A 115343-nucleotide genomic window follows, 5' to 3' on the forward strand; every position below is an offset into this window, starting at 1 on the left:
AATCATGTTTTCTTTCTCCACAATGTTTTTCGTTAGCATAACTTTACACATTGCCGGAACATAAGTAAGGGATAAAATCAACGATCCTAATAATGCATAACCTAAAGTAAAGGCGAGGGGAGAGAACATTTTTCCTTCTACTTTAGTAAAAGAGAAAATTGGCATCAACGCAACAATCAAAATGATTAAGGCAAAGAAAATATAAGTAGCAACACTACCTACACTTTTCTTGATCAATCCCATTTTGCTCATACTGTTAAAGCGTTCCATACCCACCTGATGGGCTTTCTTTTCGAGCGAGACGAATACTTGCTCAACAATAACGAGTGTTCCTTCTAGTAAAAGTCCAAAATCTAATGCTCCCATCGAAATTAAATTCGCGGGCAATCCCTGGATTCGCAACATTATAATGGCGAACAAGAACGAAAGCGGAATTACTGAGGCTACAATTAAGGAAGTTCTCCAGTTGTAAAGGAAAATAAATACAATTAAGGATACTAATAATATACCTTCGGTAAGGTTTTTTGTAACTGTTTTTACAGTTGTATTCACCAATTCAGTACGATCAATAAAAGGAACTATTTTTACATTTTTAGGTAAAACTCTTTCGTTAAGTTCGTCCAGACGTACTTTTAATTTCTTAATTACTTCACCCGGATTTTCTCCGCGCAGCATGACTACGATTCCTTCAACAACATCATCGTTACCATCTAAACCTACTTGTCCTAATCTTGGTTTTGCTGATATGGAAACTTCGGCTACATTTTTTACTAATATTGGGGCAGAACCTTTGGTTTCAATCAAAATATTGCCAATATCTTCTACTTTATTGATCAATCCAACACCACGAACGACATAAGCCTGATCGCCACGTTTGATCACATCTCCGCCAACATTAATGTTACTTTTTGAAACCGCTTCGTAAACATCTAATGCCGACAGATTGTAATTTTCTAATTGTGTTGGATTGATTTTGATTTCGAACATTTTTTCTTCCCCACCAAAACTTACCACATCGGCAACACCGGGAACAGAGATTAATTCTCTCTCAATTACCCAATCCTGAATGGCTTTGATTTCTTTAATTGGTAAATCACTTTTGATTACATATCGGAATATTTCTCCGGTTGCTCCGGATGGCGGATCGATTTCGACATCGGCTCCTTCCGGTAAATCTAATCCGTTAAGACGATTTGAGGCATATTGCTGTGCGTAGAAATCTTCGACTCCGTCATCAAATAATACGGTTACTACTGATAATCCAAAAAGCGAAATAGAACGTACTTCTGACTTTTTAGGAATGGTATTCATTTGTTTTGAAATTGGCAATGTGACAAATTTCTCTACTTCTTCGGCACTTCTTCCCGGCCATTGTGTAATAATTCTTGCCCTTGTATTGGTTACATCGGGAAATGCTTCAATTGGTGTATGAATGTAACTTACTATTCCTGCGGCTAGTAATATGGCAGTCAGGAAAAAAACGATGAGAGAGTTTTTTAGCGAGAAAGCCACCAGACCTTGTACAAATTTTTTCATGTCTTGTATGGTATTTATCCGTTTTTAGGAATACTTAGTTTTTTAATCTTTCGTGAATTAAGAGCTGATTTTTAGTAATCACCATTTCACCTTCTTTAACACCTTTATCAAAATAAAGCCAGGTGTTGTTTTTTATAACCGGATTAATTTCTCTGGTTTCGATCGTGCAGTCGTTTTTGTAGATTAAGATGTAATCACGGTTATTGTCAAAAATGGCGGCTTTTGCAGGAACAGCAGCTAATGTTTCGCCACCCAGACTTTTATCAATTACAATGTCTGCAGTCATTCCTGGTTTTAATCTTAAGTCTTTGTTGTCCATTACAATTCTGGCTTTCAAAACATGTTCATCTTCATCAAAAACTTTAGCCATCATTTTTATTTTACCTTTAAAAACTTCTCCCGGATAAGCCGGAGTTGTAACATCTACAGGCATGTTCTCGGTTACATTTTTTAAATTACTGGTATATACATTTACCAAAACCCAGATTTCTTTTAGGTCAGAAATGGTAAAAAGCGGATCACTGCTGTCTGTTATCTGCATTCCGGGACTAATACTTTTGGCTACGATATACCCTTCGGTTGGTGCTTTGATCTGAAAAACTGATCTTTCGCTGCTGGCACTATACAGGGCAAGATTTGCTTTTACATTTTCCAGAGATGATTTTAAAACGTCTAATTCGCTTTGTGCCTGCATTAGATCTTTTTGCGACGAGATTTGGTCATCATACATAGATTTAACCGATTGTAAATTGCGTTGTGCTACTGCTATCTGAGATTGCAGTGATTTACTCTCAGATTGCATACTGTTAAGATCTGTACTTTTTATCTCGGCTAAAACTTGTCCTTTTTTGACATAATCGCCCAACGAAAAAGTAGTTTTGGTTATAATTCCTTGTACAAGGCTGTTAAACTGAACAATATGATCGCTGTTATAAGTAATATTTCCGGTAAGGTTTATCGATTCGCTCACTGCACGTTTTTGTACCGGTTCGATGGTGATTTTTTCTTTTAAGTCTTTGTCAATACAAAACTTTTCATCTTTATTTTCTTTAACTTCTTCCTTTTTGCCGCATCCGTAAACGAGCATTAACCCAAGTATCGGGAGTAAAATATATTTCTTCATTATGTTTGTTATTATTTTTTAATCATTAGATTTTAATTGATTTCCTCACCTGCGATGTAACGCAATTCTTCAAGGTTGTTGTTCAGGTCTTTTTTGGAGTTGAGCAAAATGGTTTTGTTGTCCAGATACGCATCAACAAAATCAAGGTATTCGAGCATACTGGTATTTTTTTGCATAAAATTTTTGCGATAAGCGTCCAAAAGTTTATCCAGATCACCTTCATAAGTTGCATCGACAGTATCATAAAGTTTTTTGGTCACGATTAAATCCTGATACGCCTGTAAAACTTCTGACTGTACAGTTAGTGTTTTCTCTTCTGTAGCTAGTTTTCCTTGTTCAACAGCTAGTTTTGCTGCTTTTATATTTCCTTTATTTCGGTTAAAAAAGGGCAGGTCGAGTGAGAAACCTAGACCAACAAAATCGTTCATTAAACTGGCTCCACGATCATAGCTAATACCAAGTGTAACATCAGGAGTTCGCACGGCTCTTTCGTATTTGTATTTAATGTCGTTATAATCATTTCCGAGTTTAAGGACTTTCATGTCCGGACGGTTTTCTACTGCTGATGCCATTAGATTGCCCAGGTTGATGTCTTCGATATTTTTATTTTCGGGAACAAAACCTTCATCGGTAAGTTTGATATAACTTGTTGGAGGAAGATTCATTAAAACTTTAAGCTCTTTTTGTAATGAATTGTTTTCTTTTTTTAAATCGCTGATTTCTTTTAAAAACTGTAGCTCAGATGCTTTTAACCTAATGTATTCGCCTTTGCCAACATTTCCTTGCGAAACCTGATTGCTATAGGCTTTTAGTAAGGTTTGCATAGACGAAAGTTGTTTTTTATACATTGCTTCCTGAGCTTGTGTGTATTGTAATTCGGTCAGATTGCCTCTAAACTCGATTTTAAGATTGCGCAAAAAGGTCTTGAAATATTCTTTGGCAATATCAACACCCACTTTTTCCATAGCAATCATCTTTTTTCGCTTTCCGGCAGTTTGCACTAATTGCTCCAGTTCTGCATTGACTTGCTGTGTTTTACCAAAATTGCCCCATAATGCAGGTAATTGCTGTGCAGTAGCATTGTCCCAAAGATTGATTTCGCTTACTGTAAGTGTAGGATTCGGCCATAATTTTGCCTGAATCACCTGTGCATCGGCAATATCAATGTTTAGTTTTTCAGAAATGATAGAGATATTTTTTTCCAGGAACAAAGCCTCGGCCTGTTTTCTGGAAAACACAATTGTATCGTTTAGAGCAGCAGTCTGCGCAACACTTTTGCAGGATACAATGATAAATAGGGTTAAAAGTATACGTTTCAAATTGAGTTGATTTTAATATGCCACAAAGCTATCTGTAGCACATTAAACCCTAATTTGAGACCTGTTAGAAAGGAGTTAGAGTTGGATTAGAAAACGATTAGAGTGGCGGGAATAATAAAGTTACCGTTGTTCCTTCGTCCTTTTTTGAGGTAATTGTAAAATGAATATTATTTTGCTTAAAGATGATATTTGCCAGTGAAAGTCCTACGCCGCTGCCTTTTATGTCTTTTACATTTTTGCCTCTGTAAAAGGTTTGTTTGATAAAAGTAAGATCATCTTCGCTAATGCCTGTACCGTGATCTTCAATTACAATTTTAAGTTGGTTTTCCTGTTGTAACAAACTTATTTTGATCGAATTTCCGTTGGAGTATTTTACGGCATTTTCTATGATATTGTATAAGGCAATTTTAATCTCGTTACTGTTTCCTTTTATTGAAAGCAGTTTGTCATTTACAATTTCTATGGCAATTTTGATTTGCGCATCTTTTAGTTGGTATACTTCGGGCAACTGATCGTTGATGTCCCAAACGAGTTCGTCGACCCTGAAAATTTCAGTGAGTTCAGTATTATCCCTTAAACCCGAAAGCATCATAAGTGTATTCATGGTATCTTCGATCTGATACACGTTCTCTAGTACTTTTTCAGACATTTCTTTGTATTCAGCACTTGTTCTGTCTTTTTGGGCAAATACTTCCAAATTGCCGGAAATAGCAGTTAAAGGCGTTTTAAATTCATGCGAAACATAATTGATAAAGTTTTTTTGGATGATAAAAGTATCAGATAAACGTTTGAATAAATTATTATACGTTTCAATCAGCTCCTGAATTTCATCTTTTGTATTGGGAGAAACAATATGACGATCCAGCGAAGTAGCTTCGATTTCGTTAACCTGATTGATAATGTTTTTGATTGGACTATATGCCAGATTTGAAAGTAAACGGCTTACGATATAAATAGCAATTAATCCGCTTATTAAAACCAGCAGCATAATAATAAGCAGTCTGTTGGTAACGGTTTTAAATTCCTGATCATTTTTTTTAACCAGGACTACAAAATTTCCCTGATTGTCATGGTAGTAATTCCCGAAATAAAAATGATGCTTGGATTTAAAACTCAATTTCCCATTCTTTCGAATATAATCCAGTTTTTCTTTGGTGATGTTATCGTCCGGTTTTTTGTCGCCGTATACAATTTGATTTTTGTTATCGTAAACGCGGGTGATCATTTCAAGTGAATTTTCCCTAAACTGTTTGCCAATAATTAAATGTTGATTCTCCGGTAATTCATCTTTTTCCAGATAAAAAATTCCCGTTAACAAACACGTTTTCTGGACTTCGTTAAAAATGATCTTTTCAGAATAGCTATAAAAAGAAAAATACGTAATAATCGAAGCAATGACAAATACAACGCTAAACGTAAGAGAAGATATTATGGTAAACCTGTTGCGTATTTTCATGACTATTCTTTCAGCATATATCCGGTTCCTTTTATGGTGTGGATAAATTTATGGTTCTGCTCAATTTTGTTTCTCAGATACGAAATATACACATCGACAACATTGGTGTTATTGTCATAATTAATGCCCCAAACCGCATTTAAGATTTGCGTTCTGGACATTACCTTGTTTCTGTTTTCCAGTAAAAAAAGCAATAGTTTGTATTCTCTTGGCGATAAATCGATCAATTCATCATTCTCTGTAACCTTATGTTCTTCCGGGTTTATAGTCAGACTTCCGCAGACATATAAACTTTCGACTTTATCATAATTAAATTTGGTTCTGCGTGTCAGGGCATTTACCCTTGAGATTAATTCTTTAAAATGAAACGGTTTAACCAAATAGTCATCAGCGCCGGAATCTAAAGCATTTACTTTATCATCGGTATCGCTGAGGGCGCTGAGCATTAAAATAGGCGTATGAATTTTTTTGAAACGCATCATTTTTGTTAGCTGAATACCATCAATTCCCGGAAGCATAATATCCATCAGGATAATATCCCAGGTATCATGCTGAATAAGATCTCTGGCAATTTCGCCCGTTTCGGCCAAATGCACTGTAAAGTTGTTTTCTTCTAACCCTTTTACAATAAACTCGCTAATACGTTTATCATCTTCAATGAGCAGCACATTCATACTTAAAAGTCTAATATTGTTATAATTGGTTGTTGTATTAATCAGGAAGTGCGAACGACCTAAAGTCGAAATGCCTGATGAATCGTTTTTAAGAGAAAATCAAAAATAGCAATTAATTATCGCAATCGCTGTTAAAATTGAATTTTGTAAGAATAGAAGAAATAGGAACTTACCTTAATTATGACAGGTATTGTTTCCATCGAGGCTATTAGAGTCTAATAATGATTTTAAGAACAGAAGTTCTATACTCCCTAAAGATCATTTCTGTTCTTCTGCATTGCTACTCATAAGAAAAAAAGAGCTTATTCTGATACTAAAATGACTTTTTGAAGACAATGAGAAATAATTTTTCGGGTATTTTTATTAAAACGAGTATTTCAGCAGTCTTAAAATTACGGCACCTGTCAAACTAGCAATAATTAGGAGAAAAGTGAAAATTAGGGTGGTTAATCCAGTAATATTTTATGCTTATTGAACCGAAAGCAGACAAACAATTTGAACCATTTCACTTTTGATTTTATGAAAAAAATACAACTCATTGCTATAGCACTGTTATTAGCCCTTAGCACTGCCTGCCAAAACAAAACAGAAGAGATGAAGAAATATTCTATAATGGATGATGAAAAAGACCCTGAATTTGAATGGGAAGAAATGTGCAATGCACCGCTGGGTTATCCTATAGAAGTTTATAAAGGAGGGATAGGCGGAGTAGGCTTAGCCAACGGGCTCTCAGCAGGAAATAATGGCGGCTGGGGCGCTTTTGGTAGTGGTTCCAGCCATGGCAAAAAAATATTGCCGCGTTCTCTTGATTGTATCTGGGTATCGTATGCCGAAGACTGTATGTACTCTATAGACTGTCCTATAGATTATGACAAACTTCTGGCATTGTTTCAGGAAGGATATCAGGATAGTAATTTTTTCTTTAATGGAAATGGCGAATACAAAAAAACAACCTATAATGCCATCATAGTAGGTTTTGCCCCTGGAGGGGTTGTGGTAGTGTGGGCTGCAGGAGCAGGCAGGCAAATGGAGGTTGGACGCTACAAAGGCACTCCGTACAAAGTACCCAAAGACGAGATTGCAGGACTAGATGCAAGCGGTGAGACTATTTTTGACCCCAAATTTAGAAAAATGATCATGACCTCGCCCAATATTATCCCTTTGGAAATGCAAAATAACCCGCAACCCATACCGTATGGGTTATGGGATAGCTACAGAACGCGATACAACTGGAAACCTGTGGTAGAAATACAAAATCAAGTAGAACTACTATATATTGCTTTTGATATGTATAACGGAGAAAAAGAAAAATTATTCGATCAGGGCTTAATTGTTAATAATTTTAAAAAGAGAGCAATACCCATAGGTATTAGTATTGGATGGAGAGATGCGAAAGGACAAGGTTATGGAGGTGATGTCAATTTTGACGAAAAGGAAATTACTGAAGCCTTTAAAGCAATGTACAAAGAGAGTCCTGATCAGGAGGCAGAATTGGTACTTATAGTAAACTATACCAACAATCATATTACATCCCTGCTAAGAAGCGGTGATAACGAAATAAGACTACCTAAAACAGAAGTTAATGTTATAAAATCCAGAAAATTATCAATCGATAAAAATTAATTATGGGATATTCATTTGTTTATAATGCAGACACATCTGACGATGATAGAAAAGATGATGAACTTCGTTTTGAGTTTGGCATTTTTATAGACGGCACACTAAATAATAAAAAAAATACGGAGACCCGAAAAATAGTGCGCGGAGAAACAAACGAACATGTCATTATAGATCCGGAGTCAAGACATCACAAAGCTAATTTGCACAAGGAGGCTTTAGACTATGAGAAAATTAAAGCCGGCAGAATACTGAAAAATGAAAAGCTCGAAAAACCGGAGGACTATACCAAATATATAAAAGGAGTATATAGAAATTTACTCGACAAGCAGGGTACAGACAACAGTTACAGCAACGATTATACCAATGTAGCGCGTTTATGGATGTGTTGTACCGAAGACTATAGAGTGTATGTAGAAGGTATGGGCACTATAGACATGGAACAGGATGATGGCGATGGGTTTATGTTTGGCGCAGGTGTAACCGGCATACGCGGACGGGTGCGTGAAGCCTGTACAAGAGTGGTTGAAAGAATTAAAGCAGAAACAGACAAACCAAAAAATGGTAAAAAAATAGTTAGTCAAATTACGCTCGATGTCTTTGGTTTTAGCCGTGGTGCGGCATCGGCACGCAATTTTATGTACGAGGTGACCAAACCGGCTTATTCTCCCAATGTGATAGCGGTTCAGGATGGTTATGAGCCTACATATGGGTATTATGAAGGAACAAGAGCACAAAAAAAATACAAAAAAGTACTGGCAGATACTGATGGTGTCTCAATAAACACCACCCTTCTGGTCGACGGTTTTATGCCGGAGTTTGGGCATTTAGGTTATTGCCTGCTGGAAAAAAAACTAATAACCCCAAAAGAATTAGAGCGGCTGGAAGTCGTGATACGGTTTGTAGGGGTATACGATACCGTTTCGTCTTATGATGAATTGGGGTCTGCTCTGGGAGGTTATAATTTTGACAACGATGTTGCAGAGCTGCATTTAAACAGTACAAGATTTCAAAAAATGGTACATTTTACGGCAAAAGACGAGCATCGAACCAATTTTGCCCTTACAAGGATAAACCCCTCAGCTAAAGCCATCGAAAAAAACTTTCCGGGAGTGCATTGTGATATTGGCGGAGCTTATGAGCACGGGCCGGAGGTTGTAGATGAAATAGGAACAAGTTTAAAGGATAACCATTTTAAAAGAGCTGCATACAAGATCTTATTCGACCCTTTGGCAATATATACCAAATCTGGTTTAGAAGAACTAACAGAGGAATTAATTGATCAGCACTGGTATAATCGGGGAGAATTAGTAATAAACAAACAATATTTACCCTCTGTATATGATCCGGTTGGATTAACAATTTTAGACGCATTGTATTATGAAAAACTAACCGGTACAAAAAAATTGGTACGAAAAGATTACAGTTGGATTTTTGCCCATTTTATGGAGGAGTTTTACAAAACCATTGTTATGAAGCCAAATTTTAATTTAAAAACGGTTGAGAAATACCCCATTCCGGAAAACTCTTTTTTAGGAAGCGTAAAAAAGCATTTGCATGATTATGTTTTTGGAGAGGGAAAAGAATGGGAATTTAAGACGGATGCACAACTGGAGTATGAAAGTAAAGAAAGAGAAAAATTAGACAAAAAACTCAAAGCACTGGAAAATAATAAACAGGCCGACCCTGCTGTAAAAACAGTTCAGGATAACTTAAACCCAACATACTATAAGTCCAAAACAGATAAGATACTTCCAGGAGATAATACAAAACCAGAAAAAACAGAACCCTCCCAACTCAAAGAGGTTGTAATTTATGGTTATAGTGTTCAAAAAGCCTTACGAATATTAAGACATGATTATTGCCATTGGTCCTCGACCAGAGACTGGTTTGGTATGGAACCCAACGGAGGTTTTTTTTCTGCACCGGAAGAAGATAGAAAAAGAAAATTTCATTAAAAAAAATAAAGTTAAACAATGAAAACTTCACACCCGGATTTTGCAATACAATTAAACGATTATTTACCCACACTTAATAAAATAGAACATTACTGTTTTGTTACCAGAACAACAAAATTTGAAAAAGCAAACAAAGATTGTGAAAATGAAGTAAAACGAAACGTTGCTATAATCTATTTGGGTATAAAAGAAGGCTTTAGGGTATATCAAATCATAACCACCAAAATTAATTTAATGGCTAACGGTACATTTTTAGACACCGTTTTTTTAAAAAAAATAGCATTTCTGTTTGATTATATCGAAGCAGGTGTAAACGATAAAGGATTTATAAAAAAAATCTTTAATATAAATGATTTAAAATTGCGTATGCAGCAGATAAAAAACGATTTAGAAACAGACAATCTGGGCAAAGCATTTATACAGGTTTTTGATAAAATGGCTGAATTGCTTCAGGATGAAAAAAAAGCCATCAGGCTCTTAGAATCTTACAGAATGTTTGGGCTGTATTTTAACGGGTTAAACCAGAGATTTCAAAAAACAGCATATAACCCATAATAAGAACAAAAAAGTTAAACGATTTTGGTCATATTGACATTCAGAAAGAAATAACAATTGAGGAAAACGACCACGACTACACTTTTACTTTAAACAAAAAAAGTAAAGCAGAAATAGAAGAATACAAGGGTTGCTATAAAACAAAATTCAACCACTTGTTATGGGGAACGGTTGTTGTAAAAAACGAAAAAACAAAAATAGAATATAGTGTATCATGGGAAGGATAAATGACTGGCTTACTAATTTTTTAATGGGAGATGATGAAGGCAAATTTGTTGATATTACATCATTAAACAATCACGAGGTAACTGAGGAAAGTTTCAAAGCAGGAAAATCTCTACTTGAAGAAGCCCAAAAAATAAACCAAAAAGAACAGGATGCCAAAGATGGTTTAAAACTTGTTATTGACAGAGCTAAGCTCAAATGCGATTTGTGTACCGTTCCGGCAGGAGATCTAAAAGTCAATTACGATACACCAGGTACACAAGACAAGCGAACGGCTACAGTAGCAGAGAAAGACAGTATAAGTTTAATTTTTAAGGGCAACTGCAAAAAAAGCCCTTACCAGTCAAGTCCCTGTGCTTCGGTAATGAAACTGAGCGAATGGAAAAATCCCGGAACCGTGCATTTTCAGGACAAATTAGCGCTGCTTCTAAAAAGCTCCATAAAATGCGAATACGGAGGCATTGATATAAAAATTACAGATTGCAGACAACGCAATGTAATAGACGAGATTGACATTACAGGAATGCCTGTGCATGATATAACAGAAGAAACAGATGTTGATTTTATTGTTTATCCAAGAATCTGGATGGATAATCCCTGGATGTTAAATTATAATTTAGATTGGAATAGAGATAAAGATGAAATTTTTCAATTACGCTCAAATGAACATTCCAAAATATTTGATAACTGTATACGGGGAAAAGATATTTTTACAGATTTTTATAACAAAAACAAAGTTAAGATTAACAATCAGGAATATTTTCCTCCTTATCTAAGGATGTTTAAAGATCATAATATTGTAACAGGAAACAATGTAGTTTTAAGTCTTTATTTAACATTTGATAAAGTTAAAAATATTAAGGATGAAAAAATAGTTTTAGATTATGACGCTGCCGTTTTTGATGCTGGATTTACAGATGATGGTATAACAATTCATAATAAAGATTTTATAATTGATAAAAAATATTTTAAAGATCAATATTATACTTTATCAGATAATGATCCGGAAAGAAAAACAAAATATGAAGTTATAGTTAAAAGCGATGAAAAAAAAATTATCATAAATAAGTTTATGATAAAGTGTAAACAAACTATAACAGATAATAAACAAATTAAATTTTTGAATAAAAAAAATGAAGTTGTTGGTGTTTTAACAGTAAGGCCAAACGACTCGTTCATTTTTTCAAAAAGGAAAATTAAATATATTAAAATAAAAAGAAAATCTTATGCCAATCAGGATCTCGAAACTATAAAACGAAATTTAACGAGTACATATATTCAGGATAACAACGGCAAAGAAATAAAATTTGATAATGAAAATACATTTTTACAAAAATTTACAGAAAAACTTATTAATACTTATTTCAGCAGAATTGGTGTAAACTTCCCTGTCAATTTTTCTTTGGATGAAATTGAAATTGATGAAAACTCGTTAATCGAAAAAAAGATAATTTCTAATTCATTGGTTTTAGATGGAGCTAAGTATTTGGAAATGGTTGAGAAACAATATTTTAAAGAAAAAGGAATTACAGAAGAAGATCTGAAAGAAAATATTTTTGTTTTTATAAGCCCAATTGATGAACCCATGAAAGCAGACACTAATGCAAAAACTGGTGCATTTGTAGTATATGAAGATGTTTTCATTTTTTCTGCAATGGTTTATATTTTTGATATAGATACTATTCTTCATGAAATAGGACATGAAATGGGATTAAAACATCCTTTTGCAATAGGGCTAAAAGATATAGTATCTAAACAGTCCTATCTAGAACAAATAAAGCATAATAAAGAGACTAAAGATGGAGAATCTAAAGTAGTAGAGAAATGGCGAGAAGATCTCAAAACTCGTAAATCTACAGGTTATCCATTCAAATTTGGTGAAGAAACTATTTCTAATAAAGTTGAGTGGAAAAAAAGAATAGATGAAGAAGAATTGATATATAAAACACAAATTGCTGATTTGGATCGTATAATAACTTCTACAGAAAATTTAATCCATTTTTTTACAAGAATAGAGGAATATCATAAAATATATTTTAATCAATATACAACTGATACCATAATGGATTATACAATTTTACATTATGGCTTTTTTGACTATCAATTTGATATAATAAAAAAACTCAATGATGAATTTAAACATATTTAAAATATTTTTTTTCTGCATTATATATACTTTTTCAGGATGTAAAACAAAAACATATATAGATGAAAAAATATCTGTAAATAATGGAGGTACACAAGTTATTGAATGGGAGTTAAGAAAAAACATAAAAGAAAAAAGAACAGGAATTTATATATACCCTAATTTAGGTACAAAATTTTCATTGAAGAAAGGAAAATTTAATGGAACCTTCCAGATAATTGATAAAACAGATAAAATCGATACAGTATTTTATTGTAACTATATTGATAATTTACCGATCGGTCAATACATTAAAAAATTTCATTATAGATATATTTATAGACATTACAGGACTCTTCCATTAAAACCTAAGATTGATTATGGAGATGGTTCAGGATTTTTTAATAATAAGCATCAAAAAGAAGGTTTCTGGATAGAATATTTTGGAAACTGTACACAAAAAGGTAATTATAGGGAAGGTAAAAAAGAAGGAACATGGAAAGAAAATTGTTTTGAAGATACAGAAGGGTATTATATAGAAAAACAAAATATTTATAAAAATGATAGTATAGTAAGCACAAGAATTGTGAAATAATAGTGCATTACAGATAAGTTATCAATTTTAAAATAAGAAATGAACTGCTTAGTTTTTTTTAATACATCAAAAAATAACTTTATGTAGTTTTTATATCTTTCAAGTATATTTTAGTTTTCGAGAAACCCACACTAACTTAAATGTTTTAAAAACTTACTAATCTAGACTGTTTATATTTCCATTTTTTTGATTTCTCATTATACTCAAATGTATTTTCGGATAATTGATAGGCATTGGCATGAACGTAGGTTATTAACCTTTTATTTTTTATGATGAATTTTGATGGGAAAAATTCCATTTCTGTGGTTAAAAAATTATCTAATGTAAAACTTTTATTTTTGCCCTGAATGTAATAGTTATATGTGGGACCTCCGTTTCCTCCTGAATCATTTTTAATAGCAAAATCTTCCAGATTATCAAAATTGAAGTCTGCTATTATTAAATCTCCAAAATCATTATCAATAGTTTCAGCGTCTTTATTAATGCCGGTTATATAAGATCTCACTGCCTTGCAATTAATAAAAGTTTTTTCGAAAAGAAAGTTGACTCCAAACTTAATTTCCTGTTTCTTATTTGATATTTTGTTATAGACAATAACTTTTACAGAATTGCTATCAATTGTTTCATTGGAAATTTTTATTTTTTTTACTTCATAATTAAATTCTTTTGATAAATTTTTATGCAGGCAAGTCTGAGCCAAAGCTATTTTTGGAAAAATTATGCAAACTAATAAAGCAATGGTGATTTTTATTTTCATTTTATGTTATTTTGATAGCACTGATTATAAATTCATGTTACAATTGTTTGTGTTTATCTAAAGTAAAAAAAAACTCTAATTTCGAAATTTATAATGATATTCTTTTTCTAAAATTTTTTGTTCGGTTTCTGTTAATCTCATAAAAGCAACGGATTGACCATAGCCATATTTATTTTCTCCCAGACATTCAACTATTCTTATGTTTTTAGTCTTGATCTTATCCATACAAATTTCGAATACTTTGCTGTCTAACCAATCATCAGAATATTTAGGTTCAAAGCCTACAATTTCGTTGTTGAATTTAAAATTTACTTTAATGGGACCAGAATGACTTAGCCACTTTTCCTCAATATTTTCAGGATCGAATGTCCCTTTTGATAGTAAAGAAAACATATTAATTACATCTTTATAGACATGGTTCTCTGAAGAAACATCAGCCTCTAAATCCATATAAATCATTTTATGGCTATCAAGGCATGCTAATTCAAATTCATCTATGTTCATGCCTGGATTGTATAATTTTTCAAACATTTCTGAGTATTCTTTTATTCTTCTGGCATGAAGTTTATCTAATACTTCTATATCTGTAAGGTTTTGGAATTCCTCAAAGAAACCACATTTTCTCAAAATAGATATATCCTGAATGACTTTTTCTTTTGAGATTTTCTTTTCAGTACTATTATGTGTCTCTTTTCTTTGGTTATTGCATGAAATAAAAAGAAGTACAAACAGAATTGCGAATTTTTTCATAGGATAAAAATATCATTTAAACTATAGATTTTATTTTGTCATTTTTGTTTTTATAAATGAGATGTTTGCTCGATTGTTATGCGAAGTCTCCTGACTTCGTACCCGTACCTAAAAGCAAATAAAGTAATGTAAAAAAGTTTTGATAACGGAAGTATTCTACAGCAATATATGCGAAGTCTGGAAACTTCGCACAGGGCATAAACTGTTAAGTATATTTTGGTTTTCGATAGACTCTAGAACCGGGGTAATGGTTTTGTTTTAATATTTAGTTATAAATCTAAGGTCAGTCCCGGATGACCAATTTTGATGAGATCTTTTATAGTAGTAGTGTTTGATCCGTTAATTTTTAATGTAATGGGAACGTTATGTAGTTTTGCTAAACTTACAAACTCTTTTAAATTTGTAGAACTGTATTTTTCACTTATGATCAGTTTTGCACCAAGCTTTATTAAACTTTTTATAGTAGTAGAGGAATATGTCATTTCCATAAAATTTAAATTTAGAGGCTAAAGGTATCAATTTGCCATTCTAAACAGCTGCGTACTTTTACCTGTTTATTCTTATAAATATTATTTTAGCCCTGATAGAAGGGAAAATCCTTTTTTATTGTTTTTCACAATAAAAAAGATTGGAATGATAGCAGGAAGAGCTACTGAAAAACTTTAAATACGCTCTTATAAAAACATAAAAAAGGACAGTACCTGATCAGAATACTGCCCTTTAAGGCAATTTTTAATTTACATTTTAAATCCATTTCTGATTTTAAAATGCCGCATTAAAGCGTACAGTTTTTGGTAATCACTAAATAAAAAGCAAAACGTTGGTTACTCGTTTTTAAAAGGCTTTTTTAGTCTCTTTGATGTAAAATTTATTATTGCATTCTGGTTTTGGTTAGTGAGTTGTTTTATGGTTAATTAAAAGAAAAACTGGTATGAATCTTATTACGTACTTTAGATTGAAATTTTTCTAAAATCAAATCGTATTTGACCTGACTTTTGTTTGTATTGTTGCTTAAAAACTCTCCCTGGCTGGCAACTTTAATACCACGATACGGATTGGTAAATCTTTCGAAATAAGATGTTGCCATTTTCAAAACTTCTTCTTTGGTGGTAAACGAATATTTTACTCCGTCTTTTCGTGTATATTCTTCACCTAGTTTTGGATAATATTTTTTGTCGTTATAAACAAAGGACTTTGGAATAGTCGACCAGAAATTATTATCAGAATCCTTAAAAACATATAAGGAATTATAAGACACAGAAAACAAAGTACCATTTTGTGTGTCCAGAATAGAATTATATTTTCCGTCAGAACTATTACTTAGGACAGAAATACCGTAACTGTATTTTTTTGATAGTAGTTCAATAACCTTCTTTATGTTGTGCATAACAATTACTTTAAATACTAATACATTTGTGATTTTGTAAATTTAAGTTTTAAATATTTGATTATACGACCCTTAGAAGTTATAAAAACAATAAAAAAAGGTAATAATTTATGTTGTCTATTTTGATTTTATAGAATAAAAAAAGGACAGCAATATATCAGTTGCTGTCCTTAAGGTAAATTGTAATTTTGCATTCTAAAATCTATTCCGATCTTTAAATGCCCGCATTAATGCGTACAGTTTTTGGTAATCACTAAATAGCAAGGCTAAACGCAGGTTATTCGTTTATGATATCGCCTTCTTTAGTTTCTTCGCTGGCAATTTTTACCAGTTTATCTTTTGGATTTAAATCGCCAAAGATTTCAATCTTATCGTCGATTTCTCGTCCTTTTTTTACATTTACTCTTGTTGCTTTATGATTTAATACTTTGATCACATACAATCCTTCAGCAGAACTCACTAAAGCTGATTTTGGAATCACAAACGTACTGTCTTTCGCATTAAGCGGCAATAAAACCTCTGCTACCATTCCCGGTAATAAATCTCCTTTTGTGTTATGAACGTCCATTTCAACCCTTTCAGAACGTAATTTCAGGTCTAATGCGCCCGACATTCTGGTAATCGTTGCTTTAAAAGTTTCCGGTAACGATTTTACATTAAAGCTCATTTCGTCGCCATTGTGTAAATATCCGGTGTACAATTCGGGTACAGAAACCGCTAAACGTAATTTGCTTTGTTCCTGAATGGTTAATAAAGGCAAATCTGAACCTTTTCCTGCAGGACCAACAAATGTTCCTAAGTTTACATTTCTTGCTGCTACAACTCCGTCAAAAGGAGCACGAATTTCAAGATAACCTCTCATGATCGACACTTCTTTGTGGGCTGCAACGGCTGCCTGGTATTGTGCGTAATCAGAATTTTTCTTTCCGTTTGCCATTTCTAAATCATTTTTAGAAATAGTCCCCTCTACCTTGCTGGTTTCGTACAAACGGTTGTAGGTACTTTTGCTGGTAGCATAAATGGCTTCCATTGATTTTAGTCTTGATTCGGCAGCAGCCAGTTGAGAGCTGATTTCCGGAGCTTCAAGCACGATCAAAAGCTGTCCTTTTTTTACTTTAGTACCAATATCTACTTTCAGTAATTTTACAAAACTACTTACTTTGGCATACAAATCTACTTGTTGAAAACCGGTTAATTCGGCTGGCAAACGTAGTTGTGTGCTTAGTTTTTCTTTTTCTAAAGTAAAAGTTTCTGTTTTAGGTTCTATTTCTGCAACAGGAGCTTCTTCTTTTTTAGAATTACAGCCCGTTAGAAAAAATACGGCTACAAAAAGTAATGCGGTCGATTGTATAATTTTATTTTTCATTTTTCGATTTTAATGATGAGATATAATGGATGCTTTCTTCGTCTTCAGGATCTAAAGAAACAGATTGTGTTGTTGTTTTTTCTTGTGCCCACGCAAAGATAAGCGGTAAGATAAGCAATACGGTAAAAGTTGAAAATAATAATCCTCCAATTACGGCTCTTCCTAATGGAGAAACCTGATCACCACCTTCGCCATGACCAATTGCCATTGGTAACATCCCTGCAATCATCGCTACCGAAGTCATGATAATTGGACGAAGACGCAACGCTGCAGCTTCACGAGCCGATTCTAATGCATTACCATTTCGTTTTCGAAGCTGTTCTGCATTCGTAACCAGTAAAACGGCATTGGCGATCGAAACCCCAACCGACATAATGATTCCCATATACGATTGTAAGTTTAGCGTAGAACCTGTAATCGTAAGCATTAATAATGCACCTAAAACTACCGCAGGAACTGTGGTTAGAATAACCAGCGAAACTTTGAACGATTGGAAATTAGCGGCTAACATTAAGAAGATTACAAATATGGCAACCAATAATCCGACTTGTAAACTACTTAATGTTTCTACCAACACTTTACTCATACCAATAGGCGTAATGAACAAACCACGAGGTAATTCACCCAATGAGTGTATGGTTGCATCCACATCTTTTACTGCCGTACCTAAATCGGTCTGGCTAATGTTGGCTGTAACGGTAATGTATGGCATAGCCCCTAAATTGTCATTCTCACCACTTACAAATCCGGGTGTAATTTTAGCAACATCACTTAAAACCGGACGAAGCGAATTTTTTAATACCGGAATTTCTCCAATATCAGTTTTACTTTTCATCTGATTTAGCGGAACCTGAACCTGAACTGCGTATGATAATCCGGCTCTTTCATCAACCCAAGTATTTTTTTCGGTGTATCTTGATGATGAGGTCGAAGCCACAAGCGAACGTGAAATGTCGTTCATATCAACACCTAATTCAGCAGCACGTGTTCTGTCTATATCAATATTCATTGCTGGATAATGAATTGGCTGACCAATTTGCACATCTCTGAAATATGAAATTGCTTTTAACTTATCTACAATTTGATTGGCGTATAATTCATTTTTCTTTTTGTCTTTTCCGGCAATACGAATTTCAATTGGAGTAGGAGATCCCTGGCTCAAAACTTTATCTGTCAATTCGATTGGCTCAAAAGATATTTTTACATCCGGAAGTACTTTTTTAAGTCGGGCTCTAAACTCGTCCTTAAAGTTATCCATGTCTGTATGGTATTCTTTTAAACTTACCTGAAAAACAGCTTCATGAGAACCTGCCATGAACAAATAAATTGGGTTAATCGAGAATAACGACGGGTGTTGTCCTACATAAACAGAAGAGATTCCGATATGTTCTTTGCCCACCATTTTTTGTAATTCTTTCAGCACAATAATTGCTTTTTCTTCGGTACGTTCCAAACGGGTTCCGTCAGGAGCACGCATTCTTAGCTGAAACTGACTTGAATTTGTTTTTGGAAAAACATCTTTTCCGATGAAATTAATAAAAACAACAGCTAAAAGTGTAATCACAATTAAATACGTTATACCAGCTGCCTTTTTAAACGGAAATAAACGATCCAGAGTTTTCATAAAACGGATTCTGAAGCGCTCAAAAGCACTAATTTTTCCGTCATTATTGGTGTCATCTTTTTCTACATATCCTTTTTTCTGAGTGATCAGATCTCGTTCAGATTCCGGTGTGATTCCGCTATCATTAAACTCCGCTTCATCATCTGTAATTTCAGGACCGTGTTCATGTTTGGCATGACCTTTCATTAACCAGTTTGCCATTACAGGCACAAAAGTCTGAGAAAGTAAAAATGAAATAACCATAGAGAAACCAATTGCTAAAGCCAAAGGCAGGAACAAAGCTCCCGGAATTCCAACCATTGTAAATGCCGGAGCAAATACAGCCAGAATACAAAGTAAGATCAATAATTTAGGTAAGGCGATTTCCTGACAGGCATCCCAAATGGCGAGCGCCTTGGGTTTTCCCATATCGAGATGCTGGTGAATATTTTCGATCGTTACAGTACTTTCATCCACCAAAATTCCAATGGCAAGAGCCAGTCCGCTTAAAGACATTAAGTTGATCGTTTGTCCGAATAATTTAAGGAATAAAACTCCTGAAATAATCGAAATTGGAATCGTCATGATTACAATCAAAGCCGCACGTCTGTCGCCAAGGAAAAGTAAAACCATCAATCCGGTTAAAACGGCTCCAATAATACCTTCTGTAATCAAACTTTTAACCGAGTTGATTACATAAACCGACTGGTCAAATTCGTATGATAATTTTACATCTTCCGGTAAAGTACTCTGAATTTTAGGTAATTCAGCTTTTAATTTCTGAACCACATCCCAGGTCGAAGCATCTCCGGCTTTTGCGATACTAATGTAAACCGAACGTTTACCGTTTACCAAAGCATAACCCGCAGTAATATCAGCACCATCTTTTACAGTCGCTACATCACCTAATTTTAAGTTTTGAACGCTTCCTTTAAACAACGGAATATTTTCAAAATCTTTAACTTCTTTAATCGTATTATTTGTTGGCGTAATATAGTTTTTGTCGCCCATTCTCACGTTTCCGGATGGAGCTGTCTGGTTGTTTACACGAATCGCTTCAACAATTTGATCCGGTGTCATATTGTGCGAACGCAATAAATCAGGATCTACGTTAACCTCAATAGTTCTTGGGCTTCCGCCGAAAGGTGCCGGAGACAATAATCCCGGGATAGAGGTAAACGAAGCACGAACGTAAACGTTGGCTAAATCCTGTAATTCATTATTTGATCTGATTTTACTGCTCAGAACCAATTGTCCGATTGGAAGAGAAGAAGCATCAAAACGAATGATAAACGGAGGCTGTGTTCCCGGAGGAAATGCCGCCTGAATCCTGTTCGAAAGCGAACTCAACTCGGCTGCAGCCTGCGCCATATTTGTGTTTTCATAATAGGTTAATTTCATAATCATTAACCCCTGAATATTCTTGGTTTCAACTGATTTTACACCATTTGCAAAGGGTAAAATGTTGACATAGTTTTTAGCAAAATAAGCTTCCATCTGGTCTGGAGTGTAACCACCAAAAGGATGCGCAATATAGATTACCGGTAAGTTCATTTTAGGTAAAATATCTACCTTAATGTCCTGTATGGCGCCAATTCCGAAGAAAAATAGACCCGCAACCAATACTAATATGGAGATGGGTTTGCGGAGTGCAAAACGTATTAAATTCATTAGGATCTATAATTAAAATTCATTTATAAATAAGTCAAAATTGCCTGTAGCAGCTACTTTAAGCAAAAACGACTGCCACACATTATTGTTGACAATATCACGGTCGATTTCGGCACGGTTTAACGTATACATTGTTTGTGTTAAATCGGTTAGGTCCGTTAATCCGTTTTTATATAAAGTCGATTTTTGTAAATAGGCTTTTTTTGCTGCATCGACCTGAATTGGTGCTTCGGCAAAGTTGTCCAGTGTGATTTTTATTTTATCATCTGCCAGTGCCAATTGCGATTTCAGTTCTCTGTCGGCCTGATTATATTCTTCCTGTAATCCTTGTGAAATATATTTTTGGGCACTTACCTGTTTACTCATTCTAAACGGAGTCGTCAGGTTCCAGCTAATTCCAATTCCAACCAGATAATTGGTACGATCCGGATTTACACCATCCCAATAATTTCTGTTAAACGAAGTCTGATCCGTAACATAATCGCTATTGAATCCTGAAGCACGCGTTTGCAAAACTCCAAAAGCACTCATGGTTGGGTAATAAAAACGTTTGTATAATTTAACCTGTTGGTTGCTGTAATCAATTTTAGTTTTGTAGAACTGAAGTAAAGGATGCAAACTGTCTGAAGTTGCGGTTCCTCTAAGAACTTCTTTCGGAATATCGTTTACAAACAATGTGTCTGTAACGAAATCCTGAGGGGCAACGCCCATCAAATCAACTAATTTGTTGTTTTGTTCTTTAACGAAGTTTTTAGCCAGGTTTAAAGCGATTTTTGCTTTAGAAACTTCGGCAGTTGCCAATGTAGAATCGACTCCGGCCAACAATCCGTTTTTAACTCGTGCAACAGCAGTTTTCTTAAAAACTTCGGCACGGCTTAAATTCTTTTGTTGCGAAATTAATAATCTTTGGCTGGCCAACAGATTCAGATAAGCAGCAGAAATTTTAATTTCCTGTTGAAATTGTTCCTGCTTTAAATCGTTTTCTTTTGCCTGAACATCGACTTTGGCTAAATTGATTTTTTCCTGCGTTTTTCCAAAAGTGAAAAAATCCCAGTTCATGTTGACCAGATACAAAGCACCAAAAGCTGAGTTCCAGTTTTGGTCCGGCAATGCAGGTCCTGAAGAAGCTGTTCCTAAACCATTAAAACCATACAAGGCACCGTTTTGTCCGTTGATGGTTCCGTAATCTTGTTGTGCCGATAAGTTTAGGTTTGGCAAATAATCGCGCTTGGATTGTTTTAAACTCTCGCGTGACGCATTGGTGTAATTGCTTTTTGCTTTGATAGAACCGTAGTTTTCTAAACCTGTTTTTATCGCTTCTTTTAAAGACAGATTTTGAGCATAACTACCACAGGCAAAAATCAAGAAAACCAATAAAGTAATTTTTCTGAAGTACATAAAATTAGTGGTGTGAATTTATAGAACAAAATTATTTGTCTTACGCTGATATATGTCATGATAAATGATGTACTGCGATAATAAATGACCAATTGAATTCGTCATTTTTTGAAAAAATAAATTAAATATTTGTTCGTACTTTGTACACTATTTAAGTTTTAAAAATGAATAAAAAATTTGATAACATATTGGATAACAAATGGTGGCAGGAAATTGCCGTTGTTGCCTTTTCATTTACGATCTATACGTTAAAAAATGACTGGATGTTATTTAGTTCTTTAGCTTCCATTTTAATGGGAGTCTTTTTCTATCTGATTTTATATGTACACGCCCAGTTCAATCGTTTTTTTCTGTTGCCTATCTTATTCAAAACACAACGACCTTTAACTTATATTTTTTTAACGCTTTTTGGAGTAATTGTCTTTTCGGTGATTTTGTATGAAATTACAATGATGGATATGTTCAGTAATTGCCGATTGTATCAAAACTCCCATCAGCGAAGTTATGTATATCAGCTGGCGAGTGTTTTAGGGACTTTGGTTTGTATTTTGAGCCCTATTATAGTGTTTAAATTCTATAGAATTCACAGAAAACAGACGAATGAAACTTTATTGTTTAACGAGATGCAACTGAACTCATTAAAAGGACAGTTGAATCCTCATTTCCTGTTCAATACCTTTAATACGCTTTACGGAATTAGTTTAGAATTTCCGGAAAGAACACCCGATTTGATTATGAAGGTGTCCCAATTGATGCGTTATCAGCTGGACAGCAACAGTAAAAAATGTGTTTCTCTTGAAGATGAACTGGAATTTATAAACAGTTATGTGCAGCTTGAAAAAGAAAGGGTAGGATACCGTTGTGAAATCACGTATGATTCTAAAATCGATAATCAGAACGCTTATAAAGTATCGCCGATGTTACTGATTGCTTTTATCGAAAATGCCTTTAAACATGGTACCTGTGCGATTGAGAAATGTTTTGTGAGAATTATTATTACAGTCGAAAACGGTTTATTGCATTTGCATGTTGTAAACTCGATTCCGACAAAAAAGACAGATGTTATTTCGACTAAAATTGGTTTGAAAAATACGATCGAACGTTTGAATTTAATTTACGGAAAAGACTATAAACTGAATATTCAGGACAATAAAAATACCTATATTGTAGATTTGAAATTGCAATTGAAAAAGTTTGTAGAATGAGAGAACCCAAAAAATGTATAATTGTAGATGATGAACCGGCAGCGCATTATGTGTTGGCGAACTACATCAAACAAAATCCGCAATTAGAGTTGGTTTTTCAGGGCTATAATGGTATTGAAGCAATGGATTACCTTCGTGAGAATCCTGTAGATTTGATGTTTTTGGATATTAACATGCCTGAGATTTCAGGTATGGAACTGCTAAAGATTATTCCAACGCATCCTAAAACGATTCTTACGACTGCTTATTCTGAATATGCACTGGAAAGTTACGATTATGGAGTAATAGATTACCTTTTAAAACCGATCTATTTTCCGAGGTTTTTAAAAGCAGTTGATCGTTTTTTTGCAACCGAAACGGTGAAAGTAAAAACAGAAGAAACTATTGTGAATTCTGTAAATGTAAAAGTTGACGGTTATTTTATGGATATCGAATTAGACCAGCTTTTATTTGCACAGAGTTTTGGTAATTATGTGAAATTGCACACTACAAAAAGAACCTATCTGGCCTCGATTACAACCAGTGAATTTGAGAAATGTTTACCTGAGAAGAATTTCATGCGCATTCATAAATCATACATTGTAGCGCTGGATAAAATAGAAACGACAGACAAAGATTTTGTCGTGATTAAAAATGAAAAATTACCAGTCGGGATTACTTATAAAAGAGAATTATCGGACCGACTAAAAAAATAAATGCCGGAGAAATATAAGATTATTTACTAATTCAATTATTTCAAAAGAAAAGCCTGTAAGGATGAATTTCCTGCAGGCTTTTTTGATTTTATAATTGTCGGGATTTTTTTTACCACGAATTCACTAATTATGATTTAACAGCATTTGTGAATCCCCTGCTTTTTTCATTTAAGCTATCTGTAATATGCTTAAGATATTCCCAAATTTTCAGATTTTAGAAGTCAATAATTCGTGAATTTGTAGCTATTGCTATTATTCTGATACCACTTTTTGTTGCCAGACTGAAAGATTTACACCTTTAAAAACAAGCCAGAGGCTGAGAGATAATTCAGCAATTAAGCAAGGCATTAAGATCACAATACTTGAGAGTTGTGGTACAAGGATTAAGGCAAAACTATTAAACAGATAACAGATTCCTGCAATAGTCATCAATACACCAATAGCTTTAGGAAAATAACCTGATTTAAATATCATATAACCTTCAAGAAGACATACAAAACCAAAAAAGATCAGTCCAACTCCAAAACCAAAATCATGCAGTTTAATAGAAAGATAAGATAAAGTATGCAATTGATCCGGAGAAAAAGATTTTAGATACTCAGCATCTCCCAAAAAGAATAATGCCGCCAGAAGATTTAATTTGTTAGCAACCAAAACAGCTGTTTGTATCAAATTGAAAGACAAATTAAGTAAGGCAAGTTTTTTATTGACTGGTTTTAAAAGGTAGTACAAAATTATCATTACCGGTAAATCGCAAATTTGCATAATAAGATCAGCTGTGATTCCAATTTTCCATTGAAACTGAAAAAACGTTATGTTATGTGCAGTAGCTGTAGGATTTCCTGAAACGAACAATTTATTTCTAACAAAAGTTTCAGCAAAGAATCCCATAACAATGATTACGAGATATAATATTCCGGCAATACGAGCGTAAAGCTGTGGAGAGTTTTCAAAATTCTTAAGATTAGATTTCATTGTTTTGGTTTTAGGTTAGAAGTAAGACGTACAATGTTAATCATTGTTACGGTGTCTTTTAACTTTTTTTTAAGAATTTCAACAATTTTTTAAAATTTCATCTTTTCTTCATTTTAAAGTAGTAATTTTAATACGTTATTTAAAGGAGTTAATTTTAAAACAGAGATTATGAAAAACATTTTTTTTATCATTACCTTTTTATATAGTGGTTTTTTAATAGGTCAAACCGGAGTTTCTCCTGATAAAATTGTAACGCCGCCGGAAAAAGTCCTTTATACTTTTCAAAAAGAATATCCGGGTAAAATAGCGGTCTGGACTATGAAATATGTAGGTGATGACGATGATGAAATTCGTTATGAAGCAAAATTTAATCCGGGTAAAACAACAAAAGCATTGGCGGTTTACGATAACCTGGGAGTTTTAAAAGCATTCGAACAACAGATTCCGCTAAGTCAGCTTCCGCAAAAAGCACAAGCTTACCTTAAGAAAAATTATCCGGGAAAAGCAATCAAAGAAATTGCCGTGGTGGTAGACGATAAAAACAAAACAACTTATGAGGTTGGAATACAAAAGGACACCAAATTTTACGATGTAGTATTTGATAAAGACGGAGGTTTTGATGTCATTATTCAAAAAGATTAATCAGGAATACTTACTAACTTCAATATATTCAAAAGGACAAACCCGACAGATTTTTAAAATCTGTCGGGTTTTGTTTTTGTAACCTGTTAAGGTTTTATTTTCTAAAATTTACAGCATCATTCCGCCTGAAACCTCAATACGTTGTGCATTTACCCAACGTGCATCTTCGGTACATAAAAAAGCAACAACGCCACCAATATCATCAGGTAAACCAACTCTGCCTAAAGCAGTCACAGAAGCAATTTGCTGATTCATCTGTTCATTATCACGAACAACTCCGCCGCCAAAATCAGTTTCTATTGCTCCGGGCGCCACTACATTTACTCTGATTTTTCTTTGTCCCAGCTCTTTTGCCTGATATCTTGTAAGTGTTTCAATCGCACCTTTCATAGCAGCATAAGCAGCATATCCGGGAAATGAAAAACGAGCAAGACCAGTTGAAATATTGATGATTCCACCACCGTCATTCATAACATTCAATCCTTTTTGCGTCAGGAAAAACGGGCCTTTAAACTGAATATTAGTTAATTGGTCAAATTCTGCTTCAGTAGTTCCAATAAACGAATTGTGAATTCCGATTCCGGCATTGTTTACTAAAAAGTCGAATTTATCGGTTTTAAATGTACTTTTTAAAATTTCAGAAATACTTCCGAAAAAAGCATCAAAAGTACCTGAATCTGCCACGTTTAACTGAAGTGAAGCTGCTTTTTGTCCCAAGCTTTCAATTTCTTTTACGACAGCATCTGCTTCATCTTTTTTGCTATTATAAGTAATGATTACGTCGATGCCTTTTTTTGCAATCGCAATTGCCATATTTTTTCCTAAACCTCTGCTACCGCCTGTAACAAGAGCTATTTTTGTATTTACTGCCATTGGTGTATAATGTTTATTGTTTTTATGTTGGTGAAATGTGATTTGTAATATGTTAGGTGTAAAATGTTAGGTGTTAGATGTAAAATGTAAATATGTGATGTGAGACTATGTGATGTGAGATGTTTTACTATGTAGGATTTCACATCTCACATTTTACACCTAACATCTCACATTTACATTTTACAAATTAGAATGCAATGCCTCAAAAGAAGCTTTTAATTCCGGTACACTTGCATTCAGTCTGGTTTCGCTGGTTCCAAAAGTGAGTTCATTTTTTCCTTCTTTTAATTGCTCAAAAATAGACTCGATAAAGCTGCTTACGCTTGGATGTGCGTCATGCAATCCAACACCGCCAAGGTCTGTATTTAATGCAGGTGGAATAATTTCTATTACTTCGATCTTTTTTGCTTTCAGGATATGACGTAATGAAAGGGTAAACGAACGGAAAAATGCTTTTGTAGCCGAATAAACGGGAACTTTTGCAAAAGGAGAAAAAGCCAATCCGGAGGTAACATTCATTACCGTTGTCAGAAAAGGTAAATGGATAAATAAGGAAGTTAAATGTAACGGAGCCTCGATATTGGTTGAGATCTCAGATTTCATACTTTCATAAAAATCAGCATCTGTAACCGAAACCCATTTCTGAATTCCCGCATTGTTTATTAAAACATTCAAATCGCTATGATTTTCTGCAATCCATTCGTAAAGTGCTTTACGTTCGGTTTCGCTTGATAAATCGCATACTTTTGTAATTACAGAAGGAAATTTTGCTTTTACTTCAGCCAAAACAGACTCACGTCTGCCGCAAATAATTACAGTATTGTTTTCTTCAATAAATCTTTGGGTAAGCCCAAGTCCGATGCCGCTTGCGCCACCGGTTATTAAAATTTTGTTGTTTGATACATTCATTTTTTCGATCTTTTAAATTGATGGTACAAAGGTAGAGGCGAAGCAGGAGTATAGAATTGTAAATATCAAACCGATGTTTGCAAAATTCAAATCATGAATTTAAGCCCGGAAGGCGAGAGGCGTAAAAGAAGTTTGTTTTTTAAAGAAATTAGAAAAATGTGCCAATTCTTCAAAACCTAAAGAAAAAGCAATTTCAGAGATATTCCAATCCGTTTGTTTCAGCAGGATTTTCGCTTCGTTGGTTAATCTGCTGCTGATTAATTCAGTGGTAGTTTTTCCGGTATTTTCCTTTAAAACTTTATTCAAATGATTTACGTGTACCGATAATCTTTCGGCAAAATCTTTGGCTGTTCTTAATTCTAATCGCTGGTTTGGAGATTCAATCGGGAATTGTCTTTCCAGTAATTCAGCAAATAAAGAAGAAACTCTTGCCGCCGAATTGTGTTTAGAATACAAAGCTGTTATAGGCTGTAATTTTTGTCCGAAGTGAATTAACTCTGCAACATAATTTCGGATTAAATCATATTTATAGATATAATCTGAATTGATCTCTTTTTGTATTTTGTTGAAAATCAATTCAACTTCGGTAACTTCTTCGTCAGTAAGCTGAAAAATAGGATAACCGTCTGAAGCAAAAATAGGAAGCTCGTCTAAATCAATTCCGCTTTTATTTTTAGATAAAAATTCACTCGTAAAAACACAAAACTGCCCTGACTGATTAGTATCCTGCGGAAGATAATTATACGGAATCTTGGGCGTAGCAAATAAAAGTCCTTGTTTTTCGATTTCGATTATCTTGTCAGCATACTCAGCACGGTTTTTACCTTTTATCAAACTGATTTTGTAATAAGCACGCCGATCATAAGGCATAATCGATTTCCCCTGAAGGCGCTCAAGAAGTTCTTTAATATCAAAGATATTAAAATGCCCAATCTCTTTTTGAATGTCATTGGGTAGTAACGAACTTGGTTCAACAGCTGAACCTTCAGTAATATCTTTGTAAAAGGAGTCCAGAGATTTCATAATGACTTCGAATTGTAAAATTCAAATATACGAAAAATTAAAGTTTCTGGTTTTTTGATTTGAAATTTTGCGTTTAAAACAAACTTCCCTGGATAAATTCAGGTTCAGGATTACTGCCAAACGCAAAAGTATCAATTACAAAAAACTGTTTGTGTGGTTCCAGTTCTCTTAAAACGATTTCTTTGCATAAAAAATCAATGTCAACTGTAGTAAAAAGCGTTGATGCAATTTTAAGATTTTCGGGAGTTAGTTTTCTTCCAATACTTATATGCGGGTCGTTGCTTTTTTTAAGTTTTAATGGTTTTAAAGATTCCTGAATCTTTTTCATGATTGGTTTTAAAGCACTTTTAGACGCTTCGTTTGGAGCAATGTAAAAAGCACCTGCAGTATCATAAGCACCAAAATGATCCAAATAAATCTGAAAAGGAGTAAAGCTATCACAGATTTTATGAAGTTTTTGTTTGTATTTCTGTAATTGTGATTCGTCAATAGTGAATTCGCAAATGGTAATATGGGCAACAGCATTTTTACTGTTAAACCAACCAATTTTTTCAGCCAGTTCTTCTTTCATTGTTTTGATTATCTCAATTCCGTTTTCAGAAGGCTGAATAACAACAGAATATTTCTTTTCCATTTGTTAATTTGGTTTTAGAGAAATTAAATTTTTCCTTTTAGATATAACCGGTGCAGGATTTCAGATTTTAATAATCCGCTTCCGCCGCCAAAGTGTTCAATTACTTCGACTTCCGGCTGATGTTTTAAACAAAAGGAAGTAAATTCTTTTTCGATATGATCCTCGATTCCGGAACTCAGCAAAACAATGTCGATTTTATTGTTCTGAAAGTATTCCTGAGCTTCTTTTTCATTATCAAAAGCAATTGCATTCCAATTTTCATCAGCATTTACAAGTCGAAGCAAAATGGCCAGAATTGCTTCATTTTTTCCCAGTAACAAGAATTCAAGAGTTTTCATGATCTATAGTTTATTTGACAAATTTATTTCAAAAAAAATAGTTTCAACTTAATCTAGGATAAGAAAGTGACTAAGACTTTAAATTGCTGATTTTCCGGGATTTTATCTGAATATTTTAAAATAAAAAAAAGAATAAATGCCTGGATTTACAGTTGCTTACTCAATTTTATGAAAATATTTTCTCAAAATGAGGAAACCCGTAATGTTTTCTCTAAAGTTGCTTGTAGTTTTGTACTGTAGCAATCGATATAGATGTTGTTTTTTACCTTTTTAAACACATTTTCGATGTTATGGTTAATGTTTTTGGAGAAACAAATTAACAATAAAAACGACATATTTACAGATTGTGAATATTTTGTATGAATTTGCAAGAATACGAAAAAGTCTAATTTTTATAGGGTTTTTAGATTTAGTCAATGGGGGGACAGATCTAAGGGCCCTTTTTTTATTTCTTATAAATATTGATTTAAAGTAATCCGCGGCTTTTTAACCATTCTTCACAATCTCTGGTCCAGAATTTACTGGTATCTTTTACACCCAATCCAAAACCATGTCCACCTTTTTCATAAAGATGTAACTCAGCCGGAACATTGTTTCTTTTAAGTGCCAGGTAATAATTGATGCTGTTTTCTGCCAGAACTGTAGTATCATCTGTTGCATGAACCAGAAAAGTTGTTGGAGTCTGGGTTGTAACTCTTTTCTCGCTCGAAAAATAATCCAGAAGTTCCTGTGAAGCTGTGCTTCCTAATAAATTGTTTTGTGAGCCTTTATGTGTAACTTCATTGACCATTGTAATTACAGGATAAATTAAAAGAGAAAAATCAGGTCGGGCACTTATATTTGAAGCGGTTTCATATACTTTGTCATCATAATGCGTGGCGAGCGTAGAAGCCAAATGTCCGCCTGCAGAAAAACCCATAATACCAATTTTGGTTGCATCGATATTGTATTTTGCTGCATTTTGTCTTACGTAGCGTACTGCTTCCTGTGCATCCTGCAACGGACCAATAGTTTTATTTTTCATTATTTTGTCGTTGGGTAATCTGTATTTTACCACAAATGCTGCAATTCCTAAACTATTAAGCCATTGAGCCACCTTAGTTCCTTCTTTATCAATTGCCAAATGCTGGTATCCGCCACCCGGAAAAATAAGAATTGCCGTTTGATTGGGTTTGCTTACTGCGGGTAAAAAAATACTCAATGTTGGAATAGAGACTAAACTTGTGCTCATTACTTTTCCGTCTGTTATTTGCTCTTTCTCCTTATAATCAGGAGCCTTGATTTCGTTCGGAATTTTACTCCAAAGTGGAACGATAGTTTGATTTTGAGCCACAATTTGATTCGTCATACCAATAAAAAGTGCTGAGATTAGCCCTATTTTTTTTTGCAAATGCTTTTTTAACGTTTTCAATTTTATAATGAATTAGTGAATAATACAACTATTAGGATAACCCATTGGGTGTAATACTAAATATTTTTTAAACACATAGAAACATAGGTTTTATACCTAAAAAAGTATAAAAAAAGAAACACATTTCTTTCACATAGCTAAGTTCTGTGCATTTTAACTAAGTGAAACGCCTATTTTGAGAAGCCAGAGTCTATGTTTCTATGTGTTAAAATTAATTACACCCAACGGGTTAAGACATTTCAAAAATAGAGCTTTTTAACCAATTCCCTCTTAATAAATGTAATTGTTACAATTGAATTTTACTGCAAAATAGAAGATAATCCTCAAAATTAATCAGAAGTGAAAGTTTTCTGTACAATTTTGATACTTAAAACGGACAAATTTCATATGTTAGCTTTTAACAAATATATTGTTTAATCTGTAATTTTGAGTTCTTTTTTTTATTCTATATGTTTAATAAATGAGTTAAAATAATTTTTTATATAATTTATTTGGAATATAAAGATTTAAAACTATATTTGTGCAATCGATTACATTTATTGATTTTCTTGTGTTTAATCCATGGATCAGGATGTTTTTGTACTCAGGCCAAAAAACGAATTGTATTACCCCATAAAATATAAATTTTATAATAAACCACTACTATGAATCAAACAGATGCAGTTATTATGAGCCAAACCAAAAAATCAACAGGAAGGTATCGTTGGAGTATATGTGCGTTACTTTTTTTTGCAACAACAATTAATTACTTAGACAGACAGGTACTTTCTTTGACATGGAGCGATTTTATTGCGCCGGAGTTTCATTGGACTAACAACGATTATGGTAATATCACTGCATTGTTTTCTATTTTTTATGCTGTTTCTTTATTGTTTGCCGGTCGTTTTGTAGACTGGATGGATACTAAAAAAGGTTTTTTATGGGCAATTGGAATCTGGTCTCTTGGAGCTTGTCTTCATGCATTTTGCGGAATTGCAACAGCAGGTATTATTACAGGAAACTGGTTTGTAGGTTTCGAAGGTGCCAAAGAAGCAATTCATTTGGTAAAAGATACCGGAATGGTAATTAATGTAAGTGTTACATTGTTCATATTTGCCCGTTTTGTTCTGGCAGTAGGTGAGGCAGGAAATTTTCCGGCAGCCATCAAAACTACAGCCGAATATTTTCCTAAAAAAGACAGAGCATTTTCAACTAGTATTTTTAATGCAGGTGCTACCGTAGGAGCATTAGCGGCTCCTATTTCAATTCCGTTTATTGCAAAATCTTTTGGTTGGGAAATGGCTTTTATTATTATTGGTGCTTTAGGCTTTGTCTGGATGGGATTCTGGATTTTTATGTATGATAAACCGGAAAGACATCCAAAAGTAAGTGCTGCAGAATTAGAATACATTCAACAAGATGATATTGCCGATAGTAAGATTGAAGGTTATGTGCCTGAAACCAAGACTAAAGTTTCTTTTGTAGAATGTTTTAAATACAAGCAAACCTGGGCTTTTGCTTTTGGTAAATTCATGACAGATGGAGTTTGGTGGTTTTTCTTATTCTGGACACCTGCTTATTTAAGTTCTGTTTACGGAATGGATTCAACTCAGGCTGCTTTGCCATTGTTTGTTTTATATATGATTACTTTGCTTTCTATCATTGGAGGCTGGCTGCCAACTTATTTCGTTGAAAAGAAAGGAATGAACCCTTATGAAGGAAGAATGAGAGCGATGTTAATTTTTGCATTTTTCCCATTATTGGCTTTAATCGCTCAGCCTTTAGGGTATATCAGTTATTGGATTCCAATCATTATTATTGGTATTGCAGGTGCAGCGCATCAATCATGGTCTGCAAATATTTTTACTACAGTAGGAGATATGTTTCCTAAAAAAGCAATTGCAACTATAACCGGAATTGGTGGTTTAGCCGGAGGTGTTGGTTCTACTTTTATCAACAAAGGTTCAGGAATGTTGTTTGATTATGCTAAAGAAAACAATATGGTGTTTATGGGCTTTCATGGCATCGAAGCAGGATATTTTATCATTTTTTCTATCTGTGCCGTTTGTTATTTGACAGGCTGGATAGTAATGAAAACATTAGTTCCTAAATACAGACCTATTACAGATTTATAATATTCAGAAAATTTTAATACATCAAAAATGTATTTTTAAAAATAAAAATATAATTTTGTGCAATCGATTACATTAAATTAAAAATTATGACAAAATATAGTTCAAGATACGCGTCAAGCCCCGAAGCAGTTAAAAAATATGATACACAGGAATTAAGAAACGAATTCTTAATTGATGACTTAATGCAGGAAGATGAAATTGTATTAACGTATTCGCATTATGATCGATACATTGCAGGATCAGCTGTTCCGGTAAAAGGAGATTTGAAATTAGAAAGCATTGATCCGCTTAAAGCGCCTTATTTTTTAGAAAGAAGAGAAATTGGGATTATTAATGTGGGCGGAAGCGGTTCTGTTGTGGTTGAAGGGCAAACTTTTGAACTAGGATTTAAAGACGCTTTGTATATCGGTAGCGGAAATAAAGAAGTAATCTTTAAAAGCGATGACAGTAAAAATCCGGCTAAATATTACATCAACTCTGCACCGGCTCATACTACTTACCCAACAGTAAAAGTAAGTCTGGCAGAAGCAAATAAATTAGAATTGGGTACTATGGAAACGGCAAATCACCGTACCGTAAACCAAATGATTATTGGCAGCGTGGTAACCACTTGCCAATTACAAATGGGAATGACCGAATTAAGACCGGGAAGCGTATGGAATACGATGCCGGCACACGTACACGATCGCAGAATGGAAGTTTACTTTTATTTAGACATTCCGGAAAATCAGGCAGTTTGCCATTTCATGGGACAACCTCAGGAAACCAGACATATCTGGATGAACAATCATCAGGCTGTTATTTCTCCGCCGTGGTCAATTCACTCAGGATCAGGAACCAGTAATTATACCTTTATCTGGGGAATGGCAGGTGAAAATTTAGATTATGGAGATATGGATGTTTGTAAAATCACTGATTTAAGATAAGAATTATGACAAACTTGTTTGATATTAAAGGAAAAGTTGCCCTGATTACAGGAAGTACACATGGACTGGGAATGGCAATGGCAAAAGGATTGGGTGAGGCAGGAGCAACTATTGTGGTAAACGGAAATTCTTCGCAGCAAAAAATTGATGATGCTGTAGCTTTACTTAAAAGTGAAGGGATTAATGCAGTTGGATATAAGTTTAATGTAACCGAAGAAAGAGAAGTCAAAGAAGCTGTTCAGAAAATAGAAAGTGAAGTTGGTCCAATTGATATCCTGATTAACAATGCCGGAATTATTAAAAGAATTCCGTTGCTGGATATGGAAGTGGCAGATTTCAGAGAAGTGATAGATATTGATTTAGTAAGTCCTTTTATTGTTTCTAAGCATGTAGCCAAAGGAATGATCGAAAGAAGACAAGGAAAAATAATCAACATTTGTTCGATGATGAGCGAATTGGGCAGAAATACTGTTTCGGCTTATGCTGCAGCAAAAGGCGGGTTGAAAATGCTGACCAAAAATATGGCTACAGAATGGGCAAAATACAATGTTCAGATCAACGGAATTGGACCGGGTTATTTTGCGACCGAACAAACAAAGCCTATCAGAGTTGACGGACATCCGTTTAACGATTTCATCATCAGCCGTACTCCGGCTGCAAAATGGGGGGATCCGGGTGATTTAGCCGGAGCAGCAATATTTTTATCTTCTAAGGCAAGTGACTTTGTAAACGGTCACATTTTATATGTTGATGGCGGAATCCTGGCTACTATTGGAAAACCATCAAACGAAGAATAATTCTCAAATTATATTAAAAAAGACATGAGCGCAAATCAAACATTCATAAACGATAATTTTTTACTGGAAAATAAATTTGCTGAAGAATTATATCATAATTACTCTAAAAATCAGCCCATAATAGATTATCACAATCACTTAAATCCTCAGTTTATCGCTGAAGATAAAATTTTTGACAACATCACACAGGTTTGGATCAACGGAGATCACTATAAATGGCGCGCCATGCGTACATTAGGAATCAACGAGCAATTTGTAACCGGAAACGGATCAGATAAAGATAAATTCTTAAACTGGGCAAAAACAGTTCCGTACACCATGCGTAATCCGTTGTACCATTGGACACACTTAGAATTAGCACGTTATTTTGATATTTATGATTTACTAAACGAAAAATCGGCAGAGAAAATCTATATCGAAACAACAGAAAAAATTAATTCTCAGGCATACAGTACACAAAACCTGCTTAAAAAAGTAAATGCTGAATTAGTTTGTACTACAGAAGATCCTATAGATTCTTTAGAGTTTCACCAAAAACTGGCTCAAAATCCTATTGGAACTAAAATGAGTACCGCTTTCAGACCTGATAAAGCTATCTTAATTTCTAATGATGGTTATAATGCATATCTGGACACATTAGGGGATGTGTCCGGAATTGCAATTCACACTTATACTGATTTATGCAGTGCATTAAGAAAACGAATTGAGTTCTTTAATCAAAACGGTTGTAAGCTTAGTGATCACGGTTTAGATCAGATTTATTTTGAAGAATTTACAGAAAGCGAAATCACGACCATCTTCAAAAAGAAAAGAGAAAACAGAATTATTACACCAGAAGAAGTATTAAAATTCCAAAGTGCAGTATTACAGTTTTTAGCTGAAACATATCATGAATTTGGATGGGTACAGCAGTTTCACTTAGGTGCATTACGTAATAATAATGCCCGTATGCACAGAATTTTAGGACCTGATACAGGCTGGGATTCTATTGGAGATTATCCACAGGCACAAAAATTATCAGGCTTTTTAAATGCTTTAGACAGTAAAGATAAATTGACAAAAACGATCATTTATAACTTAAATCCTGCTGATAATGAAGTTATGGCAACTATGATTGGAAATTTCAATGACGGAAGTGTTCGCGGTAAAGTACAGTTTGGTTCCGGATGGTGGTTTTTAGACCAGAAAGACGGAATGACTAAACAATTAAATGCACTTTCAAACATGGGATTGATTAGCTGTTTCGTAGGAATGCTGACAGATTCTAGAAGTTTCCTGTCTTTTCCAAGACATGAATATTTCAGACGTATTTTATGTAATCTTTTAGGTGATGAAATCAAACGTGGAGAACTTCCAAACGATATGGAATGGATAGGAAAATTAGTTTCTGACATTTCATACAATAACGCAAAAGAATATTTCAAATTTTAATTTTTTTTGAACCATTAAGATATTAAGGAAATGAAGTTTTGAGCTTAAAATTTATTTTTAAGATGAAAAGATAATAAAGCAGAAATGCTTAATAAACTTAATTTTAAAAAAAAGTATAGAACTAAAAAGTAAAGCTTAATTCTTTTAATATCTTAATGGTAAAAAATACTGGTAAAAACAATAAAAAAATATGAGTAGAGTAGTTGCATTTGGAGAAATCATGCTGCGTTTATCAACAGAAAGACATTTACGTTTTTCCCAATCTACGGCATTTGGTGCTACGTACGGAGGCGGAGAATTTAATGTATGTGTTTCTTTGGCTAATTATGGTTTAAATGCCGAATTTGTTACAAGATTACCTGAAAATGAAATTGGATTATCGGCATTAAAAGAAATGCGAAAAATGAACGTAGAATCTAAAAACATAGTTTACGGAGGAGAACGTTTAGGAATTTATTTCTTAGAAACCGGTGCAGGAACACGCGGAAGTAATGTAGTATATGATCGTGCACACAGCTCAATGGCAACGATTCAAAAAGGAACAATCGATTGGGAAAAAGTACTGCATGGTGCAAGTTGGTTTCACTGGAGCGGCATTACACCGGCTATTTCAGAGAGTGCTGCCGAAGCCTGTTTAGAAGCCATTAAAGTAGCTCATAAACTTGGAATCACGATTTCATGCGACTTAAATTACAGATCAAAATTGTGGCAATATGGTAAAACACCAAGCGAAGTTATGCCGGAAATGTTACAATACAGTAATGTTATTTTAGGCGATATTGACACGGCGTATTTTATGTTGGGAATTCCTAAAGTAAATCCAAATTATCAGGACGAAAAATCATTACCTGTTTTATACACGAAGTTGTTTGATTTGATTCCGAATTTAAAAACAGTAGCCACAACTTTACGTTATTCTGTAAGTGCGTCACACCAAAGAATTGGAGGTATTTTGTTTGATGGAAAAGCAATTTATCAGGCAGCAGTAAAAGAAGTAACACCAGTTGTGGACAGAGTAGGAAGCGGAGATGCTTTTATGGGCGGATTGATTTACGGATTACAACAATACCAGAATAATAATCAAAGAGCATTAGATTTTGCAGTAGCAGCCTGTTGTTTAAAACATACTATTGCGGGAGATTATAATCTGGTTACTTTAAAAGAAGTTGAAAATATGATTGATGGTGATGGTTCTGCATTAGTATCAAGATAATTAAAATAAAATGGCAAAATATTCAAGAATTGAAGTGGCGTTACAAATGAAAGAAAACGGAATGGTTCCGTTGTTTTTTCATTCAGATTTAGAAATAAGTAAAAAAGTATTAAAAGCCTGTTATGATGGTGGTTCCCGATTAATGGAGTTTACAAGCAGAGGCGATTTTGCCCATGAAGTTTTTGGTGCTTTAAACAAATATGCCCTGGCGGAATTACCGGGAATGATGTTGGGTGTAGGTTCAATAACCGATGCTGCTGCAGCTTCATTATACATGAGTTTAGGCGCTAATTTTATTGTAACTCCGGTTTTTAGAGAAGATATTGCCATTGCCTGTAATAGACGTAAAGTATTGTGGTCTCCGGGTTGCGGAACTTTAACTGAAATTGCAAGAGCTGAAGAATTAGGCTGTGAAATTGTAAAATTATTTCCGGGAGATATCTACGGGCCGGAATTTATAAAAGCCATAAAAGGACCATGCCCGTGGACAAATATTATGCCTACAGGCGGAGTTTTACCAACTGTTGAAAGTCTGACTTCATGGTTAAATGCGGGTGCAACCTGTGTAGGTATCGGATCACAGTTAATTTCAAAAGAAATACTGGATAATAAGGATTTCGACGGTTTAAAAAACAAAGTAAGTCAGGTACTTGATATTATAAAAAATATTAGAAAATAGATAAGGAGTAATCATGCCAATTCCTTATTTAAGATTGCGTTTTTTTTAGATTTTAGAGATTGTAATTGAACATTACACTTGCCAATAAAGAGTGTACTCCTCACAACACGCTTTATGTCCTCACACAAGTGTAATGTTTCTTTTACATGTTCAGAAAATGTTTTAAAGAAATAAATAAGGTATTTAAATGTGATTATTTATAACACTTTAAAGAAGAATTAAAATGGAAAAAATAAACAGATCAAACTCGGGGTTTTCAGATAAACTTCCTATCAAAATAGTACAATTTGGAGAAGGTAATTTTTTAAGAGCCTTTATAGAATATGCATTTCAAAAATTAAATCAGGAAGCTGATTTTAATGCAGGAATTGCAGTAGTACAGCCTATCGATAAAGGTTTAGTAAACATGATCAATGCACAGGATGGTTTGTATACCTTGTTCATGAAAGGAGTAAAAAAAGGGCAGGAAATTCAGGAAAAAGAATTGATTACCAATATTGTAAAAGCAATTGATCCTTATGCTTCTTTTCAGGAATATTTAGCTTTAGCTAAAGAAGAAGAATTAGCTTTTATAATTTCTAATACAACTGAAGCCGGTATCGAATATATCGCTTCAGATCTTCCAACGATGCAGCCTCCGGTTTCTTTCCCTGCAAAACTTACAGTTCTGCTTAACGAAAGATTTAAGCATTTTAACGGAGCAGCAAATAAAGGATTAACGATTATTCCTTGTGAATTAATCAATTACAATTCAGATACTTTAAAAGAAATTGTTTTCAAATATAGTGCTGACTGGAAATTAGGAGCAGAATTTGAATTTTGGTTAACTAACAGCTGTTCTTGGCATAATACATTAGTAGACAGAATTGTACCGGGATATCCAAAAGATCAAATCGAAGAATACAACAGTCAGTTAGATTACAAAGATGACTTGATTGTAAGTGCCGAAAGTTTCTTTTTATGGGTAATTGAAGGTGATGATAAACTGAAAGCAAAACTTCCGTTTGAAAAAACAGGTTTAGATGTGAAAATCGTTTCAGATATGCAGCCATACAGAACTCGTAAAGTGAGAATCTTAAATGGAGCGCATACTGCAATGGTACCGTTTTCATTGCTTTATGGAAATGAAACAGTAAAAGAAACAGTTGATAATGCTTTTACAGGAGATTTTGTAAACAAAGCTGTTTTCTATGAGATCAATGAAACATTGAACATGGACAAAGCGGAATTAGCAAGTTTCTCTGAAGAAATTCTGGATCGTTTTAGAAATCCGTTTATCAAACATTTATTGTCTTCGATTGCGCTAAATTCAATTTCAAAATTCAAAGTACGTGTGCTGCCAAGTTTAACAGGATATGTAGCTATTCATCATAAACTTCCGGCTCATTTAACGTTTGCATTTGCTGCTTTGATTCGTTTTTATCAGGGAACATGGAAAGGACAAAGCTTGCCGGTTAATGACAGTGAAGATATTGTTTCTTTCTTTGACGGACTTTGGAAATCTGATGATTATGAGAAAATAGCAAGACTTACTTTGCAGAATAAAAATTTCTGGGATGAAGATTTAACGCTTATTCCGGGTTTAACAAAAGCAATTACAACAGCATTAGAAGAAATTGATGCAAATGGTATAGAAAATGGTTTTGCCAATTTTCAAAAACAAGTAAATACAATAACTCAGAAAGTTTAGTTATGGCAACGCAAAAAAAATTAATAAAAGTTCACCCTACTGATAATGTAGCAGTAGCTTTGGTAAACCTTTCAGCTGGCGAAGTGATTCACTTTGAAGGCGAAGATGTTACCGTTGAGAGTGATGTGAAGATGAAACATAAAATCGCAATGGTTCCTTTTAATACAGGAGACAGGATTATTATGTATGGTGTTTTGGTAGGAAAAGCAAGTGCCAGAATCGAAAAAGGCGGACTACTTTCGACTTCAAATGTAAAACACGAAAGCGATAAAGTAACCGGAAAAACCGAAACCATTGGCTGGACGGCACCAAATATTGATAAGTGGAAAGACAGAACGTGGCAAGGCTATCACAGAGAAGACGGGCAAGTAGGAACAGAAAACGTATGGTTGTTTTTTCCGTTGGTATTTTGTGAAAACAGAAACATCGAAATCCTAAAAGATATTTTCGAAAAAGAGTTGATGAAACCTAAAGAAAACGATTATCAGTTATTGCTTCGTTCTTTAGTAAAATCAGAAACAGGAGGAGCAGGAAATCAGGAAGCTTCAAACGATGCTAACCTGTTCAATAATATCGAAGTAAAGTTTATTACACATCAGGGAGGTTGTGGAGGAATTCGTCAGGATTCACATAGTTTGGCTAAGCTTTTGGCTGGTTATGTAAACAATCCAAACGTAGCCGGAGCAACAGTTTTAAGTTTAGGATGTCAGAACCTGCAAATTCAAATCTTTAAAGATGCTCTGGATGCGATAAATCCAGACAGTAAAAAACCGGTATTGATTTACGATCAGCAACAAATAGGGACAATCGAAACCATGCTTAGCAGTGTTGTAAAAGATACTTTTGAGGCAATTAAAAAAGCAAACGAAATAAAAAGAACACCTGCACCTTTATCTAAATTAAGAATTGGTTTAGAATGTGGTGGTTCTGATGGATTTTCAGGGATTTCTGCAAACCCGACTTTAGGGGTTACTTCAGATTTATTAGCGGCTTTAGGAGGAACAACAATTCTTTCTGAGTTCCCTGAATTATGTGGAGTAGAGCAGGAATTAGTAAACCGTTGTGTAGAAGACGAAAGCGGAAAAAGATTTCTTGATTTGATGCAATGGTATGAAAAAACAGTGGTAGATGCAGGATCAGGATTTGATATGAACCCGTCACCGGGTAATATCAAAGACGGTTTGATTACTGATGCCATGAAATCTGCAGGAGCTGCTAAAAAAGGAGGAACTTCGCCAATTACAGGAGTATTTGATTATGGTGAATACATCACTAAACCAGGTTTAACGTTACTTTGTACGCCAGGAAACGACGTAGAATGTACCACTGCTATGGTAGGATCCGGGGCAAATATGGTATTGTTTACAACAGGTTTGGGGACGCCAACAGGAAACCCAATTGCACCGGTTGTAAAAATTTCATCCAATACTCAGTTAGCGAACAAAATGTCTGATATTATCGATATTGACACCGGAGGAATTGTCACCGGAGAAAAATCTATTGATGAAATGGCTGATGAAATGTTAGAATTCATCATTGATGTTGCAAGTGGTACTATAAAAACCAAAGCAGCAATTCTAAATCAAAACGATTTTATTCCCTGGAAAAGAGGAGTATCGCTTTAGTTTTTTAGGTACAAAGGTACAGAAAGACACAAAGTTGAAAGATTTATATGTAGAGGCGCACAGATAGTGCGTCTCTTTTTTTTAATAGAAAAGCTCCAGAGAAGCAAAATATTTATAGATAACAATTAGTCATCTAGATTAAAGCTCCAGAGGAGCGACATATTTAGTTCAGAAATAAAAAAAAGTTCACTTTTAGGTGAACTTATATAACTTATATGGTAAAAAAAAAGATTAAAAGGTGGTTCTTGACGATGATTTACGAATATGTAATTCCGGTGCAAGAACTACCTTCTTTTCGATTTTAATTGTATCGGTTTTGTCTACTTGTTCTAAGAATACGCGTGCAGACATTTTTCCCATCTCAAGTGGAGACTGATCTACAGACGTAATCGATAACTCCATGAATTTAGTAAAAGGCTCATTACTAAAACCTGCCACACAAAATTCTTTAGGAATAATAATGTTTCTTTCTTTTAACTCCTGAATTGCGCCCAAAGCAGCGAAATCACTCGATGAAAAAATAGCATCAGGAGGAACAGGCAACTGAAGTAACAAATCAACAGCTTCTTTTCCGGCTTCAACCATACTTTTTACAGGAATAACATATTCTTCCTTAAAAGTCATTCCGTTATCCAGTAAAGCTTGTTTGTAGCCTAAAAACCTGTTTTTAAATATCTCTAACGACTGATCTCCTGATAAATGAGCGATACAGCGACAGCCTTCGTTGATTAAGTGTTTTGTGGTTAAATATCCGCCTCTGAAATCATTGATGGTAACTGAGCTTACCCCTTCAATGTGTTTGCTTCTGTCAAAAAAGATAAGCGGAACATTTTTTTCTAATACATTCTGAAAAGCACCATCGTTTTCACCCGTAACATCTGTAACTGACATTATAATACCATCGACCTGAGCATCGATAAGTGTATATAAGTTCTCGTTTTCTCTTTTAGGGCTTTCATGCGTCTGGCAAATAATTACCTGATAACCGTGCGGATGTAGTTCTTCTTCAATTCCTCTAATAACAGATGCAAAAAAATTGCTGTCTATACGGGGAACAATTACCCCGATATTATTACTTCGGCCGCTTTTCAATGCTAGTGCAAGCTTATTTTGCTTATAGTTCATTGAGGCAGCGGTTTTAATAACCAACTCACGTGTACTCTCTTTAATTTTAGGGTTGTTGTTTAAAGCCCTTGAAACAGTAGCCGCAGTGATATTTAATTTCTCAGCAATATCGTAAATGGTTATTTTTTCGCTCATTAAAAAAGGATTTTCAAATTAATTACAGACAAAAATACATATTTTTTTATAACGTTACACAAATTGTTATCGATTACCATAATTTATAATTAAAACGTTTTCGGTTATACAATGATAATAAATTATAAGTTTTTTTACATTAAGTGTAATTATATTTCCTAATAAAAATTAAATATATAATTAATTTCTAAATAAATTTGGTGCATTGGAACTTATTTTATATTTTCGTGTAATCGATTACATAATTGCATTGTTTTGAATTTCAAACAATAAATACCATATAAATGATTACAGATAAGGTTATAGCATTTAAAACAATCTCAATTTTTAGCGCAGTTGCTTTAATGGTTTTATCCTGCGCACGACAAACCTCTGCCGTTTCAGATTCTGATCCCTGGAAAAAAAAAGAACTCATCATCAAAAGCATTCCACAAACCCATTTTGCTGATAAAGTTTATAGTATAACTGATTTTGGAGCTGTTGCTGACGGCAAAACGCTTAATACTTTAGCTTTCGAAAAAGCAATAAAAGCCTGTGCTGAAAATGGCGGAGGTCAGGTTTTGGTTCCCAATGGCAAATTCTTAACAGGCGCTATACATTTAGAAAGTAATGTCAATTTGCATTTGGCAGATAAAGCAGAAGTTCTTTTTAGCCTTAATCCCAAAGATTATCCTATTGTTCATACTTCGTTTGAAGGAACAGAACTTATGAACTATTCACCACTGATTTATGCCAAAAACAAAACCAATGTTGCCATAACCGGAAAAGGAATTTTAAACGGTCAGGCAGATCGTACCAATTGGTGGATCTGGTCCGGAGGAAAAGATTATGGATGGAAAAAAGGAATTCCATCTCAAAATGATCCTCAAAATCGTGAAGTTCTGGTAGACATGGCAGAAAAAAATATTCCGGTTGCAGAAAGAGTTTTTGGTGACGGACGTTATTTGCGCCCCAATTTTATAGAGTTTTTTGAATGTAATACTATTTTGGTAAAAGACATAACAGTAATTAATGCTCCATTTTGGATTTTACATCCGCTTAAATCAAACAATATCATTATTGACGGAGTAACAGTCAACAGTCACGGACCAAATAATGATGGTTGTGATCCTGAATATTCTCAAAACATACTCATTAAAAACTGCACATTTAATACCGGTGATGATTGTATTGCCATCAAAGCCGGACGTGATGCCGATGGCAGAAGAGTGGCCATACCCAGTAAAAATATCATAGTAGAAAATTGTAAAATGATCGACGGACATGGCGGAGTGGTGATTGGCAGCGAAATATCAGCCGGAGTCAACAATGTATTTGTCGAAAATTGTGTAATGGACAGTCCTAATCTGGATCGGGCCATTCGTATCAAAACAAATTCAAGAAGAGGCGGCGTTATAGAAGATGTTTATGTTCGAAACCTTGAAGTAGGAACAGTAAAAGAATGTGTCTTGCGAATTACGATGTTTTACAATGTATATGGATCACAAACAGGAGATTTTATTCCAACCGTACGAAACATCAGTCTTGAAAATGTAAAAGTAAAAAACGGTGGAAAGTATAGCGTCTGGGCTGATGGTTACGAGCAATCACCAACCGAAAATATCACATTGAAAAATGTAACAGTCCAAAAAGTAGATTCGATCTACTCACTAAAAAATGTAAAGAATATCAATTTTATAAATACTTACGTGAATGACAAAAAAGTAACATCTGTTAAAAACTAAACAACTATCAATTAACCAAACTTTTTAAACCAAATTATGAATAATACCAGACAACGATTAAAGAAAAAAATAAAATACAATACTGTATTTTTATTTTTTATGACCTTTCTGTTAAGCAGCAATATCAATGCTCAGTCGACAGTAATAGAAGGGAAAATCACTGATGCAGCAGGACTCTCATTACCAGGAGTTAATGTTCAGGAAAAAGGAACTAAAAACGGTACTTCTACAGATTTTGAGGGAAGTTTTAAAATCAATGTAACAAGCAATAAAGCTATTTTAGTGATTAGCTATTTGGGTTTTCAGACACAAGAAGTAAGTGTTGCCGGAAAAGCCAGAGTAAATGTTAGCCTTGCAGAACAATCCAACTCGCTTAATGAAGTTGTGGTTGTAGGGTATGGTTCTGTCAAAAAAACAGATCTTACCGGTTCTGTAAGTACAATTAGTGCAGCAACAATTACCGAAAGAAACACCACAAACGCACTGGAAGCAATTCAGGGAAGTACACCGGGAGTTCAGATTTCATCCAGCACTGGTCGTTCAGGTGATGGTTTTAAAGTTGTGATTAGAGGAAATAACTCTTTAATTGGATCTTCTCCATTATACATTGTAGATGGTGTACCAACTGACGGAATTGACTTTTTAAATCCGCAGGACATTGCCAGAATGGATGTTTTGAAAGATGCATCTTCAGCAGCAATTTATGGATCAAGAGGAGCTAGTGGTGTTATCATTGTAACAACCAAAAGCGGTATAAGTGCTAAATCAGGCATTAGTGTTTCTTATGATACTTCTTATGGAACTAAAACTGCCGCAAGACTACCAAAAATGATGAGCGGAGAAGAATGGTGGAAATTTCATCAGGTAGCCTATATGAGTGCTACACCAGCAACACAAACTCCGGCTCAACTTGCGACATTAGCCGGAAATCAAAGCCCATTATTAGTATCAAGAGCCAATAGCGGTTATAATTTTGACTGGTATGATGCCGTACTAAAAACAGGAATGACAGAGAATAATTATTTAAATATTTCAGGTCGCTCAGATTCAGGCTTAAGCTATAATTTAGGTTTTGGTGTTCAGAGTGATAAAGGACTTATCGATAATGACTCTACTGATAAATACTCTTTTAAGTTAGGATTAAACCATAAAATAAATGACAAGTTTTCTACTGGTGCGAACGTAACAATTGCACGTCTTGATACACAATTAGGAAGTGATTTGGCCATGCAGGATGCTTTTAGATTAAGTCCGCTTATGTCGCCATGGGCTGTTGATGCAGCAGGAAACGAAAAAGTAGGTACATTGTTTTTCCTGCCTGGAAAATTAACGTATCCTGACGGATCATGGGCAATCAACAAAACAAGTACCGTAAATCCGTTAATTGAGATTGCAAACTCATCTCAGACAGAAAAAACGTGGCAAACAGTGGGTAATGTATATTTACAATACCAGCCAATGAAATGGTTTTCATTCAAAACAACATTTGCAGCAGGAATCGAAAATACCGTTACAAGTACAGCTTATGGCGCACAAACAAATGCAGGTGTAACTTTAAACGGAAAAAATTCAGCCTCAATTAAAAACTTCAATAATTTCAATTATACCTGGGATAACCAGATCGATTTAAAACACACATTCAATAATGTACATGACGTTAGCGTATTATTATTGCAAAGTTTGTATTCAAATATTGACGAAACATCATATTTATATTCTAACAATCAGCCTTTTGATGTTGGATCAAATAATATGGGATCAGGAGTTCAGACCAGTTATAATTTAAGCTCAGGCTATGCAAAAAATACCTTGAGTTCGTATGCTATTCGTTTAAATTATACATTTAAAGACAAATATTTATTAACGGCTTCAAACAGATGGGATGGTTCATCCGTTTTATCAAAAGATAATAAATGGCAAAATTTCCCATCAGTAGCTTTGGGCTGGAAAATAAGTAAAGAATCATTTTTAGAAAATAATTTGGTTATTTCAGACTTAAAACTTAGAGCCAGTTTAGGATATACAGGAAATGATAATGTAGCTCCTTATACATCTCAGGCATTATTAAATCAACAAACATTTTATGCAAACGGAGCAAATGTAGTATCCGGATGGCAGTCTGAAAATCTTGCAAATCAACAATTAACGTGGGAGAAAACAAGAGAATTGAACTTTGGACTTGATTTTGGATTCTTAAAAAACAGAATCTCAGGTAGTGTTGATGTTTACGACAGATTATCAGATAAGCTAATTTACAAACAACAGTTACCATCTGAGTCAGGTTGGAAAAATACCTATTCAAACGTAGGTTCCGTTAGTAACAAAGGAGTAGAGGTTTTATTAACTACAAAAAATATAAAATCTAAGAATGTAAACTGGGAAACGACTTTCACCTTTACTAAAAACGTGAATAAGTTAGAATCGATTTACAATCAGGATAAAGTAAGCGATATTGGAAACAAACTGATTTTAGGGTCAGAGTTAAACCCAAATTACAACTATGTTTATGATGGTGTATGGCAGGAAAGCGAAGCGGCTCAGGCAGCGGCTTATGGTATGGCACCGGGACAGGCAAGACCGAAAGATTTAAATGGAGACGGAAAATTCAATCAGGATGACAGAACAGTAATTGGAAATGCAAATCCGGATTGGCAGGGAAGTTTATATTCTAAATTGACAGTGGGTCAGTTTGATTTTAACTTTTCTGTACTAACAAGTCAGGGACAAACCGTATTAAGTACTTTTCACCAAAACTTTGCCGATGTAAGCGACAGAGGTCGTCAAAAACTGGCAATGGATTACTTTATTCCAACAAACGGAACAGGTATTCCGGCAAATGCTAACAATACAAATCCAAGACCAGGACCGGTTGCTACAGGAGCCGGAGCTTATTGGACTTCTTTATTTGGCTACTACAGAGATGTATCTTATGTTAAAATTAAAAATATCTCATTAGGATACACTTTCAATTCAGAGTTACTTAAGAAATTAAGAATGAGCAATTTTAGAATTTACATAAATGTTTTAGACCCATTTGTATTTACAAAATTTGACGGATACGATCCGGAGTGGGCTGGTTCAGCTTTTGGTGTAAACCGTCCGGCATCAGTGACAACGCAATTGGGATTAAGTGTTAAATTTTAATAAGATATAAAATGAAAAAAATAATATTAATTTTAGGAATAATCATTACAGTTTTCACTTCATGTAATGACTATATCGAAGAAGAAAGTCTTTCTAATGTTCCGGCTGATGCCACATACAAAACAGCATCAGGTTTTCAGTTATTAGTAAATTCTAATTATGCATGGCTAAAAGGAATTTATGGAGGAAACCCGTGGTTATTTGAATCCGGTACCGATATGTATGCCGAAGGAAGAACCCCTGAACCGGCTGGTTTAAGTCAATATGCCTTATTAATCCCATCTTCCAGCAACGTTGATGAATTGTATATTTCATGTTATCAGCAAATTCAGTCTGTAAACAAAACAGTTTATTATTCAACCATAACAGAACAAACAGCAAACCTGAATACACTTGTTGGCGAAGCAAAATTTTTAAGAGCCAATGCTTATTTTTTATTAGTTCAGACTTATGGCGGGGTTCCAATTGTTTTGGATAATATTACAACGCCTGTTTTATCTTTTAAAAGAAATACAGCAGAAGAGGTTTATACTCAGATTATTTCAGATCTTGATGCAGCATTAGCAAGTGTAAATACTACTGCTTATGCAACCGGAGGAAAAGTAAATAAAAGAGCCGTAAACGATTTATTGGCAAAAGTGTATTTAACAAGAGGTTATGAAACCTTTGGTACTCCGGCAGATTTTACCAAAGCAGCAGCTTATGCAGATGCAGCCATTGCAGGACAAGCTTTAAATATTGCTTTTGACCAATTGTTCAAACCTGGAAATGACTTAAATGCAGAAACTATTTTCTCTGTTCAATATGATAAAGCTTCTACAAGTACATCTCCTACAACATTAGGAAACAATCAGTTTTACTATTTCAGTTCTTATTTAGGAGGTGCAGAAACAGGAGCTCCGCTAAGAAGTTATAATTTATGTCCAACAGATTATGCTTTAGGCCTCTATGAAAAAGGTGATAAAAGATGGGATGCTACCTTCATGACAGAAATTCTGGAAGGCCCGGAAACAACCAATGGCGTTACAAAAACAGTTTTGTATTATCCGTATTACAGAAGTACAAGCCCGGCAACATTAAAAGTGAGACATTTTTATGAGCCAAAATGGTTTACAGCAGCAGACAGAACAGCATGGAATACTGCAAATGCATCCAGAAAATCAGCCACATTTGTATACCACCCTTGGGGAGAATATTCGGCAGCACATACTCTAATTCAGAATTTAGATTGTTATACGATTCCCGTTAAGAAATTTGATGATCCGGATCCAACAACACCATCGAGTACAGGTCCTGTGAGCACAAGAGATATTATTGTAGCAAGATTGGGCGAAACCTATTTGGTAGCAGCTGAGGCGTATTTAAAAGCAGGAAATCCGCAAACAGGATTAGATCGTTTAAACGAAGTAAGAAGAAGAGCAGGAGTTGCAAATGCACTAATTGGAGAATTTAATATCGATTATATTCTAGATGAAAGAGGAAGAGAACTTGTAGGCGAATACAAACGCTGGTTCGATTTAAAACGTACCGGAACATTGGTAGCAAGAGCTTCGGCTTATAATTATAAAATCAAAGCAGCAAATTTTGTTGGAGTAGACGGAAAACTTAAAATTTTAAGACCAATACCACAAACAGCACTTGATTTAAATCAAAACAAGGATTTCCCTCAGAATCCTGGTTATTAGTAATTTGATAATTTATAGAGGTTACGTTTTTTTGAAGAAGTTAAAAAGGAGTTCGATGCCTGTATCGGACTCCTTTCTTAACTAAAAAAATAGATTCATTTTAATGCGAAAAATTGTATTCATATTAGTATTTATTACCTGCACCGTATCGGCGCAGCAAAGTTACATTGTAGATACATCCTACACGGTAAAAAGTACTTATGCCAAGCTGATCAAAAAATATCCATTTATAAAAATAGCAGAAGCAAAAGATAATCCGGATAATACCAAAATTGAAAATATAGTTTATTACAAAAACAATAACAGAGCATTGCATCTGGATGCTTTTTACAATAAAAAGCAAAAATCAAATCCTGCTGTAATAGTAATACATGGCGGCGGATGGAAATCAGGAAACAAAGACCAAATGCAGGTTTTAGCACAGGAAATAACCTCAAAAGGATATTCGTGCTTTGCGATAGAATACAGATTGTCACTCGAGGCAAAATATCCTCAGGGAATTTATGATGTCAAAAATGCGATCAGATTTATAAAAGATAATGCGAAAAAATTTCATGTAGATCCAAATAAAATTGCCGTTTTAGGATGTTCTTCGGGAGGTCAAATGGCAGCTTTAATTGGTACAACAAATGAGAACTTAGCTTTTGAAGATCAGCAATACAAGAGTAAATCAAATTCGAAAGTACAGGCTATAATTGATGTAGACGGAATTCTCGCCTTTAAGCATTCTGAATCCGAAGAAGGAGAAATGGCAGCATTTTGGCTTGGAGGTTCTTATGAAGAGAAACCGGAGAATTGGAAAAATGCTTCGGCATTAAATAATACCAATAAAGAGACACCTCCTGTATTGTTTATCAATAGTAGTTTTAGCAGGTTTCATGCTGGCAGAGATGATATGATAGCGATTTTAAATCAGCATAAGATTTACAATGAGATACATACTATTGATAATTCGCCGCATTCGTTTTGGTTTTTTCAGCCCTGGTTGGATGAAACAGTAAAGTACACAACACAATTTTTAAACAAGGTATTTAAGTAATTGTAATAAAAATAAAGACAAACGTTAACTAAAAAAATATGTTTAAACCTGTTTTCATAAAGGCTCATTTTACGATTCTGTTGCTATTTATTTTGAGTAGTAAAATTATTGGACAAACAAAAGAAAATATCAAACCTGACAATAATTTAAAATGGTCAGAAAGAACAGCCAATACAATCCTGAATAAATATCCCAATGCCTGGCAGATCGACGGGACAGAGAAACCAAAATGGGACTATAAAATGGGATTAGTATTGTCGGCTTTTGAAAAACTGTATCAAAAAACAAACAACGAAAAGTATTTCAATTACATAAAAGGATATGCAGATGAAATGATTGATGCTGATGGAAACATCAAAAAGTATGAAATGAGCGAGTACAATATCGATTGTGCAAATCCCGGAAAACTGCTTTTTAATTTATACAACAAAACAAAAGACAATCGCTATTTAAAAGTATTACAACAGTTAAGAACTCAACTCGAGAGTCAGCCCAGAACAGCAAGCGGAGGATTCTGGCACAAACAAATTTATCCCAATCAAATGTGGATTGATGGTTTATACATGGCAGAACCTTTTTATACCCAATATACGGTTACTTATGAAAAAGGTAAAGCACTCGATGATATTGCCAGACAATTTGAGTTGGTTCAAAAACATTTAACAGATCAAAAAACAGGATTAGTATATCATGCCTGGGATGAAAGCAAGGAAATAGGATGGGCAAATAAAGAAACAGGAACATCGCCAACTATCTGGGGACGCGGAATTGGCTGGTACATGATGGCGTTAGTAGAAACACTGGATTATTATCCAAAAACAAATAAAAACTATAAAACACTGATAGGGTACTTCAATCAAATTGCCAAAAGCGCCAATCAGTATAAAAGTCCATCAGGTTTATGGTATCAGGTTGCCGACAAACCTGAGATAGAAGGTAATTTTCTGGAATCGTCATCATCAGGAATGATTATCTATGCTTTGGCAAAAGGAGCAGACAAAGGATATTTAAGTTCCAATTATAAAAAGATTGCCCAGAAATCATTCGATGCCTTTATAAAAGAGTTTGTGAAAACAGATGAAAAAGGAGAGATTGTAATCTCTAATGTTTCATCGAATGTAGGTTTAGGAGGAAAACCATTTCGAGACGGAACAAATCAATATTATATCAACAGCAAAACAAAAGATAATAGCTCGCCTGCCTTAGCTGCATTTTTGTTAAGCGCAATCGAATTAAACAAATAAACCAGCATTTGGACATGAAAAAAAATAGAAATTATATTGCTTCAATCATGCTAATGAGTCTGATTGTATTTTCGGTACTAAAAAGTACTGCCCAGGGATCTTCAGAGAAAAATAATATAATTTCTAAAGATTTAAAATGGTCAGAAAGAATGGCACTTTCTATTATGAAACGTGATCCAAAAGCATGGCAAATCGATAATAACGAAAAGCCCAAATGGGATTATAAACTTGGTTTAGTAACCATGTCTTTTCAGGAACTTTACAAAAAGACCAAAAATCCTGTTTATGCCAATTATGTAAAAGAATATGGCGAAACCGTGATTAATAGTTCAGGAGAAATCATGAATTATAAACTGGAAGACTACAATATTGATTATGTAAATGCCGGAAAAATACTTTTCGATCTTTATAAAACAACAAAAGACAATCGTTATCTGATTGCCATGCAAACGCTGAGAAAACAATTAGAAACACATCCAAGAACAAATTCAGGCGGGTTCTGGCATAAAAAAATATACCCGTATCAAATGTGGCTTGACGGATTGTATATGGGAACACCTTTTTATGCCCGTTATACAGTAGAATTTGATAAAGGAAAAGATCTGGATGATGTAGCCAGACAGTTTGAGCAAATTCATTTACACACTATTGATCCAAAAACAGGATTGCTTTTTCATGCTTGGGACGAAAGTAAACAAATGCCCTGGGCGAACAAAGAAACAGGAACTTCACCAAATTTCTGGTCACGTTCTATTGGCTGGTATATGATGGCTCTGGTAGATGTTCTGGATTATATGCCAAAAGATCATCCAAAAAGAAAAGAACTGATTCAATATCTAAATGAAATTTCAACAGCAGTTGCAAAATATCAGGATCCGTCAGGATTGTGGTTTCAGGTTACAGATTCAGGAACCAAAGCAGGAAATTATCTCGAAGCATCAGGATCAGAAATGTTTGTTTATGCTTTTGCAAAAGGGGTAAAAAAAGGATATTTACCTAAAGGTTACAAACAACTGGCAGAAAAGGGATTTGACGGAATAATCAATAAATTAGTCACGGTAGATCCTGATGGAGAAATTCATATTACACAAGTTTGTGCCAGTGCCGGATTAGGAGGAAATCCGTATCGTGATGGTTCTTATGATTATTACATCAAAGAAAAAATAAAAACAGATAACTCGCATGGGTTAGGGCCGTTTATTCTGGCAGCATTAGAATTAGAAAAATAGTAGAATTTAAATATATTTTGAAATGAAAAATAATAAAAGACAAGGTTATTTTACATCAGTTGCTTTAGTGTGTTTAATGGCTTTTACGAGTTGCAAAGTGACTTCGCAGGAACCGGCAAAAAAAGAAATAGTAATTTCTAAAGATCTAAAATGGTCTGATAAAATGGCTTTGACCTTAATGAAACGTCACCCGGAAGCGTATATGATCGACGATTCAAAAGTCGCTAAATGGGATTATGTTCACGCTTTGGTTTTACATTCTATTGAAGAATTGTACAAGAAAAATCCCGATCCGCGTTACAAAGCTTATATCAGAGGATATGTCGATGCATTAGTTCAGGAAGACGGAACCATCAAAACCTACGAATTCGACAAATACAATATCGATTTGGTGGTGCCGGGACGTTTATTGTTTGATATTTATGCAGAAACCAAACAGGATAAATATCTAAAAGCACTACAATTAGTACGCAAGCAATTGACAGAACAGCCAAGAACAGCCAGTGGTGGATTCTGGCACAAACAAATTTATCCAAACCAAATGTGGTTAGATGGTTTGTACATGGGTGAACCATTTTATGCACAATACACAGCAACGTTTGAAAACGGAAAAAGTTTTGATGATATCGCCAAACAATTCGAACTGATTCAGCTTCATGCAACAGATCCAAAAACCGGATTATTATATCATGGTTGGGATGAAAGCAAACAAATGGCGTGGGCAAATAAAGAAACAGGAAATTCGCCAAATTTCTGGTCAAGAGCTTTAGGCTGGTACGTTATGGCATTGGTTGATGTTTTGGATTATATGCCAAAAGAACATCCTAAACAAAAAGAACTTATAAAATACTTAAACAATGCCTGTGCAGCCCTGGCAAAATATCAGGACAAATCAGGATTGTGGTATCAGGTAACTGACAAAGGAGGAAAAGAAGGAAATTACCTTGAAGCATCAGGATCATCAATGTTTGCGTATGCTTTTGCAAAAGGTGCCAACAAAGGATATTTACCGGCAAAATATAAAAAATTAGCCAACAAAGCCTTTGATGGTTTAACCACTAAATTAATCACAAAAGTAGATGCCGATGGAGGAATTACATTAACACATGCTTGTCAGGTTGCAGGTTTAGGCGGTACACCATATCGCGACGGTTCGTATGAATATTATGTGAAAGAAAGAAAAAAAGACAACGATCCTAAAGCAACCGGACCTTTTATTCTGGCAGCTATAGAATTGAACAGATAGGTTAAATATTATTCTTAACAGAGCCCTGACAGTTTATTAAAATCTGTCAGGTCTCAATAAAAAGTGAATAAAGTAGTAATTACAATATATTGTTGTATTCAAAAAAATAGAAAAAATATACAATATATTGATTTTTGAGTTGCATAGATTAATATCACCTCTTTATGACTTTACGACTTTCAAACTTTCGGCTAACTTAATATCAGAAATGAAAAATATAAAAACCATACTCCTTCTTTTATTAGCAATATTTTCAATCCAGAAGAATAATGCCCAGGTTTGGGTACCTGATAATGGAGACGGGACTTACACCAATCCAATCATTCATGCCGATTATTCAGATCCGGATGTGGTGCGGGTAGGAGATGATTTTTATATGACAGCATCGTCTTTCAACTGTATACCGGGATTACCTGTTCTACATTCTAAAGATCTTGTAAACTGGAAAATTATCAGTTATGCACTAGCGAAACAACCACCATTCGAAACCTACAATAAAGTGCAGCATGGCAATGGCGTTTGGGCTCCAAGTATTACTTTTCATAACAATGAATTCTATATTTATTATCCCGATCCTGATTTTGGAATTTATATGATAAAATCAAAAAAAGCCGAAGGCCCGTGGTCTGAACCACTTTTAGTAAAAGAAGGAATCGGACTGATAGATCCTAGTCCGTTATGGGATGATGACGGAAAAGCCTATCTCGTTCACGCCTTTGCCGGAAGTCGTGCACAAATAAAAAGTTTACTCGTAGTTTGCAGTATGAATCCTGAAGGAACAATTGTCAATAATGATCAGGTTATGGTCATTGACGGACACGAAAGTGAAGGAACAATCGAAGGGCCAAAATTTTACAAACGAAACAATTACTATTACATTTTTGCTCCGGCTGGCGGAGTTGCCACAGGCTGGCAAACCGTTTTAAGGTCTAAAAATGTATTTGGGCCTTATGAAAAGAAAAAAGTTTTAGAGCAGGGATCAACCAAAATAAACGGACCACATCAGGGAGCTTGGGTACAAACACAAACCGGAGAAGACTGGTTTATTCATTTTCAGGACAAAGGAGCTTATGGCAGAATTGTACATCTGCAACCCATGAAATGGGAAAAAGACTGGCCGATAATGGGGCAGGATTTTGATAAAAACGGAATTGGAGAACCCGTAACCACATTTAAAAAGCCAAATATTGGGAAAAAATATCCAATAGAAAATCCGGAAACCTCAGATGAGTTCAACGAACCAAAGCTGGGTTTGCAATGGCAATGGCAGGCAAATGCTCAGATTAACTGGGGATTTCCAACCAGTTTAGGCTACTTAAATTTATTTTGCCAAACCACATTAAAAGATGATCAGAAAATTTTTGATGCTCCCAATTTATTATTGCAAAAATTCCCCGCCGAAGAGTTTACGGCAACAACCAAAATGACTTTTAATACCAGATTAAACGGAGAATCAACAGGACTTATAATTATGGGCTTAGACTATAGTTATTTGTGTTTTAAAAATGATAATGGTAAACTCTGTCTGAGTCAGAAAACAGGCACCTTTAATAAAACAGTTTCTGAGAATGAAACCAAACCGGTTTTAATCGCAAATAATACCATTTACCTAAGAGTAAAAGTTAAAAAAGGAGGAATCTGCAGTTTCTTTTATAGCACAGATGATAAAAATTATCAGGCAATAGGAACTGATTTTACATCAAAAGAAGGAAAATGGATTGGTGCAAAATTAGGACTTTTTGCATTGAGTCAAAAAGTAACAAACGATTCGGGAAATGTAGCCATAGATTGGTTTAGAATAACAAAATAAGGAAAAAATGATTCCATTAAAAAAACATATCATTTTAGTTTTGCTTAGCATTGGTTTTTGTGCACATGCTCAAAACACGAAAAAAGCGAATCTTTTTACCGTTGCTTTAGACGGTTCAGGCGATTTTACCAAAATTCAGGATGCAGTTTATGCTTGTCCCGCATTTCCGTATGAAAAAGTTACCATTTATGTAAAAAACGGAATTTACAACGAAAAAGTCCGAATTCCGGAATGGAACACCAATGTGGTTTTGCAGGGAGAAAGCAAAGAACAGACAATCATTACTTTTGATGATAATTTTTCTAAAATCAATTTAGGAAGAAACAGTACTTTTTATACCTATACGCTTTTAGTAGAAGGTGATGGTTTTTCAGCATCCAATTTAACCATTAAAAATGCTTCAGGAGATCATGGTCAGGGTATTGCATTATCGGTAGTGGCAAACAGGGCAAAAATTTCAAACTGTATTCTTTTAGGAAATCAGGATACATTGTATTTGTCTGGCAAAGCTGCAAAACAATATTTTAAAGATTGTTATATCGAAGGTACAACCGATTTTATTTTTGGAAGCGCAATAGCATTATTTGAAAATTGCCAGATTCACAGCATTAAGAGTTCTTATATTACAGCAGCTTCTACACTACAAAATACACCATTTGGGTTTGTTTTCAAAAATTGCAAACTAACAGCAGAACCATCTGCAACAGCCGTTTATTTAGGAAGACCATGGCGTATTTATGCCAAAACAGTATATATCAATTGCGACATGGGAAAACAAATAAAACCCGAAGGCTGGGAAAACTGGTCAAAACCTGAAGCTGAAAAAAATGCCTTTTATGCCGAATACAATTGTAAAGGCGAAGGTTTTCAGCCCACAAAAAGAGTTTCGTGGTCCCATCAGCTCACAAAAAAAGAAGCCGAAAAATATAGCACAGAAAATATCCTAAAAGACTCCATTCCGGATTGGTATTCAGATTTGACTGTTAGAAAGTAATTGATAAAAAGTCATTTAGTAAAAAAACAAGTATAAAAACAGAAACCTTAGAATCTCAGAACCTTAGCAACTTAGCACCTTTAAAAAAAATGAACTTTAAATATTTTATTCTTCTGTTAATTTCATGGACTTCTTTTGCTCAGCATAACGAATTTCCGAGCGCAAAAGTGGATTCGATTGTGAACAGAATTCAGCTTCCGGTAATTCCTTCTTTTCAAATTAATGTTTTGAAATTAGGTGCAAAAGGAGATTCAATTACCAACAACAAAGCGGCATTTGACAAAGCAATGGCTTTATGTAAAAAGAACAATGGCGGAACTATTATTGTGCCCAAAGGAATTTATAAAGTAAATGGTCCAATACATTTTGTAAGCAATGTAAACCTTAAATTAGAAAAAGGAGCAAAAATAAAATTCAGTGACAAACCAGAAGATTATTTGCCAATGGTTTTAACCAGTTGGGAAGGAACGATGTTGTATAATTACAGTCCGTTAATTTATGCCTACGAATGTTCGAATATTGCCATAACAGGAGAAGGAACAATTGATGGAGAAGGAGGAAAAACCTGGAAAAGTTTTAAAGCCAAAGAAGGAAAAGGAAAAGATTTGAGCCGTGAAATGAATCACAATAATACCGCTTTAAAAGACAGAAAGTTTGGTGATGGTTATTTTTTGCGTCCGCAAATGATTCAGTTTTTTAATTGTAAAAACATTTTAGTCGAAAACATCCGAATCGAAAATTCGCCTTTCTGGTGTTTACATTTATTAAAATCCCAAAGTATTACGGTACGCGGAGTAAGCTACAAATCATTAAACTATAACAATGATGGTATTGATCCGGAATATGCAAAAGATGTCCTGATTGAAAATGTAAATTTCGATAATGGAGATGATAATGTGGCAATTAAAGCAGGAAGAGATCATGAAGGAAGAGCAAATGCAGCAACGCCAAGCGAAAACATCGTAATCAGAAATTGTAATTTTAAAGGACTTCATGGTGTTGTCATTGGGAGCGAAATGTCGGCAGGAGTACAAAATGTATATGTCGAAAATTGTAAAACTGTCGGGTATTTAAAAAGAGGAATTTATTTAAAAACCAATGCCGACAGAGGCGGTTTTATAAAAAATGTTTTTGTTCGAAACATTCAACTCGATGAAGTAGAAGATTGCCTTTATATTACAGCAAATTATCACGGAGAAGGAAATGGATTTCAGTCCGACATTTCCAATATTTCATTTTCGAACATTAGCTGTAACAAAGCAACAGCTTCGGGAATTGTAATTCAGGGATTTCCGGATAAAAAAGTTCGCAATATCTCTTTGAATGATATCGATATAAAATGGGCAAAAAACGCCATTTCAAGTACAAATGCCGAAAATGTTTTATTAAATGAAGTTTTTATCGGAGAAAAAGCAACAGTGCCAACATCAGCGAAATAATTTTTTAAGAAGCTGCAAAGGAACAGAAGGACAAAGAGGCAAAGGTTTTTTGTAACGTTATATTACAATTTGAGAAACATTAATCTGATAGAAATCGCAGGATAGAAAAGTAATTCGGCAAAGAATATTGAATAAAAACCGAAGTAAGTTTAAAAAATAAGAAGTACAAAAAACGAATAAAATGAAATATTATCTATTTATCATCTGTTTGGTGACTACATGCTGTTTTGCTCAAAAAACAACATTATACACCATTGGCGATTCTACAATGGCAAACAAAAAAGATTCAGATCGCAATCCGGAACACGGTTGGGCACAAGTACTTCAGCCTTTTTTTACGAGCAATATAGTAGTCGAAAATAAAGCAGTAAACGGCAGAAGTACCAAGAGTTTTATAACCGAAAAACGCTGGGATTCTATTTATAAAAAACTAAAAAAAGGCGATTACGTTTTTATCGAATTTGGTCATAATGATGAAAAGATAGAAGATTCTGCACGTTATACCAATCCGCATACAAGTTACAGATATAACTTAATCAGGTTTGTAAAAGAAAGCCGTGAAAAAGGCGCAACACCGGTTTTGCTAACTTCTATTGCAAGACGTAATTTTAACGAAAAAGGCGTTTTAGTTCCCACGCACGGAGACTATCCTTTAGAAACCCGATTGGTTGCACAGGAATATAAAGTTCCTTTTATTGATTTAGAATATTATACAGAATTGATGGAACAATCATACGGACCGGAAAAATCTAAGCAACTGCACTTACACTTTAAAGCAGGAGAAAATCCTTATTATGATAAAGACAAAAATGATGATACACATCTGTCTTTAAAAGGAGCTACAGAAATTGCACAAATTGTAATTAATCAAATTAAGATGTTAAATGATCCTGGTCTGGAAAAGCTTAAAAAGGGAATTAAATAAGAAATGGTTTAGATAAAAAAATAAAAAGAATCAGAATGTTGAACCATAAGAAACCTAATTTTATGATGAAAAAAGTCTTAATCTGTTAGTATAAAACCGTTTAGAGGTAGTTCTGTTTTATTAAGAATGAGATATTTGTAGATATGTAATAATATTAAGAATTTGTTAGAAAGTAAAATTGTTAATTGTTTTCTTAATATTCTATTTCTAAATATTTTGATGATTTTTTTAAAAAGAGAACTTCGGTTCTCTTTTTTTGTTTAATTAATTATCCTTAAAAAAGAGCAGGTACAACGAATAACAGAGTAGCAAATTTCATCGAAAATGACGTTTTTTATTTAGATTAATTGATTTTAAATTGTAGATAAATAAAAAGACAAAAGCAATGAAAAACACAATCAGATTTTATCTGTCAGGGGCATTAATAACTATGATTTTTGCCAGTAGTAGTGCACAACAAAAAACAACTACAGAGAGTATTGTTTTAAAAAACAGTTCAGCTTTAACCTTGTCACAAAAGGCAATTTCAATAAATAGAAACCAGCTTTTACAGCGTGATATTACAGGGAAATTTCCAATTCTAATTCATAAAAAAGATACCATTCCGGCGCAGGTAAACGATCTTGATGGTGACGGAAAATGGGATGAACTTTTTTTAGTAGCCGATTTTTCTCCAAACGAAAAGAAAACGCTGGAATTAAAATGGTCAGAAACAGATCCTAAATATCCGGTAAAAACAAGCGTAAGATTTGGTAAACGAGAAGCTAAAAACCTGCCAGTTCACTCTGATACCCAAGAAGTATTAATGGCAAATCAGGTACACAAAAAACTGGGCTATCAAAAATACCAAACTGACGGACCAACCTGGGAAAATGATAAAGTAGGTTTTAGACATTATCTGGATGGAAGAAACTCGAAAGATGTTTTTGGAAAAAAAATCCCGGCTATAACTCCGGAAGATGTTGGAATTAACAGCAAAGGTGCTGTCGAAGATAATTACCATGTGATGTACGATTGGGGAAGGGATATTTTTCCTGTTGGAAATTCAGTTGGTTTAGGAGGTTACGCCTTATTGATTGATAACCAAATCCAAAGACTTGGTATTCTTGCCAATGATACTGTAAATAACGTAGAGAAAACCACATTTAAAATAGTAAGTGAAGGACCTGTAAAATCTGTTTTGAGCTATAATTATCAAAACTGGAAAGCTTCAGGAAACGAATATCAGGTACAGGAAACCACTTCAATCTGGCCGGGAATGTATGCTTATGAAAATACAGTAACCATAAACAGATTAAAAGGTAAAGAAACTTTTTTGGCGGCACTTTCCAATTTAAATAATAAAAACCCGCTAAAAGTAATAGAATCAGGAGACTGGGTTTGTCTTATTCAGCACGACTACTTAACTTATGAACGTCAGTGGATTTTGGGAACGGCGATTTTAGTACCCAAAAAAATCTACAAAGGTTATATCGAAGCTCCAAAAACAGGTCAGTTAACAGATTCATATCTGGCAAAATTAGCTGTAGAAAATAATAAACCAATAAGCTATTATGCAATTGCAGGCTGGGAATTAAGTGCTGATAAAAACTTTAAAGATGCGGCGTATTTTACAAATTATGTAACCAATCTGGCAAAGCAGCTTTCGGTAAAAGTGAAAGTAGAAATTGCAAAGTAAATCATTAAAAAAACAGGTAAAAAGCACAAAGTTGGATAAAACTATTGCTTAGACTAAAGCATTCCTGGACTAAATTTTCCTCAATGCAACGTGATTTTGGGGCAATAAGAATGAAAAAAAAGGAATATTCAGGCTCAATTAAAGAGAAAAGCGTATTGTTTTGAAAAAATAATTTGATCTGCGCTACAAAGCCCTGTTTTAAGGTGCTAAAAATAAGTGTCTGATTATTAGTTTATTGTTGGCTTAAGATTTTTAAAAAGCCGGAAAGGAAAGTAAATGTTAAGATTTATACGGAAAAATGGTAATAAATTTAACAGCAAATTTGTTGTATCTACCGAGCAAACTTTTATTTTTGCGACTTAATTTAATAATTATAAGCATGAAAGATCTATTAGAAAAAATCCACGCCGAAATTGAAACATTTAAAGTTGAGGCTGACTCATTAACTGAAAAAGGTATTAAAGCTGCAGGAGCAAGAGCACGTAAATCAACTTTAGAAATTGAAAAACTTTTAAAAGAATTCAGAAAAGTTTCTATCGAAGAATCAAAAAAATAATACTACTAAAAACCTCGTTTCACAACGAGGTTTTTTTTTGAGCGTTTTTACTATCATGATAAAACTTAGAACCTTATCGATTCAGGATCTTAGTAACCCTAAATAGAATTTCTGTCTATAAAATTAAAAGGAACCTTGAACTGACCTTTTTCTTTATTCAGAATCATTCGGGCAGCAGTTTCCCCCATTATATTAAAGTCTGTAGACATGACAGTTATTCCTAATAATTCTTTAAGAGGTGTTTCGTTATAAGAGATAACACCTATCTCTTTCCCCAGAATAAATTCTTCATCCCGAATCTGTTTCATCAAATTCACCAGATCAGATTCTTCAATAGTAATAAATAAATCTCCTTTTTTAAGAATCATATCGTCGTAGACCTCACTTAAAATTTCAAAATTAATTTCGTGTTCCACACAAAATTTTCTAAAACCATGTAAAATTCTTCGCGGATAAGGGTATACAGCTTTGTCAGGATAAACTAAGATTAAGCGCTTGTATTTGGTTATTTTAGAAAGACCTTCTTTTAAGGCGTTATAAATATCATTTTCAAAATCCTGATAAATTTTAATAACATTATCACCGGTTCCTAGTTTGATATTATCCAAAACAACCAGTTTTTCTTGTGGAATATTTTTGATGGCATTTACCACTTCATCAGTAAAGCTTAGATGTTTTAATTCATCGGTTTTAAAATGCGTTGTGATTACATAATAATCATAAGCGCCTTCAAACTTATCCAGGATATTTAAAAATAGTGTTTCATCGCAATGGTAAATCTGTAAATCGACATGCGCATTTGCCCCAAGAGTATTAATGAAAGAACTGTACGTTTTCATTTTATAAGAACTCAGTTTATTGGTCAGGAACAAAATATTTACCTTAGACTCTAGTTTTGTTCGGGTAATATAATAGCCTTTTCCTCTGATAGAAGAGATTATTTTTCGCTCTTTTAAAATATTATAAGCCTTTTCAACCGTATCTCTCGACATATAAAACTCCTCGCTAAAACTATTGATGGATGGAATTTTTTGATTGATTTTTAAATTTCCATTAGCAATATTCTGCAAGATAGAGTCTACAATTTGTTTGTATTTAGGAACTCTCGAATCTTCATCTATTTTAATCAGTTTAATCATTTTTTGTGGCTTATAAATTATGCGACAATTTGCTGTAAGGTCGTTTTGACTTATAATTGGAACAAAAGTTTAATCTTAAAACAGATAAAATAGCCCATCTGGCAATTTTCTCACAAACCTTTTAAAATTAAATAAGGCTTATTGTATGTTTTACTGATATGTTTATTGCTGGCAAATTGAGGATATAATAATTACGAAATCGATTGCTAAAATAGAAATTTTAAATTTATATTTCCAATATAATTAGGTTGTTCTTTATGATATTGCTCAGTTTTAACATAAATTGTAAGAGTATAAAGGATAGTACAGGACAGTTTTCTTTTTTACATTCTATTATTTTACAAAACCAAACTAACTTTCAAATTAACCAAAAACAAAAACATTAAATGGAGTCATTATTAGGAATCATTTTTCATTCTATTGGGGGCTTTTCTTCGGGTAGTTTTTATATGCCTTTTAAGAAAGTAAAAAATTGGGCTTGGGAAAGCTACTGGATCATTGGAGGATTTTTCTCCTGGCTGATAGTTCCGCCAATTGCAGCTTACTTAACGATTCCAAATTTTACTGATATTATTGCCACAGCATCACCAACTATAAGAGCATTTACATTTTTAATGGGATTGATTTGGGGAGTTGGAGGATTAACCTACGGATTAGGGATTCGATATCTTGGAATGTCGTTAGGAAACTCCATCATGTTAGGATTTTGCTCTGCATTTGGTGCTTTAGTTCCTTCTATATACTACGATTTATATCCCACAGCAGGAAAAGTTTCTTTTAGCGATATGCTTTCAAACACAGGCGGACAACTGGTTTTATCAGGAGTTGCGGTTTGTCTTGTAGGTATTGCAATATCAGGAAAAGCCGGAGTTTTAAAAGAAAAAGATTTTGCAACAGGTCATGAAGATAAAGACAAAGATTTTAGTTTAGTAAAAGGCTTAATAATAGCCGTTATTTCGGGGATTTTGAGCTCGTTTTTCAACTACGGAATCGAAGCCGGAAAACCTATGGCAGAAACAGCAGTAAACTACGGCTGTAACCCATTATTTCAAAACAATGTTACTTATATCGTTTTGATGTGGGGAGGTCTAACCACCAATTTTATCTGGTGTATGTACCTTAACTTTAAAAATAAAACATTCTCAGATTATACCAATACAAAAACACCAATTGCTAAAAACGTATTTTTTTCAGCAGTGGCAGGAACCATGTGGTTTTTACAATTTTTCTTTTACGGAATGGGAGAAAGCAAATTAGGAAACGGTGCAAGTTCATGGATATTACACATGGCAACCATTATTCTGACTGCAAATTTCTGGGGGTTTTACCTGAAAGAATGGTCAGGAGTTTCTAAAAAAACAATACGAACTTTTGCATGGGGAATTGGTTTAATAATGCTTTCGATTGTGCTGGTCGGAATTGGAAATTCATTGTAGAAAAAAGAAAATAAACAGTAAAACATATGTCCAATACAACAATGTCAAATATAAATATAAAAAATATGAATTTTAAGCATGTAAGCTACCTTTGGGACGAGGCTAAGGCAGCAGCATTAGCGGGAGATGAAGTAGCGCTTTTCATTTATCGATCTAACTTACTGGGAGCCGATTTAAGACTTACAAATTACGGCGGTGGAAATACCTCTGTAAAAATTACTGATAAAGATCCGTTAACCGGAGAAAGCTCTGAGGTAATGTGGATTAAAGGCTCAGGTGGTGATATTGGAACGTTGACAAAATCGGGTTGTGCAGCACTTTATTTAGACAGGCTTCGTAATCTTGAAAACGTATACAAAGGCATTGAATTTGAAGATGAAATGGTAGAATTGTTCAATCATTGTATTTTTGATTTGGCTTCAAAAGCGCCTTCTATAGATACACCTTTACATGGTTTTTTACCCTTTAAACATATTGATCACTTGCATCCTGATGCAGCAATTGCAATTGCTGCTGCAAAAGACGGAGCTAAAATTACCGATGAATTATTTAACGGTGAAATTGGCTGGGTAGGATGGCAGCGTCCGGGTTTTGACTTAGGACTTCAGTTAAGAAGCTGTCTGGAAGCAGCAGCTCAGAAAGGCAAAAAGCTACGCGGTATTATGTTAGGTTCTCATGGTTTGTTTACCTGGGGAGACACTGCTTACGAAAGTTATATCAATACACTGGAAGTAATCGAAAAATGTGCTGAATATTTAGAAAATAACTACGGAAAAAAACGCCCTGTTTTTGGAGGTAAAAAAATAGAAAGCCTTCCTGAAGCCGATCGTAAACTAAAAGCAGCAAAAGTAGCACCAATTTTAAGAGGTTTCTGCTCATCAGAACGCCAAATGATTGGACATTATACAGATGATGCAAGAGTTTTGGAATTCATTAATTCGAATGATTTATCAAAACTAGCGCCGCTGGGAACATCTTGTCCGGATCACTTTTTAAGAACAAAAATAAGTCCGTTGGTTTTAACTTTAGATCCAAACGAAGATTTATCAGATATCAATGCCGTTAAAGCAAAATTAGCTCCTGCTTTTGAAGGGTACAGAGCCTTGTACAAAGATTATTATAATGCTTGTAAAAAATCAAATTCACCGGCAATGCGTGACCCAAATCCGGTGGTGATTTTATATCCAGGTGTAGGAATGTTTACGTTTGCCAAAGATAAAACAATGGCACGTTTGGCATCAGAATACTATATCAATGCGGTTAATGTTATGAAAGGTGCCGAGGCAGTTTCAGAATATACTTCATTGCCACATCAGGAAGCTTTTGATATCGAATACTGGTTGCTGGAAGAAGCAAAACTGCAGCGTATGCCAAAACCAAAAGCATTGTCAGGAAGAGTAGCTGTTATTACAGGTTCTGCGGGCGGAATTGGTAAAGCTATTGCGAAAAAATTTGCTCAGGAAGGGGCATGCGTAGTCATCAACGACATTAATGAAGAGCGTTTAGAGCAGGCAACAGCAGATTTTGTTCAGTTATTTGGTAAAGATGCCGTTGCAAGTACCTTACTGAATGTAACGGATGAAAAAAGTACAGAAAAAGCATTAGACGAAGCTTGTCTGGCTTTTGGAGGTGCAGATATCATTGTAAACAATGCCGGAATTAGTATTTCTAAGTCTATTGCAGAACATACCCTTGAAGAATGGGACAGATTATACGATATTTTGGTAAAAGGACAATTTATAGTTTCTAAAGCCGGAATAGAAGTAATGCGCAAACAGGGATTTGGCGGCGATATTATCAATATTGTTTCAAAAAATGCAGTAGTAGCCGGACCAAACAATCCAGGTTATGGATCAGCAAAAGCGGCTCAGGCGCATCTAACGCGTTTGATGGCTGCAGAACTTGGAGCTGATAAAATTCGTGTAAATACAGTAAATCCTGATGCAGTAATTTCAGACTCTAATATATGGTCAGGAGGCTGGGCAGAAGGTCGTGCAAAAGCATATGGAATTACGGTAGAAGAATTACCGGCTTATTATGCAAAGCGTACGTTATTGAATGAAATTATATTGCCGGATGATATTGCAAACGCCTGTTATGCATTTGTGGGAGGTTTACTGGATAAATCAACAGGAAACGCCCTTAATGTAGATGGCGGAGTATCAATGGGCTTTTACAGATAAGTTGTTTAGGTTTTTATAAGTTTGTTTAAAACAAAAGTGGTTTTTTGTGATCTAACGTTCAACAACATTTGAGCGTTAGATTTTTTTAAATATAAAGACACTGAGAAAACCAGTAAAATAGCATAAAATAGTAACGTTAAACCAGAGTTCAATTTATAATAATTAGGCTGAAAAATGTACTGAACACACAGAAACATAGATTAGAATTTAAAGGTTTTTTTAGAAAATCATAATTTTTACACATAGATCTATGTGTATTAATGCAAGTGAAATGCCTTTTTAAGTTATGTTTCTATGTGTTAAAAAAAAACATATTAAAGCTTTTAATTATATATTGTAATCTCTATTAAAGTATAAAATATCATGATAATCGGATCAAACAATATTGAATCTCATAATGAAGATTTATTAAAAAAACATCAAAATAAATTAGCCTTTACATTATCAGAAATTGGTGAAACAGAATCCATTATTCAAAAATTAATCGATTTTCAAATCGCAATTCCATCCTGGGCATTAGGAACCGGAGGAACCAGATTTGGACGTTTTGCAGGAGGCGGAGAACCACGTTCTATAGAAGAAAAAATTGAAGATGTAGGTTTGCTTCATGCTTTAAACAATGCTTCGGGAGCTATTTCTCTGCATATTCCATGGGATATTCCTCAGGATTATAAAGCAATAAAAAGTCTTGCAGCACAACACAATTTAAGATTTGATGCTATGAATTCGAATACGTTTCAGGATCAGGCAAATCAGGAACATTCATATAAATTCGGATCCTTACAAAACGTAAACAAAGCAGTCCGCAAACAAGCGATTGCACACAATATCGAAGTCATTCAACACGGAATTGAATTAGGATCAGAATCTCTAACGGTTTGGTTAGCAGACGGATCTTCTTTTCCGGGGCAATTAAACTTTCGAAAAGCTTACCAGAATACATTAGAAAGTTTAGAAGAAATCTACGATGCATTGCCTTCAAACTGGAAGTTATTTTTAGAATACAAATGTGCAGAACCTAATTTCTATTCTACAACAGTGGCAGATTGGGGACAATCTTATTCGTATGTAAAAAAGTTAGGAGACAAAGCACAAACATTAGTTGACTTAGGACATCATTTACCAAATGCCAATATTGAGCAAATCGTTTCTTTATTGTTGATGGAAAATAAACTGGGAGGTTTTCACTTTAACGATTCAAAATACGGCGATGACGATTTAACAGCCGGAGCTTTAAAACCGTATCAGTTATTCCTGATTTTTAATGAATTGGTTGACGGAATGGACGCCAGAGGAATGAATCATGCTAAAGATTTAGGCTGGATGATCGATGCATCACACAACATCAAAGATCCGTTAGAGGATTTGTTACAATCTGTTGAAGCCATTATGATTGCTTATGCACAGGCACTTTCGGTAGACAGAAAAGCATTAGAAAAAGCACAGGAAGAAAATGATATGGTAAAAGCACAGGAAATTTTACAAAATGCCTTCCGTACAGATGTTCGTGCCCTGGTTGCCGAAGCACGTTTACGTTCTGGTGCAGCATTAAATCCGGTAGCATTATACCGTTCGATTCAAGTAAGACAAAATCTTATCGAAGAAAGAGGATTAAAAACACTGGCAACGGGATTGTAATTATGAGTTATGAATTATGAGTTATAAGTTAATAAAAAGACTTACTTAATAATCATAGTTCTATAATTCACAATTTACAATTCACAATTTACAATTAGAAAAATGAATGTAGTTGCAATTTTTGATATTGGTAAAACAAACAAAAAGGTATTTTTATTTGATGAAAACTATAAAATTGTTTGGGAAAAATCAGTTAATCTGGATGAAACCGTTGATGAAGATGGTTTTCCCTGCGAAAATATAGAAGTGCTCGAAAGCTGGATATTTGAAAGATTAGCCGAAATAAAAAACCTGACCAATTACGTTTTAAAAGCTATCAATTTTAGCACTTACGGTGCCAGTTTTGTTTACATTGATAAAGAAGGAAAAGTTTTAACTCCTCTGTATAATTATCTTAAAGATTATCCGGAGGATTTAAAAAATGATTTCTACCATAAATATAAAGGCAAAGAAAAGTTTGCAGTCAAAACAGCTTCTCCCGTTTTAGGAAGTCTGAATTCAGGAATGCAGCTTTACAGGCTAAAAGAAGAAAAACCGGAATTATTCAAACAGGTAAAGCACTGTTTACATTTACCACAGTATTTGAGTTTTTTGTTAACCAACGAAACTTATGCTGATATTACAAGTATTGGATGTCATACCAATCTTTGGAATTTCAAGAAAATGAAGTATCATAAATGGCTTAAAAACGAAAATATTTCGGCTAAAATTCCGCCGCTTCATCAAGGGAAAGACATCATCAAAAACGAAAACGGATTAGCAATTGGTGTTGGATTACACGACAGTTCTTCAGCTATTATTCCGTATACGATCAATTTTACAGAGCCTTTTGTTTTATTATCAACCGGAACCTGGAGTATCTCTCTTAATCCGTTTAATAATAAACCGTTGACTTTTGAAGAATTACAAAACGATTGTTTGTGCTATATGCAATACACAGATAAACCTGTAAAAGCAGCCCGTCTTTTCTCTGGCAACGAACATGAAGTGCAAACCAAAAGACTGGCAGAACATTTTAAAGTTCCTGTAGATACTTATAAAGATATTTATTTTGACAAAAATATAGTAGCAAATTTAAGAGCACTGAATTTTCAAATTCTTTATCCAAAGAAATATGATTTTGATATTTTAAAAGAATGTCCTTTTCAAAAAAGAGACCTTTCTTCTTTTAAAAGTTACGAAATCGCTTATCATCAATTGATGCTGGATTTGGTTGAACAACAGGTTTTTTCGACTAATTTAGTAGTGCAGAATAGTCCTGTAAAGAAAATTTTTGTGGATGGAGGATTCAGCAAAAATTCAATTTTCATGAATCTGTTAGCCGAAGCCTTTCCGGATATAGAAGTCTATGCCGCTTCGATGGCACAAGCCAGTGCCTTAGGTGCCGCATTAGCCATTCATCAAAACTGGAATCCAAAACCGATTCAAAATGATTTAATTGATTTGAAATTTTACAAACACTAGGTTTTGAATTAAAAATTGAGAATTAAAAATTAAAAAATAACCACAGATTAAAAAAGTTCCGGAGGAACGATTCATTTTGTAGCAACGGATTTTAATCCGTTCAATTGAAATTAAAAAAGGAAAATCTGGTTGGAAAAATATTTTATCACATAGAAACATAGATTTTATGTGTCAAAAAAGAATACAAAAGAAATACATTTCTATCACATAGTGCTATGAGTTTTATTTAAAGTGAAACACCTTTTTACGTTTTCTAAAGCTATGTTTCTATGTGTTTAAATAATAATTAATATGAAAATCGGATTATTTATACCGTGTTATGTTGACCAGTTTTACCCAAAAGTAGGTATTGCAACCTATGAGCTTTTGCAGAAATTAGGTTGCGAAGTTCATTTTCCGATGGGACAAACCTGTTGCGGACAGCCTATGGCAAACAGCGGCTATCAATATCTAACCAAAGGTTGTGATGCCAATTTTATAGCCAATTTTGCCGGATTCGATTATATAGTTTGTCCGTCCGGAAGCTGTGTTTTGCATGTAAAAGAACATTTGCATGACGAAAAACAAGAAGAACTGGCAGCCGAAATGAGAAAAAAAGTATTCGAACTCACAGAATTTATTACCGATATTCTCAAAGTAGATTCCATCAACGGAAATTTTCCATACAGAGTAGGAATGCATGTAAGCTGTCACGGTCAGCGCGGATTAAAGCTTTCGCAGATGACAGAATTAAACGCACCATTTTTCTCTAAACCGGAACAATTACTGCACAATATAAAAGGCCTGGATTTGGTTTCTTTATCCAGAAAAGACGAATGCTGCGGATTTGGAGGCACATTCTGTGTAACTGAAGAAGCTGTATCAGTAAAAATGGGACAAGATCGAATCAAAGATCATGAAAACCATCAGGTTGATTATATCACAGGTGGAGATATGTCGTGTTTGATGCACTTAGAAGGAATTCTGAAAAGACAAAAAAGCCCGATAAAAACCATTCATATCGCCGAAATATTAAATTCGTTCGAAAATTAAGTAAGTGATTTTTTTTAAATTAAACTTAATTTTCTTTTTACCATTAAGATATTAAGTTCATAAAGCCTGGCTTAAATTACTTAACGTCTTAAATGTAAAACAAACAAGAAAAAGATGTCTTCAAAAAAAACAATAGAACATAGCGAAGCTGCAGCACGTTTTAATAAAGATGTAGAACGGGTAAACTGGCACGATGAAACACTTTGGTTTGTACGTGAAAAACGGGATAAATCTGCACATCAAATCGCTGATTGGGAATTGCTTCGTGAAACCGCTTCAAAAATCAAAAACAATGTCCTCTCAAATATTCATGATTATTTGATTGAATTTGAAGCCAATGCTCAAAAAAACGGCATTATTGTACACTGGGCAGCCGATGCCAAAGAACACAATGAAATAGTACATTCGATCATGGTAAAACATGAGGTGAAGCAAATGGTAAAATCAAAATCGATGCTTACAGAAGAATGTCATCTAAATGATTATTTGGCAGAAAAAGGTATCGAAGTCATCGACTCTGATTTAGGAGAATATATTGTTCAGCTTCGTAAAGAACCGCCTAGTCATATTGTTTTACCAGCTATTCACCTTAAAAAAGAAGATGTAAGCGAAACTTTTCACGAACATTTAGGAACAGAAAAAGGCAATATCGATCCTCAATATTTAACCGAATCAGCACGTTTAAGTTTAAGAAATACATTTTTAACCCGAAAAGTGGCTCTAACAGGAGTCAATTTTGCCATTGCAGAAACTGGGGAAATTGTAGTGTGTACCAATGAAGGAAATGCCGACATGGGCGCACATTTAGCCGATGTGCATATTGCTTCTATGGGATTCGAAAAACTGATTCCGCAACGAAAACATTTAGGTGTTTTTCTAAGATTATTAGCAAGAAGCGCCACCGGACAGCCTATTACTACTTTTTCAAGTCATTTTAAGAAACCAAGAGACGGAAAAGAAATTCATATCGTTATTGTCGATAACGGCAGAAGCACACAATTAGGCAGGGAAGATTTTAGAAACTCTCTAAAATGTATTCGTTGTGGTGCGTGTATGAACACTTGTCCTGTGTACAGACGAAGCGGCGGACACAGTTATCATAATGCTGTAGCAGGACCAATTGGTTCTATTTTAGCGCCCAATTTAGATATGAGCAAAAATGCCGATTTACCTTTTGCGAGTACACTTTGTGGATCCTGTACCAATGTTTGTCCGGTAAAAATAGATATTCATGATCAATTGTACAAATGGCGTCAGGTTCTGGTAAAAGAAGGTCATACTCCAAAAGCTAAGACCATAGCAATGAAAACCATGGCAACCGTTCTGGCCAACCCAACGATCTTTAATCTTGCCGGAAAATCAGGAAGATTTGTAATGAAAAATGTCTCTTCATTAGTAAATAACAAAATGAATAAATGGTACGATCAACGCGAGATGCCAGCCGTTCCTGAGGAATCTTTTAGAGAATGGTACAAGAAAAATTCAAGAGAAGCAAAAGCAAAAGACAATGAGTAGTAAAGCTGAAATCTTAAAAAAAATAAAGCAAAATCAACCTGCTTTTGTCACAGACTTGCCGGATCTGAATCTTTTAGGCAAAGAGCAATTTGATGTACAGGAAACTTATAAAACAGTTCTGAAAAATATTGGAGGAGAAGCGGTTGAAGTAGCAAATTATCCAGAAATTATCCAGTACATCAAAACAAATTATGCAATCAAAAAACGCATTATAACCACTATTCCGGAGCTTTCAGAGATTGCATCTTTAAACTGGACAAACGATGATCCGCATTCGCTTCAGGATGTAGAATTAAATGTCATAAAAGCACATTTTGGCGTGGCTGAGAATAGTGCACTTTGGGTTACAGATGATTTATTAGGACAGCGTGTATCGCCTTTTATCGCACAATATTTAGCAATTATAGTACATAAAAAAGATATTCTTGCCACGATGCAGCAGGCGTATGACCAAATTGGGAATCAGGAATATGGTTTTGGAACTTTTATTGCCGGACCTTCTAAAACGGCAGATATTGAGCAATCGTTAGTTTTAGGAGCACATGGCGCAAGAGGCTTAATTGTTTTTTTATTAGATTAGATTAGAACATAAAAAAATATTTAAAAGAATTTAAAGAGGATTTGATAGTCCTCTTTTTTTATTTCCGGAAATGATATAAATAGGTCAGCAAAAAATAAAAGTCTAATTTTATAGTTAGAATATATTAAAAAGAAGTAGAGAATGAATAATGAAAAAAGCCTTAAAGCTGTAGCTTACGGAGAAGTTCTTTGGGATGTTTTTGATACGGAAAAAAAGATTGGAGGAGCGCCATTAAACGTTGCTTTGCGAATGAAAACATTAGGCTGCGATGTAGCAATGATTAGCTGCGTAGGAAATGATGAAAACGGAAAAGCAATTCTAAACCATATAAAAAGCTTAGGACTTGAAACAAGCGCCATTAGCACCATTGAAGATTTCCCGACAGGATTGGTCAATGTAACTTTAAACGATACCGGGGCTGCAAGTTATGTAATTCATTATCCATCGGCCTGGGATAAAATCAATGTAAATGATTCAGGAAAGAAATTAGTTTCTGAAGCTGATGTTTTAATTTTTGGAAGTTTAGTGTGTCGTGATGAGGTTTCCAGAAAATCCCTTGAAGCATTATTGCAAACCAAAACTTATAAAGTTTTTGATGTAAATTTAAGAAAACCGCATTATTCGTATCAAATTCTGGAGCGTCTGATACATGCTGCAGATTTTATCAAATTTAACGACGAAGAATTACTGGAAATTGCGACAGCTTTAGATTCACCTTTTACAACGCTGGAAGAAAACATACATTTTATTGCACAAAGAACTCATGCAAAAGCAATGTGCGTAACAAGAGGCGCACATGGCGCATTGTTGTTTTGGGATAACACACTTTATGAAAACAGCGGTTATCCTGTAAAAGTTGCAGATACTGTAGGAGCAGGCGATTCGTTTTTGGCCACCTTAATAACCTCATTGCTTACCGGAAAAGATCCGCAAAGCGCAGTAGATTTTGCATGCGCGATTGGAGCTTTAGTAGCAGAATCACCGGGAGCCAATCCGGAAATTTCTATAGAAAGGATCGAAGCCCTGATGCATAAAAAAATATAAATACTTGCAAAATCATTCGCAATTGCGATGATTGAAAAAGTTATGCATTATGTTTTGTCTTAAAGTTAGAAAAACAAACCGGAGTTTAACAGGGATGTTACTGTTAAACAAATCATGGTCATTTAAGAGTTGCTGAATCTCCGTTAAAAAAAATATAAAATTGAGTCTAATCACTAAAGACTGTTTCTTTTTTAAGAGGCAGTCTTTATTTTTTATATCAATCTAGAAAACAGTTATTCTCGCCGAAAAAGACATCAGTAAAATCGTTAGCCGAAAATGTTAAAAATAAGTAAAAATTGACATTTTAGATTTAATTACAACTTTTAGTTATATTCTATAAGAGGGTTGAGAGAGAGAAAAAAACAGATTATGCGTAATATTGCGGGGATAGAAGTTTTGTTTTAAAGCAATTATCTAAAACAGTCTTTAGCTGTTTTTGCTTTCATTCAAATTACTATATAATTCACTTTTTTTAAATAACCCCAAATTATTATGTTCTTTACCCTTACTCATGACCAGGTTCAGTTTCAGTATGGATCAAATCGATGGCAATACAATTTTAATGAGATTGCTGAACTTGGTTTACTTAAAAAAAAGAAGACCTACCTTCTTGAAAATTCTGCTTTTATTTCGGTAACAGCTTTGGCTTATTATTGTATGGTTTTTTCAAATTTATCTGAGTTGTATTACATAGGACCTACCTTATTGGCTTATACAATTCTTATTATTTTGAGATTTCATAACAATAAAGAATTTGATTATTATGTCATTGTGAGAGACATTTATAAAAAAGAAACCAAAGTTAAAATTAATCGTCAGGATCGTCCCGTGATTGGAAAACAAATTGATCAGTATCTAAGCTGTAATTTTGACCGACTTTTAAAAAAAGCAAAAACTAATCTATAAAGTCAAACCATGTTATTAACCGGAATCTCCGTTTATGATTTAGTTTTGATGGCAGCAGCTGTTGTATATGGTTTTGTTATTACTACTAAAAAAAAATGAACATATACTATATCATTAACCTACAATTGAAATAGTATGATAAACACACTAAACGCATAGCTGGAATACTAAAAGTTTAATAGCGGTCAGTTTTTAGCTATACAAAATACCCCAAAAATTATGACCTCTTCAATAAAAAATAAAATAAAAAGCATCAGAGAATTGAAAAATTACACGCAGGAATATATGGCAGATCAATTAGGAGTTACACAAGCAGGCTATAGTAAGATCGAAAAAGGAAAAACAATTCTTTCCTATGTTAAACTGGTAGAAATTGCCCGAATTTTAGAAGTTAGCGTAGAAGATGTTATTAGTTTTGACAGTCAGAGATATTTCAATAGTTTCAATAAAGTGAGAGGAAACAACAACGGAAGTATACAGATTAATTCAGATAACAGTGCTGCTTTGAAAGTACTTTATGAAGACAAAATTTTGCTTTTAGAAAAATTATTAAAAAAAACAGAAGAAGAATTATGTCGTTATAAAGACAAATTTGGACAAATCTAAAAATGTTCTAAAAAAGTCGGGATTTTAAAAGTTCCGACTTTTTTTTATTTTTCAAAATAATATTGGACTAGGAACAATACGCTCGCAGTAGCGGAGGAGTTTTTCATTGAGACTCCATGTATTCCTCTAAAATTTCAGGATATTCAGGCACATAAATAATTTTTACTTTTTTACCAATCTCTATAGATTCGTATGATGCATGCGAAAATCTTTTTTGTACTATTTCAACACCATTACGATTAACAAACTTATAACCTACCATATATCCATATTCTCCGTCGTTTCTCGTTATTCCGGTTAGCTTTTTATATTCTTCCTTAGATACAATTACAGCTGTAGCCTGAACACCATTTTCTTTCAGATAGTTCTCACTTTTGTTAAATAACAGAAAAGAAATTCCTCCCATTAATGTCATACAAAAACTACCTATTAATAGCCAATTACGAAACCAATGTGGCGTTTTATTAGAACCTTTATTTAAAAAGAACCTGTATAAATTAGCCTGTTTGTAATCAGCTACTGTAAACATAACCAATAAAGTGCCTGTAACCGAAAATGAAAATACCATCCCTATATAATTACCATAATAAAAGTGTACAGGAAGAAAGAAACAGATGTAAATACCAATTATTGAAATGATACTTATAACAATGAGCCATTTTTTAATCATTACATAGGATAAGAAATTTTATAAATTGGAAAGAGTACGAAGTCGGGGGCTTCATACAGCAATCTCTTAATTTTAGAACGTTTATTTTTTTGATCATACTTCATTTAGTTTGATTTTAGAAGTTTCGACTTTTTTGTTTATTTTCAAGTAGTATGTTAATCATTCCATCGTTTCACTTTTATTTTGGGATTAACAGCCAATACTTCCTTGATTAAATTTTCGGCAAGAAAGATATTCATGCCAGTGATTTTTAATTTATTTTCATCATTATTAGCACCAGCGGTTATTATGTAAACAAAACCGCCCTTTACAATCCTTCTTGTGATGGTGATAAAGTTCAATTTGTTGATATTGAAATATTTAACAGTTAATAATTCGAATACAACCACTTCTTGTTTGTTAATGATATAAGGTGTCCAGTACTTTTGGTAGCAAAGTAACCCTTCATTCATTGTTTTTAGTTTTAACAAGTCTGTTTTTGATAATCTTGTTATTACTTCTATATAGCGATTCATGTATGTCGTCATTGCTATTGCAAGTGCAACCATAAATAACATTCCGAAGCACCATATTACTAAAGCTTCTAAAAAGCAATCATGAATACGTTCAGTATATTCGTTGGCGCTCAAAAATTGTTTTCTGGCTATATTAGTCTCACGAACAGAAGTGTAAAGACTTATAATGCACAAAATAACCGGAATGCTAAAAAGAAAACAGTTAATGACAATTTTTCTTATCTTGATTTGTTTTATGGCTTTTTCAAGAAATGCTTGTGCTTCATCTGGAAAAGTAATGTTTGTCATTTTTTTTATTTTATCACTCTTTGATGGCAACTTTATCACCTGAATGAGGCAGAACCATCTCGTTATCAGGTAAAATTATCAAAAGCAAAACATGAAAACAGCTTTTAAAAGCCATCATTGTATCAAAATAAGTTTTAATAAAAGAGAATAAATTGGAGTAGAGAAGTTTGCTTTTCGTAGAGTAGACTATCAGCTTCATTCAAGTTGTTATTTTATAATATATTGGTAAGTAGTAATGATTTCTTTTGTATCTCTTTTCTCTTTTTTTTGAGTAGGATAACCATCATTATTATATTCATAAGTATAAGTAATTATATTTTTTACATCATTACTATTGCAATCATAAATTGTTTCCTTGATGATGTTATTTTTTTGAGGGATTATTCTCGGATCATGACCAATAATATTGATAAAAGGAGAATGTTTATTATCATATTGAAAGTTTGTTTTTATACACTTTCCATTTTTATATGATCTTTCTGTTTTGAGGTTATGATCATTATCATATTCATTAGATACAGATGTTAGTTTATCAGCTTGCATTTCTGAAACCAAACCGGAGCTGTTTAATTTTAATTTATAAATTTTCGGAAGGGAATACTTGTTATTACCAGTTGAAAAGATCTTAACTTCCTGATCGCTATAAACTAAAGAATCCTGAGTATTAAAATAATTATATTCTTTAAAAATATGCTTCTTTTTAGTAAGCTTGTTGTTTTTATCATAACTATTATAAACAGTTGATATTCCTAGTTGAACTTCTGTTATTCTGTTTAAAGAATCATATTTGTATTTTATAATTTCTTCCCGTTTTGCTTCTTGGTCTTTTATAGTCATCTGAGATATTAAATATACTGGATGTAAAATATCGGTAGTGAGAGCATGCTTTTTGATTATTGAAGCTTCATCATTTTTACAATAAGTAAAAAAAAATAATAGTAAAATATTCAAATAAATTTTATTCATTTTTAAACCTTTTTTGATTATTAATAAGTTAAATTTTATTGTTGCAGAATTGTATATTTGAAAAAGCAAAACGTGTCTTAAAAAGCAACCATGTGAGATTTAAAATTGTTTAGTTAAATCGTTAAATTCAATTACTTTTTTAGCCCCATTTTTTTTTGTTAAAAGTATATAGGGTTCTTTTTCTCCTTCCTGAATATTTGTGTACAACAATGAAATAACTATCTTAAAATTTTTATCCATTATACCATATTTTAAAACATTATTCCTATACTGACTGATTATATAATAATTTCTGTCATAAGAACATTGTATAATAGAATTATAAATAAATGGCACTAAAATTTCTAAACGACTATTTAAAACTCCTGTTTTAAAATTAATATTGACAGCTGTAACTGTACTATCTTTATCTGATAATATTTTAAAATCTATTAGTTTATTAAATGTTTTGATTTTTTGTAAATTTCTGTCAAGAACTTCTACTGTTTTTGAGTATGTTTTTTGAGTAAAGTATTTATCACCAACCTTTGTGAAAAGCGTGTATTCAAATGGTAAAAATGTATTACTATGGTTGATAACGACGTTTAATTGTTCATTTTTATTTTTTAAAACGTCAATACTATCATTTATACGAAGATGGAAATCTACAAAAGAAGAAACTTTTTCCAGCATTTTATTATTTACATCGAGCCAAAAAAGTTCGGTTTGTCCTCCATATGTCATGTAGTAAAACTCTCCTCGTTTTATCAAACGATCATATGATGCAGGCACTATAATGTTGGCATAACTATCTGAAACTCCATATTTATGATTTATGTCTTTATAGATTTTATAGAAATCTTTATTTTTATAGTTATAGATTAAACGGTTATTTATGACGGTATCTAATTTTGAAACATATCCCAATGATTTAGAGGATTTTTCCTGTGCATTAGAATTGAACCACATACAAAGTAATAGATAGTAAAAAAAAATTCTATTCATAATAAATATATTTTCCATTACTACCACACGAATCCTTTCGTGTGGTACATTCCAACTATACACTCAGGATTATAAAATTTACACTTCTACTCATTTTCTGGCTAAATTATTCTGAGAACCAAAAAAGGTGTTAACCATTTCATCCGTTATTTTGTATTTATTTTTAAAAAAAGAAGAAAGTTTTTCATCGATGGCTTTTAGTTCTTCTTTTGAATGTTTTTTCTTCATTTCGATGATATTTATATTAGCAGAAAATTCATCTTCTGTCGGAAAGTTTCCCACTGCCAGATATGTTGTAGGATTAACTTTTTTGTATTTCTTATATCCTCTTGCACCAATGCTCATAGCAAGCGAACCATACATGCAATCTATCTCGGGCGTGATATCACGATATTCATCAAAGTATATTTTATCCAATTCATCTTTATTTTTTTCAGAGCTTAAATCTTTGCTTCTGTCGTATGGGTTTATAAATTTCCATTCAAATCTGTCTGTATAACCGGTATACATTTTAATAATTTGGATTATATCGTACAAGGTATAACGTATTGGGAAATCCATCTGAATAAGTATGCCACGATAGTTTTCATTTTTTAGATCGATAGACATTGTTTTTGCTATTACAAATTTTGACATGTTTTTTTATGTTATTTAAATTCTATTAATTTCTCTTCAAAGTCTTCTATTGAACTAAAAATAGTATTTAGCAGTTTTATGCTTTTCGAAGTCAGGAAACAACATTGTATTTTATACAAGTACTATATTTTGTTCATCGTATGGCATATAAAAAACAGTTACGACACTTCCTTTTGTTAAAAAAAATAATCTTACTTGGGGAACAGGCTTGGTAATCGTTGTATTATAAGAGGTACCATCTGGTCTGGTAATTTGTAGATATAGCATCATTTCGCCTTCATCATTAATAATGTTACCCGTAGGCTGTATTGACAAAATTACGCCTTGGGCTTGTACTCTGCCTGTTACATCTGCTGTAGATCTTTCGGTTGTTGAATATTGCGTTGTTTTTGTATTGAATGTTGATTTGCCGAAGCTGAATTGAGTTTTGCCATTTGAAATTGTACCAAACTTTGAAAAATCTGACATCTTGCTTTTTATGTCATCAAAGGAATCAAAAGTAGAAAACTCAGTTTGTTCCCACGGATTTTGATTTTCTAAATCGTTTACAACTTGTTGAGAAGGCGAACCATATTTTGCTCTTGCTTTTTCTACATCACTAAACACTTTGATATGACTTGGATGTTTCGGGTCATACTTGAGTGGCACTATCCTGCCACGCCCAAAATCCGACATTTTGATTTGGGAAACATATACCCAATCTAAGGCTGTAATTTTTTCTTTGGCATTGGTGATATACGTTACTTCTAACTTTATTATTTTAACAGACTTTTCGCTTTCATTCCAGGCATTTATAATTTTACCCCAGACAACAGGACCCATATTTACTCTAATACCATGAAGCCGTTGCAGTACTAATGAAACCAAACCACTTAGAATCCCAAATCCAAACAAAAACAATCCTTCCATGCCAAAGGAATCCTTACCGATATATCCTAAAACAGTACCTGCAAATACGGCACATATACCAATAGTTAAAAGGATATTACCAATTCTTCTATATATAATCATTTGATTTATTATTTATTATTTATTGAAAATAAATACTCAATTGCTAGTAAGTTTGTTTCCCGCTTTTACACGAATCGTTTCTTGTGGCGTGTTCTGTTTTCAAGCACCAAGAATCATTATGTTTGCTCCGTTCCCTGAAGTCTTTTCGAATAAGCAAATGTTATTTTTAGAATGTTTATTTTTTAAAGAATATTTCATAGACTGAGTTTATATGTCTATTATTATAAAACTATTATTTAATCTCCAACTCTCTTTTAAGACTATTATTCTTAATAGCTTTTCTGCACATTATCATTCTTTTTACATTGCCTTTGCTTGCTAATCCTAAATTCAGTAAAATCCAATTCTGCAATTTGCAATCACCAAAGCGAATTTTTCTGTCCACTTTTAATGCCCTTGCAAACAGTTCTTCAAAATCATCTTCAAGAATGATAATGTTCTTATTTTTTGCATGATAACATGCCGATGTCAACATGCTCAATTCTGTTTCCTGTTCCGGATTTTTAAGTTCCGGATATTGGACAAAAATTGCTTTTAACTCTCCATATCTTCCCGCTTGTGCAAATGGTTCTACTATACACGAATGAAGACCTTTGCCAAGGTTTTTATGTTGACAAAGTTCTAATGATTTTTGTACACCATTTTGCAAAGTAAAATGCTGGACAAGTTTCCGTTTTGCCACATATACTTCTGTTTTATTAATAGCAGGTTTACTGAGTTTGAAATATTTAAAAAAGTTTTTGTCGTCACCTTTCTTTGCATAGTATTCCAAAATGATTAAGTAGCCTTTGTCCTGATTGTCTTCTTCTTTTCTAAATATGACTGTTTTTTTAAAGTGTTTTGTCATATTCACGGCCTCATCTATCTTATCTTTTTTGGTTAGGCTGGTAATAATATGCTTCAAAATATGATTAAAAATTATATCAGCATTTACAATTTTTTGTGCAGATTCCAGCATTTCGTCTTCGGTATAGTTTGCAAAATCGTATAGCCATATAATGGCACTTAACCACTGTAGCGTATAGGTAATAGTATTAACTATTGAAGAGCCCCTGCCTGTATAAGGTGGTGCCGATGCTTTGTGAATTGTTTCTATCACAAGCGCATCGTCTCCGACTGATTTCTGCGTTCCTTCAATCGGGTTGTTCAGTGCCTCAATACAGCAATCTATAGCTTTATTAATTTGGGTTGTAGTGATGTTTGTGTTCATAAATGATTGTATTTTTAAGAGTAGGTTTACTTGTAAAAATTAATTACCAACAATTCTAAGTCGATAATTAAAACTGTTTTTAGTAATTTAATTGTATCGAAATAAGTTTTAATTAACCTGCTCCCCGAAATCTTCCCAAACAAGTAAATGTTATTTTTAGAATGCACAGTAATCTCTTAATTTTTTGAATGTTTATTTTTTTAAGAATGCTTCATAGCTCGGGGCTATCTCTTTCCATTTTAACTATTCTTTATTATTCAAAAGTGCATCGTACCAGGGCAATTGAATTTCATGTCCTTTGTACAGTTTTACCAATGTATTGTAATAAAAAGTGGCTAGTTCTTTATTTTTCAGTAAAACGTGACAAGCAGTAATATTCATTACACACATCACCTTCATAGGAATAGCCGAGCAACTGATCAGCAATAGATATCTATATTTATCTACCCATGGGTGTTTCTCAAAATACTGGTGCATGTGGCTGAACAATGCTATGGCAGCTTCATATCGATGTTGTTTCATTAATGCTACACCCTGATTTAGCACCCGTACATACCTATAAAACTGCAACAAACATATTGCTACCATAAACAAAACAGTTATCAGCAAAACAATGGCGGCCTGTGCCCGATGTAATTTATAATGTTGGGCGAGTTCCATACTACAATGAACCACAATAATAGCCTCCGCAGCTTGCAAGCACAATGCAGCGACTGATATTTTTCGTTTAATTTCTATTTTCGACATAAATTGGTGTATTTAAGTACAGGGTGTTAGTTAACGGCAAGTGATGCGCTTATTTTGGAGCAATCGTTTAATTTTTAGAATGTTTATTTTGTAAAGAATACTTTGTAGAGTTTGAAGAAAAACATGTATGTCAACTTTCATGTTGTCTTTCTATTCTTTTTCTTAGTTGGTTAAGTTTGCTTTTCTTATTTATTTCTATATCTGTATTTTCTTTGTTATAAATATGTTCATGTTGGTAATATTTATAAATGGTATTTTTTGTAACAAACCAGAACTCGTAATAAGTAAGCAAATAATCGGGTAATGGCGGTATGCTACAAATCTTTTTCTGTTTATCTTTAACACTTGTAAAATAATATAGTTCCTGTAGATCTATTATTTTTTTATTCAACAAGTAAAATTTCATTGGGTTATTTGCAGAGAGTATTGTTATTTCGGGTTCATACAAATTAAAAGTTGTGTCGCGGGAACGCCAACTTTCTTTTTTCCGCAAAAAGTATTTATCTCCTTTCTTCCAAAACAGGTTTTCCTTTATTTCAGTAGTGCCAAAGTTTGATGTTATATCGCTATTTGAATTTGCAGGTTGTTGCATTCCGACTTCCTGTTTGCGAAAAAACATAAACGTTTTTATACCTTCTTTTTTCAACGAATCAATAATCTGTATTACATCATCAGGCATTTTTTCTACCGGGCTATTTTCTTTTGTTTGTGCTAAAAGAGAAATTGCATGTGTGCTTATAAATACAACTATTAATAACCTTTTTTTTATTCTATTTTCATTTTTTTTAGTGTGCCCGCTCCGAAGTCTTTTCAAACAAGCAAATATTACTTTTAGAATGTACATCAATCACTTAATTTTTAAATATATTTTTTTAATAATATTTTAGAGTGGGAGACTTAACAAAGCAGAAAACATTATTGTTACATATTTAATTCACTTCTAATTATTTCTGAATCCTTGTCTTTAGTGATGAGTGACATTATACCGCTATCGCCGTAGTACAAAAAATTACCATAAGAAATTGCCAGAAATTTTACAAAATCAATTACTGTATCAGTATGACTCCCTCTTAATATCCTGAACATATCTACTGGTTCGTTTTCATCTTCTATTTCGGTAAAGATTAGTCCAATGCTTTCAGTATTATTTTTACTGGCAATCAATTCGATTCTTCCGTTCTGATTTAATATTTCATTTGTTTGAAACCTATATTCAATGAGTGCTTTTTTTATTTCACTAACAGTTGGCATTTTAGAATAACAAGATTGTTTTATGTCTATGCCTGTTCCTGAAATAAAATCCTGAATCTTATTATTAAAAAACGATACTTCAGAAATAATATAATAATGGTTTGCCATTTTACTTTCTTAATAATTTTATAGTCTTTATTCTTCTCTTAATCAGTTAACTTGTAAAATATAATCATCTAATTATCAGGTAAAAATATCAAAAGTAAAACTTGAAAATAGCTTCTAAAAGCCATCATTATATCAAAATAAGTTTTAATAAAAAAAGGGATGGAGTAGGGAAGTTGCTTTTCTTTTTTAAATGCAGAAGAGAAATAAGCTTACGAGCGGAGGGCACACATGAATATGAGGATTCAAAAAATGTTGTTCTGCCATTGTATTATTCTTTGTTTACATTCTCCTTAAAAAATTGATCTATTTCTTTCCACTTTTTGGTTGTAGATAATACAGAAGTCAATAATGTGCCAATACCTCTTCCTGCTGCTGTTCCTAAGTGAAAATACCCACTTACATATACAATTGCTAATAATACGACAGTGATTGACATTGTCAACTGGAATGAGAAGATAGTAGAAATCTTTCGGAATACAAAGTACAAGCCCAAACCTAAACTTACCGGAATAACTGGAACTATAAAAAATTTAACGGTTTCAGCATCTGGCAAATTGGCGAGTATCATTATTGTTGGACCTACTGAGATATACAGGCACATCAAAAAAACAATTCTCAAGCCTATTATTTTCCTGTTGCTTGCTCTGATATCTATAGTAGCTGTATTGTTTAACCGCTTACTGTATTCCATTTCGGCTAATACATTCGTGTAGTATCCAAAAATGAATACAGCAAGCATAATTGAGAAAATTGTTGTATCAAAATTTTGCATTTGTATAATGCCCGGATTATTGAAGTCAGCACCTACACCGGCTATTCCTTTTAGTTTTGGGTCATAAGGAATGAGTTTGTCTTTATAATTAATCACATAAAAATGAATCAGCCAAAAACAAAACCCAAAAATGATGATTTCGAAAAACCGTTTAATCTTATTACTCATAATTTATCTCCTTTATACATGCTATACGGCTCAAAAGTATCAAATGCAAAACATGAATATAGCTTCTAAAAGCCATCATTATATCAAGATAAGTTTTAATCAAAGAGAAAAAATGAATAGGGAAATTTACTTTTTAAAGTTTAAATCGAAAGATTATTTTTAGCTGTTTTGTAAATCTATTCATGAATTAAGTGAAATTAGTAAACTTTTTTAGGATGAAATAGAATCACGGGTTAGATGCCAGCACCAGCGAGGAGCTACTTATTTTTTTAGACCTTCAAGATGTTTACTATCTTCTTGTATTCTTTGTTCCAATTCTTCGTGAGTTACTATACGACCTGTTATATAGCCCCAATTTTTATCTTTGGCGTAAGACAATATTCCAGTACTTAAGGAAACAGGCAATACTTTGAAGGTTTCGGCATCAGCTTCTTTTAGTAAATTATTGGTAAAATAAATTCTGTTTTGATCTTGTGAGTAATAAGCATTTTCATGCAATCTTTTCCATGTAGCGGGATTTGCTTTTGGCAGGCGTATACCACCGAAATAAACCTGTTTATCATCTTTAGAAAAACGGTCATCTATCCGTTGAAAAGTATTTTTATTGGTTCCTTTTATTAAAACCGGTTTGTATGAATAATAGTCCATCCACCAAATGCCGGATTTGTCACTGCTGAATGATAATTTAGAAATTCTCAATCCGTCACTGCTTATTTCAAATCCTGAATCTAAGACTTCAAAGGTTTCATAATCTACATTTTTCACTATTCCGTCTAGTGAATAAATGTTGTTTTTATCTTTGGCAAAATGGTAGTTTAAAATCTCAAAGGTTTCCGGGTTGGCGCCTTTGTACGCAGAGCCCGCTCTATAACATTTGTTTTTGTCCTTCGCAAAACCCATACAATGTACAAAGGTTCCAAAGACGGCACCCTTTACAGAGTAGCTGTTAAATAAAACTGTTTTACCATCAAGTGAGTAATAACTTTCGTCTTTTTCTTTGGTTCCGTCATTTCCAAATTTTGGCAAGGTTACCACTCTTATTTTTTTCCAGGTATTATTCATATTATTTTAATGTTGTTTATTAACCTCACTGGCACTAACATCCCGCTCGTAAATTTTGCGAATCTTTAAATTCAATAGAATCACCTGTTATCAAGTGAAATTATAAAAAGGGAAACACAAAAAAAGCTTCTAAAAGCCATCATTATATCAAGATAAGTTTTAATAAAGATAAAGGATTAAGGTAGTGAAGTTTATAAGAGAAATAAGTTCGCAAGCATGACGTTTATACCAGTCTGTTAACTAGTTTTGTATTATTGATTAAGCCATAGAATAACATTCCAAAGCGCATTCATTATTGATTTGTTATGCAGCCAAACCAGGTTTTCTGTATCATTTACAGGTACAAATTCAAAGGTTGCTCTTTTACCTTTTTTTAGTGCATTAAGATGTAAAAAATCAGAAAAGTCATTTAATGGAATTTCTCCAACCGCACCTAAAACAGTAGAATAATAAACATGTTTCTGACCAATGATGGTGTAAATTCCATCTTCTCTTTGTATTCCAAATAATGCACACTTGCCTTCTGCATTCAAAGAATTTATAATTTGTGAGGTATCATCTCTAAAATAAGCTCCTGCGTACTCTTCTAAATGATTGCGTTTAATTTTTGCTTTTAAAATACTGATATTCATTTGTAATTGTTTTTCAGGAGTATCTGTGACTTGTAGTAATTTTGAAAATGAGCACAGGTGAAGAATATTAAACAGATTTTCACCAATACTAATATAAAAAATCTGTTTAATCCGTGCCATTTGCGCGCTTTATTGTTTTTAGAAAATAGACATAAAAAAATCGGAACTTTTTAAATCCCGATTTTCTGATATTATTATTTCACTTAAACTGTCTGGTCATCAACAACAGCATCGGGAGCATTTTTCTTTACAGATTCAATGCCGTTTTCTCTTGCCGATACGCTTTCGTACATTTCGCTTGAGCCAATAATCTGACCATTGCTGGCTTTTAGATTAAAATACGGTTTTCCGTTTTTGGCTTCTTTTCTGTCGAAACGACCATCATCCTGCGAATTTGTTTTTACAGATTCGATTCCGTTATTACAGGCTGCTTTTGTAGTATAACCTTCGCTAGTCAAAATTGTTTGTCCATTGCCGGCTTTTAAATTAAATTGAAATTCGCCATTGGTTCTTTTAGTAATCACAAATTTTCCCATATAGATTTTATTTAAGTTAAATGTATTTTATTTTGCTATCTATAAAAATACAAAACTTGATCATATAAATGATATTGTAAGAAAAAATAATCGTTTAAAATTTGTTAAGGATGAATGGAGTAGCTATTTGGATTCTTATATTTTAGTTTTATAACGTAAGGAATTTTGGTATATTTGAGAGAATAATAAATCTAAAGAATATGAGAAATTTAGTTATTTTATTGGTAATTGCCATACAGCTGACAGCTTGTAATTCGAAAAAAAGAGAAGAAGAAATTAAAGCAACCCAAACAGATTCGACAGCTGTAAATACAGAAAAAAAAGCAGTTCAGGATGTTTTGGTTTACGAGGGTTTACTGCCTTGCGCAGACTGCAGCGGTATACAAACGGTTCTTAAAATTGATTTGGGAAATGGAACAACCGAAGGTCAAAAATTTGAATTGTCAAGCATCTACAAAGGAAAATCTCCTGAGAAAGAATTTGTCGAAAAAGGAAATTTTAATACAGAACGAGGCTTAGAAAATGATCCTAACGGAACCATTTTTATTTTGAATTGGGACAAACCTGTTGATAAACAATCGTATTATGGCTATTTAAGCAGCGATACCACAAAGATTTATATGCTGGACCGTGATAAAAAAATAATAAAATCAAAGCTGAACTACATTTTAGATTTGAAAAAATAATGAAAGCAGAAAAGCTTTAAAAACAAAAAAGAGTCATGACATCAAAATTCTATTTTTATTCTCAATCCTGGTTGCTGAAATGAAAAAATTAAAGGAAGTACATACTCAATAAAGGCGAGTGGTATAGTTCTCTGATTCAATCAGAATGAAAAGGATGAAGTCACTGGTTTTCATGGTGAAGTTTGTATTGATAAATCAGATTTCAGTTGCGAAGGATCGATAAAGCAGGTTACTCCGATATACAAAGTGGTAAAGCCTATAAAATATTTTTTTAATTACTTTTTTACAGAAAGCTGTTTCCTTAACCGGAAGCAGCTTTTTTTTTTGATGATTAGTGAAGGCATGGATTTTTTTGAATTATTAATTTTATATTGTAAATATCCTATTTTCACGAGTAATTCTTTAATAAAGGATTGTTTTCATCTATAATGTGCTTTTTTATCATAATAAAAAATGTAAATATTTGATTACTAGTGTTTTAATATTCACTACTTTTACATTGTTTATTACTTCAAGCCTAATAAGGTCATAACTCATTTTAATTTGACCTAATTTATAATCTTAGCAATTTGTTTTTTTTCAAGAGATAAAAACAGCCCCAGTTGTCGTTTAGTTTATGCATTTTTTGATTTCTGTTTATTGAAAGTTTAGTAATCCGGTTTTCGTTTATTTATAAGCCTTTCAGCTATTTATTTAGATAATGTCCTGAGATGTTTTTGTTTTAAATATTTCAAATGACTACCCCATTTTTATTATTCAATATTTTATTCCTAGTTATAAAATTGTGTGATAACATTTAAATCAAACGTATGAAAAGCAAATTACTCCTCGTGGTTTTATTTTTAATCAGTTTTGCAACTTATTCCCAAGTAGGGATTGGAACACTAACGCCAAGTTCTTCTGCCCAATTAGAGGTTACTGCTAGTGACAAAGGTGTATTAATTCCAAGACTTAATTTAACAGGTTCGACCGATGCAACTACAATAACAAGTGGTAATATTAATAGCTTATTAGTATTTAATACAGCTACAGTTTCTGATATAAAACCCGGTTATTATTATTGGTACGAAAACAAATGGAATAGAATTATTATTTCCAGCGAAGTTAGTACCAGTCCGGGAACAGTTATTTATAATCCCACCACCCAAGTATTCAGTTATATTGATGTATCAGGAAACACACAGGTTATCGATATTAATACTATTGTAAAGGCAAACGAAACGATAACAACACTTGTTAATAATGGTGGAGGTTCATACACTTATACTAATGAATCGGGTACAGCAGTAAATATTGATGTGACAGGAGATGTTACAACGAATTTCAATACGATTGCAAGTAATCCGGTAGTAACCAATATTATTAAGGACATTGTCAAAAAAACAGAAGGGAATGTTACTTTCGATTCTATTACAAACGAGTTTAAATATGTTGATGTTTCTGGAAACACCCAGATTGTCAATATGAATACCATTGTAAAAGCTAATGAAACGGTAACAACACAGACCCAGGATTTGTTAACAGGAGCAATTACATACACAAATGAAGCAGGAACAACGAGTACTTCTCAGGTAAAAAGTGCTGATGCAGCTAATATTTTAACAGTTGGAACTGATGGAGGAACTTTATTGACACCAACTACGATTACAGCTGCAACAACGGTTTCAAATACATCAACAGGAAATAATTTAAGTACAACAGTAAACGGAAAAACCGGAACAGGAGTTAATATTATAAACAACAATGAAACGTCGTTAGCAGGAACTACTTTAATTACAACGGTAAATGGCGTTGCGAGTACAGCTTTGGATTTGGCTCCTGCAATTTCAGCCGGAACGACTAATACTTTGAGCTTGTTGGGTAATACTTTAACTTCAAATGTAAACGGAGTTTCTTCCACTTCGGATGCGGTGAGTGGTGTTTCGAATGCCTCAAATATAAACACAGCAACGGTTACTGTAAACGGAATAACAAGCACAGGTGCATCAATTGTCAATAGTAATGAAACGTCTTTAACAGGAACCAGTTTAACCACAACAGTAAACGGTGTTGCAAGTACGGCTTTGGATTTGGCTCCTGCAATTTCAGCCGGAACGACTAATACTTTGAGCTTGTTGGGGAATACCTTAACTTCAAGTGTAAACGGAATTTCTTCCACTTCGGATGCAGTGAGTGGTGTTTCGAATACATCAAATATAAACACATCAACGGTTACTGTAAACGGAATAACAAGTACAGGTGCTCCGATTGTCAATAGTAATGAAACGTCTTTAACAGGAACCAGTTTAACCACAACAGTAAACGGTGTAACAAGTACAGCTTTGGATTTGTCACCTGCAATTTCAGCCGGAACGACTAATACTTTGAGTTTGTTGGGCAATACCTTAACCTCAAATGTAAACGGTATTTCTTCAACATCAGATGCAGTGAGCGGTGTTTCCAATGCATCAAATATAAACACATCAACGGTTACTGTAAACGGAATAACAAGTACAGGTGCTCCGATTGTCAATAGTAATGAAACGTCTTTAACAGGAACCAGTTTAACCACAACAGTAAACGGTGTTGCAAGTACGCCTTTGGATTTGTCACCTGCAATTTCAGCCGGAACGACTAATACTTTGAGTTTGTTGGGGAACACTTTAACCTCAAATGTAAACGGTATTTCTTCCACTTCGGATGCGGTGAGCGGTGTTTCGAATACATCAAATATAAATACATCAACGGTTACCGTGAACGGAATCACAAGTTCTGGCGCACCAATTATTAATAGCAACACTTTAACAGCCACAAACGGAAATTTAGTATCAACTGTAAATGGCGTAGCAACGACCCCATCAGTTTCTGTACTCATTTCTGCGAACAATGGCTTAACAGCAACTAACGGTAATGTGCAATTAGGAGGAAGTTTAACAAATCCTACCACTATCGTTACTGATGCTGCTAATACTTTGGCTATTTCAGGTTTACCAACGGGTAACGCAGGAACAGATAACATTTTGGTAATAAATCCAACAAGCGAAATCTTAAAAACTGTTACACCATCTCTATCTCCTATGTGGGCTCTTATTGGCAATACCGGAACAAATCCTGCTATAAACTTTTTGGGAACAACAGACGACCAGCCATTAAAATTTAAAATAGATAACTCTAATGCTGGAAGCATCACCAAATTAAATACATCTTTAGGTTATATGGCACTTAATTCATTAACTCCAGGTAAGGTGCGTAATACCGCTATAGGTATTTCGGCACTTACAAACAATACTGATGGAGAAAGTAATACTGCTGTAGGTTATAACGCACTAACAGCAAACACAACTGGATTGACTAATACTGCTGTAGGTGCTTTGTCATTAAGAGCAAATACAACTGGGATTGGAAATAGTGCTTTTGGACAAAACTCTTCTTCTAGTGTTACAACTGGGAATTATAATAATAGTTTTGGCTATGCTTCACTAGCTTTTACAACAACTGGAGTTAATAATAGTGCCTTTGGTTTTAACTCTCTTAACAGTAACATTGATGGAAGCAACAATAGTGCTTTTGGTACAAGTTCATTAAGAGCTAACACATCTGGTATTAGTAATATAGCCATGGGTTTTAACTCTCTTGGAAATTCAACAACAGGGTCTTATAATATTGGTGTTGGTTATTTTGGTGGTGTCAATACAAATGGAAACAACAATATAGCAATAGGTTACTACAGTGTCTATGATCCTGTAAACTATAACACTGCCTATACTGGAAACAAAAACATCGTAATAGGAGATCAACTGACGCTGTCTGGATTTGCTGCTTCTAACGAATTGAACATAGGTAATACTTTGTTTGGTACAGGTATAAATGGCACTATTGCAACACCAACAGGAAAAATTGGGATTAATGTACAGAATCCTAGTGCAGAGCTGGATGTAAATGGTCAGGCAAGAGTTCGTAATCTGCCTACAGTTACTGCACCTACCACAGATAATCTGGTAACAGCAGATGCTAGTGGTAACTTACATCAAAGAACAGTAGCAGATGCGGTTGGCACAATAGGCTGGCTGACAACAGGAAATACCGGAACAAATCCTGCAACTAACTTTTTAGGCACAACAGATGATAAATCTTTAATGTTCAAAGTTAATGGTGCTAAGTCCGGGATTATTTCTACTCCTACAACTTTTAATAACACTGGCTTTGGTTATCAGGCACTTCAAAATATTGTCACTACTACTACACAATCAACGAGTTCTATAGACAATACAGCAGTAGGTTCAAATGCACTGGCAGCTTATAACGTTGCAGGTAATGGCAGCAACACTGCTGTAGGTTCAAGTGCATTGAAAGTTAGTTTGTCTAATGCAAATACAGCCGTAGGCGCTTCGGCAATGGGTAATTTTAGAGGCACTAGTGGTGCTGGAGGCTGGAATACGGCTGTAGGATACCTGGCACTAGTAGGTGCAGGCACCACAACTCTTAACACAGGCATCAATAACGTTGCTCTTGGTGTGAGTGCATTAAATACAAATCAATCTGGTCAGAGTAATGTTGCAGTGGGCAGCAGTGCGCTTTCAACTAATATAAGCGGTTCTAATAATACTGTTTTGGGAACAAATGCTCTTAATATTTCCACAGCAGGGAATTACAATGTAGCTATCGGAGCGAGTACCGGCACTGGTAATTTAATTGGTCTTACAACTGGCAGCAACAACATATTGATTGGTGGATCATCAGTCAATATTATAAATGCATCTACACAAACCGTCAGCAACGAAATGAACATTGGAAATACTTTATTTGGTACAGGCGTAAATGGCGCTGCAGGAGGAACTGCGGGCAGAATTGGTGTTAACACCAATGCACCTGGCACAACATTGGATGTAAACGGACAAGTAACCGTTCGTACTTTGTCAACAGGTACAGCTTTAGATAATGTTGTGGTGGCTGATGCAACAACCGGTCTTTTAAAAAAAATCAGCCAGACTACTTACGCAGAACCCTGGCAAGTCGAAAATTCAACAACATTGGCTACTGCAAACACTCAAAATATTTACCAAAATGCGAATGTAGGTATTGGTGATTTTAATGCCGCTGTTCCTTTAACAAATTTAGATGTACGTGGTTCGGTAAGAACAGGTTCTCCAAATACAGCTGCAATAATAGGATCAAACTCTTTTGCAGGTGGAACCAATAGTGTGGCATCATCACCCAATTCATTTGCTTTTGGCTCTGGTGCAACGGCAAGCGGAACAACTGGCTCTTCTGCCGCATTTGGAGGTGCTACTGCCAATGCTCCTAATGGTTTTGCATTTGCTGCAGGTTCTGCAACCGCAAGCGCCACTTTTAGTACTGCATTTGGTAACGCTACAACATTAGTCGCCGGAAATAGTTCTTTTGCTGCAGGAAATGGAAACAAAGTATACGCAAACAATGCTGCCGCCGTAGGAGTAGGAAACACTATTAATATAACACCAGTTGCAACTGTTGCTGCCGCGGGCTCATTTGCTGCAGGTAATCTCAATACTATCAACTCTCCAAATTCAGTAGCATTGGGATCAAGCAATACAATGAATAGTACTTATGCCAACCCGCAAGGATCAGTAGCTCTGGGAGTTGGTAACTCAACAGATGGTAATGCATCTATAGCAATGGGTGCCAATAATAAAAGTTTCTCAGACAGCAGTATCGCAATGGGTAATAATAACCAGATTGCAACCACGAGCAACTATAGTGTTTCAATGGGACTTAATAATACGATAAATGCTGGTAGTCCTAACGCTTTGGCTGTCGGACTGGCCAACACTATTACTGGTGGAACCAACTCAGCTGCAATAGGGCAAAATAATACAATAAGTACTTCAGACAGTGTCATAATTGGTACCTATTCCAGTGTACCTTCGCCTAATAATGGCTCAACCATTCTTACTGATGTTTCTAATAGTACAATTGTTGCTGCGACAGCACCAAACCAGTTTACAAGTTTGTTTAATGGCGGGTATCGTTTCTTAACCAATCGCAACAACCAAACAAACAGAGGGGTGTTTATTAACGATGACAACACAGGTACAGGCAGAGCCAAAGTAGGTATCAACAACCCAACTCCTAATGCGGATCTGGATGTACAGGGATCACAAGTAGTGAAAGTAGCTAATGTTTCGGGCAATTATACTGTAAAGACGAATGACTATATGCTGGTTGCTACTGCTGCTGGCACAAACACCATTACATTGCCAGTGGCAGCCGCAAACACAGGGCGGGTACTGATAATTAAAATAAGCGTCATTACAGGAAGTTCAGTTACTGTTAACACCTCCTCAGCTGCTGAAAAATTTGACGGAAGCTGGCCTGCCGCTGTTATTGGCGGATCGCCAACTATTGCCGGAAGTACAAGTATTGTTCTTGGTGCATCGGGAGTTAATGATCATATAACGGTTATTTCTGATGGAACTTCCTGGTATGTGAGCAACTAAAAACAGGAAAGTAAAGAAATAATCACAATAAAATAATCGAGTTATAGAAATAACAAACATCAGTAAATATGACAAAATCATAATATTCATAAAAGTATTCTAAGGGAGAATGTTTTTGTCTAAAATTGGTTGTCCTGTTAATTTGAAAAAAAACGAAAGCAAAAAAGCTTATAAAACAAAAAAGAGACATGTAAATGTCTCTTTTTTTATTTCAAATCGTATTGCTTGATGGCAATAAAAAAATTATTTAATTGTAATAGGCAATTCTACTGTTGTTTTATCCCATCCAATAACCAAATTTGCTACAGCACCTTGTGAAGTAAAAGCAATAGATAAAGCTTCTATTGGAGTAGAAACCGGTTTAGAAGGAACAGAAACTCTTACAATGTCTTTAGTCTCATCATAAGCATAATTACCCCACATATCAAGCTCTTTATTGATAATGATGGTCCATTTGTCTTTTTCAGGAATAGCAAATAAGCTGTAAGTACCAGCCGGAATGTTTTTACCATCGATTGTTACCGGTTTGTAGAATTTGATTTCTGTATTTTCGTTAGCACCAACTCTCCAAACTTCACCAAACTTAATTAATTCACCAAAAATGTTACGTCCTTTAGCCGAAGGTCTTGAATAAATAACCTTAATAGAAGGCGACGGATTATCTGTTTTTTTGAATTTAACTGCTTTATTTGGAAAATAAGCAATATCAACCGGACTAGCATCAAGCGGAGCAAATTTTACTACATCTTGTGCCTGAACTGTAAATGCAGCAAATAAAGTAACTGCCAGTAAACTTAATTTTTTCATAGGATTACAATTTTTTAGTATAACTACAAAGTAAGGTAATAATGAATAAAAATCATATCATTACAGTTTGTTTTTTGTTAATGAATTCCTAACAGTTTTGCGTTTAATTTAAAATGATACAGAAAGCTTTCATTTTTTCTCATTTTACAGCAGAATAGTTTTCGATTATTCTTTTTTCTTTTTAGCATACCAATCCTGCATAATATAAAATGCTTTCTTTTTGTTGCCATCATTTGAGATTAATCCTTTACGGTTATATCCGTCCTGGATTCCCGGAAGAAGTCGTTTTGGTGATCTGAAATCTACCAGAATCCACGGACTTAAACCGCTTAGATGAGGTATCTTTTCGATCATTTTCAGGTTCTGAATGTACAGGTATTCCTGATATTCTTCTGTCCAGCGCTCATTTTTTTCTCCGTGAAGTCCTTGTTTGGCATCACCGCCAAATTCAGAAACGACTACAGGTTTGTTGTACGGTGTGTTCCAAAAAGTTTTTTCGGCATTTTCCAAGTTTCCGCCATACCAGCCCAAATATTGGTTAAAAGCGATAATATCAAGCGATTTACCAATTTCGTCATCGATCATTCCAACCCCGTTTACATTGTGAGTTAATAATGCTGCGCTGATTAATCTCGTGGTATCAAGTGATTTGGTATGTGCTACTAAGTTTTTGATAAAAGTATTTCGGGCATCAGATACCGGAGTTTCATTTGCCATTGACCAGATAATAATACAAGCTCTGTTTTTATCTCTTGTAATGGCTGCTGTCAATTGATCTTCGGCATTTTTATACGTATCCTGATTTTTAAATTCTACAGTCCAGTATACCGGAATTTCTTCCCAAACCATTAAACCCATTTTATCAGCCGTTCTGATAATGTTTTCGTTATGCGGATAATGTGCCAGACGAACATAATTGCAACCCAGTTCTTTTGCCCAGTTTAGTAAACGTAAAGCATCTTCTTCAGAATTAGCACGTCCGCCTTTGGCATTTTCTTCATGGATAGAAATACCGCGTAAAAAGATTTGTTTTCCGTTTAACAGGATTTTATCTTCTTGTGTTTCAATAGTTCTGAAACCAATGTTGTCTTTTAGCTTTTCTCCGTTAAAATCAATTGTCACGTCGTATAATTTTGGGTTTTCCGGTGACCAATAGGAGATTTTCTTCGCCGGAATTTCAAAATTCACGATTCCGTTTGCACCAATTTTTCCATTATAATTGATTTTTAATTCCGGAATCGAAATGGTTACACCGTTTTGTGCCGAATTGAAATTGTTGATTTTTACAAAACCTGAAATCAAAGCTGCATTGCCTTTTTTAAGCTGAATGTTGTAATCTTCTACAAACGATTCATTTTCTTCGATTAAGGTAACATCACGTGTAATTCCACCATAATTCCACCAGTCTGTATTCGTAGTCGGAACATCTTCTTTATGTCTCGTGTTGTCTGCTTTTATCACCAGATAATTGTCTTTTGGTTTTACAATAGACGTAATTTCATAATTAAAAGGCGTAAAACCACCTTCATGACTTCCTAGTTTTTTTCCGTTCAAATACACATCAGACTTGTAATTGATAGCGCCCAGATACACAAAAAGACGTTTTTTTTCTTTTAGATCATAGTCAAAAGATTTTTTGAACCAAACGTTTCCTTCATAATATTTAAGTTCCGGAACCTGCGAATTCCAATCGCCCGGAATATTGATCTTTGCCGATTTATCAAAATCATATTCTACCAGCTCCTGTTTGTTTACTGCATGATAATTGTTGAAAAATGCCGCATTAGATGGCTTTTGCTGTTTGTCGTACTGATCATGGTGAAAGCTGTAAAATCCGGTTTCATAAGGATCAATAATGTAATTCCAAACGCCGTTTAAAGAAGTTGTGTTTCTATTGGCAACATTTGAAATCAGGTTTTGTGCCTGCCCGATAAAAGCAGCAGTAAGGAGTAGTAAGGTAATTAGTTTTTTCATGGGTAAAATTTATTTTTTAATCATTTTGATACCTTTAGACAAGGTATTTTCTTTCTTGAATTTGACAATATAAAGTCCCGATTTTAAAGACGATACATTTACAGTTTCAGAAATCGTATCATGAGCCATAACCTGTTTGCCGTTATTGTCATAGATTCGTAATCCAGTGTACTGATTCAAAATAGTTTCTGAAAGCTGGAGTTTATCTGCTACAGGATTCGGAAATTGTATATCAGCCTTGTTTGCCAAATGTTCTTTTGTCGATAAAGTCGTTAGCTCCTCGATGCTAAAATCCGAAAAGCGTAAAATTTCATCTCTCATATTCGCAATATCAGCCAGACTGCGATAGATTCCCCATTTAGGACGAATAAAAGAGTTGGCAGCATAAACCACTCCGGTAGACGAAGTATATGCAGGACGAATCGTTTGAATATTTGGATTGCTGTAATCCATTAAAACACTTCCGTCGCTTACTTTTTTTATTGTAATTGCATATGTTCCCTGCAAACCTACATTTATGGTTTCTATAGCTTCGACCCAGACTCCTTCAAACGAAGACATATTTGGAGTCTGATATTTTACGGTTGCGGCAGCGGCATCTTTATCGTAAATTAATTCCAGTCGTGTCCCGCCATTAGATAACTTTCGTAAAGTTAAAGTAAAAAGCGGATCGTCATCATCACCATCAACAGCCTTAACCTGATGAATGTGAGTAAAACTGGTTGTAGGTTTAAAACCTACAGGTACTTTAAAACGCCATTTGTATTGCACCGTTTCGCCAATAATCCCTTTTAAATTATCCGGAGAAGGCGCATACGATTTTATCTCAACACGTTGTCTGTCTGTTTTTCCAGCCACAGGTTCGTTGTCCGGAGGCGTGTTGCTCACATGCGAATGAAATTCGAAAACATATTTATTCAGATCAGTATCAAAAATTTCTGTGATATGCGGACCAAAAGCGGGATGTATAGCATCCGGTGCTTCAATAGCTCCGTTTACTGTTCCGGGAGCCAATGCATTGGTAATTAATTCATAAGTTCCAACTCCGCCTGGACCGTCGGCATTTAAGGTTACTTGTGCATGGCCCGAAAAACCTGTCAATACTAAAGCAATTCCATAAAAGATTGTATTTTTCATAACTTGCTGTTTTTATTATTTTTCATAATGCGATGAAGTTTTTTTCTCGCAGATTTTGCAGATTTGTTCTCCTGTTTATCATTTCGATTTCTATGATAAAAGCAAATCTTTATTTTTAGGAGCTAATCCCGCTATCCGTTTCAATCTTTTGTGGCGAACCCCGCCACAAAAGGATTTTCACTTCTATCGGGGCTAGGACAATCATTTTCATAACAATATTTTCGGCTCTTTATTATTGCTCGGATCTCTTCCGTAGAAATGATAAACCATATTTAAGTATGATATTAAAAAACCTGCTTAATCTGCAAAATTTGCGGGAAACAAAAATTTTTACGTTCCTTGTATAAAGCTTTGCGGTTAAGTTTAATGAACTAAAATCTTTAAATATTCTCCTTTAAAACTCTGGTTTAATGCCGTCATTTCAATAGGAGCGCCTGATCCATCCGGAACTACTTCGATAGAAGCTTTTCCGTTTGCCATTTTTATCGATTCACTTCCGGTTGGAGTTCCCTGACTTTTCATGGTTTTTCCGCCTTTCAAACACTGAAAATAAACGCTTTCTTCATAATCCAGACAACGCAAATTGTTATTGTCAATCGCAATTGCCGTTACCAGATAATTGCCGTTTTTTAATTTTTCGTAAGACAATTGTAATGAAGTTGCCGTGTCATTTTTATTGAAACGATAATTAACTTTTATAGTATCCGAAACTTTTTTTCCGTTTTTGGTTTCTCCAATCGCTATCAAAGTATTCTCACCTTTTAAAAAATTCACATCCCAAGTTAAGCCATTTGCGGGATATAGCGAAAGGTTGCGTTGTTTTTCTCCAAGCGATTTTCCCTGATGGTACAAAGTCACTTTATCACAATTGCTAAAAACGCTCAGGGTTCTTGGTGTATTTTCAGGTCCTTGTCTTTCTGTCCAGGTATGCGATTCGATATAAGTAAAAGGTTCGTCGCTCCAGTAACTTTTAAAAACATAATAGGCATCTTTTGGATTTCCGTTTCGGTCTGTTAATCCTTTTTGATTCATGTACGGAATATCGTCTTCCGGACGTAACGGCGTTGCAAAATCCTTAAATGCCCATTGAACATTTCCCACAAAATTTGGGTCATTCTCGGATATATGCAAATGCCAGTCAAATAAATCAACGATATAATTCTCGCTCCAATCGCCAATTTGTGCAATATTGGCCACTTTGGTTTGTACAATAGCTTCTTCCCAGCCTTCAGACTTGATAATGTTTTCGCCTGTAATTGGGTTTTCGCTATGACGTCCTACGTGGCTGTCCCCGCCATATTCGGCGTGAATAAAATGTTTGTATTCTTTCTTGTAAACATCGATTGCTTTTTGGTAGTTTTTATAACTTCCGGAATACCAGCCCGACCAGATAGAAGGGGAGAAGACATCTACAATTTGTGAACCTTCGTAATACTTTCTAATGGCTGTTTTGCGTGTTGGATCAAGTTGGTGTGCAATGTCGTTTAATTCAGTTAAAAAAACATTTGTTCTTTGTGTATTATCACCATCAGGAAAATCAGGTAACCAGTTCATTTCATTACCCAAAGACCAGATAATTATACTGGGGTGATTGTAATTTTGATTAATGATTTCCGCCAGCATATTTTTAGTGTTGGTTTGCCAGAGTTCACCGCCAATTCCGCCACGGCACCAGGGTAATTCGTCCCAAACCAATAAACCCAGTTCATCGCAGGCTTTGTAAACTTCAGGATCTTGCGGATAATGTGCCAGACGAACAAAATTGGCCCCCATTTTTTTGATAGATTCCATATCGGCACGATGTTGTGCATTGCTCATGGCAGCGCCAACTCCGGCTTGTTCTTCATGACGATGTGTACCGCGAATCAGTAATCGTTTTCCGTTTAAGTAAAACGGACCATGATCTTTAAACTCAAACCATCTGAAACCTACTTTTTCGTTTACACTGTCCCTGATTTGATTTTTCTCTGATAAAATAGCCGATATACGATATAAATTTGGCTTTTGAGTATCCCATAATTCCGGGTTTTTCAGGTTTTCAAATTTGATCGTAGTAGTGTTAGCCGAAACCGGAATCGTTTTACTTGCAATCTTTTTTCCTTTAGGGTTTTTAAGGATTACGGTTAACGATAAGTCTTTTGTGTTTTCAGGATTTACAGTTGAAGCTACAATGTTTAAAGAAGCTTTTTTTGCCGAAACTTCGGGAGTTGCAATTTTTAAATTCTCAATGTGATTTTTGTATTTAGACAGCAACCACACATCACGTGTTATCCCGCCATAAATAAAGAAATCGCTTTTTTGGGACGGAATAATTTCGATATCATAACTATTGTCAACCCGAACAAAAATGTCGTTGTTACCTTCTTTAATAAAAGAGGTAATATCGATTGTAAAACCAATGTAGCCGCCAATATGACCGCCGGCTTCTTTACCGTTTACGTATACTTTTGTGGTTACATTCGACCCTTCAAAATATAAAGAGTAACGCTGGTTTTGATCGATTTTGGCAATGTTCAGCTTTTTTTGATACCAGCTTGCATCACGTCTGTAACCCGGATTTAAATCAGTTGCATCTTCGGCGTTCCAGGTATGTGGTAAGTTTAAGGATGTCCAGTTTGTATTTTTTTGCGCTTCGTTAAGGTTCGGAGTATTATTTTCCAGATAAAGCCAATTGTCGTTGATATTCATCTTTGTCTGGGCAAAAGCGCTGCCCGGACAAATCTGAAAAAAAACAAAAAGTGTGTAAAATAAAAATGTATTATAGTGGTACAGTGGGTTCTTCATCGCTTATAAGCTTTTTTTTAGGTTCAAAGGTTCAGAGTTACAAAGGCTCAAAGGTTCTAAGGCTGAAAACCTTTGAGCCTTTGTAACTTTACCCCTCTGTACCTCATATACCTTTGTTACTTTTTTCTTAGTAATGCTTCCAGAAAATAATAGTCGGCATAGATAATAGGTTCGTCGATTTCGTCGTGTTTTGGCCAGTTTCCGGTGCTGTGACCGAATATAAAAGGCGCGTTTATTTTGGGATCTAAAATGTAGGTACCCGAATGTAAAGTCGCGATTACTTTATCGGCGAAAGCCAAATAGGTTTTATTTTTTGTGTAACCATACAGTTCGTACAATGCAGAAGCCATAACAGTTGCAGCAGAAACATCCCGTGCCGAATTTGGAATAGCAGGATCTCTAAAATCCCAATACGGAATCCCGTCTTCAGGAAGATTTTTATCCTTCATAAAAAACTGAGCTGTAGCTTCGGCTTGTTTTAAATAGGCAGGATCTTTAGTGTATCGATACGACATGGTAAATCCGTAAACTGCCCAGCCTTGCCCGCGTGCCCAAACCGAATCATCATTATAGCCCTGAAGTGTGGTTTTCTTTCTGACCGCTCCGGTAGCCGGATCATAATCTATAACATGGTAACAACTGTTGTTTGCCCTAAATTGATTTTTTAATGTGGTATTGGCATGTTTTATGGCAATGTCCTCATACTTTTTATTGCCTGATAATCTCGTAGCTTCAAAAAGTAATTCCAGGTTCATCATATTATCGATAATCACAGGATAATCCCAAATTTCCTTATTGAAATCCCAGGATCTGATGGCACCAACTTTTGGATCAAAACGGGTGCATAAAGTTTCAGCCCCCTTGATGATTACATCTTTGTATTCTTGCTTGTTCTCGACTTTTAAAGCTTCACCATAACTGCAATATACTTTAAAGCCAACATCATGTGAGCCTCGGTTTACACTTTCTTTTTTACTGAAAGGCGTCCATTTTTCAGCCTGTTTTTTATAGGCTGCATTTCCTGTCAGGCGATACAATTGCCAAAGATTTCCGGCAAAGAATGCGCTTGTCCAGTCTCTTGATGGAACTTTCTTTATTTGATTGGTTTTAATATCCATACTTCTGGGTATTGACATCGAATCAACAGGATAATCCAACAGCATTTTGTATCGGGTTTCCAGAAGATGTGCTGCCGTTGCAGCAGTATTTTTGGGTTGAGAATTAATTCCGGATTTGCACGCTGTCGCCAACAATGCAAATCCTAGAATTAAAGTAAAAAAACTAACTCTGTTCATATGCGGGTACTATTTGTTTTGTAATGGAATAAGGAATCGCCACTCTTCATGTTACTGTTTAGAATCATGGCGATTTCATACTAATTAATGTAACCTGCTGCGTGTAATTTCAACACATATTGACATAGTTTTCATAGCTTAAAAAGACGTTTACTCATTTCAAAACACATAGCTATGTGTAAATGATATATCATTTTCCTGACTCTTTAAATTTAAAACAAAAATCTATGTTTCTATCTGTTTAAAATAATCACACCCAATAGATTAACTAATCTGATGTTTAGTAACCAGGATTGTTTGGTTTTAAGTTAGGATTGATGGCTAACTCTGTTCCCGGTAACGGAAATAAATAATCTTTGTTTGGATCGAAATTTGGATGTGGTTCTAAACCATTTGGACCAAATACTTCGGGACCATTTTTAAGTCTTTTGATGTCGTACCATCTCACATATTCAAAAGCCAGTTCTAATCTTCGCTCCTCAATTACCATTTTTCTAAAAGCATCTTTAGATAATCCCGGCGTAACATTGGCAGGAAATGAAACCAGTTTTCCGGCTTTGTTTCTCGCTCTGGCACGTACCCGGTTTACATATCCGTCAGCTTCTGTAGTTCCCGGAGTAATTTCGTTTAAAGCTTCGGCAGCTGTCAGCAATACTTCTGCAAAACGCATCGTAATGTAGTTGTGCTGAGAGGTTCTTCCGTTAGCACCTGCTTTTCCCGGAAAACGGAAATATTTTGCAATATGCGGACGTGGTGCTTTTTCGTTATCGCTTGAAGGATATATTTGCAAAGCTCCGCCCGGACCGGTTTTCTTTCTGATAATGGTATCAAAACTTACGGCTCTTCTGTAATCTCTCTGATCCCAGGTATTGAATACTTTTAATGATGGAACGGCAACAGAGAATCCTTGTCCGTAGCTATAACTGTCATCTTTTAATGATCCTGTAAAAAATGCAGTATAATCCTGACCGTAGTTTCCTGAAACTAAGTTGTTGAAATCTACGGTAAACAAAGGCTCTTTTAGAGAAGCTGTTTTTGTAGCATTAAATAAATCCTGAAAATCTGCATCTAAACCTAAACCAAATTTGGCTTCGTTTGTAATCACATATTTAGCTTCGTCATAAGCTTTTTGGTAGTTGCCTAAAGTTAAATAAACAGATGACAGATATCCTGCTGCGGTACCTTTTCCGGGAACTGCTTTTACTTTTGGTTTATCTTCCAGCCATTGTTTGGCAAACTCTAAATCGGCAATGATTTTTGGGTATACTTCGGCCTCTTTCATTCGGCTTAAAGAGTTAACCTGCGATACATCGTTTACAACAAAATCAACATACGGAATATCTCCAAAAATTCGAACTAAATGATAGTAAGCAAAAGCTCTTGCAAAATAAGCCTGAGCCACAATAGCATTTACTTTTGCAGGATCTCCCGGTGTTTTTTTGGCTCCGGCGATGGCCTGATTGGCTGCGGTAATAATGATATACGATTGTGGCCAGAAATTGGCAACAAGCGCATTGGTATCGTTCATGCTCATATCATTTACATCGATACGTGCTGCCTGAGTAGTTCTGTCACCAATATCTGCCATATCATCACGTAACATTAGGGCAATGGTAAATTCTCTTCCCCAGTAATTATTGTGGGCAATGTTAGCAAAAGCCCCGTTTACAGCGGCTTGCAAGTCATCTGTATTATTAAAAAAGTTTTCAGGACGAATAACGCCTACCGGATGTTCTTCTAAATCTGAACATCCAAATGCGAATATTCCCAGGAACAGAAAAGCTATATATTTTTTCATGATATAATTTTTTTAAACTAGAATTTTAAATTGAAACCAAAAGTGAAAGTTCTCACGTTCGGGTAACTTCCGTAATCAAGACCTAAGTTGGTGTTACTTCTGGCATTGTTATCGTTCAGGTAATTTACCTCAGGATCAGAACCCGGATATTTTGTAATTGTCCATAAGTTTTGTGCACTGATGTAAAAACGAACTTTGCTCAATCCCATTTTCGAAACAATTTTATCGTCTAAACTATATCCAAGAGAAATGTTTTTTAAACGAATGTAACTGGCATCATAAACAAATCTTGAAGTTACTCTTTTGGTTCTTGCCGCATTTATAGGCACATTGGTATCTGTATGTGTTGGCGTCCAGGCATCCAGAACTTCTGTTGTTGCATTGTTGTTTCCTGAAGCCAGTTCCATTAAAGTATAGTTTAAAATCTGATTGCCCTCAGAACCCTGAAAGAAGATGTTCAGATCCAGGTTTTTATAAGTGAAATCGTTATTAAATCCAAAGATGAAATCAGGATTTGGGTTTCCGATGATGGTTTTATCATTCGAATCTAATTTTCCGTCGCCATTTACATCTTTAAATTTCTCTCCACCCGGAGTAGTTTCAAAATTCCCCGGTAAAACAGTTTCTCCCTGTTGAATTACGCCATCATAAACAAACCCGAAGAAAGAACCAACCGGTTGACCTACTCTTAAAATCTGAGATTCTGTTGCTAGGAAGTGTCCAGGCGTAGAGTTGATTAAAAGATCTTTGTTATCAGCCAGTTTCAATACTTTGTTTTTGTTTGATGAAATATTAAAACTTGTTGACCAGGTAAAATCTGCTCCAATAAAGTTTTTAGAATTAATACCCAGTTCCCAGCCTTTGTTTTCTAATTCACCAACGTTTTGAAGTTGTGAAGCAATTCCTGAAATTCCCGGTAAAGGTCTGTTGAACAATAAATCTTTAGTAATCGTTTTATAATAATCGGCAGTAATGCTGATTCGGTTATCAAACAAACCTAAATCAATTCCGTAATCCTGTTGATAAGATGTTTCCCATTTCAAATTAGGGTTATCCAGCGAAGTCAGCTGAACCGCATTTACAATGACATCACCACTTACATCATAAACTTCAGAAAATCTTGATAGTGTAGAGTAGGCGTCGATGGAAGGGTTTCCGGTTGCTCCGTAACTGGCTCTTAATTTAAGGTTCGAAATGGTTTTGTTTTCTTTTAAAAAGTTTTCCTTACCAATATTCCATCCTATAGCTCCCGAAGGAAAAGTTCCGTATTTGTAGTTTTTACTAAAACTTGAAGAACCGTCACGACGCGCTGTAAACGTAAACAAATATTTATCGTCGTAATCAAAATTCAGCCTTCCGAAAGCAGAAATTAATTCGGTTTCAGATAAGCTCGATTCCGGTTTTAAATACACAGTTCCCGCACCTAAATTATGATACGAATTGGTATTGGTTAAAAAACCTCTTGAAGCAGCATAAGAGCGTTCATTTTTGTTTTTTTGATAAGAGTAACCCGCCAAAACCGTTAGAATTCCTTTTTCGATAATTTCACGTTTAAACGTCAAATAGTTTTCTGTCAGGAAAGAAGAAAATCGGGTATTGTTTACAGAAGCTTCTCCTTTGATGTTTTTTCCTGCGATCAACGTAGACGGAATATATCTTCCGGTTTGAGAGTTGGTATCGGTTAAACCTAAAGTGGTTTTAAAATTAAGATCTTTTGTGATTTGATATGAAGCAAAGAAATTACTTCGGTTCACTATAGAAACCGTTTCAAGAATGTTTTCCATTGCCGTTGCGTATGGATTATCAATATCATCTCCAATTGGAGCAGTTGTTGTATAAGATCCATCTGCATTATAAATTCCTTTATCCGGCATAAAACGATATGCAGCAGCAATTACACCCGCAGCACCAGTTCCTCCGGCGCCTGTCTGGCTAATAATTCCCTGTTTGTTTTGCTTGCTTTGAAACAAATTCAAACCTACTTTAAACTTGTCTGACAAATCAGCTTCAAGATTGCTTACGATGGTATATTTATCGATTCCTGAATTGATTACGACTCCGTTTTGATTGAAGTAGTTTCCTGAAACATAATATCTGATTTTATCTGAACCTCCTGAAAATGATAATTGCGAATTCGAAATCATTCCTTCGCGATAAATTACATCCTGCCAGTCTGTGTTTGCTCCTCCGGAAGTATGTGTTGTAAAACTCTTTCTGTAAGCCACAAACTGATCTCCGTCTAATAAATCCAGTTTGTTATTTACGGATTGTACAGATGTTGAATTGCTGAACTCGATAACCGGTTTTCCTGGTTTTCCTTTTTTAGTGGTCACCATAATAACCCCGTTTGAACCTCTTGAACCGTAAATAGCCGTTGCCGAAGCATCTTTTAAAACCTCAATAGAAGCAATATCCTGAGGTGCCGGCATTGAAGCTCCTGCAAAACCATCTACTACCACAAGCGCATCTCCGCTGGCATTGATTGAGGTTCCTCCACGAACCCTGATTTTTACCGGAGCGCCCGGTTCACCACCATTATTTGATTGTACCGAAACTCCTGCTGCACGACCTTGTAAAGCCTGTTCTGCATTTAGTGTAGGATATGCCGTAAGTTCTTTTGCCGTTACTGAGGATACTGATCCGGTAATGTCGCTCTTTTTACGGGTTCCGTAACCTACCACAATTACTTCGTCGAGATTTTTAGTATCCGGTTTCAGGCTTACATTTACGATAGTTTTATTTCCTAACGGAACTTCGACAGTTTGATATCCTACATAATTAAAAACTAAGACAGCATTTTTTTCAGAAACTATTACAGTGTAATTTCCATCCATATCCGCAGATCCGCCAACAGATGATCCTTTGATATAAACATTTGCACCCGGCAGTCCCATTAAGTCTTCGCTGGAAGTGATTTTTCCGGTGACTTTTCTCTCCTGTGCATTCATCACAATATTTACCAGTAAAAAAGTAACCAGTAAACACCATTTAAGGGTTTTAAATTTTTGGTTTGTGAACATTCATTTTGGTTTTAGGTTAGTGTTAGATAAAATAAAAAAGCAATAAACTCATTCCTATGATTAGTATTATAAATAGAATCTGCAATAATAAAAATTTCGTTTTTTTGATTTTCATATGGGCAAATATAGAATCCGCAAACGATATAGAAATACAAAAAAGGGTATCTAAAAATACAGATACCCTTTTTTAACCCTTTTAAAATAATGGATTCCCTAAAATACTACTGAAGATTTAAAAAATTTATCAGCAAACTGAGTAGGAGTTTCTCCGTACTTTTTCTGGAAGCATTTACTAAAGTATTTTGGGTTGTTAAAACCTACTTTATAGCTAATTTCAGAGACATTTAATTTGTTTTGCTCTAACAATTGAGCGGCACGTTTTAATCGTATTTCATGAATGAATTCGTTTGGTGTAAAATTCGTCCAGGCTTTTATTTTTAAAAATAACATGGTGCGGCTTACTCCTAATTCTGTACAGAAAAACGGAATATCAAATTGTTCGTTCGAAATGTTTTCTTCTACAATTTTAAAGGCTTTTTTTAATAGTTCTTCGTCCAGGGAAGAAACGGTTATTTCTGACGGAATGAAATTATCTTCGCTTGAGAACTTATTTTTTAAACGCTCGGTTGAATTCAGCAGGTTTTTAACCCGAAGTTTAAATTCGGTTAAATTGAACGGCTTACTAATATAATCATCGGCGCCGCTTTCGAGTCCTTCAAATTTATAGACTAGTGAAGTTCTCGATGTGAGCAGAATAACCGGAATATGGCTGGTTTTTAAGTTCTCTTTGATTTTCGAACACAGTTCAGTTCCTACCATTTCGGGCATAATCACATCGCTGATAATTAAATTTGGCACATGTTGCAATGCTTTTTCAAAAGCAACTTTTCCGTTTTCTGCTTCGATGATATTATAATCTTCTTTGAGTAAATTTTTCATGAACGATCGTAAAACCTTATGATCTTCGACAATCAAAATGGTTTGTTTTTCTTCGTTTACTACAAAATCATCAATATCTTCCGGTTCCGTAACTTCGGCTGTTTCCAGTTGGGCAGTATATTGATCGATATCGTCACTAATTTTAAAATCGGTAATAATTTCACTGTCCAGTAAATGCGCCCTGCCAAGCGGAAGCGTTACAGTAAACACTACACCTTCAGGTTTTTTATTGGTAACATCAATGCTTCCTTTATGCAGTTTTACAATGTTTTTTACAATCGAAAGCCCAATTCCGGTTCCTTTATTGTAATTTTTCTGAACGTTGTTGTGCATCGGAACTTCAAAAAACAAATCAAAAATTTTATCGATATGTTCAGGCGCAATTCCAACACCTGAATCTTCCACGGCTATAAACAGATTCTCGTTGTCGTGTGATATTTTAAGATGAATATTTCCGCCTTTTGGTGTGTATCTAAAGGCATTCGAAATCAAATTATAAAAAACACGTTCTAATTTATAACGGTCAAAATACACCGGAATTTCATCTTCAGCCGATTCAAAAGTATAATTGTAACCGCCGTCTTTAGCATATTCAATAAAAGATAAAAAGATTTCTTTGGTAAACTTTACAATGTTTCCTTCGGCAGATTCGAGCGTAACCTGATGATTTTCGAGTTTTCTAAAATCCATTAAACGGTTAATCAGGCTTAAAAGATGATTTGCACTGCCTTCGATCACCAATAACTTTTTGTACATTTCATTGGTCCCGTTGTAATTGGCTAATATTTGCTGTAAAGGGCCTAAAATCAAGGTCAATGGCGTTCTGAATTCGTGTGAGATATTGGTAAAGAAATCTAATTTGGCAAGATTGTTTTCTTCGATTCTTTTGGTTTCCAGATATTCTAATTCCAGTTTTTGTTTCAGTCTGGCTTTCGATTTCATAATCCAGATTAAACCGTACAATGCCAGACCAATTACAATTCCGTAGAATATAAATGCCCAGATGCTGCGCCACGGAGCCGGTTTTACAATAACGGTAAGAGTTGTGGGAACTTTATTCCAAACCCCGTCATTATTGGATCCTTTTACTTCAAAAGTATAAGTACCCGGATTTTGGATAGCAAAAATGGCTTCGGTATTTTTAGTGGTAGTCCAGTTGTTTTCCAGTCCTGTTAAGCGGTAACTGTATTCGTTATTTTTAGATCTGATGTAATTAGGAATTGCAAAATCTATAGAGAAATTAGCCTTATCATAATCCAGTGTAATAGTTTTGGTGTAACCGATGCTTTTTTCTAAAATGCCAACAGAATCATTTGGATGAATGGTTTCGTTTTTGATTTTTAGATTGGTAATTAAAACCTGCGGGGCATATTGGTTTAAATTGATTTTTTTAGCGTCAAAAAAAGTAGCTCCGGACGGACTTCCAAAATAGAATTTATTCGAATCCAGTTTCAAAGCCGAATTATCGTTAAATTCATTACTCGCCAAACCGTCTTTTTGATCATAAATCACGACTGTTTTAAGCGTTGTACTGTATTTTATAATACCCTGATTGGTACTAATCCATAAGTTTTGGTCATCATCTTCTAAAATAGAATGTATCGAAGTGATGACTGTATTGCCTGCTTTCAACTTGATTTTATTGAATTTTTTACCATCAAAATAATGTAATCCTTTTGCTTTTGTTCCAACCCAGATTTTCTTTTGACTGTCCTGAAACAAAGTCAGAATGTCATCGCCGGACAATGACACAGAATCAAAAAAGTAATGTTTTATGGAGTAGGTAGTAGGTGTCAGGGTATTTAACGGAATATAATTAAGCCCGTTTTGTGTGCCTACCCAAACTCCTTTTTTCTGATCGACCAATATGGTTCGAACAATATTATTGGTGAGATAATTGGGTTTTGTATTGTCATACCCGATAATTTCAAAGGTTTTTGCCGCCATATTGTAGCGAATTAAACCTTTACCAAAAGTACCAATCCAGAGTATATCATTGCCTTCTGCCTTGATCGAATAAACACCGGATTCTTTTAAAAGAGTGTTTAATTCGCCCGAAATTCTTTGATCTTCTATTCTTTTCGAATTGATATTATAAGCTGATAATCCTTTTGAAAAAGTACCAATCCATAAAATATCATTCGCGAGACACATCGATTTAATATCATTTTTAACTGTTTGCCCGCTTTTACTGTTGATATAACTGATGGCTTCGGTATTTCTGTTGAAAATTGTAACACCGCCACCTTCGGTCCCAAAATAAACATTCTGATTTTTGTCGGCAATTATCGAACTCACCACATCAAAACTCATCGGAATCTTTTTAGAATTCTGATTGTAATTGGAGAAATTGACATTCGAAATATCCCAAATGTTCACGCCTTTATAATAACAGCCAATCCAGACGGAACCTTTTCGATCTATAAATACCGATTTTACTTTGTCGATTCCGTTGCTGTTATTGCTATTGTTTATTTTCTGAATGCTTTTATCTTTTCCCAAAATATAAATTCCGTCGTAAGCGCCAATCCATAAAGAACCCTGATTGTCGATGGCAAGAGAACGAATATCAGTATTGATTTCGCGATAGTTTTCGGGAGATAAAAACGACACAAAAGCATTCGTTGTTTTATCAAATTTTAAAAGTCCTTTGTTTTTTGTTCCAACCCATAAATTGCCTGAATCATCTTCGGCAATAGCCTGAACATTTAACTGATCTACAGCATTTAGCGGATAATCTTTAAAAACATATTTCCCGTTTTTTCGGCTTGTAAGCAGGCATAAACCTTTTGTGGTTCCAATCCAGATTTCTCCTTTTTTGGTTTTTAAAATGGTAATAATATTATTGCTCGGAACCGTTGTAGGATCTGTATCTGAATGAAAAACCGATATAAACTGATTGCTTTTTTTATTATAAACCGTCAATCCTTTTGAAGTCCCAAACCACATTTCCTCCCCAATTTCTTTGATCGACCAAATGGCATTGCTGCTTATGGTATGATTGTTTTTGGTGTGCAGGTATCTGGTAAAAGTATTTTTTACAGGATCATAACAGTTAAGTCCGTTGTATGTACCAACCCAGATTTTACCTGTATTATCTTCTTCAATCGATAAAATATCGTTGTTGCTGATCGAATGTTTGTTGGTAACATCATTCCTGAAAATGGTGAATTTACTTCCGTCATACTTGTTGAGTCCGTCACGCGTACCAAACCACATTTGCCCAAATTTATCTTGATGAATAGCAATGACAGAACTCTGCGAAAGTCCGTCAGTAGTCGAGATATTTTTAAGGTGGTATTTATTTTGAGAAGATACATTCCCAAAAACAAACAGGATTACGAGAAAAGCTATTTTGTATTTCATAGCGTTGTTTTTTTAGCCACAAAGTCACAAAGCCACAAAGTTTATTTATTTGCTTTGTGTCTTTGTGCCTTCGTGGCAGGCTTAACTTATTTTAATCGTTTTTGCAATTGATAATCATACAACGAAGGAACTTTGTCCAGCGGTGTATTTAGAAACTCAATATAAGCATCAGGTTCATATTTTACTTCGAATTTGGCGTTTCCGTTCACGCTAATAATCCTGGCAAAAGGGCCGTCTTTCATTCCGTACAGTACAACCGGTTTTGTATCCGGTTTTTCAATCTGTACATTCAGGTTCCAAAAAGTACTGAAAGGTCCGTGTGAAGGTTTCCAGTAATCAGCGCCACCGCCGCCAAACAAAAGATAGTTGTTGTTCTTATCCGGAGTTATATGCACGGTTATGTGATCAAATAAATTTTGATGATTTGCTCCAGAATGCTGATCTAAAAGCGGATCTGTAAAAATTTCACAATCCTGATACACGTTTTTAGTCGCAAAGGTGTTAAAGCTTAACGGATGAACTGTTTTGTTGTAGATTTTTAGATTTTTAACCAAAACATTATGCACGCCTCCCAAAGTCACAGTATAATGTGCCATATGTGTTCCATCGGTCACAATATCCTGAACTGTTACATTCGAGATTTCTTCGGCGAGAATTCCGCTGTCGGCATTAGTGATTTTGACATCTTTGACCCAGCTGTTAAAAAGACGTGTTAAAAAGATTCCGTTATTGCCCGGTTCCACATGATGTGCCACTCTTGGAATATCAGGAAATGTAAAACGCAGGTGTTCGATTCCAACTTCATCTAAATGCTTCCATTCGACCAATTGAGCCTGATAACCCGGTTTGACCGAAATGGTTAAAGGTGTTTTGATGGTTATTTTAGAACCTGAAATTTTTGTGATTTCAACTTGTTGTCGTACGATAGGAAGTTTCGGGAATTTCCAATGATGAGAACCCGGTTTTACGTTAGCGCCTTTGTATAAATCTTTGATGATTTCGCCATTTTCACCATCTTTATTAAACAACTCCAATTCGACAATATCGCCCACTTTTAAGCCTTTTACTTCTGAAACGGTTATAATATGTTCGCCCATAGTTCCGGAACTTACTTTAGCCAAAGGATTTGGTGTAGGTTCGTATTGGTCCAGATACGATTTTACACGTTCGTTAGGAACCTGTGTCCAGATAAATCCGCCGGACCAGGCATATTGAGAGAAAGGCAAATCGACATTGTTTTCGGGTTCGCGTTGTCTTTTATCAAATGTGGTTAAATATTCCCTAAGTTCGGCTAGCGATTCAGGATCTTTAAGATACATCATAGGCCTTGGAAAATAGAGTTCTGTTCCATTTTCATCAGAACCTGCACCACGAAGTACAAAATTGCTTCGTTCGATATATAAAATTTCACTTAAAATGATACGTCCGGCAGGCAATTGCAAAATGACATTTCCATCTACCGCATTTGCGGCTTTTAGAGCTTTTAATAAAGCTTTTGAATCGTCTAAACCATCGTTGGCTTTTACACCATAATCTGTTGCATTGATAATTTTTCCCTGAGCATCAGGAAGTTTTTTTTCTCCAAAATGGTAACCGGCATAACTAAAATCAGGCAGGTAATTTGTTTTGGAATCCGTGAGTATTTTTGGTGTTTGCTGGCCCATAACAATACTACTTATAAAAAGGCCACAGGAAATAATAAAGGTTTGGGTATTCATGGTTGTGGTTATTTGGTTAGGGTTAGTTTAGGTTTGCCACGAAGGCACAAAGGCTCAAAGTTTTTTTTATTTCACGCAGATTTTAAAAGATTTAAGCAGATTACGCAGAGATTATTTATACTTTTATTAATTAAATCAGCTTAAATCTTTTAGAATTTGCATGAGACTTTTTCTAAATCCTTTTGTCACTTGCTCTTAAAATAAAAAGCTTTGAGCCTTTGTGCCTTTGTGGCAAAAACCTTTTATAAGCTTCTTTTAATTCCCATTTCAAGTCCGCGTAATTCAGCAAGACCTCTCAAACGTCCAATTGCTGAATATCCCGGATTGGTCTTTTTATTTAAATCATCCAGCATTTGGTGTCCGTGATCCGGACGCATGGGCAACTGGCTGTTATTTCTTTTTTCGACTTCAAGGATGGCTTTTACCACTTCGTACATGTCAACATTGCCTTCAAGGTGATTGGCTTCGTAAAAACTTCCTTCTTCATCTCTTTGCGTACTTCTTAAGTGAATAAAATTCATTTTATCGCCATGACGTCTTACCATTCCCGCCAGATCATTATCAGCTCTTACACCGTAGGAACCGGTACACATCGTGAATCCGTTTGATTTTGATTCGGCAGCAGCCATTAATTCTGTTAAATCTTCTTCGGTACTTACGACTCTTGGTAAACCTAAAATCGGGTAGGGCGGATCATCAGGATGAATCGCCATCAAAACACCTTTACTTTCGGCAACCGGAATAATTTGTTTTAAAAAGAAGAATAAATTTTGCTTCAAACTGGCTCTGTCAATATGATTGTAACCGCTTAAAGTAACCAGAAAATCTTCTACTGAATAAGCTTCTTCTGCTCCCGGAAGCCCTGCCAGAATGTTTTGCTGTAATTTTACTTTATCAGCAGCTGTCATGGCTTCAAAATAGGTTTTTGCTTTCTGAATTTGTTCTGTGGAATATTCTTTTTCGGCTCCCGGTCTTTTTAAGATATACAATTCAAAAGCAGCAAAAGCATTAATATCAAAACGTAAAGCTTTAGATCCGTCAGCCACTTCATACGATAAATCAGTTCTTGACCAGTCTAAAACCGGCATGAAATTATAGCAAATACATTTGATACCGCATAAGGCTAAATTTCGAATGCTTTCTTTATAATTTTCAATGTACTGAAGATAATTTCCGGTTTGTTTTTTAATGTCTTCATGAACCGGAATACTTTCTACAACGGACCATGTCAAGCCCGAAGCGCCTTTTTTAGGATCTCCGTCTTCGTGTTCAATTTCGACTTTTCGTTTAATAATTTCGTCAATTTCCCATACCTGCCCGTTTGGAATATGGTGTAAAGCTGTAACAATTCCGGTAGCTCCGGTTTGTTTAATATCTTGTAAAGAAACCGGATCGTTTGGTCCGAACCATCTTAACGTTTGTTCCATTTTGATTTATTTTATTGATGATGTTAAATACTGGTAGCAGCAAATCCGCCGTCTACTTTTAAGATGGTTCCGGTTACGAATTTTGACATGTCGCTGCATAAAAATAAAAGGGCACCGTCTATATCTTCAGGAGTTCCAAATCTTCCCATTGGGGTATGATCGATAATTTTTTCACCTCTTGGAGTTAATTTTCCTTCGGGAGTTAATAGCAGGGCACGATTTTGTTCGCCAATAAAAAATCCGGGAGAAATAGCGTTTACACGAATTCCTTCGCCGTATTTTGAAGCCAGTTCAACCGCCATCCATTGCGTAAAATTATCGATAGCCGCTTTTGAAGCTGAATAGCCAACGACTCTGGTTAAAGGCCTTTGTGCTGATGCTGATGATATATTGATAATATTTCCTTCTTTTTGTTTAGCAAAAAGTTCTGAAAATACTTGAGTTGGTAACATGGTACCAATGATATTCAAATCGACTACTTTTTGTAAATCTTCTGTTTTCATATCATAAACTGCCTGATCTGGCTGGATCGTTGCGCCAGGCATATTTCCGCCGGCTGCATTGATTAAAATGTCAAGACGACCGTATTTTTCCAGTATAAAATCTCTGGCTTTTTCAAGTTCTTCCTTGTTTAAAACATTTGCCTGAATAGCAAAAGCCTGTCCGCCATTGCTTTCTATTGTTTCTACTGTTTTATTGGCTTTTTCAATCGATTGAGAAACGATTCCGGTAATAACGCCCTGTTTTGCCAGAACGTTTGCAAAGTTGCTTCCCAATACTCCGGCGCCACCCGTAATTAATGCAATTTTTCCTTTTAGGTTAAATATTGAATTCATGTTTAGTTATATGATTTATATTGTTTTATCTGATTGATAGAAATCTTTAATTAGCGTCTTATGGTTTCAATTATTTCCAGTGCTTTTCTGGCTTCATTTTCTATTACTTCATAATCCTGCTCTTCTATACGCTTTTTGCTAATGAGGTTACTGCCCAAACCAACTGCAGAGGCTCCTGCTAAAAACCAGCTTTGAATATTGGCGTGGGTAGTTTCGACTCCGCCTGTGGTCATGAAAACCAATGACGGGAATATGTCTTTTATGCTGCTTAAAAATGCTGTTCCTACGATGTTTCCCGGAAAAATTTTAATCAATTTGATTCCCGCATTTTCAGCTGTTATAATTTCCGTTGGCGTCATGCAGCCCGGCGCGTACAACACATTCTTACTGTTTAAGAAATCAGCCACTTCAGGAACAAATCCGGGGCTGATAAGAAAATCGGCTCCGGCACTTTCGAAGTCTTTGGCTTGTGCCAGATTTTTAATGGTTCCAATGCCTAACAGCATTTCCGGCAATTCGGCATTTCGAACAGCGACCATTTTTTTGAAGTTTGATAATGCTTCTGAGCCTCTGTTGGTATATTCTACGGCTTTTATTCCCGCTTTGTAAAGCGCTCTCAGGATTTCAACACTAATCGTTTCGTCTGTGGTAAAATAGAGTGGAAGTATACCTTGTTTAGCGATAACATCAATGTTATTTTGAATTGTGCCCATGTTTTAAATTTTTACTTTAAT

89 protein-coding genes (2 of these 89 running past the window's edge) are annotated in these 115343 nt (G+C 34.5%); 41 read left to right on the forward strand and 48 right to left on the reverse strand.

What is annotated here, in order from left to right; all coding sequences use genetic code 11:
• The 5 genes from A4F88_RS09865 to A4F88_RS09885 all read right to left on the reverse strand — a co-directional run.
• Positions 1–1536, reverse strand: partial view of an efflux RND transporter permease subunit gene (locus A4F88_RS09865; RefSeq protein ID WP_068842443.1) — the start only. It extends 1569 nt beyond the left edge of the window; the window shows 1536 of its 3105 coding nt (coding positions 1–1536); its start codon is at positions 1534–1536; its stop codon lies off the left edge, out of view.
• Between the two features lie 34 nt (positions 1537–1570).
• On the reverse strand, positions 1571–2659 hold the full coding sequence (locus A4F88_RS09870) for an efflux RND transporter periplasmic adaptor subunit (protein ID WP_068842444.1): 1089 nt from the start codon (positions 2657–2659) through the stop codon (positions 1571–1573).
• A gap of 32 nt (positions 2660–2691) precedes the next feature.
• Positions 2692–3978, reverse strand: a complete 1287-nt coding sequence (locus A4F88_RS09875) for a TolC family protein (protein WP_068842445.1) — start codon at positions 3976–3978, stop codon at positions 2692–2694.
• Between the two features lie 97 nt (positions 3979–4075).
• Complete coding sequence (locus A4F88_RS09880; RefSeq protein WP_068842446.1) at positions 4076–5434, reverse strand: sensor histidine kinase; 1359 nt, start codon at positions 5432–5434, stop codon at positions 4076–4078.
• Between the two features lie 2 nt (positions 5435–5436).
• Positions 5437–6108 carry a response regulator transcription factor gene (locus tag A4F88_RS09885; protein WP_068842447.1) on the reverse strand — a complete coding sequence of 224 codons (672 nt, stop codon included), beginning with the start codon at positions 6106–6108 and terminating at the stop codon, positions 5437–5439.
• Between the two features lie 519 nt (positions 6109–6627).
• Between A4F88_RS09885 and A4F88_RS09890 the strand changes: the two genes are divergently transcribed.
• From A4F88_RS09890 to A4F88_RS09910, 5 genes are all read left to right on the forward strand, one after another.
• Entirely contained in the window at positions 6628–7731 is a 1104-nt protein-coding gene (locus A4F88_RS09890) for a DUF2931 family protein (protein ID WP_068842448.1), read from the forward strand.
• Positions 7732–7733: 2 nt separating this feature from the next.
• Positions 7734–9683 (forward strand): phospholipase effector Tle1 domain-containing protein, encoded by a 1950-nt coding sequence (locus tag A4F88_RS09895; RefSeq protein ID WP_068842449.1) that lies wholly within the window; start codon positions 7734–7736, stop codon positions 9681–9683.
• Between the two features lie 18 nt (positions 9684–9701).
• Entirely contained in the window at positions 9702–10238 is a 537-nt protein-coding gene (locus tag A4F88_RS09900) for a hypothetical protein (RefSeq protein WP_068842450.1), read from the forward strand.
• 214 nt (positions 10239–10452) lie between these two features.
• Positions 10453–12612: a PAAR-like protein gene (locus A4F88_RS09905; protein WP_082815741.1), complete on the forward strand. Its 2160-nt coding sequence runs from the start codon at positions 10453–10455 to the stop codon at positions 12610–12612.
• Positions 12590–13183 carry a hypothetical protein gene (locus tag A4F88_RS09910; RefSeq protein WP_143155035.1) on the forward strand — a complete coding sequence of 198 codons (594 nt, stop codon included), beginning with the start codon at positions 12590–12592 and terminating at the stop codon, positions 13181–13183. Before A4F88_RS09905 ends, A4F88_RS09910 begins: the two co-directional genes overlap by 23 nt.
• A gap of 145 nt (positions 13184–13328) precedes the next feature.
• Here the strand turns inward: A4F88_RS09910 and A4F88_RS09915 are convergent, their stop codons facing one another.
• The 7 genes from A4F88_RS09915 to A4F88_RS09945 all read right to left on the reverse strand — a co-directional run bounded on the left by A4F88_RS09915 (position 13329) and on the right by A4F88_RS09945 (position 22115).
• On the reverse strand, positions 13329–13940 hold the full coding sequence (locus tag A4F88_RS09915; RefSeq protein ID WP_068842453.1) for an XAC2610-related protein: 612 nt from the start codon (positions 13938–13940) through the stop codon (positions 13329–13331).
• Positions 13941–14015: 75 nt separating this feature from the next.
• Positions 14016–14690 (reverse strand): hypothetical protein, encoded by a 675-nt coding sequence (locus A4F88_RS09920; RefSeq protein ID WP_068842454.1) that lies wholly within the window; start codon positions 14688–14690, stop codon positions 14016–14018.
• 269 nt (positions 14691–14959) lie between these two features.
• The gene (locus A4F88_RS09925; protein ID WP_068842455.1) at positions 14960–15178 is read right to left on the reverse strand and encodes a hypothetical protein; all 219 of its coding nucleotides are present in this window, start codon (positions 15176–15178) and stop codon (positions 14960–14962) included.
• Between the two features lie 422 nt (positions 15179–15600).
• Positions 15601–16077: a hypothetical protein gene (locus A4F88_RS09930; RefSeq protein WP_068842456.1), complete on the reverse strand. Its 477-nt coding sequence runs from the start codon at positions 16075–16077 to the stop codon at positions 15601–15603.
• Between the two features lie 277 nt (positions 16078–16354).
• Positions 16355–17443, reverse strand: coding sequence for an efflux RND transporter periplasmic adaptor subunit (locus A4F88_RS09935; RefSeq protein WP_068842457.1), 1089 nt, complete (start codon positions 17441–17443; stop codon positions 16355–16357).
• Positions 17433–20717 (reverse strand): efflux RND transporter permease subunit, encoded by a 3285-nt coding sequence (locus A4F88_RS09940; protein ID WP_068842458.1) that lies wholly within the window; start codon positions 20715–20717, stop codon positions 17433–17435. Before A4F88_RS09940 ends, A4F88_RS09935 begins: the two co-directional genes overlap by 11 nt.
• 12 nt (positions 20718–20729) lie before the next feature.
• A complete protein-coding gene (locus A4F88_RS09945; RefSeq protein WP_068842459.1) occupies positions 20730–22115 on the reverse strand; it encodes a TolC family protein in 1386 nt (461 codons plus the stop codon).
• A 164-nt stretch (positions 22116–22279) separates the two neighbouring features.
• Here A4F88_RS09945 and A4F88_RS09950 point away from each other — a divergent pair, with 164 nt between their 5' ends.
• Together A4F88_RS09950 and A4F88_RS09955 are read left to right on the forward strand one after the other, a co-directional pair.
• Positions 22280–23320 (forward strand): sensor histidine kinase, encoded by a 1041-nt coding sequence (locus A4F88_RS09950; protein WP_068842460.1) that lies wholly within the window; start codon positions 22280–22282, stop codon positions 23318–23320.
• A complete protein-coding gene (locus A4F88_RS09955; RefSeq protein WP_068842461.1) occupies positions 23317–24015 on the forward strand; it encodes a LytR/AlgR family response regulator transcription factor in 699 nt (232 codons plus the stop codon). The genes A4F88_RS09950 and A4F88_RS09955 overlap by 4 nt, the downstream gene beginning before the upstream one ends.
• A 252-nt stretch (positions 24016–24267) precedes the next feature.
• On the opposite strand, the gene A4F88_RS09960 is transcribed toward A4F88_RS09955, so the two are convergent.
• Complete coding sequence (locus tag A4F88_RS09960) at positions 24268–24990, reverse strand: DUF4386 domain-containing protein (protein ID WP_068842462.1); 723 nt, start codon at positions 24988–24990, stop codon at positions 24268–24270.
• 168 nt (positions 24991–25158) lie between these two features.
• On the opposite strand from A4F88_RS09960, the gene A4F88_RS09965 reads away from it, so the two are divergent.
• Entirely contained in the window at positions 25159–25632 is a 474-nt protein-coding gene (locus tag A4F88_RS09965) for a PepSY domain-containing protein (protein ID WP_068842463.1), read from the forward strand.
• A 108-nt stretch (positions 25633–25740) separates the two neighbouring features.
• Here the strand turns inward: A4F88_RS09965 and A4F88_RS09970 are convergent, their stop codons facing one another.
• The 6 genes from A4F88_RS09970 to A4F88_RS09995 all read right to left on the reverse strand — a co-directional run bounded on the left by A4F88_RS09970 (position 25741) and on the right by A4F88_RS09995 (position 30799).
• A complete protein-coding gene (locus tag A4F88_RS09970; protein ID WP_068842464.1) occupies positions 25741–26505 on the reverse strand; it encodes an SDR family oxidoreductase in 765 nt (254 codons plus the stop codon).
• 180 nt (positions 26506–26685) lie between these two features.
• Entirely contained in the window at positions 26686–27414 is a 729-nt protein-coding gene (locus A4F88_RS09975; protein ID WP_068842465.1) for an SDR family oxidoreductase, read from the reverse strand.
• 99 nt (positions 27415–27513) lie between these two features.
• On the reverse strand, positions 27514–28437 hold the full coding sequence (locus tag A4F88_RS09980; protein WP_068842466.1) for a helix-turn-helix domain-containing protein: 924 nt from the start codon (positions 28435–28437) through the stop codon (positions 27514–27516).
• Between the two features lie 73 nt (positions 28438–28510).
• Positions 28511–29071, reverse strand: coding sequence for a 2'-5' RNA ligase family protein (locus A4F88_RS09985; protein WP_068842467.1), 561 nt, complete (start codon positions 29069–29071; stop codon positions 28511–28513).
• A gap of 23 nt (positions 29072–29094) precedes the next feature.
• The gene (locus tag A4F88_RS09990; protein ID WP_068842468.1) at positions 29095–29409 is read right to left on the reverse strand and encodes a hypothetical protein; all 315 of its coding nucleotides are present in this window, start codon (positions 29407–29409) and stop codon (positions 29095–29097) included.
• Between the two features lie 466 nt (positions 29410–29875).
• Positions 29876–30799, reverse strand: a complete 924-nt coding sequence (locus A4F88_RS09995) for an alpha/beta hydrolase (RefSeq protein ID WP_245179076.1) — start codon at positions 30797–30799, stop codon at positions 29876–29878.
• Positions 30800–31464: 665 nt separating this feature from the next.
• Between A4F88_RS09995 and A4F88_RS10000 the strand changes: the two genes are divergently transcribed.
• From A4F88_RS10000 to A4F88_RS10035, 8 genes are all read left to right on the forward strand, one after another.
• On the forward strand, positions 31465–32934 hold the full coding sequence (locus A4F88_RS10000; protein WP_143155034.1) for an MFS transporter: 1470 nt from the start codon (positions 31465–31467) through the stop codon (positions 32932–32934).
• A gap of 86 nt (positions 32935–33020) precedes the next feature.
• Positions 33021–33860, forward strand: coding sequence for a 5-dehydro-4-deoxy-D-glucuronate isomerase (gene kduI / locus A4F88_RS10005; RefSeq protein ID WP_082815743.1), 840 nt, complete (start codon positions 33021–33023; stop codon positions 33858–33860).
• 5 nt (positions 33861–33865) lie between these two features.
• A complete protein-coding gene (locus A4F88_RS10010) occupies positions 33866–34657 on the forward strand; it encodes a gluconate 5-dehydrogenase (protein ID WP_068842471.1) in 792 nt (263 codons plus the stop codon).
• A gap of 24 nt (positions 34658–34681) precedes the next feature.
• Positions 34682–36088 (forward strand): glucuronate isomerase, encoded by a 1407-nt coding sequence (gene uxaC / locus A4F88_RS10015; protein ID WP_068842472.1) that lies wholly within the window; start codon positions 34682–34684, stop codon positions 36086–36088.
• A 190-nt stretch (positions 36089–36278) separates the two neighbouring features.
• Positions 36279–37301: a sugar kinase gene (locus A4F88_RS10020; protein WP_068842473.1), complete on the forward strand. Its 1023-nt coding sequence runs from the start codon at positions 36279–36281 to the stop codon at positions 37299–37301.
• Between the two features lie 10 nt (positions 37302–37311).
• The gene (locus tag A4F88_RS10025; RefSeq protein ID WP_068842474.1) at positions 37312–37980 is read left to right on the forward strand and encodes a bifunctional 4-hydroxy-2-oxoglutarate aldolase/2-dehydro-3-deoxy-phosphogluconate aldolase; all 669 of its coding nucleotides are present in this window, start codon (positions 37312–37314) and stop codon (positions 37978–37980) included.
• A gap of 223 nt (positions 37981–38203) precedes the next feature.
• Positions 38204–39670, forward strand: a complete 1467-nt coding sequence (locus A4F88_RS10030) for a tagaturonate reductase (protein ID WP_068842475.1) — start codon at positions 38204–38206, stop codon at positions 39668–39670.
• 2 nt (positions 39671–39672) lie between these two features.
• Complete coding sequence (locus A4F88_RS10035; RefSeq protein ID WP_068842476.1) at positions 39673–41295, forward strand: UxaA family hydrolase; 1623 nt, start codon at positions 39673–39675, stop codon at positions 41293–41295.
• A 231-nt stretch (positions 41296–41526) separates the two neighbouring features.
• Here A4F88_RS10035 and A4F88_RS10040 read toward each other — a convergent pair whose 3' ends face one another.
• Positions 41527–42555 carry a LacI family DNA-binding transcriptional regulator gene (locus tag A4F88_RS10040; protein ID WP_068842477.1) on the reverse strand — a complete coding sequence of 343 codons (1029 nt, stop codon included), beginning with the start codon at positions 42553–42555 and terminating at the stop codon, positions 41527–41529.
• 284 nt (positions 42556–42839) lie between these two features.
• Here A4F88_RS10040 and A4F88_RS10045 point away from each other — a divergent pair, with 284 nt between their 5' ends.
• The 13 genes from A4F88_RS10045 (at position 42840) to A4F88_RS10105 (ending at position 61268) form a co-directional block, all read left to right on the forward strand.
• Complete coding sequence (locus tag A4F88_RS10045) at positions 42840–44279, forward strand: glycoside hydrolase family 28 protein (protein ID WP_068842478.1); 1440 nt, start codon at positions 42840–42842, stop codon at positions 44277–44279.
• 36 nt (positions 44280–44315) lie between these two features.
• A complete protein-coding gene (locus A4F88_RS10050; RefSeq protein WP_068842479.1) occupies positions 44316–47423 on the forward strand; it encodes a SusC/RagA family TonB-linked outer membrane protein in 3108 nt (1035 codons plus the stop codon).
• Between the two features lie 11 nt (positions 47424–47434).
• Positions 47435–49108 carry a RagB/SusD family nutrient uptake outer membrane protein gene (locus A4F88_RS10055; protein WP_068842480.1) on the forward strand — a complete coding sequence of 558 codons (1674 nt, stop codon included), beginning with the start codon at positions 47435–47437 and terminating at the stop codon, positions 49106–49108.
• 103 nt (positions 49109–49211) lie between these two features.
• Positions 49212–50147 carry an alpha/beta hydrolase gene (locus A4F88_RS10060; protein ID WP_068842481.1) on the forward strand — a complete coding sequence of 312 codons (936 nt, stop codon included), beginning with the start codon at positions 49212–49214 and terminating at the stop codon, positions 50145–50147.
• 38 nt (positions 50148–50185) lie between these two features.
• Positions 50186–51391, forward strand: a complete 1206-nt coding sequence (locus A4F88_RS10065; protein ID WP_068842482.1) for a glycoside hydrolase family 88/105 protein — start codon at positions 50186–50188, stop codon at positions 51389–51391.
• Positions 51392–51405: 14 nt separating this feature from the next.
• Positions 51406–52620 carry a glycoside hydrolase family 88/105 protein gene (locus A4F88_RS10070; RefSeq protein ID WP_068842483.1) on the forward strand — a complete coding sequence of 405 codons (1215 nt, stop codon included), beginning with the start codon at positions 51406–51408 and terminating at the stop codon, positions 52618–52620.
• Between the two features lie 22 nt (positions 52621–52642).
• A complete protein-coding gene (locus A4F88_RS10075; RefSeq protein WP_068842484.1) occupies positions 52643–53866 on the forward strand; it encodes a glycoside hydrolase family 88/105 protein in 1224 nt (407 codons plus the stop codon).
• A gap of 208 nt (positions 53867–54074) precedes the next feature.
• A complete protein-coding gene (locus A4F88_RS10080) occupies positions 54075–55676 on the forward strand; it encodes a glycoside hydrolase family 43 protein (protein WP_068842485.1) in 1602 nt (533 codons plus the stop codon).
• A 7-nt stretch (positions 55677–55683) separates the two neighbouring features.
• The gene (locus A4F88_RS10085) at positions 55684–56670 is read left to right on the forward strand and encodes a pectinesterase family protein (protein WP_068842486.1); all 987 of its coding nucleotides are present in this window, start codon (positions 55684–55686) and stop codon (positions 56668–56670) included.
• Positions 56671–56759: 89 nt separating this feature from the next.
• Positions 56760–58109: a glycoside hydrolase family 28 protein gene (locus tag A4F88_RS10090; RefSeq protein ID WP_068842487.1), complete on the forward strand. Its 1350-nt coding sequence runs from the start codon at positions 56760–56762 to the stop codon at positions 58107–58109.
• Between the two features lie 181 nt (positions 58110–58290).
• Positions 58291–59034, forward strand: coding sequence for a rhamnogalacturonan acetylesterase (locus A4F88_RS10095; protein ID WP_068842488.1), 744 nt, complete (start codon positions 58291–58293; stop codon positions 59032–59034).
• A gap of 385 nt (positions 59035–59419) precedes the next feature.
• A complete protein-coding gene (locus A4F88_RS10100) occupies positions 59420–60712 on the forward strand; it encodes a DUF4861 domain-containing protein (protein ID WP_068842489.1) in 1293 nt (430 codons plus the stop codon).
• A 379-nt stretch (positions 60713–61091) separates the two neighbouring features.
• The gene (locus tag A4F88_RS10105) at positions 61092–61268 is read left to right on the forward strand and encodes a histone H1 (RefSeq protein WP_068842490.1); all 177 of its coding nucleotides are present in this window, start codon (positions 61092–61094) and stop codon (positions 61266–61268) included.
• A 98-nt stretch (positions 61269–61366) separates the two neighbouring features.
• Here the strand turns inward: A4F88_RS10105 and A4F88_RS10110 are convergent, their stop codons facing one another.
• On the reverse strand, positions 61367–62407 hold the full coding sequence (locus tag A4F88_RS10110; protein ID WP_068842491.1) for a GntR family transcriptional regulator: 1041 nt from the start codon (positions 62405–62407) through the stop codon (positions 61367–61369).
• A gap of 386 nt (positions 62408–62793) precedes the next feature.
• Here A4F88_RS10110 and rhaT point away from each other — a divergent pair, with 386 nt between their 5' ends.
• The 10 genes from rhaT (at position 62794) to A4F88_RS10165 (ending at position 74811) form a co-directional block, all read left to right on the forward strand.
• Positions 62794–63843, forward strand: a complete 1050-nt coding sequence (gene rhaT / locus A4F88_RS10115; RefSeq protein WP_068842492.1) for an L-rhamnose/proton symporter RhaT — start codon at positions 62794–62796, stop codon at positions 63841–63843.
• A gap of 41 nt (positions 63844–63884) precedes the next feature.
• Positions 63885–66026 carry a bifunctional aldolase/short-chain dehydrogenase gene (locus tag A4F88_RS10120; RefSeq protein ID WP_082815750.1) on the forward strand — a complete coding sequence of 714 codons (2142 nt, stop codon included), beginning with the start codon at positions 63885–63887 and terminating at the stop codon, positions 66024–66026.
• Positions 66027–66389: 363 nt separating this feature from the next.
• Positions 66390–67664, forward strand: a complete 1275-nt coding sequence (locus A4F88_RS10125) for a sugar isomerase (protein WP_068842493.1) — start codon at positions 66390–66392, stop codon at positions 67662–67664.
• 102 nt (positions 67665–67766) lie between these two features.
• Positions 67767–69128, forward strand: coding sequence for an FGGY-family carbohydrate kinase (locus tag A4F88_RS10130; protein ID WP_068842494.1), 1362 nt, complete (start codon positions 67767–67769; stop codon positions 69126–69128).
• 291 nt (positions 69129–69419) lie between these two features.
• Positions 69420–70160, forward strand: coding sequence for a (Fe-S)-binding protein (locus tag A4F88_RS10140; protein ID WP_068842496.1), 741 nt, complete (start codon positions 69420–69422; stop codon positions 70158–70160).
• A gap of 114 nt (positions 70161–70274) precedes the next feature.
• Complete coding sequence (locus A4F88_RS10145; protein WP_068842497.1) at positions 70275–71675, forward strand: lactate utilization protein B; 1401 nt, start codon at positions 70275–70277, stop codon at positions 71673–71675.
• Positions 71668–72255: a LutC/YkgG family protein gene (locus A4F88_RS10150; protein ID WP_068842498.1), complete on the forward strand. Its 588-nt coding sequence runs from the start codon at positions 71668–71670 to the stop codon at positions 72253–72255. Before A4F88_RS10145 ends, A4F88_RS10150 begins: the two co-directional genes overlap by 8 nt.
• Positions 72256–72396: 141 nt before the next feature.
• Entirely contained in the window at positions 72397–73299 is a 903-nt protein-coding gene (locus tag A4F88_RS10155; protein WP_068842499.1) for a carbohydrate kinase family protein, read from the forward strand.
• A 492-nt stretch (positions 73300–73791) separates the two neighbouring features.
• Positions 73792–74205, forward strand: coding sequence for a hypothetical protein (locus A4F88_RS10160; protein ID WP_068842500.1), 414 nt, complete (start codon positions 73792–73794; stop codon positions 74203–74205).
• Between the two features lie 219 nt (positions 74206–74424).
• On the forward strand, positions 74425–74811 hold the full coding sequence (locus A4F88_RS10165; RefSeq protein ID WP_068842501.1) for a helix-turn-helix transcriptional regulator: 387 nt from the start codon (positions 74425–74427) through the stop codon (positions 74809–74811).
• Positions 74812–74914: 103 nt separating this feature from the next.
• Here the strand turns inward: A4F88_RS10165 and A4F88_RS10170 are convergent, their stop codons facing one another.
• The 14 genes from A4F88_RS10170 to A4F88_RS10235 all read right to left on the reverse strand — a co-directional run bounded on the left by A4F88_RS10170 (position 74915) and on the right by A4F88_RS10235 (position 86367).
• Positions 74915–75379 carry a hypothetical protein gene (locus tag A4F88_RS10170; protein ID WP_209442823.1) on the reverse strand — a complete coding sequence of 155 codons (465 nt, stop codon included), beginning with the start codon at positions 75377–75379 and terminating at the stop codon, positions 74915–74917.
• 257 nt (positions 75380–75636) lie between these two features.
• Positions 75637–76284, reverse strand: coding sequence for a hypothetical protein (locus A4F88_RS10175; RefSeq protein ID WP_068842503.1), 648 nt, complete (start codon positions 76282–76284; stop codon positions 75637–75639).
• Positions 76285–76491: 207 nt separating this feature from the next.
• Positions 76492–77250 carry a hypothetical protein gene (locus A4F88_RS10180; RefSeq protein ID WP_143155033.1) on the reverse strand — a complete coding sequence of 253 codons (759 nt, stop codon included), beginning with the start codon at positions 77248–77250 and terminating at the stop codon, positions 76492–76494.
• 99 nt (positions 77251–77349) lie between these two features.
• The gene (locus A4F88_RS10185) at positions 77350–78234 is read right to left on the reverse strand and encodes a hypothetical protein (RefSeq protein WP_143155032.1); all 885 of its coding nucleotides are present in this window, start codon (positions 78232–78234) and stop codon (positions 77350–77352) included.
• A 90-nt stretch (positions 78235–78324) separates the two neighbouring features.
• The gene (locus A4F88_RS10190) at positions 78325–78870 is read right to left on the reverse strand and encodes a hypothetical protein (RefSeq protein ID WP_068842506.1); all 546 of its coding nucleotides are present in this window, start codon (positions 78868–78870) and stop codon (positions 78325–78327) included.
• Between the two features lie 111 nt (positions 78871–78981).
• Positions 78982–79881: a hypothetical protein gene (locus A4F88_RS10195; protein ID WP_068842507.1), complete on the reverse strand. Its 900-nt coding sequence runs from the start codon at positions 79879–79881 to the stop codon at positions 78982–78984.
• Positions 79882–80113: 232 nt separating this feature from the next.
• Positions 80114–81091: a hypothetical protein gene (locus tag A4F88_RS10200; RefSeq protein ID WP_068842508.1), complete on the reverse strand. Its 978-nt coding sequence runs from the start codon at positions 81089–81091 to the stop codon at positions 80114–80116.
• A gap of 243 nt (positions 81092–81334) precedes the next feature.
• Positions 81335–81679 carry a hypothetical protein gene (locus A4F88_RS10205; protein ID WP_143155031.1) on the reverse strand — a complete coding sequence of 115 codons (345 nt, stop codon included), beginning with the start codon at positions 81677–81679 and terminating at the stop codon, positions 81335–81337.
• Between the two features lie 289 nt (positions 81680–81968).
• Complete coding sequence (locus tag A4F88_RS10210) at positions 81969–82682, reverse strand: hypothetical protein (protein ID WP_068842510.1); 714 nt, start codon at positions 82680–82682, stop codon at positions 81969–81971.
• 77 nt (positions 82683–82759) lie between these two features.
• Positions 82760–83197 carry a hypothetical protein gene (locus tag A4F88_RS10215; RefSeq protein WP_068842511.1) on the reverse strand — a complete coding sequence of 146 codons (438 nt, stop codon included), beginning with the start codon at positions 83195–83197 and terminating at the stop codon, positions 82760–82762.
• Between the two features lie 268 nt (positions 83198–83465).
• Complete coding sequence (locus tag A4F88_RS10220; protein ID WP_073075434.1) at positions 83466–84137, reverse strand: hypothetical protein; 672 nt, start codon at positions 84135–84137, stop codon at positions 83466–83468.
• Positions 84138–84398: 261 nt separating this feature from the next.
• Positions 84399–85199 carry a DKNYY domain-containing protein gene (locus tag A4F88_RS10225; protein WP_068842513.1) on the reverse strand — a complete coding sequence of 267 codons (801 nt, stop codon included), beginning with the start codon at positions 85197–85199 and terminating at the stop codon, positions 84399–84401.
• Positions 85200–85450: 251 nt separating this feature from the next.
• On the reverse strand, positions 85451–85951 hold the full coding sequence (locus tag A4F88_RS10230) for a hypothetical protein (RefSeq protein ID WP_068842514.1): 501 nt from the start codon (positions 85949–85951) through the stop codon (positions 85451–85453).
• A gap of 83 nt (positions 85952–86034) precedes the next feature.
• Positions 86035–86367 carry a YegP family protein gene (locus tag A4F88_RS10235; RefSeq protein ID WP_068842515.1) on the reverse strand — a complete coding sequence of 111 codons (333 nt, stop codon included), beginning with the start codon at positions 86365–86367 and terminating at the stop codon, positions 86035–86037.
• A 200-nt stretch (positions 86368–86567) separates the two neighbouring features.
• Between A4F88_RS10235 and A4F88_RS10240 the strand changes: the two genes are divergently transcribed.
• Complete coding sequence (locus tag A4F88_RS10240) at positions 86568–87053, forward strand: copper resistance protein NlpE (protein WP_068842516.1); 486 nt, start codon at positions 86568–86570, stop codon at positions 87051–87053.
• Between the two features lie 809 nt (positions 87054–87862).
• Positions 87863–93508, forward strand: a complete 5646-nt coding sequence (locus tag A4F88_RS10245) for a beta strand repeat-containing protein (RefSeq protein WP_068842517.1) — start codon at positions 87863–87865, stop codon at positions 93506–93508.
• Between the two features lie 243 nt (positions 93509–93751).
• Here A4F88_RS10245 and A4F88_RS10250 read toward each other — a convergent pair whose 3' ends face one another.
• The 13 genes from A4F88_RS10250 to A4F88_RS10310 all read right to left on the reverse strand — a co-directional run.
• The gene (locus A4F88_RS10250; protein ID WP_068842518.1) at positions 93752–94315 is read right to left on the reverse strand and encodes a DUF2911 domain-containing protein; all 564 of its coding nucleotides are present in this window, start codon (positions 94313–94315) and stop codon (positions 93752–93754) included.
• Positions 94316–94480: 165 nt separating this feature from the next.
• A complete protein-coding gene (locus tag A4F88_RS10255; protein ID WP_068842519.1) occupies positions 94481–96289 on the reverse strand; it encodes a glycoside hydrolase family 2 protein in 1809 nt (602 codons plus the stop codon).
• Positions 96290–96298: 9 nt separating this feature from the next.
• Positions 96299–97426 (reverse strand): T9SS type A sorting domain-containing protein, encoded by a 1128-nt coding sequence (locus A4F88_RS10260; protein ID WP_068842520.1) that lies wholly within the window; start codon positions 97424–97426, stop codon positions 96299–96301.
• A gap of 363 nt (positions 97427–97789) precedes the next feature.
• Entirely contained in the window at positions 97790–100210 is a 2421-nt protein-coding gene (locus tag A4F88_RS10265) for a glycoside hydrolase family 2 protein (protein ID WP_068842521.1), read from the reverse strand.
• Between the two features lie 116 nt (positions 100211–100326).
• On the reverse strand, positions 100327–101505 hold the full coding sequence (locus tag A4F88_RS10270) for a glycoside hydrolase family 88 protein (protein ID WP_068842522.1): 1179 nt from the start codon (positions 101503–101505) through the stop codon (positions 100327–100329).
• Between the two features lie 280 nt (positions 101506–101785).
• Positions 101786–103303 (reverse strand): RagB/SusD family nutrient uptake outer membrane protein, encoded by a 1518-nt coding sequence (locus A4F88_RS10275; protein ID WP_068842523.1) that lies wholly within the window; start codon positions 103301–103303, stop codon positions 101786–101788.
• 17 nt (positions 103304–103320) lie between these two features.
• Entirely contained in the window at positions 103321–106323 is a 3003-nt protein-coding gene (locus A4F88_RS10280) for a SusC/RagA family TonB-linked outer membrane protein (RefSeq protein ID WP_068842524.1), read from the reverse strand.
• 213 nt (positions 106324–106536) lie between these two features.
• Positions 106537–110628, reverse strand: a complete 4092-nt coding sequence (locus tag A4F88_RS10285) for a two-component regulator propeller domain-containing protein (RefSeq protein WP_068842525.1) — start codon at positions 110626–110628, stop codon at positions 106537–106539.
• Positions 110629–110714: 86 nt separating this feature from the next.
• The gene (locus tag A4F88_RS10290) at positions 110715–112346 is read right to left on the reverse strand and encodes a hypothetical protein (RefSeq protein WP_068842526.1); all 1632 of its coding nucleotides are present in this window, start codon (positions 112344–112346) and stop codon (positions 110715–110717) included.
• Between the two features lie 242 nt (positions 112347–112588).
• A complete protein-coding gene (gene uxuA / locus A4F88_RS10295) occupies positions 112589–113773 on the reverse strand; it encodes a mannonate dehydratase (protein ID WP_068842527.1) in 1185 nt (394 codons plus the stop codon).
• A gap of 23 nt (positions 113774–113796) precedes the next feature.
• Positions 113797–114609 carry an SDR family oxidoreductase gene (locus A4F88_RS10300; RefSeq protein WP_068842528.1) on the reverse strand — a complete coding sequence of 271 codons (813 nt, stop codon included), beginning with the start codon at positions 114607–114609 and terminating at the stop codon, positions 113797–113799.
• Between the two features lie 50 nt (positions 114610–114659).
• Positions 114660–115322 (reverse strand): bifunctional 4-hydroxy-2-oxoglutarate aldolase/2-dehydro-3-deoxy-phosphogluconate aldolase, encoded by a 663-nt coding sequence (locus A4F88_RS10305; protein ID WP_068842529.1) that lies wholly within the window; start codon positions 115320–115322, stop codon positions 114660–114662.
• Positions 115323–115325: 3 nt separating this feature from the next.
• Positions 115326–115343, reverse strand: the end of a protein-coding gene (locus A4F88_RS10310) for a NanQ anomerase/TabA/YiaL family protein (RefSeq protein WP_068842530.1). It continues 432 nt past the right edge of the window; the window shows 18 of its 450 coding nt (coding positions 433–450); its start codon lies beyond the right edge, outside the window; the stop codon is at positions 115326–115328.

The sequence above is a fragment of the Flavobacterium chilense genome (assembly GCF_001602525.1).
Taxonomy (GTDB): domain Bacteria; phylum Bacteroidota; class Bacteroidia; order Flavobacteriales; family Flavobacteriaceae; genus Flavobacterium; species Flavobacterium chilense.

What these genes read in the sequence shown, in the direction of transcription:
- A4F88_RS10105 (WP_068842490.1), top strand. Translation starts at nt 61,092, where the DNA reads ATGAAAGATCTATTAGAAAAAATCCACGCCGAAATTGAAACATTTAAA.
- A4F88_RS09970 (WP_068842464.1), bottom strand. Translation starts at nt 26,505, where the DNA reads ATGGCAGTAAATACAAAAATAGCTCTTGTTACAGGCGGTAGCAGAGGT.
- A4F88_RS10300 (WP_068842528.1), bottom strand. Translation starts at nt 114,609, where the DNA reads ATGAATTCAATATTTAACCTAAAAGGAAAAATTGCATTAATTACGGGT.
- A4F88_RS09905 (WP_082815741.1), top strand. Translation starts at nt 10,453, where the DNA reads ATGGGAAGGATAAATGACTGGCTTACTAATTTTTTAATGGGAGATGAT.
- rhaT (WP_068842492.1), top strand. Translation starts at nt 62,794, where the DNA reads ATGGAGTCATTATTAGGAATCATTTTTCATTCTATTGGGGGCTTTTCT.
- A4F88_RS10155 (WP_068842499.1), top strand. Translation starts at nt 72,397, where the DNA reads ATGAATAATGAAAAAAGCCTTAAAGCTGTAGCTTACGGAGAAGTTCTT.
- A4F88_RS10230 (WP_068842514.1), bottom strand. Translation starts at nt 85,951, where the DNA reads ATGGCACGGATTAAACAGATTTTTTATATTAGTATTGGTGAAAATCTG.
- A4F88_RS09900 (WP_068842450.1), top strand. Translation starts at nt 9,702, where the DNA reads ATGAAAACTTCACACCCGGATTTTGCAATACAATTAAACGATTATTTA.
- A4F88_RS10035 (WP_068842476.1), top strand. Translation starts at nt 39,673, where the DNA reads ATGGCAACGCAAAAAAAATTAATAAAAGTTCACCCTACTGATAATGTA.
- A4F88_RS10145 (WP_068842497.1), top strand. Translation starts at nt 70,275, where the DNA reads ATGTCTTCAAAAAAAACAATAGAACATAGCGAAGCTGCAGCACGTTTT.
- A4F88_RS10030 (WP_068842475.1), top strand. Translation starts at nt 38,204, where the DNA reads ATGGAAAAAATAAACAGATCAAACTCGGGGTTTTCAGATAAACTTCCT.
- A4F88_RS10185 (WP_143155032.1), bottom strand. Translation starts at nt 78,234, where the DNA reads ATGAATAGAATTTTTTTTTACTATCTATTACTTTGTATGTGGTTCAAT.
- A4F88_RS10140 (WP_068842496.1), top strand. Translation starts at nt 69,420, where the DNA reads ATGAAAATCGGATTATTTATACCGTGTTATGTTGACCAGTTTTACCCA.
- A4F88_RS10100 (WP_068842489.1), top strand. Translation starts at nt 59,420, where the DNA reads ATGAAAAACACAATCAGATTTTATCTGTCAGGGGCATTAATAACTATG.
- A4F88_RS09960 (WP_068842462.1), bottom strand. Translation starts at nt 24,990, where the DNA reads ATGAAATCTAATCTTAAGAATTTTGAAAACTCTCCACAGCTTTACGCT.
- A4F88_RS10070 (WP_068842483.1), top strand. Translation starts at nt 51,406, where the DNA reads ATGAAAAAAAATAGAAATTATATTGCTTCAATCATGCTAATGAGTCTG.
- A4F88_RS10025 (WP_068842474.1), top strand. Translation starts at nt 37,312, where the DNA reads ATGGCAAAATATTCAAGAATTGAAGTGGCGTTACAAATGAAAGAAAAC.
- A4F88_RS10000 (WP_143155034.1), top strand. Translation starts at nt 31,465, where the DNA reads ATGAATCAAACAGATGCAGTTATTATGAGCCAAACCAAAAAATCAACA.
- A4F88_RS10265 (WP_068842521.1), bottom strand. Translation starts at nt 100,210, where the DNA reads ATGAAGAACCCACTGTACCACTATAATACATTTTTATTTTACACACTT.
- kduI (WP_082815743.1), top strand. Translation starts at nt 33,021, where the DNA reads ATGACAAAATATAGTTCAAGATACGCGTCAAGCCCCGAAGCAGTTAAA.
- A4F88_RS10195 (WP_068842507.1), bottom strand. Translation starts at nt 79,881, where the DNA reads ATGATTATATATAGAAGAATTGGTAATATCCTTTTAACTATTGGTATA.
- A4F88_RS10095 (WP_068842488.1), top strand. Translation starts at nt 58,291, where the DNA reads ATGAAATATTATCTATTTATCATCTGTTTGGTGACTACATGCTGTTTT.
- A4F88_RS09935 (WP_068842457.1), bottom strand. Translation starts at nt 17,443, where the DNA reads ATGAAAAATAAAATTATACAATCGACCGCATTACTTTTTGTAGCCGTA.
- A4F88_RS10120 (WP_082815750.1), top strand. Translation starts at nt 63,885, where the DNA reads ATGTCAAATATAAATATAAAAAATATGAATTTTAAGCATGTAAGCTAC.
- uxaC (WP_068842472.1), top strand. Translation starts at nt 34,682, where the DNA reads ATGAGCGCAAATCAAACATTCATAAACGATAATTTTTTACTGGAAAAT.
- A4F88_RS10210 (WP_068842510.1), bottom strand. Translation starts at nt 82,682, where the DNA reads ATGTACATTCTAAAAGTAATATTTGCTTGTTTGAAAAGACTTCGGAGC.
- A4F88_RS09980 (WP_068842466.1), bottom strand. Translation starts at nt 28,437, where the DNA reads ATGAAATCTCTGGACTCCTTTTACAAAGATATTACTGAAGGTTCAGCT.
- A4F88_RS10220 (WP_073075434.1), bottom strand. Translation starts at nt 84,137, where the DNA reads ATGAGTAATAAGATTAAACGGTTTTTCGAAATCATCATTTTTGGGTTT.
- A4F88_RS10255 (WP_068842519.1), bottom strand. Translation starts at nt 96,289, where the DNA reads ATGAAAAAACTAATTACCTTACTACTCCTTACTGCTGCTTTTATCGGG.
- A4F88_RS09895 (WP_068842449.1), top strand. Translation starts at nt 7,734, where the DNA reads ATGGGATATTCATTTGTTTATAATGCAGACACATCTGACGATGATAGA.
- A4F88_RS09990 (WP_068842468.1), bottom strand. Translation starts at nt 29,409, where the DNA reads ATGAAAACTCTTGAATTCTTGTTACTGGGAAAAAATGAAGCAATTCTG.
- A4F88_RS10050 (WP_068842479.1), top strand. Translation starts at nt 44,316, where the DNA reads ATGAATAATACCAGACAACGATTAAAGAAAAAAATAAAATACAATACT.
- A4F88_RS09925 (WP_068842455.1), bottom strand. Translation starts at nt 15,178, where the DNA reads ATGGAAATGACATATTCCTCTACTACTATAAAAAGTTTAATAAAGCTT.
- A4F88_RS10065 (WP_068842482.1), top strand. Translation starts at nt 50,186, where the DNA reads ATGTTTAAACCTGTTTTCATAAAGGCTCATTTTACGATTCTGTTGCTA.
- A4F88_RS10290 (WP_068842526.1), bottom strand. Translation starts at nt 112,346, where the DNA reads ATGAATACCCAAACCTTTATTATTTCCTGTGGCCTTTTTATAAGTAGT.
- A4F88_RS10235 (WP_068842515.1), bottom strand. Translation starts at nt 86,367, where the DNA reads ATGGGAAAATTTGTGATTACTAAAAGAACCAATGGCGAATTTCAATTT.
- A4F88_RS09975 (WP_068842465.1), bottom strand. Translation starts at nt 27,414, where the DNA reads ATGAATGTATCAAACAACAAAATTTTAATAACCGGTGGCGCAAGCGGC.
- A4F88_RS09985 (WP_068842467.1), bottom strand. Translation starts at nt 29,071, where the DNA reads ATGGAAAAGAAATATTCTGTTGTTATTCAGCCTTCTGAAAACGGAATT.
- A4F88_RS10170 (WP_209442823.1), bottom strand. Translation starts at nt 75,379, where the DNA reads ATGGTATTTTCATTTTCGGTTACAGGCACTTTATTGGTTATGTTTACA.
- A4F88_RS10200 (WP_068842508.1), bottom strand. Translation starts at nt 81,091, where the DNA reads ATGAACACAAACATCACTACAACCCAAATTAATAAAGCTATAGATTGC.
- A4F88_RS10130 (WP_068842494.1), top strand. Translation starts at nt 67,767, where the DNA reads ATGAATGTAGTTGCAATTTTTGATATTGGTAAAACAAACAAAAAGGTA.
- A4F88_RS10125 (WP_068842493.1), top strand. Translation starts at nt 66,390, where the DNA reads ATGATAATCGGATCAAACAATATTGAATCTCATAATGAAGATTTATTA.
- A4F88_RS10080 (WP_068842485.1), top strand. Translation starts at nt 54,075, where the DNA reads ATGAAAAATATAAAAACCATACTCCTTCTTTTATTAGCAATATTTTCA.
- A4F88_RS10165 (WP_068842501.1), top strand. Translation starts at nt 74,425, where the DNA reads ATGACCTCTTCAATAAAAAATAAAATAAAAAGCATCAGAGAATTGAAA.
- A4F88_RS10075 (WP_068842484.1), top strand. Translation starts at nt 52,643, where the DNA reads ATGAAAAATAATAAAAGACAAGGTTATTTTACATCAGTTGCTTTAGTG.
- A4F88_RS10090 (WP_068842487.1), top strand. Translation starts at nt 56,760, where the DNA reads ATGAACTTTAAATATTTTATTCTTCTGTTAATTTCATGGACTTCTTTT.
- A4F88_RS10040 (WP_068842477.1), bottom strand. Translation starts at nt 42,555, where the DNA reads ATGAGCGAAAAAATAACCATTTACGATATTGCTGAGAAATTAAATATC.
- A4F88_RS10175 (WP_068842503.1), bottom strand. Translation starts at nt 76,284, where the DNA reads ATGACAAACATTACTTTTCCAGATGAAGCACAAGCATTTCTTGAAAAA.
- A4F88_RS10275 (WP_068842523.1), bottom strand. Translation starts at nt 103,303, where the DNA reads ATGAAAAAATATATAGCTTTTCTGTTCCTGGGAATATTCGCATTTGGA.
- A4F88_RS10245 (WP_068842517.1), top strand. Translation starts at nt 87,863, where the DNA reads ATGAAAAGCAAATTACTCCTCGTGGTTTTATTTTTAATCAGTTTTGCA.
- A4F88_RS10085 (WP_068842486.1), top strand. Translation starts at nt 55,684, where the DNA reads ATGATTCCATTAAAAAAACATATCATTTTAGTTTTGCTTAGCATTGGT.
- A4F88_RS10280 (WP_068842524.1), bottom strand. Translation starts at nt 106,323, where the DNA reads ATGTTCACAAACCAAAAATTTAAAACCCTTAAATGGTGTTTACTGGTT.
- A4F88_RS09870 (WP_068842444.1), bottom strand. Translation starts at nt 2,659, where the DNA reads ATGAAGAAATATATTTTACTCCCGATACTTGGGTTAATGCTCGTTTAC.
- A4F88_RS10305 (WP_068842529.1), bottom strand. Translation starts at nt 115,322, where the DNA reads ATGGGCACAATTCAAAATAACATTGATGTTATCGCTAAACAAGGTATA.
- A4F88_RS09950 (WP_068842460.1), top strand. Translation starts at nt 22,280, where the DNA reads ATGAATAAAAAATTTGATAACATATTGGATAACAAATGGTGGCAGGAA.
- A4F88_RS10055 (WP_068842480.1), top strand. Translation starts at nt 47,435, where the DNA reads ATGAAAAAAATAATATTAATTTTAGGAATAATCATTACAGTTTTCACT.
- A4F88_RS10045 (WP_068842478.1), top strand. Translation starts at nt 42,840, where the DNA reads ATGATTACAGATAAGGTTATAGCATTTAAAACAATCTCAATTTTTAGC.
- A4F88_RS10205 (WP_143155031.1), bottom strand. Translation starts at nt 81,679, where the DNA reads ATGGTAGCAATATGTTTGTTGCAGTTTTATAGGTATGTACGGGTGCTA.
- A4F88_RS09910 (WP_143155035.1), top strand. Translation starts at nt 12,590, where the DNA reads ATGATGAATTTAAACATATTTAAAATATTTTTTTTCTGCATTATATAT.
- A4F88_RS10215 (WP_068842511.1), bottom strand. Translation starts at nt 83,197, where the DNA reads ATGGCAAACCATTATTATATTATTTCTGAAGTATCGTTTTTTAATAAT.
- A4F88_RS10270 (WP_068842522.1), bottom strand. Translation starts at nt 101,505, where the DNA reads ATGAACAGAGTTAGTTTTTTTACTTTAATTCTAGGATTTGCATTGTTG.
- A4F88_RS09880 (WP_068842446.1), bottom strand. Translation starts at nt 5,434, where the DNA reads ATGAAAATACGCAACAGGTTTACCATAATATCTTCTCTTACGTTTAGC.
- A4F88_RS10190 (WP_068842506.1), bottom strand. Translation starts at nt 78,870, where the DNA reads ATGTCAAAATTTGTAATAGCAAAAACAATGTCTATCGATCTAAAAAAT.
- uxuA (WP_068842527.1), bottom strand. Translation starts at nt 113,773, where the DNA reads ATGGAACAAACGTTAAGATGGTTCGGACCAAACGATCCGGTTTCTTTA.
- A4F88_RS10250 (WP_068842518.1), bottom strand. Translation starts at nt 94,315, where the DNA reads ATGAAAAAATTAAGTTTACTGGCAGTTACTTTATTTGCTGCATTTACA.
- A4F88_RS09920 (WP_068842454.1), bottom strand. Translation starts at nt 14,690, where the DNA reads ATGAAAAAATTCGCAATTCTGTTTGTACTTCTTTTTATTTCATGCAAT.
- A4F88_RS09945 (WP_068842459.1), bottom strand. Translation starts at nt 22,115, where the DNA reads ATGTACTTCAGAAAAATTACTTTATTGGTTTTCTTGATTTTTGCCTGT.
- A4F88_RS10180 (WP_143155033.1), bottom strand. Translation starts at nt 77,250, where the DNA reads ATGAATAAAATTTATTTGAATATTTTACTATTATTTTTTTTTACTTAT.
- A4F88_RS09965 (WP_068842463.1), top strand. Translation starts at nt 25,159, where the DNA reads ATGAAAAACATTTTTTTTATCATTACCTTTTTATATAGTGGTTTTTTA.
- A4F88_RS09890 (WP_068842448.1), top strand. Translation starts at nt 6,628, where the DNA reads ATGAAAAAAATACAACTCATTGCTATAGCACTGTTATTAGCCCTTAGC.
- A4F88_RS09885 (WP_068842447.1), bottom strand. Translation starts at nt 6,108, where the DNA reads ATGAATGTGCTGCTCATTGAAGATGATAAACGTATTAGCGAGTTTATT.
- A4F88_RS10150 (WP_068842498.1), top strand. Translation starts at nt 71,668, where the DNA reads ATGAGTAGTAAAGCTGAAATCTTAAAAAAAATAAAGCAAAATCAACCT.
- A4F88_RS10160 (WP_068842500.1), top strand. Translation starts at nt 73,792, where the DNA reads ATGTTCTTTACCCTTACTCATGACCAGGTTCAGTTTCAGTATGGATCA.
- A4F88_RS09930 (WP_068842456.1), bottom strand. Translation starts at nt 16,077, where the DNA reads ATGCACAACATAAAGAAGGTTATTGAACTACTATCAAAAAAATACAGT.
- A4F88_RS09915 (WP_068842453.1), bottom strand. Translation starts at nt 13,940, where the DNA reads ATGAAAATAAAAATCACCATTGCTTTATTAGTTTGCATAATTTTTCCA.
- A4F88_RS10110 (WP_068842491.1), bottom strand. Translation starts at nt 62,407, where the DNA reads ATGATTAAACTGATTAAAATAGATGAAGATTCGAGAGTTCCTAAATAC.
- A4F88_RS10020 (WP_068842473.1), top strand. Translation starts at nt 36,279, where the DNA reads ATGAGTAGAGTAGTTGCATTTGGAGAAATCATGCTGCGTTTATCAACA.
- A4F88_RS10260 (WP_068842520.1), bottom strand. Translation starts at nt 97,426, where the DNA reads ATGAAAAATACAATCTTTTATGGAATTGCTTTAGTATTGACAGGTTTT.
- A4F88_RS10225 (WP_068842513.1), bottom strand. Translation starts at nt 85,199, where the DNA reads ATGAATAATACCTGGAAAAAAATAAGAGTGGTAACCTTGCCAAAATTT.
- A4F88_RS10060 (WP_068842481.1), top strand. Translation starts at nt 49,212, where the DNA reads ATGCGAAAAATTGTATTCATATTAGTATTTATTACCTGCACCGTATCG.
- A4F88_RS10240 (WP_068842516.1), top strand. Translation starts at nt 86,568, where the DNA reads ATGAGAAATTTAGTTATTTTATTGGTAATTGCCATACAGCTGACAGCT.
- A4F88_RS09955 (WP_068842461.1), top strand. Translation starts at nt 23,317, where the DNA reads ATGAGAGAACCCAAAAAATGTATAATTGTAGATGATGAACCGGCAGCG.
- A4F88_RS10010 (WP_068842471.1), top strand. Translation starts at nt 33,866, where the DNA reads ATGACAAACTTGTTTGATATTAAAGGAAAAGTTGCCCTGATTACAGGA.
- A4F88_RS10285 (WP_068842525.1), bottom strand. Translation starts at nt 110,628, where the DNA reads ATGAAATACAAAATAGCTTTTCTCGTAATCCTGTTTGTTTTTGGGAAT.
- A4F88_RS09940 (WP_068842458.1), bottom strand. Translation starts at nt 20,717, where the DNA reads ATGAATTTAATACGTTTTGCACTCCGCAAACCCATCTCCATATTAGTA.